The sequence below is a fragment of the Streptomyces sp. NBC_00271 genome (assembly GCF_036178845.1).
Taxonomy (GTDB): domain Bacteria; phylum Actinomycetota; class Actinomycetes; order Streptomycetales; family Streptomycetaceae; genus Streptomyces.
Genome location: NZ_CP108070.1, coordinates 10548021 through 10663363, shown reverse-complemented (window position 1 = coordinate 10663363; position 115343 = coordinate 10548021). Strand labels below are relative to the sequence as shown.

The window sequence follows — 115343 nt, the reverse complement described above, 5'->3', positions numbered from 1 at the left end:
GATCCGGTCGGCGTCGGCGCTGTCCAGGATCGCGAACCAGGTGGTCAGGAAAGAGGCGGTGGACTGTGTGGTCATGGCCGGTCCACGAGGTCGAAGTCGGTGGTGAAGAAGGACTGGTAGCGCGCCATGAGCCCGTCGGGCGACAGGCGCACGGCGGAGAGGAACGCGCCGGTGGTGACGCCCTTCTCGACCACGAAGCCGTACGCCGTCTCGACGTCGCCGTCGGCCGCGTACCGCCTGATGTCGTGCGTACGGTCCACCGCCTCGCGTCCGGCGATGTACGCGGCGAAGTCCTCGCGGGACTCCCCCGTGCGCTGCCCGCCGGGCAGGGCGATGAGGAATCGGAAGCCGGGTTCCAGGAGTTCCAGGACCTTGTCCGGTTCCTGGCTGTCCATTCTGGCCATGTAGTCGCGAAGCACCATTGCTGATCGCTCTCCCTCAGCGCCGAGAAACAACCTGAGTTCAGTTCAGTTTGACTGTAATCCGGATGCCCCGACCCCGACAAGGGGCGGGACGCACCCGGAGTTCCGGAACTATCCGGCGACCATGCGCACCACGCACTCCTCGATCATCTCGCTGATCTCGGTGAGCGGGATCGCCCCGGTCGGGCGGTACCAGCGCCAGACACTGACGATCATGCCGAGGACGGCGAGGCCGAGGGTGTGCGCGTCCCGGACCGGGAAGGCGCCCTTCGCCATGCCGCGCATCAGCAGGTTCGTCCAGTCCCGCTCGACCATCTGCACCAGCTGCCGGGCCGCGACGCGCTCGGTCTCCTCGCGCTTGGACTTGCGCGCATTGGCGAGCAGGGACATGTTGGCCTGCAGGATGCGCATCTGGCGAATCTCCTGCTCACTGACCGCGAAGGCCGAGCGCACCGCCGCGCGCAGCTCCTCGACGGGATCCACCGCGTCGGCCGTCGCCTCCGTGAACATGTCGTGGGAGCGCTGGAGTTCCAGGCGCATGATGGTGAGCAGGCAGTGGGCCTTGGACTCGAAGTAGTGGTACAGGGCGGTCTGCCCGATCCCGACCCGGTCGGCGACCTCGGACCACTTCGTGCTCTCGTAGCCGTCCTCCCCGAACCGCTCCACGGCGGCCACGAGAATGGCCGCGCGCTTGGACCTGGGCCCCTCCTCCGGATCCACGATCCGTGCCCTCGCCATCGTCTCTCCCTCTGCTCCACGACCGCTGTCGATCGCCGCCCGGTACCGATCACCGCTCGGGGTCGATCACTGCTCGATGTCGATCACCGCTCGGTCGTCCGAGAGTAGACCCTAGTTCAGCTCGGGTCACCGTGGTCGCCATGGTCCCCGTGGTCCCCGGGCGGCGGGTGGACGAAGTCCGGTCGGCGCTTGGCGACGAAGGCGCTGACACCCTCGCGGCCCTCCACCGAGACAGCGGCGGCGGCCAGCCCGCGGGCCTCGGCGTCCAGATGCTCGTCGAAGGACGCCGACAGAGCCCCGGAGACCAGCCGCCGCGTCACGCCGTACGCCCCCGTCGCCCCGTGTGCCAGCGCCCTCGCGGCCGCCGCGGCCTCCGTCGCAAGCCGCTCCGGTGCGACGACCCTGCCGACCAGTCCCATCGCGAGCGCCTCGGCGGCCGTGATCCGGCGGTTGGTCAGCAACAGGTCCCGTGCCCGCCCGGGGCCCACGAGCCGGGGCAGCGACCAGGTGACCCCGGCGTCGGGCGAGTACCCGATCCCGGTGTAGGCCGCCGTGAAACCGGCGTCGGACGCGGCGAAGGCAAGGTCGGCGGCGGCCGTCAGCCCCAGTCCGGCCCCGGCGACAGCCCCCTGTACGGCCACCACCAGCGGCGCGTCGAGCCCGGCGAGGATCCGCAGCGCGCCGTGCAGGGCGTCGGTGACGTCCGTGAGGTGCCCGGCCAGCCGGTCCCCGGGCACCGCCGCGAACTCCCTCAGGTCGCCGCCGACGCAGAAGGACCGGCCCCGCCCGGTGAGCAGCACCGCCCGGGCCCGCGCGGTCTCGCAACTCCGGGCGGCGTCCAGCAGCGCCCGGGCCATCGCAAGGTCGATGGCGTTGCCGTCCCCGCGGCACATCTCCACGTGGGCCACCGCGTCGCCGTCGACCTCCGTCGTGACCCTCATCGTGCCGTCCACCCGCCGTCCACGGTCAGCACCTGTCCGGTGCAGTACGAAGAGGCGTCCGAGGCCAGGAAGAGCAGCGCCCCGTCCAGTTCGCCCGCTTCGCCGCCCCTGCCGAGCATCGTGCCGCGCTCGACCCAGCGTCGGGACCGCTCGTCGGCGAACAGCCCTTCGGTCATCTCGGAGCGGAACCAGCCCGGGGCGAGCGCGTTGACCCGTATCCCCGATCCGCCCCACTGCCCGGCCAGTTCACGGGTGAGTCCGACGAGCCCGGCCTTGGAGGCGGCGTAGGCCGCACCCCCCAGCGGGGCGCCGGAAACCAGCCCGAGGACGGACGACACGTTCACAACCGATTTCGTACGGGCGGACGGAGCCTGGGCCAGCAGCCGGGCCAGGTGGAAGGGAGCGACGAGATTGACGTCGAGGACGTGGGCGAAGTCCTCCGGGCTCTCGTCCTCGGCGCGTACGGATCCGGGTGCCCCCGCGTTGTTGACCAGCACGTCGAAGCCGCCGCCGTGCTCCAGGACGGTCTCGACCAGCCGCACCCGGTCCGCGTCCCGGGAGACGTCACAGACGACCGGGCGGATACGGGGATCGCCGTCGGCCAGTTCCTTGAGCCGGTCCGGGCGGCGCGCCGCGGCGAACACGGTGGCACCGGCCGCGGCCAGCACGGCGGCGAACCGGGCGCCCAGACCCGAGGAGGCCCCGGTCACCACGGCGGTCCTGCCGTGCAGCGAGAACAGGTCCGTCGCCAGGTCCGGGCCGGCCGTGGTGGTCATGCCTCCACTCCGATCGGCAGCGCGGTCGCCCCGCCGTCCAGGACCAGCGTCTGTCCGGTCATCCACGCCGACGCCTCGGAGGCGAGGAACACCGCCGCGTTGGCCACGTCCTCCACCGTGCCTAGCCTGCGCAGCGGCAGCCTCGCGGTGAGGATCGGTTCCCTCGGCTCCCAGACGGCCCTGGCCAGCTCGGTCTTGATCAGCCCGGGCGCGATCGCGTTCACCCGGACGCGCGGCCCGAGTTCGTACGCGAGCTGCCGGGTCATGTGCAGCATCGCCGCCTTGGTGGCGTTGTACCAGCCGATGTGCGGATCGACGACCAGGCCGCCGACGGACGCGATGTTGATCACCGTTCCGCCGTGCTCGCTCATCCACGCCCGCCAGGCGCAGCGGGTCCAGGCGATGATGCCGTACTGGTTGACCCGGACGGTCTTCTCCGCGCGCGCCAGGTCGAGATCGAGCAGGTCGCCCATGTACGGGTTGGTGGCCGCGTTGTTGACCATGACGTCGAACCGTCCGAGCCGGGCCATGGTCTCGGCGACGCACCGCTCGGCCTGCTCGGGCTCCCCCGCGTTCGCGACCAACTCGTGCACCTCGCCGTCGCCCTTGACGCGCAGCAGCTCCGCGCGGGCCGCGGCGAGTCCGTCCGCCTTTCGCGCGGCGATCACCACATGGGCGCCCGCCTCACGACAGGCCTTGGCGATGCCCAGGCCGATCCCTCGCGAGCCCCCGGTGATCACGGCGACCCTGCCGTCCAGTGCGCGTGCGCTCATGCCGACTCCTCGGGATATTTGGCCAGTTCACGGCGGGCGACCGTACGCAGATGCACTTCGTCGGGCCCGTCCGCGATCCGCAGCGCCCGGGTGATGGCGTACAGCCGGGCGAGTACGGTGTCGTCGCTGACCCCGGCCGCGCCGTGGGCCTGAACCGCGCGATCGACCACCCGGTGGGCGACCTCCAGGGCGGCCACCTTGATGGCGGCGACCTCGGTACGGGCGGCGGAGTTGCCCGAGGTGTCCATCAACCAGGCCGACTTGAGGACGAGCAGCCGCAGCTGCTCGATCTCGATGCGGCTGCGGGCGATCCACTCGCGTACGACGCCCTGTTCGGCGAGCGTGCCGCCGAAGGCGGTACGCGTCAGGGTCCGGCGGCACATCAGCTCCAGCGCCCGTTCGGCGAACCCGACCGCGCGCATGGCGTAGTGCATCCGCCCGGGCCCCAGCCGCCCCTGAGCCAGGGCGAATCCCTCCCCTTCGCCGCCGAGGAGCGACGACACCGGCACCCGTACGTCCTCGAAGAGCACGTCGCCGTGGCCGCAGCGGTCGGTGTAGCCGAACATCGGCAGATCGCGCAGGACGGTGATGCCCGGGGTGTCGCGTGGAATCAGCAGCATGCTCTGCTGCCGGTAGGAGGGCGCGTCCGGGTCGGTGACGCCCATCAGGATGATCAGCCGGCAGTCCGGGTCGAGGATTCCGGAGGTGTACCACTTGTGGCCATTGACGACATAGGCATCTCCGTCACGGGTGATCCGGGTACGGATGTTGCGCGCGTCGGAGCTGGCGACCTCCGGCTCGGTCATGGCGAAGCACGACCGGATCTCGGCCGCGAGGAGGGGGCGCAGCCAGCGGTCCTGCTGCTCGGGCGTGCCGAACAGGGCGAGCAGTTCCATGTTGCCGGTGTCGGGGGCGGAGCAGTTGAAGACCTCGGGGCCGATGACCGAGCGTCCGGCCAGCTCGGCGAGCGGTGCGTACTCCAGGTTGGTGAGCCCTGCGCCCCATTCGCCGTGGGCGAGGAAGAGGTTCCACAGGCTTTCCGCCCGTGCCTTCTCCTTCAACTCGCGCATGACCGGCGGTAGTTCGTGCGGGTTGTCGGCCTCGGCGAGCTGCCGCTCGTAGACGGCCTCGGCGGGCACGACGTACTCCTCCATGAACGCGGCCAAGCGCGTGCGGAGTTCGTCGGTCCGCGGGGAGAGTCCGAAATCCATGGTGGCGCTCCTTCAGAGCCGTGGGGCGAGGATGTCGCGTGCCGTGCGGATCATCGCCGCGATGGTCGGCGGCAGCCGCTCCTGGTCGGGGTCGTGGTGCTTGCCCTCACGGTGTCTGCGCAGGTTGTGGCCCATGATCGCGGCCATTTTGGTGCGGGCCAGGGCGCGGAACCAGTCGAAGGCGGGGGGTACGGGGCGACCGTCGAGATAGCGGGTGAGCAGTTCGTCCTCGGTGGGCAGGCCCGGTACGGCACGGCCGAGCCGGGGGAAGTTCCGGTGGTCGGCGAAGAGCAGGAACCAGCCGAGGTCGACGCGCGGATCACCCAGGCCCCAGATCTCCCAGTCGACGACCGCGGACGGGCGCTCGCCCCGGCAGAGCACGTTGCCGAGCCGGAAGTCGCCGTGGATCAGCACGGGCGGCAGGCTCTCGGGGATCCCGGCGGCCAGGAGGCCCAGTACCTCCTCGGCACCCGGCCGCAGTGGGGCCGGTACGGCACGCATGGTCCGCGCCCAACGCTCCAGCTCGGCCGCCGGATCCAGAGGTTCGGCGCCGTCGAAGTGCGTGCGGTGCAGGTCGCGCAGGACACCGGCCAGCGCCAGCATCCGTGTGCGGCACAGCTCCGGGTCCAGGCGGTGCTCGTCGAGGACGGGCTCGATCGCCTCTCCGGTCACGAACTCCATGGCGAACCAGGCCGGATCGCGCTCGTCGACGGCGAAGACCTCCGGCACGGGCACCGGCGATCCGGCGAGGGCGCGCAGGATCCGGGCCTGGCGCAGTACGTCGTTGCGCCCGACGGGCCGCTGCCCCGGGGGCACGGCTTTGACGACGTACGCCCCGGTGCCCGCGCTGATCGCGTAGGTGAGTCCCGAGTGGCCGCCGGGGAGGGTGCGCAGATCGCCGAAGGGCTCGTTCGGGTGCCGGGCGGCGAGCCCAGTGCGGACCCGGGCGGCGAGTCGTGTCACCTCGGTCGCGGTGCTCAACGCCCCGCCGCCTTCGGTTCCTTGGGCAGTCCCAGCACGCGTTCGGCCAGGATGTTCCGCTGGATCTCGTCGCTGCCGCCCGCGATGCGGTAGCCGGGTGCGCCGAGCAGGTGCTCGGTCCAGGCGAAGGTGCCCCACTCCCCCGTGTCGGCGGCGAGGCGCGGTCCGAGGAGCTGTTGGACGAGGTCGGTGGTGGCGCGCAGGGTGGCGGTGGCGTGGAGCTTGCCGACCGAGGCCTCGGCGCCGGGTGCGCGTCCGGCGGCCAGCGCCGCCGTGGCCCGCAGGCCGGTGAGCCGCTGGACCAGGCTGCGGACGAACAGGTCGGCGGACCGCTGCTGTTCGCCGTCGGTCAGCGGGCGGGGCAGGTGCCGGGCGAGGTCGAGGGCCCGGTCGGCGTTGTCCAGGCCGAGGCCGCCGGAGTCGAGGCGTTCGGCGGCGAGGACGGTCAGCGTGACCCGCCAGCCCTCGCCGACCGGACCGAGCCGATCGGTGTCCGGCACGAACACGTCGTCCAGATAGACCTCGCTGAAGCTGCAGCCGCCGGTCATCTGCCGGATGGGCCGCACGACCACGCCCGGCGCGTCCATCCGGACCAGGAAGACGGTGATGCCGGCGTGCTTGGGCGCGTCCGGGTCGCTGCGGCAGACGGCCACGCCCCAGGTGGCGACGCGGGCGCCGGAGGTCCAGATCTTGTGACCGCTCAGGACCCAGCCGTCATCCTGACGGACGGCCCGGGTGCGGACGGCGGCGAGGTCGGAGCCGGCTTCGGTCTCGGAGAAGAGCTGGCAGGCGAGTTCGTCGGTGCGGAGCATGGGCCGCAGCCAGCGCCTCCGCTGTTCCTCGGTTCCCCAGATCCGGATCGCCGGGGCCACGAGCTGCTGGGTGACCGGGAAGACCTCGGTGCGCCGGGGCACGTCGAAACCGGATTCCTCGGCGCGGTACAACTGCTCGTAGTACGGCGGGAGTTCGCGTCCCCCATGTTCCGGTGGCCAGTCCAGCGCGCCCCAGCCGTGGTCGAAGCGGGTGCGCTCCCAGTCCCGTATCCGGTCGGTGTGTTCCCGCTCCTCCGCCTCGGTCCAGTTCTCGAAGACGGCCACCGAGTCGTCGCCACGGCCCCACTCCCGGCGGTCGGCGCGCGCCGCCGCCACACCGGTCAGCCATTGCCGGGCCGCGGCGCGGAACTCCTCGGGTTCGGGGATACCGCTCATGTTCCTCCTTCCGTACGGGGTCTCAGCGGGTCAGTACGGTGCAGGCGCTGACGCCCGGCGCCCCGTACACATGGGTGAAGCCTGTCGACGGGCGGTCCGCCAGCTGTCGTTCGCCCGCACGGCCGCGCAGTTGTTGGACGATCTCGTGGACCTGGCGCAGGCCGGAGGCGCCGATGGGTTCGCCATTGGCGATGCAGCCGCCGTCGGTGTTGACCGGCAGGGCGCCGCCCGGCGCGGTCGCGCCGGCGGGGATGAGCCGCTCCTGCTCGCCGTGCTCGCAGAACCCGCACTCGGCCAGGTGCATCACCTCGGCGCCGCTCTCGGTGTCCTGGAGCTGGCACACGTCGATGTCCGACGGCCCCAGCCCGGCTTCCTCGAAGGCGAGTCGCGCGGCGTCGGCGCTGACACTGGTCGGGGTGCCTACGGGCGCCCAGGGGCTGAACACCTCGAAGGAGCCGAACCGCCGGGTGCGGACGACGGCCGCCCGCAGCGTGACCGGGGTCGCGTCCAGTTCACGGGCGACCGCACGGCTGCACAGGACGAGCGCCACGGCGCCCTGGCCGGGCGAGCAGAACATGTATCGGGTCAGTGGGTCGTTGACCATGCCGGAGGCCAGGATCTCGTCCGCGTCGAGCGGTGTGCGCCGCCAGGCGTGGGGGTTGCGGGCCCCGCTCGCGTACGCCTTCTCCGCGACCAGGGCCAGGGTCCTGGCGGTGATCCCGTGGTCGTGCATGTACCGCTGGATCTTCATGGCGAAGAACTGGGTGGTCACCATCAGCCCGTCGCGTCCGTAGGCCTCGTCGAGCCCCCAGTCGGCGGGCCGTGGATCGAAGGCGCCGCGCGGGTGCTTGTCGAAGCCGACGGCGAGGGTCACGTCCGCCGCCCCGGAGCGGATCGCGTTGACCGCCGAGACCAGGGCGCTGCCGCCGGTCGCGCAGCCGTTGCGGACGTTGACGAACGGCACACCGGTCAGGCCGAGTTCGGCCACCAGTGTGTCGGCGTTGCCGGCCGCGTCGCTGCCGCCGTAGGCCGCCCGGACGCGGGACCAGGGCAGTCCCGCGTCGGCCAGGGCGGCCCGCACGGCCCGCACGGCGAGCTGCCGGCCGCTCACTTCCGTGCGGGCGAAGGAGGTGATTCCGGCACCGCACACGAGCACCTCTTCGGTCGTCATACGGCGACTCCCCTGGCCCGTGGAACGCCGTCCGTCGCCGCGACGGTCACCGGCATACCGATCTTCAGGTCCTCGGCACGCAGGTCGAGCACGGCCAACACCCTTACTCCTTCCGGAAGTTCGACATAGCCGACAGCAAACGGCTCGAACCCGGCGGCGGGCTGGACGTACGGCGGAGACTTGGGCGCGTGGCGCTGCACGGTCCACGTCCACAGCGTGCCCGTACCGGAGAGGACGACCGGCTCGGCCGGTCCGCCGCAGCGCGGGCACGACGGGTCGGCGGGGTGGACGGCCACCGCGCAGTCGGCGCACCGGGAGCCACGCAGCGGGCCCCCGGCCTCCGGCAGGGGGCTCAGCGCCCCTTCCACTGCGGCTCCCGCTTCTCCAGGAACGCCGACACGCCCTCCGCCGCGTCCTCGGAGTTGAGCATCACACCGACCGCGAGGTGCTCCATGACCATGAGCGACTGGATGTCGGCGTCCAGGCTCCGGTCGATGGTCATCTTGGTGATCCACATGGTGAACGGGCTCTTGTCGACGAGCTGGTCGGCGAACTCCTCGACCGTCGCGTCCAGCTTGTCGGCCGGCGCCGAGGAGTTGATGAGACCGAACTCGGCGGCCTCGACCCCGGTCAGCAGCTTTCCGGTGAGCATCAGCTCCTTCGTCTTGCGGACGCCGATCATGCGCGGCACCCGGTAGATCGGCCCGGCCCCGCCGAACAGGGCTCGGCGGATGTGGAAGTCGCCGATCAGGGCGTCGTCCGCGGCGATCGCGAAGTCGCACGAGATCATCAACTCGAAGCCGCCCGCCGTGACATGGCCTTCGAGGACCGCGATCGACGGGGTCTTCATCGAGTACAGCCGGTCACAGACCTTCGCCGACTTCACGGCGACGTCGATCGCGTTGGACCTGCCGACGAAGTCGGCCTTGAGGCTGTCCAGGTCGAACCCGGAGCAGAAGGTGTTGCCCCTGCCGCGCAGCACCAGTACGCGCAGCTCGGGGTCGGCGTCGACCTCGGTGATGATCTCGTCCAGCCGGTCGAGGATCGGCACCGTCACGCAGTTCTTCTTGTGCGGCCGGTTCAGCCAGACCCGTGCCACGTGGCCGTCCCGCTCGAACTGGATCTCGTCTTCGACTGCCATGAGCTCCTCCAAACTGAACTGAATTCATATTGATTCTGTGGGCGTTGGATGCCCCTGTCAATGGACGGGTAAGCGATTCCCGAAACGGTCCGGCGCTCAGTCCGTACGGCTCGCTCGGTTCGTACGGCTCGCTCCGTTCGTACGGCCGGTGAGGCCCAGCAGCCCGGCCAGCCGCAGACGATGGTCGTCGGCGGTGCCGAACAGCGCCTCGTCGGCGCGGGCCCGGCGCACATAGAGATGGGCGGGGTGCTCCCACGTGAAGCCGATCCCTCCGTGGAGCTGCACGTATTCCGCCGTCGCCAGCCGATAGGCGCCGGAGCAGGCCACGGCCGCCGAACTAGCCGCCACCGGCAACTCCGCGCGCCCGCCCGCGAGGCAGGCCGTCGCGTACGCCGAGGCGGACCGCGCTCCTTCGAGGTCGACCAGGAGGTCGGCGAGCCGGTGCTTGACCACCTGAAAGGACCCGATGGGCCGCCCGAACTGGGTTCGATGCCTGACGTACTCGAGGACGGCGTCCAGCGCGTGCGCCGATCCGCCCACATGCTCGGCGGCCAGCGCCACCCGCCCCGCGTCCAGGACCGCCGCCACGATCGCGGCGGCCTGTCCGGCCTCACCGACCGGCTCGGCGGGCGTGCCCCGGAAGCGTACGAGCGCCTGCCGGCGCGTGGGATCGAGGACGCGTCGGGCCACCCGCTCACAGGTCCCGGAACCGACACCCGGCCCGGTCCCGGTCCTGGTTCCAGTCCCGGTCCCGTGGTCCGGTTCGCAGGCGAACAGCCGCGTGCCGTCCGGCGCTTCGGCCGCGACCAGGATCAGATCGGCCCCCTCCCCGTCGAGTACGAAGTCGGCCTCGCCGCGCAGCACCCAGCCACCGGCGCCGCGCTCGGCGGTCACGTTCGCCGCCTGCGGGAATCCGGCCACCGTCGCGGTGAGCGAGCCGTCCGCGATCCCCGGCAGCCAGCGCTGACAGGCCTGCCGGTCACCGCTTCGCAGGAGCGTGTGCCCGGCCAGTACGACGGTCGGCAGCAGCGGCGCCGGGCACAGCACGCGCCCGGTCTCCTCCAGAGCCACGGCGAGTTCGGCGAAGGTGTAGCCGGCGCCACCGAACTCCTCGGGGACGGCGAGCGCCTGTACCCCGATCTCGCCCGCGAGCCGTTCCCACAACAGCCGGTCGTGACCGCGGGGCCCCGCCGCCTGCTTGCGGACCTCTTCGGGTCCGCAGGTTTCCTTCAGCAGTTCTCGCAGCACCTCGCGGAGTTGGCGCCGCTCCTCGCTCTCCAGCAGCAGCGTGGGATCGGTGTCGAGCCGGAACATATGAGCCTCCCTAGACCGTGAAGCGTCCGCCGTTGGCCAGCAGCACCGCGCCGACGAGATTGGCCGCCGCGTCGCCGGCCAGGAACAGCGCGACGTCCGCGATCTCCTCGGGTGTCGCGTAGGGGCGTACACGCGGGTCGGCGAAGCCCCGGCGCAGCGCCTCAGGCGTCCTGGCGGCCATCCCCGTCTCGGTCGGCCCGGGTGCCACCGTGTTGACGCGGATTCCGAACGCGATCGCCTCCTTGGCGACGGACTGGCTCAACGCGTGCGCTCCGGCCTTGGACGCCGCGTAGTGCGGATAGCCGGCCTGGGTGTCGAAGGCCGAGGAGGAGCCGACGGTGACGACCGCACCGGAACGGTTCCCCACCATCGCCCGCAGTGCGGCGCGCAGGACATGGAAGGTGCCGTCGAGATTGACCCGCATGACGCGCCGCCACGCGGCCTCGCCGAGCCGTGTGGTCACCTCGGGCGGCCGGTCGGTCAGCAGGGCTTCGGCGATCCACTGCTTCGCCCCGGGGTCGTCGACTCCGGCGGCGTGCACCACGACGTCCAGGCGTCCGTACTCGCGCACGGCCTCGTCGAAGACCCGGTCGACCTGCCCGCCGTCCCCCACGTCCACGGTCACGGGCCGCGCTCCAGGCAGCTCCTTGGTGACCACCCGGGCCGCGGCGGCGTCGATGTCCGCCACCAGGACCACGGCGCCCTGCGCGGCGAGCCGCCGGGCGACCGCGGCGCCGATGCCGGAGCCCGCGCCGGTCACCAGCGCGATCCTGCCCGTGAAGTCTTCGTGTGCCGGGCCCTCGCCGTCCATGAGATCCACCGCCCCATTCGGTTGCCGTGCCCGGTTGTCACACTCGGCCACGGGACCAGATACTGAACTGACTTCATTTTTGCTAGCCTCTCGCGTATGTCAACAGGCGAGACGAGAGCGATCCGACTGACGCGATGGGGCGGTCCACCGGTGCTCACCGAGGTGGCACGGCCGGTACCCCGCGGCGAAGAGGTCCTGGTGCGGGTCGAGGCGGCCGGGCTGTGCCGCTCCGACCTCCATGTCCTGGACGCGACACCGGGCACCCTGCCGTACCGGACGCCGTTCACCCTCGGGCACGAGGTCGCGGGCCGCGTGGCCGCACACGGTCCCGAGGCCTTCGGCCCCGCGATCGGCGAGCGCGTGGTCGTCTACGGCCCCTGGGGTTGCGGGCGTTGCGTCCGCTGCTCGGCCGGGGCGGAGAACCACTGCGACGCGCGCCCCGCCCTGGACGCGGCATTCGCCGGTACGGGGGCGGGGCTCGGGCGCGACGGCGGAATGGCCGACCACCTGCTCGTACCGTCCGGGCGGCTGCTGGTTCCGGTGGGCGACCTGGACCCCGTGCAGGCAGCGCCTCTGTCCGACGCCGGACTCACCTCGTACCACGCCGTGGCCGGCGTCCGTCCGGCACTCGGGGAGGGCGCGAGCGCGGTCGTCCTCGGGGTCGGCGGGCTGGGGCATCTGGCGGTACGGATCCTGCGCGCCACCACGTCCGCGTACGTCCTCGCCGTGGACATACGCGAAGAGGCACTCGCCCTGGCCGCCTCGTGCGGTGCGCACTTCGGCACGCTTCTGGGGCCGCGCACGGCGGAGGACCTGCGCCGGCGCATCGGCGGAACCGGGGCGGACGTCGTGCTCGACTTCGTCGGCAGCCGGTCCAGCCTGGAGCTCGCGACCGGCGTCCTGCGCGCGGGCGGAGAGCTGGCCGTCGTGGGGAGCGGCGGCGGGGAGCTGACCGTCCGCAAGTCCGACGCGCTCCCTCCGGGGCTGCGGATCTCGCTGCCCTTCTGGGGCACGCGGCCGGAACTGGAGGAGGTCATCGACCTGGCGCGCGAGGGGGTTTTGACGGTGGAGACAGAGCAATTCCCGCTGTCGGGAGCGATGGAGGCGATCGACAGGCTCCGCTCCGGCGACCTGCGCGGGCGCGCGGTACTGGTACCCGACTGAGTCCGGCGCCGGACCGCCCTCAACTTCGCCATCGCCCCCACCCTCGGCCTCGCCATCGCCATCACCCCAGCCCTCGGCCGAGCACGGCCGCAATCATCTGTCGTCCGGACCCTCGACTACAGAAGTGAGTTCAATTAGGGTCTAGTTTCACGCAACGACGCGACAAGGCGGTGGGCCGCTGTGCACGCTCGAAAAGTGGATCTGCTGGTGATCGGCGGTGGCATGGCCGGCCTCTCGGCCGCCGCCAGGGTGGCGCACGAGGGCGGCTCCGTCGTCCTGGTGGAACGGGCGGAGCGTCCCGGAGGCTCGGCGCGCCTCGCCGGTTTCGTCTGGACGGCCCCCACCCTCGACGAGTTGCGCCGGCTCAACCCGGACGGCGATCCGGAGCTCGCCCAGGCGCTGTTGGAGGGGTTCGCCGAGGGGGTGGCCTGGATCGGCTCGCTCGGTGTGGAGTGCCGCCCACCCGTCCCCGTACTCGGCTTCGGCCGGGGACACCAGATCGACACCAACCACTATCTCGACACCTGCGAGCGGCTGGTCCGCGACCGGGGCGGGGAAGTACTGACAGGCACCGAAACCCGCACGCTGGTGACGGAGGACGGCGTGGTGAAGGGTGCGCAGTGCGTACTGCCGGACGGATCCGTACGCCGGATCGACGCCGCCTGGACCCTGCTCGCGACCGGCGGCTTCCAGGGTGACCCGGTGCTGCGCGCCGAACACGTCCACGACCAGGCCCGCGACATCGAACTGCGCGCCAACCCGCACAGCCGGGGCGGCGGGCTCGCGCTCGGCCTCGCCGCGGGGGCGGCGTTCGGCAAGAAGGACGCGGGGTTCTACGGACACCTGATGCCGGCGGGCGTATCCCTGTCCGACCCGGCGCGCTTCGTCGACCTCGCCCTCTACTACAGCGAGCACGCCCTGCTCTTCGACCTCACGGGCGAGCGATTCGTCGACGAGACCGTCGGGGACCATCTGACCACCATGGCGCTCCTGGAGCGACCGGGGGCCCGGGGGCTGTTGGTCGCCGACACGCGGGTGCACAGGGAGTGGATCTCGGCCTCGTACGTGGAGGGGATCCCGGGCGTGGACAAGTTCCAGTTGTGCCACCGCGCCGGTGCCCGTAGCGCCGTCGCGGAGAGCCTGGAGGACTTCGCTTGGATGCCTGAGGAATGGGGCTATCCGGGCGCCCGGATCCGGGACCGCGTCGAGGAGTTCAATTCCGCCGTGCGCGGGGGCGGCGAGACGGTTCCCGGGCGGCTGCTCGACCGGCAGCCGCTCGACGAGCCGCCCTTCTACGTGATCGAGGCCGCTCCCGCGATCACGTTCACCTTCGGCGGTCTGTTGATCGACGCCGAGGCGCACGCCCTGTCCGCGGACGGGCGGCGGACGGTCCCCGGCCTGCTGGTGGCCGGTGCGGACGCGGGCGGACTGTACCGGCGCGCCTACGCCGGCGGCCTCGCCCCCGCGCTGGTGTTCGGCCTCGCGGCCGCTCGGACCGCGCTCGGCCGAGGCGGTGAAACGCACTCCGACAAATCCGGTGCAGCGGTCTTGCCCGGCCGCCATCCGAGTGTCTAGCTTACCGAATTGAGTTCAATTCACCTAAGCGGTTCGTGGCACGAACCCGCTTCCTGAAGAGGGAGGGACTGTGAGTCAGTTCCTGCTTGTCCTGGTCAGCGGTGTGGCCGGCGGAGCCGTGTACGGGCTCATCGGACTCGGGCTGGTCATCATCTACCGGGCCACCGACGTCGTGAACTTCGCGATGGCCTCCCTGGCGACCCTGGGCCTGTACGTGGCGGTCTCCCTCCGGGACCGCGGTGTGGCCACGGTGCTCGGCGTGCTGGCGGCGATCACGATCACCGTCGTGGCGGGCCTCCTGGTCCGCGAAACGGTGATCAGGCCGCTCGGCCAGGGGCAGTTGTTCTCGGCGCTCGTCCTGACGATGGGCGTCTCACTGGTGGCCGAGAGCACGGCCGGTTCGATCTGGGGCGACCAGCCGAAGGCCTTCCCCAGCCTGGTCGACGGAACGGTGCGCTGGTCGGGTGCGGCGCTGCCGGCCCAGAGCCTGCTGACGATCGCCGTGGCCGCAGTGGCGATGGCACTGGTCGGCTATCTCTTCGGACGGACCACCCTCGGCTCGGCCATGCGTGCCGTGGCCGAGAGCGCGGACACCGCGCGGGTCGTCGGGCTGGGCGCACAACGCCTCGCGCGGATCGCCTGGGCCCTGGGCCTCGGCCTCGCCGCGCTCGGCGCCTGTCTGTACGCGCCTCGGGCCGGGCTGGTGCCCACCATGCTCAGCGCACCGCTCTTCCGCGCCTTCGCCGGGATCTTCCTGGGGGGTCTGACGAGCATGTACGGGGCTGTCATCGGCGGACTGACCATCGGTGTGCTGGACAACCTGGCGGCGAACTACGTCTCCGCCAGCCTCCGGGACACGTTCGTGTTCTCGTTCACTGTTCTGGTGCTGCTCGTCCGACCACAGGGCATGTTCGGCACCCGCACCTTCCAACGGGTCTGAGGGATCTGAGGAGTCGCATCCATGGTCTTCAACCGTTCCGTCCTGGCGAGGGCGGCACTCGGGCCGGCCGCCGGCGCGGTGCTCATGGCCTTCATGGCGTCCGGTGCGATCCCGGCGTACCAGATGTATTCGGTGGCTCTCGCGGCCGTCTACTCGATCGTGGTGCTGTCGGTCGGCCTGCTGGCCGGCTGGTCGGGCATCTGGTCGGTGGGGCATCCGGCGTTCTTCGCCATCGGCGCCTACTTCGCCGCCTACGGCAGCGGTCACGACTGGCCGCTGGAGGCAGTGGTGCTCGCGGCGGTCACCACCGGCGCCGTCCTCGGCACCTTCCTCGGCTACGCGGGCGCCCGGTTCTCGACGCTCTACATCGCCCTGCTGACCCTCGCGTTCACGATGGTGTCGCTGGAACTGATCAATCGCTGGAGCAGCGTGACCGGCGGTGACCAGGGAGCGCCGGTGCTACAACTGCGCAGCGTCCTTGGCCTCGGCACCCTCGCGGGCGGCGGCACCGAACCGCAGTACCTCGCGGTGGGGGCCGCGGCCGTGGTGCTCGCGCTGGCCGTGCCCGCAGCCGCCTCGGGACTGCGGATGCGGCTGGTCGCCGCCAAGTCGCATCCGCTGGCGGCCCGTACGATCGGGATCGCGCCCGAGGCGCAGTCGGCCCTGGCATTCGCGGCGAGCGCCGCGTGCACCAGCTTCGCGGGCGTGCTGCTCGGTCTGATCACCGGCTTCGTCAGCCCCGACCCGTTCTCGCTCGGCTTCGGCATCGCGCTCGTCTCGGCCTGCGTCCTCGGCGGGGTGGGGACCGTCCTCGGTGCGGTGGCCGGTGGTGCCTACCTGACCTGGAACCCCTCGCTCTCGTCCGCCGTCGGGCTGCCGCAGCCGGTCGTGCAGGGCCTCGTGCTGATCGGTGTACTCCTCTTCCTTCCCGGAGGCGCCGTGCCCTTCCTGGCGCGGCCCGCGCGGGCCCTGCTCCGGCGTGCCCTGCCCCGGCGCGAGGAACGGCGGCGGGCAGCGGCCCTCTCGCTCGTCGGTCCCGCCGCCGACCTGCCCGGCGAAACCCCGCCACCGGTGCGGGCGGCCGCCGCGGACTCCCCGGCACTGCTGCGGCTGGAGCATCTGTCCGTCGCGTACGGCGGACTGAAGGCTCTGGAAGACGCCTCGTTGTCGGTGCGCCAGGGTGAGATCCTGGCCGTCATCGGACCCAACGGGGCGGGCAAGACGACCCTGTTGAACGTCCTGTCGGGGCTGACCGGCAACGGCCGGGTCAACGGCAGCGCCGACTTCGCGGGCAGGCCGCTGCTGAGGACCAGGGCGACCGCACGGCGTCGGCTCGGCATCGGCCGCACGTTCCAGCACGCGGAGGTCTTCCCCGAACTCACCGTCGCCGAGAACGTGTTGTGCACCCGGCGCCGGATCACGGCCGAGCACCGGGCCTCCGTCGCGCGGCTGCTCGACGCCGTCGGTCTCGCCGACGTGGCGGACCGCCGCCCGGCCGAGCTCCCGTTCGGCCTGCAAAAGCGCCTCGACCTCGCCCGCGCGATGGCCGAGGAGCCGAGGCTGCTGGTGCTGGACGAGCCGTTCGGCGGCCTGGACGCGGGCGAACGGGCGCTCCTGGCCGACCACATCAGGCGGCTGCAGGCCCGCGGCACCGCCGTCGTGGTCATCGACCACGTGCTGGACGACCTCTTCTCCGTCGCCCACCGGGTGCTCGCCTTCGACTTCGGCCGCACGATCGGCGAGGGCACTCCGGACACCGTGCTGGAGGATCCCGCGGTGCGTTCGTCGTACCTGGGTACGGTCGGTGGCAAGGCGGAACTGCCCGAGCGGGTCGGCGAGCGGTCGGTGATCCGGCTCCGCGGGGTCGGTCACACGTACGGCGGCGTGGTCGCGCTGCGGGATGTCGACCTGGACGTCCGGGAAGGGGTCGTGCTCGGTGTCACGGGCGCCAACGGCGCGGGCAAGAGCACGCTCGCCGGGGTCCTGCACGGCTCGTTGCACCCCGCGCGGGGCAGCAGGGTGACGGACATCGGCGGGGGCGGGACCGCCCGCACCAGTCTGGCGCCCGAGGGGCGGGCCCTGTTCAAGACGCTCTCGCTGCGGGAGAACCTGGAGGTCGCGGCGTACGCGGCCGGCATCACCGGAGCGCCGCTGCGCGAGCGTCTCGAGGAGACGACCGAGTGGCTGCCGCCCCGTCTGCGCGACCGGATGTCCACCTCCGCCGCCGCGCTGTCGGGAGGCGAGCAGCAGATGCTCGCCATCGCCCGCGCTCTGATCGTCCGGCCGGACGTCCTGATCGTGGACGAGCCGGCGCTCGGTCTGGCTCCCGCGCTGGTCGACGAGGTCTACGACCGGCTGGTCCGGCTGGCCCACGACGGACTGACGGTCGTGCTGCTGGAACAACTGCTCAGCCGGGCGATGTCCGTGTGCCACGAGGTGGTCGTGCTGCACGAGGGCGTCGTCGCGGCCCAGGGTAGGCCCGGCGACCCGTCGTTCGCCGTCCTGGCCGAGGCGGTGTATTTCAGCGGGGACCGGGAGACCGCCGCGACCGCCCCCTAGCAACTGCCGGAACTTCCGCCGCACCTGTCGGAGCTTGCGCTGCGACCGCCGGAGCTTCCGCTCACTGTGAACAAACCGAACTCAGGTTGAGAATGAGGTGGAGCCGTGCTCCGGAGAACCAGTAGATTCCGCCGCACCGCCGGGGCCGTCGCCGTCCTGGCCGCCGTGGCGCTCACCGCCGGCGCGTGTGCGGGGCAGGACTCCGCCGAGGCCGGCAGCGGCAAGCAGTCGGCCATCAGGATCGGCGCGTGGATACCGCTCACGGGGGCCGTCGCCGCCTACGGCGTGCCGCAGAAGGCGGGCGCCGACGCCTACTTCAAGATGCTCAACGCCCAGGGCGGGATCAACGGCCGCAAGATCGACTGGACCGTCAAGGACAACGCCTTCGACCCCCAGCAGACCGTGCAGATCGCGCGCCAGCTGATCGGCCAGGACAAGGTCGTGGCCATCGTCAACGCCAACGGAACGGCTCAGGCCGAGGCGGCCTTCCCGTTCGTCCTGACGCAGTCGAAGGTGCCGATCGTCGACGAGCAGGGTGGCTCCGAGTCCTGGTACAAGCCGCCGCGCCCGGGGCTCTTCGGTACGCAGACCCTCTACGAGGACCAGGCTGCTGCGGTCGCCGCGTGGGCGGTCCAGGACGGCGCGAAGAAGATCCTCGTCGTCCACAGCGACCCGGCCGCGTTCGTCAACGTGGCCAAGCAGGTGGAGCCGGTCGCGAAGAAGGTGGACCCGTCGGTGGAGGTCGACCGGCTGGCGGTCAAGTTCCAGACGACGGACTACACGCCGGTGGTCAGCAAGGTGAAGGCCGAGAAGCCGGACGCGGTGATCCTGATCCTCACCTCGCCCGAGGCGGCGGCCTACCTCAAGGAGGCGAAGCTCCAGGGGTTGGCGCAGGCCACGTACGGCTATGCCCCCGTGGCCGCGGAGTCGACAATCGCCCTGGCCAAGAACGCCGCCGAGGGGCTCAAGGCCGTACAGCTGGTCAAGGCTCCCTCCGACGCCGAACCCGCCGTGCAGGAGTTCAGGACCGCGATGGCCAAGTACGAGCCCGGCCAGGACGCCGGGTTCCTCGCGCTGTGGGGGTGGAGCAACGCCAAGGTGTTCGCGCAGATCGTGAAGACCATCAAGGGACCCGTCACCTCAGCCGCGATCACCGAGGCGTACGAGAGGGCCACCGCGGTGGATCCCGGCGTCTCGCCCGTGATGCGGTTCGGCGCGAACGATCACCTCGGAACCCGGAGCGTGCAGCGCGTGGTCGTGAAGAAGGGGGTCTGGGTCTCCAGCGGCGACTTCTACACACCTCCGGCGCGCGACTGAGTCCCGCACGGCGGACGGGGGCGCCACCTCGACGCGGTGCCCGCCTCGTGAGCGAGGTCGGGCCCCGCCACACAGGTTGAAGATCAAACCAGGTCGACGCGCGTCAATGACCCTTGGCGGTCGGCCTTCGCTGGGAGAGCCACAGGGCGACCGCCTCCGAGATGGGTTGGCCGGTCTCCAGTTCGATGAAGCCGAACTGGCCGCCCTGGTTGCCCTCGAGGAACCACCAGACGCCGTCCTCGTCCTCGGCGAAGTCGAAGGCGGCGTACGCGAGTCCGGTGAACGCGGTGTACTCCTGGACCGAGCGGGAGATGCGGCCGGGCACCGGGGTGGGCTCCCAGCCGTGTCCGGTCTCGCCGAAGCGCCCGTCGACCTGCCCGGCCTCGGCGACCTTCCGTGCGGCGAACAGTTGGTTGCCGATACAGGTGAGCCGGATGTCGGCCCGCTTGGGGATGTACTGCTGAAGCAGCGCGGGACCGGCCGCGACTCCTGTGAAGTCCGCGTCGGGGCCGATCAGTGTGGTCGGCAGGGCCACCGGGGGTTCGCCGGGCGGCGGCCCCGAGGCGGACTTCACCACGACCTGCCGGTACTCCTCCACGAACTGCTGGGCCACCCGGGGAGCAGTGGTGATCACGGTCGGTGGGACCGCGAAGCCACTGCTGTGGGCGACCCGCAGCTGCCAGGGTTTGTGCCGGGCCTGCTCGGCCCGGCGCGGGTGGTTCATCCAGCGGGTGGAGGCGGAGTAGAGCATGCCGAACAGGGCCTGCTTGGTCTCGGCGGTGAGCCACGGCGAGGGCTCCGCCGCGTGCGCCGCCGGTTCACCCGGACGGCGTACCCACACGGAACGCAGGCCGCCCATGCTGAGCACATGGCCGTTGACCGAGAGGTAGCCGTCGAAGTCGCCGTGCGCGTAGTCCGCGGACAGCACCGCCTTGCCCGGCAGGTCGGCCGGATCCAGGCGCACCATGGGCACGCCCTGTTCGTGCAGCCTGGCCACGACCATGTCGGCGGTGACGTCCTGCTCCGCCGTGAGAATGAGTACCGTCATGTGAGTGAGGGACCGTCAGTCGTCGAAGTGCGTCTGGGAACCGGCGGTGGAGGTGGTCGTGCCGGTGGCCATGAGGAGAGCGTGATCGCTGACGGCCGGGCGGCCGTCCGGCAGCACGTTCAGTTGCAGGGACACGTCGAAGTGGTACGGGGGTATTGCGGCCGAATGCCCTGTGGGCAAGGCGTAGTTGAGGGTGAACGGTCGCACGAAAGTTCCTCCCGCCATCTCACAATGTTCTGCACCCTTCCCTACGTGTCACGACCGTAAGGAATTCATCACTTTCCGCCACATCGGGGTGAAGGGCATCACATCGCGTCGATTCAGGCTTACTAGTTTCCGTATTGCACGTGTGTGTGCTTGGTTGTCTGCTTGACCCAGGCCGAAAGCTTCGGCCAAGGCTTCATTCTCTGTAATCTAGACGCCGTCCCACCCAGGAGAGTTCCCGGTGACCGTAGTTCTCGATCCGAGTGCCCAATCCGCCCCGATCCAGGGCGTGTTGGACCCCATCTCGTGTGACGCACGCGACTTCGGGGCCTATGCGCGAACCGGCGGCTGGACCTTCGCCCTGAAGGTGGCGCGCAGCGTGCGCCCCGGTGGGCAGTCCGCGGACGAGACGCCGAAGGTGTCCGCGAAGGAGTTCGCCGAGCTGGCCGGGTGCTCCCCCGAACGGGTGATGCGCTATTACAAGGCGTGGGACAGGGCCGCCGACGAGGGTCTCGTCCCGCACTTCGAAGTCCTCGTCCCGGGCCAGGACATCGAGCTGCCGGACGCCGAGGCGTGGCAGACGTACTACGTGTCCCGCTCCAGCGCCACCTCCGAGCGCGGCAGCGCCATCACCGAGGCCGCCACGGCCGAGGGCATCCGCCCCACCAAGGCCCTGGAGGTCGCCGAGAACCCCACCGCGCTGCGGGCGGCGATCCTCGCCGACCCCTCCACGGCCCAGGCGGCCCGGGCCGCGCTCCTCGACCGGGTGAAGGAGGACCCGGCGCTGCAGGCCGAGCTGGCCCGTGACATCGCCCGCACCGACGAGCTGAAGAAGGCGGTCGCCACCGAGACCAGGGCGGCCGACCGGATCGGCTACGTCCGCCAGATCGCGGAGAAGGGCCAGATCAGGACACCGGCCGGACAGACCCTCGACGCCCCGGCCGAACTGCGCTCCGAGGCCGAGCGCCACCTCTCCCTCCTCGACGAGCTGGACGAGGGCGAGGACACCGGCGAGTGGGCGACCGAGGCGTACGACACCATGAAGAACCTCGTCGTCGAGACCGTCGAGGCGGACCCCGAACTGCGCGTCCAGGAGCGCCGCACGAAGTTCTACAGCAGCCTGCAGAAGGCCACGAAGGTCTTCGAGGAGCTGACCTTCGACGACGCCGACGACATCTACGAGGACGACATGGTGCAGCGCCTGGAGGAGCTCCAGCAGGCGATCGGCTCCTGCATCACGGCACTTCGCAGCGCGGCTCCCCGCCCGTGAGCCGTGCCGGTGGTCTCCCGGGAACGGCCTGTTCCCGGGAGACCACCGGTTTCACCGGGGAAGACCGGACGGGTCGGTCGCCCACTGGGTGTTGGGCTGTTCGGCGAGCCGGAGGGTGATCCTGCCGCCCTTCGTCGTCAGGTCGGCATCCGTCCAGGAGCGTTGCGTGGGTCGCCCGTTGACGCGTACGGCGTCGACGTACGGGTGTGCGGCGTCCGCGCCGGGCGCGGCGATGACGAGGTCGGCGCCGCCCGGACGGTCCACGACCGCGCTCGGGAAGAGCGGGGCGCCCAGCAGCATCGAGGCGCTGCCCGGGCTCTGGGGATACAGACCGAGGGCGGAGAAGACGTACCAGGCGGACATGGTGCCCAGGTCGTCGTTCCCGGGCAGCCCCGAAGGGCCGGTGCCGTACACGGTGTTGAGGATCTGCCGTACCGTCGCCTGGGTCTTCCAGGGCTGTCCGAGGGCGTTGTACAGCCAGGGCGCGTGGATGCCGGGTTCGTTGGTCGGGTCGTAGCGCAGCGGGTCGCCGCCGCGCACCGACCAGGAGCCGTCCGCCGCGTGGAAGAACCCGTCGAGGCGGGCGGCGGCCTTCTCCCGGCCGCCCATCGCGGCCGCCAGACCCTGGACGTCCTGCGGCACCATCCAGGTGTACGTGGCGCTGGTGCCCTGGGCGAAACCGAGGTCGCTGCCCGGGTTGAACGGGCCCACCCAGGAGCCGTCGAGCCTGCGGGCCTGGATGTAGCCCGCGTCGGCGGTGGCGGCGGGGTTGAAGACATTGCGCCAGTAGGCGCCGCGCTCGGCGAACACGGCGGCCTCCTGGTCACGGCCGAGCAGCTTCGCCCATCGCGCGAGCGCGGAGTCGGCGACGGCGTCCTCCAGGGTCTCGGCGGCGCCGCCCCAACAGTGGCAGACGTCCTGCACGGCGTAGTGCGAGGTCAAGTACTGGGCGAGATTGGGCCGTTGGCCCACGCACTGGCCGGGGCAGCCCGCGTCCGAGAGACCGTCGGCGTTCGGCACGGTGGCCTGCCGGACCAGCGAGTCGAAGGCGCCCTCGTAGTCGAAGTTGCGGACGCCCATGGCGTAGAAGGTGGCCAGGGTGGCCGCCGAGGGATCGCCGGTCATGACGTGGGTGGCGCCGCTGATGTGCACCCAGCGGTCCCAGACCCCGTTGTTCTGCTGCGCGAAGTTGTAGAGGGACTGGGCGAAGTCGCCCGCGATCCTCGGTTTCAGCAAGGCGAGCAGCTGTATCTGGGCGCGGTACTGGTCCCAGCCCGAGAAGTTGCTGTACTGCGCGCGCTGGCCGCGGGCGAGGCGGTGCACCGCGCCGTCCATGCCGTAGTACCGGCCGTCGGCGTCGCTGATCAGGTCGGGCTGCATCAGCGCGTGGTACAGCGCGGTGTAGAAGGTGGTGCGCTGGGCGGAGGTGCCGCCCCCGACGCGTACGGTGCTCAGTTCGCGGTCCCATGCGCGGGCACCCGCGTCGGCCACCTGGGCGACGCTCGCGTGCGACGGGATCTCCCCACGGAGGTTGGCCTCGGCGCCGCCGAGACTGACGTACGAGATCCCGATGCGCATGTGGACATCGTTGTCAGAGCTGGTGTCGAAGCCGACGTATCCGCCGGAACCCCGGCCCGCGCGGTCCGCCCCGGTGGCGTACCCCTCGCCTCCCGAGGCGGAGGCCGAACCCGCCGACAGCGTGCCGTCCTTCCACGTGCCGAAGTCGGAGAAGGCGCGGTCGAAGGAGGCGCTGAAGTACAGCTTGTAGTAGCTCTTGCGGTTGTTCGTGCCGCCGTTGGCGCGGCGTCCGCAGAAGGCGCCGGTGAGGACCCAGCCGGTCACCTTGCGGTGCGCGGTGTCGATGTCGACGTGCGCGTCCTGGCTGCCGTTGAGGGAGTTGGAGACGCGGAAGAGCAGGTTGGCGGGGCGGTCGCTCGGGAAACTGAAGTCGGCGACACCGGCGCGCTCACTGACGGCCAGGTCGGCGGTGGCGCCCGTCTTGAGACCGAGGGTGTAACGCCCGGGTACGGCCTTCTCCTCGGCGTGGGTGAAGTCCGCGGCGTAGACCGCGTCCTTGGTGTCCGCCGAGGGCGAGGACGTCACGTCACCCACGAACGGCATGATCGGTACGTCCCCGGCGGCGCCGGGGTTGCAGCCGGCGCCGTTGACGTGGGTGAGGCTGAACCCCCGGATGCGGGTGGTGTCGTACTGGTAGCCGTTGGCGGCCCCCGTGCCGGTCTGATCACCGGTGGTGCTGGTCGGGGACCAGGCGATCATCCCGTACGGAAGAGTGGCGCCGGGGTAGGTGTTGCCGCCGTTCGCCGATCCGATCAGCGGGTCCACGGCGGAGACCGGCCGCTGGGGCGGGGGGCCGGCCGCGCCCACCGGGGCGGGAAGGGCGAGGACGACCGCCGTGGTCACGACCACCGCGGCGGACCTGCTCGCGGTGCGACCGCCGAACCGTCTTGCTGTGCGCAGCCATTGAGGGCGCATACGTGGTGTCACCTTCCGTTGGACGAGGAGGTGCGATGACGGGTCGGACCGGGCTGCCCCCGACGACTGGCCGCCTCGGGCGCCGGTCCGGGCGCGAGGATAGAAGGCGGCCGGGAGTGCCGGAAGTGGCGCGTGCGGACTGCTGGTTACGGGGTGGTGAAGGGTGCGGGCGGGACGGGCGGACGGGACGGGGATGCGGGCGGGACGGGGGTGCGGAGCTCGGGCGTGCAGAGTTCGGGCGTGCGGGGCTCGCGGGTGGCCTCAGTCGATCGCGTTCGCCATCGCCGTCTCGGCCGCCGCACGGTAGAAGGTCATCTGGTCGACGAGCGGCTGGGGTGCGTGCGGGGCGAAGCAGAGGTCGAGGTTCTCCGCCGATGCGGCCGCCGCGGACTCGCTGCGTGGGAAGAGCGCCTGCTCGTACGCCGCCAGGGCCTTCTCGGTGTCGTCCGGGTGGGCGGCGATGGCCGTCCCGAGTTCGGCACCGTCGAGCATGGCGAGGTTGGCGCCCTCACCGGCGAACGGGGACATCAGGTGCGCGGCGTCTCCTAGCAGGGTGACACCCGGGACACGGTCCCAACGGTGCCCGACCGGCAGGGCGTGGACCGGGCGGGCGACGAGTGCCCCGTTCGCGTCGGCGATCAGCGCCCGCAGCCGCTCGTCCCAGCCTTCGAAGTGCTCCAGGAGACTCGCCTTCGCGGCTTCGACGTCCCTGAAATCGATGGGGCCGGACGTGGCCCAGTCGGCGGGCGTGCGCAGCGCGGCGTAGACGTGCAGTGAGCCGCCGGGGGTGCGGTGGGCGAGAAAGCCATGACCCTCGGCGAGCGCGAACAACATGCCGTTGCCCACGACGGCGGCGCTCTCCGGGTGCCGGGTGTCGGCGTCGAGGAGGTGCGCCTCGACGAAGGAGAGGTCGAGGTAGGCGGGGGTGGCGTCCGAGACGAGCGGCCGCACCTTCGACCACGCGCCGTCGGCGCCGATCAGCAGATCGGCGGTGATCGTCCGCCCGTCGGCGAACGTCACCTCGTGGCGGCCGTCCTCGAGCGTCCGTACGCCGGTGACCTTGGCGCCCCAGCGGATGGTGCCGTCGGGCAGGGAGCCGAGGAGGAGGTCGCGCAGTACTCCCCGGTCCACCTCGGGCCGTGTGCCGCCCGCGCCGTCGTCCGTCATCCGGACGGTGGCCTCCCGGTCGAGGATGCGCATGGCCTCGCCGCCGGCGTGGATGACCGCCCGGAACTCCTCGTGGAGACCGGCGGCCCGCAGAGCGGCCTGACCGGATTCCTCGTGTATGTCCAGCATGCCGCCCTGTGTGCGGGCGGTGGGTGAGGCGTCCAGGTCGAAGACGGCGGACTCGATGCCGTTCAGGTGCAGTACGCGGGCGAGCGTGAGGCCGCCGAGACCGGCGCCGATGACGGCGATGGGGTGGTGAGGGGACAAGATGTCGCTCCTTCGGAATGGGTGACGCGGGTCGCTGTCACCCCTCAAAGGTAGCGAACATGTTCGTTGCGAACAAGTGCGTTGCGATCGCGTTCGTTCTCCTTGGGTGTAACTGCTCGAGGTGCGGGAGGGTTGTGTCGGTAGGTGGGGCTGTCGCCAGGAGGGCGAACCAGGAGCACGAACCAGGAGGGCGGACGGGCCCGCCGGAGAACCGGTGACAGGCAGCCACGCCGGAGGCCCTGTGGCGGGCAGCGCCGACCAGGACAAGGTGCCGAGGGGCCGGAAGGCCGCGCAGCAGCGAATCGCCGCCGAGTAGATCTCGCGGGCGGCCGAGGGCTACGGACCAGGCTCGCGCGGGCCCGATCCGGTGGGAGCCGCGCCGGTCAACTTCGTGGCGGGTGCCGTCTGTGGCCTCGGCTGTGCGGGAGGTCGGAGGGCGGCGTCGGTGGCCTCGGTGCCTGGCGTTGCCCTCGCGTAGGCGTGGCCTGCGGATTGAGTCCCCCGAAAGTCACCCGCGCGGAGCCGAGGCCGGGGACGGCAGCCACCCCGAAAGTCACCGGCGCGGGGCCGAAGCCGCAGACGGCACTCCCCCGAGGCCGGCCCGACGAGCCGGACCGCCGGCCCGACGAGCGGGGGCCACCGACGGCAACCGCCGCGCGGCCGGCCCCCGGAGAGGTGCTACCAGCGGCCCTCCACCTGCTCCTTGATCCGTCGGTCGTAGAGTTCCTCGATCGCGTCCAGCGTCTCCGCCGGCAGCGCCGGCAGCTTCGCGGCGGTCGCGTTGGCGTGGGCCTGTTCGGGCGAGCGGGCGCCAGGGATGACCGTGGTCACTCCGGGCTGCTGGATGATCCAGCGCAGCGCCAGCTGGGCCGGGGTGACGCCCTCTGGGGCGAGCGCGGAGAACTCGGCCGCCGCCTCCACGCCGGTCACGAAGTCGACGCCGGAGAAGGTCTCGCCCTGGTCGAAGGACTCCCCGTGACGGTTGTACGTCCGGTGGTCGTCCGCCGCGAACACCGTGTCCTTCGTGTACTTGCCGGAGAGCAGCCCGGAGGCAAGCGGAACACGGGCGATGATCGCGACGCCCGCCTCCCGCGCCGCCGGCAGGACCTGCCGCAGGGGCTTCATGCGGAACGGGTTCAGGATGATCTGTACGCTCGCCACGTTCGGCCGCGCGATCGCGGTCAGCGCCTCGTCACACGTCTCGACACTCACCCCGTACGCGGCGATCCGCTCCTCCTCGACCAGCGCGTCCAGCGCGTCGAACACCTCGTCCGACGAGTAGACGGGGGTCGGCGGGCAGTGCAGCTGCACCAGGTCGATGCGGTCGACGCCGAGGTTGCGCCGGGAACGGTCGTTCCACGCGCGGAAGTTGTCGAGGACGTAGTTCTGCGGAATCTGCTCGACCCGGCGCCCCATCTTCGTCGCCACCATCACGTGCAGGTCGGGTCGGGCACTGAGGAAGGACGCGACCGCCTGCTCACTGCGCCCGTCGCCATATACGTCCGCGGTGTCGAAGAACGTCACCCCCGACTCCGCCGCCGTCTCCAGCACCGCCTCGGCGTCGCCGGCGCTCACGTCGCCCCAGTCGGCGCCGAGCTGCCACGTACCGAGACCGATGACCGATGCCTTCTGGCCTGACCTGCCGAATTCACGCTCGTCCATGCCGTCAGTCTGACATCTCCACCTGCCCGCGCAGGACGCCCACCCCGCCCGCGCCCACCCGCGCCCCCCAGGCGGACGCAACAGCGCGTCATTCACTCGAACGGGTGAGGCCTTTTGACGGACAGGTGATGCGTGTCAACCGTCACCTACGGTGAACCGGGTGACCGACCATTCAGAAAGTGAAGGGCGCACCCCTTGGTCCCGTCGGGGGTTCCTGCTGAGCGCGGCCTCACTCACCGCGCTGCTGCCTCTCGCGCTGCCGGACCGCGCCGCCGCGGCGCAGGAGCTTCCCGGTTTCCCTGAGGGTGTCGACGTCTATCGGTCCGCGTACCGCAACTGGGTCGGCGAGATCACCGCCACAGGACTGTGGGCCTGCGCTCCGGCCGACCAGGACCAGGTGGTCGCCGTGGTCAACTGGGCCTGGAGGCAGGGCTGGTCGGTGCGCGCCCGGGGCAGTTCCCACGGCTGGTCCCCGCTGACGATCCCCACGGGGACCGAGGCGGGCGCTCCCGTGCTGCTGGTCGACACCGCCCGGCATCTCACCGGTGTGTCCCTGGAGTCCACCGACCCCGCCGTCGTACGGGCCGGTGCCGGCGTCACGCTGGAAGCGCTGCTCGGTCATCTGGAGGACCACGGCCTCGGCCTCACGGCGACGCCCGCGCCCGGCGACCTGACGCTCGGCGGCGCCCTGGCCATCGACGCGCACGGCACGGCCGTTCCGGCCCACGGCGAGAGCCGACTGCCCGGGCACACCTACGGCTCGCTCAGCAATCTCGTCCTGTCCCTCACGGCGGTGGTGTGGGACGCGGACAGCGACGCCTATGTCCTGCGGACGTACGAAAGGGACGACCCCGACGGTGCGGCGCTCCTCACGCATCTCGGCCGCGCGCTGGTCACCGAGGTGACGCTGCGCGTGGGCGCCAACACCCATCTGCGCTGCGTCAGCCGAACCGACATCCCCGCCGCCGAACTCTTCGCGCGGCCGGGCGGCCCCGAGGGCGGACGCACCTTCGCGAGCTTCCTGGACGAGTCGGGGCGTGCGGAGGCGATCTGGTTCGCGTTCACCGAGCACCCCTGGCTGAAGGTCTGGAGTGTCGCCCCCACCCGGCCGCCGGCCTCCCGCCGCGTGGGGTCGCCGTACAACTACCCCTTCTCGGACAACATCCCCACCGTCGTCGCCGATCTCGCCGGGCGCATGGTGGCCGACGCGGCGTGGTACCTGGCCCCACTCCTGGGCGCCGCGCAGCTCACCGCGGCGACCGTGGGACTGACCGCCACCCTGTCGGCCGACCTCTGGGGACCGTCGAAGAACACGCTGCTCTACATCAGGCCCACCACACTGCGGGTGACCGCCAACGGGTACGCGGTGCTCACCTCGCGTGCCGAAGTGCAGCGCGTCGTCGCGGAGTTCACAGCCTTCTTCCGCGAGCGTCTCACCGCTTACGCCGCCCAGGGGCGCCACCCCGTCAACGGCCAGGTGGAAATCAGGGTGACCGGCCTCGACCACCCGTCCGACGCCGACTCGGCGGGCGCCCGCGCGCCACTGCTGTCCGCGCTGCGCCCTCGCGCCGACCACCCCGAATGGGACACGGCTGTCTGGCTGGACGTGCTGACACTGCCCGGGACGCCCGACGCGGCGGCGTTCTACCGGGAGTTGGAGCGCTTTCTACTGACGACGTACGACGGCGGGTACGCCCTCACCCGCGTCGAGTGGTCCAAGGGCTGGGGCTATACGGACGAGGCAGCCTGGGACGACGAGGAGGTGCTGGGCACCGCGGTGCCCGCCTCCTTCCGGGACGGCGTGGGCCCGGGCTGGGACGAGGCGGCCGCCGTCCTGGACCGGCTCGATCCTCACCGGGTTTTCGGCACGGCCCTCCTCAACCGGCTCTTCCCCTGATGTCCGGTCCCGCGAAGCGCGGCGGTCTCACTCGACGGCAGCGGTCGACTGCTCGTGGTCGGGCGTACTCGTCTCTCGGAAGAGCAGACGCACGGGAACCGTGAGGAGCCACCAGTACTTGGCGGCCGTCGGCGAGGCGAGCGACACCGGAATCGAGGTGGCGAAGACGAGGACGGTCAGGAGGCCCCTCAGGACCGACTGCCTGATCTGTGCGGGGGTCACGGTCGGCTTGGCAAGGGCCGGACTGGCCCACAGGCGGGCGGACATGGCCGTGAGCAGCCCGACGGCGAGGACGATCGTCGCCGCGTAGACCGAGGTGGCCACGGCGGTGTTGCCGTACTCGCTGATGAGACGCGTGGGGAACGGGAGCGCGGCCACGACGGCGAGCAGAGCGAGATAGAGGCGGAGCAGCCAGTTGTCGAGCGCGGCGATCTGCCGGAAGAGCGCGTGCTGGCCCAGCCACAGGGCGCCGATGACGGCGAAGCTCAGCAGATACGCCCCGAACTTGGGCAGGGCGTCCCTCAGCGCGGCTCCGACCTCGCCGTCGGCCAGTCCCTCGGGAACGGTGATGTCGAGCGCGAGCAGCGTGATGGCGATCGCGATCACCGCGTCGCCGAAGGTGACGAGTCGATCGGGATCCATCATGGCGTCGCGGCGGGGCAGGCGCGGGACACGGTTGATCATCAGGAGGGCACCAGGGGTGTGAGGAACGCCTGTCGGCGTCTACGGGGGCGACGAGCGGTCAGAGTACAGGCGCCGCCGCAAAGCCCGCCCGATCGGCACCTGTTGGACCTCCCCGGTATGGCCGCTGCGTTCAACTCCTCGTGAACCCCGGTCAATTCGAAGCCCGCTTTGCTTCATCTCTTGACGAGTTTGGTTCAGACCTTTAGGTTCACCGATCACTACAGCTCCATGAATGCACTCCAGATTCACGGACATGAACGTCCCCCCACTTTCAGCCTCCCCGAAGGGCTGTGACCCTCTGATGGCAAGACAATCCCTCGCGCGCTCCACCGCGCTGCGCGCCACCCTGACCACGGCGGTGTTCGCTCTCTCCGCCGGCGCCCTGAGCGTCTCCCCCGCCTCCGCCGCCACCGGGACCATCACCGGACTCGCAGGCAAGTGCCTCGACGTGGCCGGCGCGAACTCCGCCAACGGCACGGCCGTTCAGCTCTACGACTGCAACGGCACCACCGCCCAGCAGTGGACCGTCGGCTCCGACGGAACCGTACGGGCCCTCGGCAAGTGTCTTGACGTCGCCGGCAACTCGACCGCGGACGGGGCCAAGCTCCAGCTGTGGGACTGTACGGGCGGCGCCAACCAGAAGTGGACGGTCTCCGCCGCCCGCGACCTCGTCAATCCGCAGGCGAACAAGTGCGCCGACGTCACCGGCAACACCTCGGCCAACGGCACGCCGATCCAGATCTGGACCTGCACCGGCGCCGCCAACCAGAAGTGGACCGCGCCCGCCGCCGACGGCGGGGGCACACCCCCCTCCGCGCCGATGGCCGTCGCCCCCTATCTCTACAACGGCTGGGGCAACCCGCCGAGCCCCACCACCGTCATGAACGCCACCGGCGTCAAGTGGTTCACGCTCGCCTTCGTCCTCAGCAACGGCTACTGCAACCCGCAGTGGGACGGCGGCCGCGCGCTGACCGGCGGCGTCGACCAGCAGACCATCAACACCGTGCGCTCGGCCGGCGGCGACGTCGTCCCCTCCTTCGGCGGCTACAGCGGCAACAAGCTGGAGAGCTCCTGCTCCAGCGCCGGAGAGCTGGCCGCCGCGTACCAGAAGGTCATCAACGCGTACGGGCTCAAGGCGATCGACATCGACATCGAGGCCGACGCCTACAGCAACACGACGGTCCAGCAGCGCACCGTGGACGCGCTCAAGACGGTCAAGGCCAACAACCCGGGCATCAAGGTGTACGTCACCATCGGCACCGGGCAGAGCGGCCCCGACACGAGTCTGATCAACCGGGCCGCGTCGTCCGGGCTGACCGTGGACGCCTGGACGATCATGCCGTTCGACTTCGGCGGCGCGGGCCAGAACATGGGCACGCTCACCCAGCGGGCGGCCGAGGGTCTCAAGACCGCGCTGAAGAACGCGTACGGCTACAGCGACGACGCGGCCTACCGGGACATGGGCATCTCCTCCATGAACGGGATCACCGACAACAACGAGACAGTCACCACCGCCGACTTCCAGACCATCCTCGGCTACGCGCAGACGCACCACCTCGCGCGGCTGACGTTCTGGTCGGCCAACCGTGACCGTCCCTGCCCGGGCAGCTACCCGAACGACGACACCTGCTCCGGAGTGGCCCAGAGCAACTGGCAGTTCACCAGCATCTTCGCCAAGTACACCGGCTGACGGACGCCCTCCGACCTTTCCACCCCACCCCCCATCACCACAGGAGAATCCGTGCTCAGACGGAAGAGACTGACCGGCCGCCATCGTGTTCCGAGAGCGCTCACGGCGGTCGCGCTCGTGGCGACCACCATGACCGGCATCGAGTTCGCCGCGCAGGGTTCGGCGAGCGCGGCGAACACCGCGGCGGCGGCGATACCGACCGGCTACACCACCGTGGTCAACAAGGGCAGCGGCAAGTGCGTCGACGCCCGCTCGGCCGCGAGTGCCGACGGCACCGCCGTCCAGCAGTACGCGTGCAACGGCAGCACCGCCCAGAACTGGCAGCTGGTGGCCACCAGCGACGGCTACTACCGCGTGAACAGCAACCTGGACGCCACAAAGGCGTGGGACGTCACCAACGTCTCCACCGCCGACTCCGCGCCCGTCCAGCTGTGGACGTACTCCAGCGGCAACAACCAGCAGTGGCTGCCCGTCGCAGAGGCCGACGGCGCCTACCACTTCGTCAACCGCAACAGCGGGAAGTGTCTGGACGTCCCCAGCGCCTCCACCGCGGACAGCGTGCAGTTGGCGCAGTACACCTGCAACGGCACCGCCGCGCAGTCCTTCACTCTGGGCGGCGGCACGACGAACCCGCCGGGCACTCCGGACTTCGGTCCCAACGTGACGGTGTTCGACCCCTCGATGTCGGCGTCCAGCATCCAGTCCAAGCTGGACTCGGTCTTCTCCCAGCAGGAGACCAACCAGTTCGGCTCGGCCCGCCAGGCCCTGCTGTTCAAGCCCGGCACCTACAGCGCCAACGCCAACGTCGGCTTCTACACGCAGGTCGCAGGCCTCGGCTTCTCGCCGGACGACGTGACGATCAACGGTTCCGTGCACGCCGAGGCCGACTGGTTCCAGGGCAACGCCACCCAGAACTTCTGGCGCGACGCCGAGAACCTGTCGGTCAACCCCACGGGCGGCACCGACCGCTGGGCCGTCTCCCAGGCCGCCCCGTACCGGCGCATGCACGTGCGCGGCAACCTCGCGCTGGACGACGGCGGCTGGTCCAGCGGCGGCTTCATCTCCGACACCAAGGTCGACGGGCAGATCCAGTCCGGCACCCAGCAGCAGTTCCTCACCCGGAACTCGCAGATGGGCAGTTGGTCCGGCTCCAACTGGAACATGGTCTTCGTCGGTGACCAGGGCGCGCCCGCCCAGTCCTTCCCGACGTACACCAACGTCGCAAGTTCGCCGACGATCCGCGAGAAGCCGTTCCTGTACGTCGACAGCGCGGGCGCCTACCAGGTGTTCGTGCCCGGTCTGCAGTCCAACGCCGTGGGCACCACGTGGAGCGGGAAGACCCCGGCGGGCAAGTCCCTGCCGATCGACCAGTTCTACATCGTCAAGCCCGGCGCCACCGCGGCCGACATGAACTCGGCCCTCGCGGCGGGCAAGAACCTGCTGGTCACCCCCGGCGTCTACCACCTCAACCAGACGATCAACATCACGCGCCCCGACACGGTGGTGCTGGGCATGGGCCTGGCCACCTTCGTGCCGGACGGCGGGATCACCGCCGTCACCACCGCCGACGTGGACGGCATCCAGCTGGCGGGCCTGCTGATCGACGCGGGCACCACCAACTCCTCGACCCTGATGCAGATCGGCCCGTCCGGTTCGTCCGCCACGCACGCGGCCGACCCGACGCAGCTGTCCGACGTCTTCGTCCGGATCGGCGGCGCCACCGTCGGCAAGGCGACCAACTCGCTGGTGATCAACAGCGCCAACACGATCATCGACCACACCTGGATCTGGCGGGCCGACCACGGCAACTCCGGCACGGTCGGCTGGACGACCAACACGGCGGACAACGGCCTGACCGTCAACGGCAACAACGTGACCGCGTACGGCCTGTTCGTCGAGCACTACCAGAAGACCCAGGTCATCTGGAACGGCAACGGCGGCCGGACGTACTTCTTCCAGAACGAGATGCCCTACGACCCGCCGAACCAGGCCTCCTGGATGAACGGCAGCGGGAAGGGCTATCCCGCCTACAAGGTCGCCTCGTCCGTCACCAGCCACGAGGCATGGGGTCTTGGCAGCTACTGCTACTTCAGCGCCAACTCGAGCGTGGTCGCCGATCACGCCTTCGAGGTGCCGAGCGTGTCAGGGGTCAAGTTCCACGACATGGTGACCGTCTCGCTGGGCGGTGTCGGCACCATCAGCCACATCATCAACAGCACGGGCGGACCGTCCAACTCCAGCACCAACGTCGCCTACCTCACCAACTACCCGTAAACCGCACGGAAAGGATCGATCAGCAGATGCACACCATCAGATCCGGTTCCACCCGCGCGGCCCTGAGAATCTTCCTCCTGCTGGCGGCGCTGCTCGGCCTCGCGGTACCGCCCGCCGCCCACGCGAGCACCGCGGCGACCCCGTTCAAGGTGCTCGCCCTCTACAGCGGCACCTACGACGCGGCGCACATCGACTTCGACAAGGAGGCCAACGTCTGGTTCCCGCAGCAGGCCGCGGCGAACGGCTTCACCTACACGGCCAGCACCAACTGGGACCTGCTCGCCAACGGCGGGGTCAGCGCGTACCAAGTCGTCCTGTTCCTCGACGACTTGCCGCAGACCACCGCGCAACGCACCGGGTTCGAGGCGTACATGAGGGGCGGCGGCGGCTTCATGGGCTTCCACGTCTCCGCCTTCACGACGGACGCGGCGAGCTGGTCCTGGTACCACAACACGTTCCTCGGCTCGGGCAACTTCGTGTCCAACACCTGGGGTCCGACATCGGTGACCCTGAAGGTCGAGGACCGGACGCACGCGGCCACCAAGAACCTGCCGGCCACGTTCACCTCGTCGGTCAGCGAGTGGTACAGCTGGTCCAACGATCTGCGACAGAACCCGAACATCAGGATCCTGGCCTCGATCGACCCGAGCAGCTTCCCGGTGGGAACTGATCCCAACCAGTCCTGGTACAGCGGCTATTACCCGATCCTGTGGACCAACACGCAGTACAAGATGCTGTACGCGAACTTCGGCCACAACGCGATGAACTACACGACCAACACGCGTCTGTCCTCGACGTTCGCGAGCGCGACACAGAATCAGTTCCTGCTGGACGGCCTGAAGTGGCTGGGAGGGGCCGACACCGGCACGCCTCCGGCCGACTCTCCCTCGGAGACCGCCTGGTACTCGCTGACGAATGCCGGCAACGGCACCTGTGTGGACGCCCGTTCGGCAGCCACGGCGAACGGGACCGTGATCCAGCAGTACGCCTGCAACGGCACCCAGGCCCAGCAGTTCCAGTTCCGCTCGACCGACAGCGGGTACCGGCAGGCGGCCATCCGTGTCAATCCACAGCAGGTCATCGACGTGACCGGTGTCTCGACGGCCGACAACGCGCCGCTCCAGTTGTGGAGTTACTCCGGCGGACAGAACCAGCAGTGGCTTCCGGTGAAGGAGAGCACCGGGCGCTACCACTTCACGGCTCGCCACAGCGGCAAGTGCCTGACCGCGGCGAGCGCCTCGACGAACAGCGTCCAGCTCACCCAGCGCACCTGCGACGGCTCCGCGGCACAGAGCTTCACGCTCACCGCGCAGCCCTGACAGCGACAGGCCGGTGCCCCCGCCGTATGTGGCGGGGGCACCGGTGCGTCGCGTCAGGGTCCGGCCAGGCGGGCGAGTTCGGTGCCGGCGAGCAGGAAGGCGCCCACGCCGAAGTTCGCGGTGCTGTCGTAGGTGACGGGCTGGCTGGATTCCGGGCGGTCGCCGACGTTCTGGACGTAGCCGAGGAGCCCGTCCGGGTGTACGGCCGTGCTGACGAGGCCGTTCCAGGCGCGGGCCACGACCGGGAGGTGGGTACGCCGGTCGACGAGGCCGGCCCGGATCGCGTAGGAGGTGCCGTAGAGGAAGAAGGAGGTGCCGCTCGTCTCGGGGCCGGGCAGATGGGTGGCGTCGGCGAGGTTGACGTTCCAGAAGCCGTCGGTGCGCTGGATCCCGGCGACGGCCGTCACCAGACGTACCAGGGTGTCGCGGTACTCGCCGGTGTGCCGCTCGGCGGGCGGCAGCGCCTTGAGCGTCTTGGCGTGTCCGCCCGCCACCCAGCCGTTGCCGCGCGACCAGACCACCGGCTTTCCCGCGGGCGAGAGGATCCCGCCGGGGACCCCGGGGAGGAACCGCTTGTCCCGGTACCAGAGCCCCGTGCCGGCATCGTAGAGTCCGGGTCCGCCCTCCACACGCTTGGTGTGGTCGTAGAGGGCGTACAGCTTCTGCCAGTACCCAGGGTCGCCGCGGAGCACCCCGATCCTGGCGAACGGAGGCATCGCCATGTGCAGGGCGTCGTCCCACCACCAGTCGTCGTTCTTGTCCGGCTGGTCGGTGTAGACCATGCGGTGGAGCGACTCCTCGATGGCGGAGATCTTGCTCTCCTCCGGCTCGATCTCGTACAGGTCGAGGTAGGCCTGCCCGGCGTTGTGGTTGTCGGCATGGCGCGTGGTGACCCCGCCGTTGAGGCCGTACGCGTGCTTCTCGGCCCAGTTCCTGGCGTACGCCAGATAGCGGGGGCTGCCGGTCAGGCGCTGGAGAGCGAGCAGTCCGCTGAAGAAGGTGGCGTTGGCCCAGCCGTTGTCGCCGGGGTCCGTGTGCGCGCCGATCCACTGGTCGGCCACGCGCCGCAGGACGGCGACGACCGCGGCTCTGGAAGGCAGCGGCGCGGCGGGCGACGGAGCGGCTTGCGCGGTGTCCGTCAGGGCGGGCTGGAGCGAAGCGGCGGCCGCGAGGGCGGCTCCACCGGTCAGCAGGCGTCGTCTACGCATATGAACAACTCCTACGGATGGGGACTCCCATCCTCAACACCCGTCTCAGTCCCTGTCCATGGCGCGTCGTCAACTTGTCGCGAATCAGGCCAGGTTCACATCCTGATGCGATCTTCATGGAGCAGAACCCAGGCCGTACGGCCTCCCGATCGCACCGGGCCATGTCGCCCACCAAGCCCCCGACCTCACGTTCCACGCCCGCCGAGCTATGGCGTGTGGTCATCCATGCCCTGGTCAGCACGGTCCGTGAGCTATGTTGAGTTCTCGTGGGACACGAAGGAGGCACATCGGTGCCATCGCCGCAGCAGGCACGCGCTCAGGCGTCTGCCATCACCTCGGGGAAGACTGCTCCGGAGGTGGGCGCGGCACCCACGTCCCAGCTCAGGGAGTTGTTCGACGGCCCCCGGCTCTCGCCCGGACAGCGCCGTATCGCCCAGTACCTGATCGAGCACATCACCGAGGCGGCGTTCCTGTCGATCACCGATCTCGCCGAGCGCGTCGGGGTCAGCCAGCCTTCGGTGACCCGCTTCGCCGCGGCGGTCGGCTTCAGCGGCTACCCCGCACTGCGGGAGAAACTGCAGGCCATCGCGCTCAGCACACTCTCCAGCGCCCCGGGCGCGCCGGCGGAGGACCACGGCAACGAACTGCAGTTGGCGGTGGACGCCGAGATCGAGAACCTGGAGAACCTGCGCCGCGACTTCGCTGATCCGGACCAGGTGATCACCATCGGCCGCGCGCTGTCGCAGTCGACCCCGCTCACCGTTCTCGGCCTGCGCATCTCGGTCTCGCTGGCGGAGTACTTCGCGTACGCCGCCCGCCGCATCCACCCCGATGTGCGGCTGGTGACGCGCGGCGGGAGCGTCGCCTACGACGCGCTGCTCCAGTCGCGCGAGGCGGGCGGCACCTGGCTGCTCGCCTTCGGAATGCCCCGTCATGCCCAGGAGACGCTGACCGCGGTGCGGGTCGCACGCAGCGCGGGGCTGAAGGTCGCCCTGATCACCGACCTGGCGCTCGGACCGCTCGCGGACGAGGCCGACGCCACCTTCACCGTAGGCACCGGGGCCCGGCTCGTCTTCGACTCCTACGCCGCGCCCGTCATGATGTCGGCGGCGCTCCTCCAGGCCATGTCCGACGCCGACCCGGAGCGGACGCAGGCGCGGCTTGAGGAGTACGAGCAGATCGCGGAGCAGCACCAGTTCTTCCTCAAGGACTGACCCCGCACGGCTCCCCCTTCCCCCCTACACCCCGTACGCCCCCTGCCAGCACGGCATCACGGGATCATTCGCCCATATCGCGCATGAATTTTTTCATGTCCTTGCGTATCCGGCGGTATATATAAATACTTCTCGCGGATGCGACCAGGAGGCCTCCGGGTCACGTCCTACGGCCATCCGGGGCCGTCCGCTCCTACCCGCATGGGGCCCCGGATGTTCGGACGGGCCCCGCGTGAGCGGGTGCCCGTGGTGGCGGCCCCGGCCATCCCCTAGACCGGGGCCGCCCCATAACCCGCACCCTTGCCGCCGACGTAACCCGGAAGCGATGAACATGGCCCTGACAACGTACTCACCGATCACCTCGGACTGGCCGTGCCAGGTCAAGACCCCCGGCAGCTTCGACTGGGAGCGCTCCGCGACCAAGTGGCTGCGCGATCTGGTGCCGTCCCGCTACGCGAGCTACCCCGTGCTCATGAAGCACCCCGTACTGCTCGCCCGTCACGCCCAGATCCAGGTGCAGCACGAGATCCGGGTCGCCCGGACCGCCCTGCAGACCGCCCGGGCCGAACTCCCCGCTCTCGGCCTGCACGAATCGGTCATCGAGCACACCATCAAGATGTACGCCGCCGAAGTGCTGCAGCTCAACCACATCGCCCGCAGCGTCCGAGCGGTGACCCAGGCACTCGTCGACCACAACGCCGGGCGACACTGAGGTCCCGGGTCCAGGTGGTGGTCCCGGCGGGATCATCACCGGGAGACGTCGTGGACACCCAGAGGCCGAGGACCGAACAGACCGCTGGAGCAGCGGAGAAAGCCGCGGGCGCGCGGGCGCTGGACGTGCGGTGGATCCACGGATCGCCGTCGGCCAAGCACAACACCGATCCCGACATCCAGGTCCACGCCCACGACGCGCACACGATGATCCTGCGGCAGAACATGGCCGTCGACTACGAGGCGCCGTTCCTCTTCCTGCTGTTCGGCGAGGCACGGGCCGTGCTGATCGACACCGGTGCCACGGCCTCGGCCGACTGCTTCCCACTGCGCCGGGTGGTGGACGAGCTGATGGAGACATGGCTGACCGCCCACCCCCGGGCAGGTTACGAGCTGTTGGTGCTGCACACCCACCCCCACGGCGACCACGTCGCGGGGGACGGACAGTTCGCCGACCGACCCGGCACCACGGTCGTCGACGCGGCCCTCGACCAGGCCTGGCCGTTCTTCGGCTTCGACGGCGACCCCGAGGGCGTCGCCCGCGTCGATCTCGGGGGCCGGGTCCTGGAATGCCTGGCCACGCCGGGCCACCACGCGGCCGCGGTGACGTACTTCGACCCCTGGACCGGCTTCCTGCTCACCGGTGACACGGTCTATCCCGGCCGTCTGTACGTCGAGGACTGGGCCGCGTTCACCCGCACCGTCGACCGCCTGATCGACTTCTGTGCCGAACGGCCGGTCACGCACGTGCTCGGCTGCCACATCGAGATGTCCCGGCAACCGGGTGTGGACTATCCCGTCCGCACCACCTACCAGCCCGACGAGCCGCCCCTGCAGATGACGACGGGCCAACTGCACGACATCCGCGCGGCGATCGACACCGTCGGCGACCGCCCCGGACGGCACGTCTTCGACGACTTCGTTCTCTGCCGCCGTGACGTTCCCGAGGGCCGGTAAGAGCCGTACGACCGGATTGTCAGAGGCGCGCAGTACGGTCCTGTCATGGCAGCCAGAATCGATCTGACCCTTGACTGCGCGGACGCGACACTCCTCGCCGAGTTCTGGAAGACGGCACTCGGGTACATCGACGAGCCTCCGCCCGCTCCCTTCACCACCCGCGAGGAGTGGCTCGCGCAGTTCGACCTCCCGGAGGACGACTCCGCGGACGACGGCGCGTGGCTCTGCGACCCCGACGGCGTCGGCCCCCGCCTGTCCATCCTCAAGGTTCCCGAGCCGAAGACGGCGAAGAACCGCCTTCACATCGACGTCCGCGTGCCGGGACACGGCGGTCCCGAAGAGCGGTGGGCGCGGATCAGGGCGGAGGCCGAGCGGATCGTGAAGGCGGGCGGCTCCGTCCTGGAGGAGTTCGACGGGCACCACGTGGTGATGGCCGACCCGGAGGGCAACGAGTTCTGCGTCGCCGCCGGCCCGGCCTGAATCGGCCGGTGTTTCGGGGGCGGTACGAACCGGGCGAGCGGGAACACGAAGGGGAGGAACTGCCCTACGAGAGCTCAGGACGGAACTCATGGACTCCACGACATGGACGGTGGTCCTCATCGTCGCGATCCTGGGTGCCGCCGCACTCGGGGTGGCGATCGCGGTCCTGGTACGGCTCGTGCGCGCCCGCCGTGACCTCAGGCGCGCCGGGCTTCCGACCGGGTCCCGCTGGGTCTTCTGGGGTGCCGTCGCCTATCTCCTGCTGCCGACCGACCTGCTGCCCGACCCGATCTACCTGGACGACATCGGCGTACTCCTGCTCGCGCTGCGGTCGTTGCGCCCGCCCGAGGCGATCGACGCACGCGGTGCCGCGGAGCGCGGGAACCCTCGGGAGCGAACGGGACGTTGACGGGGTGAGCGGGCGGGAAGCGGGCGCGCCCGTGTCGGTGGTCCGCGAGGACCATCCCTTCGACGGGCGGCACGATGAGCGAGTTGGTTCCCGGGGGCAATGTGCCCCTGCCGGGCGGCACCCTGACGATCCGGGTGCCGGGTCCCTTCGACGTCTCCGCGCTCATCACCGACGACAGCGGCAAGGTGCGCGGCGACGCCGACTTCGTGTTCTACAACCAGCCGACGGTGCCGGGCGCCCGGCTCACCGGGGAGCACCTCACCATCGACCCGGCGCGCCTGCGGTCCGGCGCGAGCCGCGTCACCGTGGTCGTCAGTCCGGCCGATCCCGGTACGCCGCTCGGCCGACTGCCCGCGCCCACCCTGCACGTCAGCGGTCCGGGCGGCCACACCCTCGCCCGGTTCACGCCCCCGCGCCCACAGCGGGAGACCGTTCTGCTGCTCGCCGAGATCTACCGACGCGGCACGGCGTGGAAGCTGCGCGCACTGGGCCAGGGATACGCGGACGGGCTGGCCGGCATCGCGCGGGACTTCGGGGTCGAGGTCGCCGAGGATGCGGCCGGGGACGATCCGACACCGGTGGCGGCTCCCGACCCGGACGGCTTCCTCGACCTGGTCAACTCCGTGCGCGGCGCGGCCGGTTCCCCACCCGTCTCCCTCGACGCGCGGCTCGCGACCGCGGCCCGGGCCCACGCCTCCGACATGGCGGCACGCGGACTCCTCAGCTCCGAGAGCGCCCAGGCGATCTCCGTCTACCAGCGCATCACGTCCGCCGGATACGCGTATCTGACCGTCGGCGAGCACCTCGTCTCCGGCCCGCGCACCCCGGGCGAGTTCGTGGAGTACTGCCTCAGCACCGAGCAGTCCCGCGACACGCTGTACAACCCGGCGTACAGCCAGGCGGGGCTGGCGTACGTCCCCGGCCGGCGCTCCGGCGACATGTACTGGACAGCGCTGTGGGCCAAGCCCTTCAGCCGCGGGGGCCTGCAGCGGACGGCGGGTGAGGTGGTCGCACTGACCAATGCCGAGCGGGCCGCGGAGGGCCTGGCGCCGCTCACCGTCGACGCCCTGCTCACCACCGCGGCCCAGGCGCACAGCGACGACATGGTGGGCCGCGCCTTCTACTCCCACACCTCCCCCGACGGCAGCCAGCCGTGGGACCGGGCCGCCGCCGCGGGCTCCGAACGCCGCACCATCGGGGAGAACATCGCCTGCGGCCAGCGCTCCCCCGCCGAGGTCGTCCGCGGCTGGATGAACAGCCCGGGCCACCGCGCCAACATCCTCAAGCCCGACTTCACCCACATAGGCATCGGCCTCGCGGGCGGCGGCACGGCGGGGACGTACTGGACGCAGCTTTTCGGCCGCTGAAGGATCTTTTCCGCTTTCCTTCGCGTGACATGCAACCCATCTGCCTCTCCTGCGCGTACAGATGGTGCCGACGTTCGCATCCGCGGCGCGGTACACAGAGGGAACTCGGGAGAAGAATCAGATGGTCTCAGCAATGGTGGGCAGAGGTACGGCGCTGGGCGCGGCGCTGTTGGCCCTCCTCGCAGTCCCCGCACAGGCCGGCACCGCCGCGGCCGCGGATCTGCCGACACCCGACGACGCCGGTCTGCAGGCGGTGTTGCACACGGCTCTGTCCCAGGGCGCCCCCGGTGCGATGGTGCGGGTCGACGACAACGGCACGGTCCACCGGCTGTCGGAGGGAGTCGCCGACCGGGCCACCGGGCGTGCGATCACCACGACCGACCGGTTCCGCGTCGGCAGCGTCACCAAGAGTTTCTCCTCCGTGGTCCTGCTGCAGCTGGTGGACGAGGGCAGGCTCAACCTGGACGCTTCGGTGAACACCTATCTGCCCGGGCTGCTGCCCGACGACCGGATCACCGTGCGTCAGGTGATGAGCCACCGCAGTGGGCTGTACGACTACACCAACGACATGTTCGCGCAGACGGTCCCGGGCTTCGAGTCCGTCCGCAACAAGGTCTTCAGCTACCAGGACCTGGTCACCCTCTCCCTCAAGCACGGGGTCACCAACGCACCGGGCGCAGCCTATTCGTACTCCAACACGAACTTCGTCGTCGCGGGCATGCTCATCGAGAAGCTCACCGGCCACTCCGTGGCCACGGAGTACCAGCACCGCATCTTCACGCCGCTGAACCTGACCGACACCTTCTACGTGCACCCCGACACCGCCATCCCGGGCACGCACGCCAACGGCTACCTCACGCCGGACGAGGCCGGTGGGGCCCTGGTGGACTCCACCGAACAGACAGTGTCCTGGGCGCAGAGCGCGGGCGCGATCATCTCCAGCACACAGGACCTGGACACGTTCTTCTCCGCGCTGATGAGCGGGCAGCTCATGTCCGCCGCGCAGCTCACGCAGATGCAGCAGTGGACGACGGTCAACAGCACCCAGGGGTACGGCCTCGGCCTGCGCCGCCGTGACCTGTCCTGCGGTATCTCGGTGTACGGGCACACGGGCACCGTGCAGGGCTACTACACGTACGCCTTCGCCTCGAAGGACGGCAAGCGCAGCGTCACCGCGCTCGCCAACACCTCGAACAACGTGAACGTGCTGAACACGATGGCCCGCACGCTGGAATCCGCGTTCTGCGGCAAGGCGACGACCACGAAGCTGCGCAGTGCGACCTCCTCGGCGACCCCCGTGGAGCGCCACGAGGACATCGCGCCGGGCATCGCCCGCGACTGACGCGCGAAGGTGCGGCCGGACCCACCCGTCCGGCCGCACCCCTCCGCCGGACAGGCCCTGGGCCTGGTTCATGACTTCTTCAGGTCCGACCGGTAGGTCCGGTACAGGGCGCTGCCGTCGCCGCATCGCCTCGGGGGCTCGCTGCACTTCTGGCAGGCGAGCAGGTGGTCGAAATACGCCCGTTGACTTGCTCCCCCTGCTGCAGCAGGGAGATTCTGGCCTTCCTCACCGGGTCCTGTGCCGCTGCGCGGCACGAGTTCCGGTGTGGATTCCGTGGCTTCCTGCTTCTTCGCGTTGTGCCGGAACGAGTTCCGGTCTTACCTGCGCTCGACAGGCTGTCACCGCCAGTCCGGCGGCCTGTTTGACGTTCTTGGCGGCGTTGTGGTCCCGGTCATGGACCGTGCCGCAAGGCGTGCACGTCCAGGTGCGCACGTGCAGGGGTTTGGGCCCGTCCTTGACTCCACAGACCGAGCACACCTGACTGGTGGGCTCGAACCGGCCGACCTTCACAAAGACGCGCCCGTACCGGCCGGCCTTGTACTCCAGCATCGCGAGAAACTGCGCCCAGCCGGCGTCGTGCACGGATTTGCCGAGCCGGGTGCGCGCGAGGGCTTTCACCGCCAAGTCCTCCACCGCGACCGCTTGGCTTTCGCGGATCAACTGGGTGGAGAGCTGGTGGTGGAATTCGCGGCGGGCGTCGGCGACCTGCGCATGTGCGCGGGCCACCTTCAAGCGGGCCTTCTCCCGGTTCTTCGACCGCTTCTGCTTGCGGGACGACTCCCGCTGGGCCTTCTTCAGCTTCTTCTCCGCCCGGCGCAGGAAGCGCGGGGAGTCGATCTTCGTCCCGTCCGACAGGACCGCGAAATGTGTCAGGCCCAAGTCGATCCCCACAGACGGCAGACCGTCGGCATCCGGCATCCGTGCCAGGTCGGTGTCCGGGTCGGTCTCCACGACGAAGGAGGCGAAGTACCGGCCGGCTGCGTCCCGGATCACCGTCACGCTGGACGGCACCGAGGGCAGGGTGCGTGACCAGCGCACTTTCACCTCGCCGATCTTCGGCAGGAGCAGCCGCCCCGCCTCGGTGATCTTCCATCGGGCGTTCGCGGTGAACCGGATCGCCTGGCGGGCATCCCGCTTCGACTTGAAGCGCGGCGCCCCCACCCGTGCCCCCTGGCGGGCTCCTTTCAGAGAGGAGAAGTAGTTGGTGTAGGCGCGCTCCACGTCCCGCAGCGCCTGCTGCAGGATGACTGCCGACACCTCGGACAGCCACTGCCGCCCGGGGCCCTGCTTCGCCTCGGTGATCAGCGTCTTCGACAGCGCGCCCGCACTCGGAAACGCGGCACCCTCCCGCCGGGCCCGCTCCCGGGCGGCGACCGCGTCGTTGTACACCACCCGCGCACACCCGAACGCCCGCGCCAGCGCAACGCGCTGACCGGGCCCCGGGTCGAGGCGGAAGGCATACCGAAGCTGCATGATCCGGACGCTAACACCCACCACCGACAACCCCGACCCGATCAGCCGAACCCAGCCACGCCGGAACACCTCTGCACTGCCGTCATACGGGCAACACCGGCCCGGACAAAGCAATCCCCGGCTCGCCGGGCAGCCCTGCGGGCGCTCCGCGCCCGCCCCGCCCGGCACCGCGACGCTCCGCGTCGCAGCCACAGGATGCGCTTCACCCCCAGGCTGAACCCTGGAGCACTGCACAAAGAGTGCGGTAGCTGTGGGGAGCGAGCGTAGGGCGTTGCTGCGGCATGACGTTCTCCCCGTGGACGGCGGCTGCGACGCCCGTTATTGACCAATATTCAACAGCTTGATGAGCATAGGCGGAATGACCGGTCCCAGACCCGAGGTCGCCGGAGCCTGGCCGAATCCGACTCTCGCAGCCTGATACTGGTGGCATGGGATTCGCCGTCTTCATGACCCTGCCGGGACTGGTCATCCTGCTGACTCTAGCGGCCTTCGCGGACCAGCTGTTGCTGCGCGCCGGACGGGCTGGCCTTCTGCCGTGGCGGAACGGCGTGCGCCAGGGCCAGATATCCGCGACCGGCTTCGAGCAGTTGCACGCGAGTCTCTCGCCGGGCAAGCAGAACGAGCTCAAGGAGCGGCAGTCGGCCCTGGTGCTGCGGGACGACGAGGAGGACGGGGCACCCCCGCACCGTACGACGATCGACCTGGAGGGCGGGACGGCGGTCGTGCGCAGGCCGCGCTCATGACCTTCGACGACCTCGTGGAGCGGGCCGCGGCGCTGGTGCGCCCCGGTCGGCGTGCGATTCTCGGGATCACGGGAAGCCCTGGCGCGGGCAAGACCACGCTGGCCGAGCGCCTGGTCCGGGAGCTGAACGGCGACGCGCCCGGCCGGGTCGCGCATGTGCCGATGGACGGGTTCCATCTCGCGGACGTCGAGCTGGACAGGCTGGGCCGCCGGGACCGCAAGGGCGCTCCTGACACCTTCGACGCGGCGGGGTATGCGGCGCTGTTGGGCAGGCTGCGTGACGAGGAAGAGGACGACATCGTCTACGCGCCGGGCTTCGAGCGGACCTTGGAGCAGCCGATCGCGGGCGCCGTCCCGGTCCTGCGCAGCGCCCGCCTGATCATCACCGAGGGCAACTACCTCCTGCTGGGGGACGGGGCGTGGGCGCGCGTACGGTCACGGCTGGACGAGGTGTGGTTCTGCGAGCTCGACGAGGAAGAGCGCGTACGTCGTCTCGTCGAGCGCCACGAGGAGTTCGGCAAGGACCACGACACGGCGGTGGCCTGGGTGCTCGGCACGGACCAGCGCAACGCCGACCTGGTCGACGCGACACGGGACCGTGCCGACCTGGTCGTCGGCGCGGAGGTCACCGCCGCAGCAGTTCCAGCGCGGGTTCCCCTCGGTCATCACCCGCGGGATTCCCGATCAGTGCGGTGAACGCCTCGGTGCGGATCGTCAGGCCCGCCGGTGTGTCCGCGAAGGTGGGGGCGAGGGGGCCCGGGGAGCCGTAGCGCACGACGAAGACGTGCAGGTCCTGCGGGGCGCCGGGAGCCGGTGCGGCTTCGAGTGCCGTGGAGGCGACGAGATGGCACCAGCCCTCGTCCGGGTTGCCGTAGCCGCGCGGGTCGGCGGCCAGGGCGAACGCCGCCAACTCCTGGGTCGTCTCGGAGCGGGCGTCGAAGTGGTCGACGCCCTCCGTGCGTGGATGTGTCAGCGTGAGCGGGCCGGCGGAGGTCACGGCGGCCTCGGCGGTCCTGCGCACCCGGTCCCCGTCGTCGGTGGCGTACGGCAGTCCGGCGAGCAAGTACGGCGTCCCGTCGAGGCGTTCGACGGCGACCGTGGTCCACAGGCTCACGCCGTCGGTGACGTACAGCGACCGGACGTGGCGCAGCACGTGGTCACGGCCGACGACCGGTTTGGTGACGAGCTTGGCGCTCAGGCCGTCGATCTCGAGGTCGCGCACCCGTACCTCGCCCATGGGGCGGCTGAGCAGGAAGCCGTCGACGACCGGGCCGAATCCGTGCTGTCGGTTGACCGCGGCGGGCAGGTAGTACGTGCCCGCCGCCTCGACCAGCGAAGGGGTCATCCGCTGGTCGAAGGCCACCGAGACCGTGCCCGCGCGCAGTTGATGCCGTACGGGGTTCCTCGACGGCGTCCGGTGCCACTGCGTGGCGTCCTGGATCTGCCAGACCAGCATGAACGCGAAGTGGCCGTCGAGCGCGCCGTCCGGCCCGACCGCGTGCCGGCCCCAGCGGGTGTCGCCCCGGTAACGGCCGAGGTCGGCGCCGATCCGACGGCCGAAGTGACGCAGGCCGAGCACGGCCTCGAAGCCGGAGTGCTGTTCGCTGTAGCGCGGCCCGCCGATGTCGAAGCCGCCCACCGTCAGACGAGCGTCGAGATACCGGGCGAGCGCGTCCCCGTCCTCGGCGAAGACCGGCTCCCCGCTGACCTTGTGGGCCTGGGCGAGGAAGGAGAGGGAGATCGGCCCGTAGTTGTTGTCGTACGCGCCCCCGTGCTCCGGGGGCAGCAGGGCACCCCGGTCGCGGACGCGGCGGGCGCGGATCTCGTCGGCGTACAGACGCATCGCCCGCGCACGGACCGACTCCCCTTCCTCCGTGGGGAGATGGCCTGCGAGCATCAGCCCACCGACGACACAGCCGATGGCCTGGTTGCCGGCCTCCTGCGGGTTGAAGAAGGTCGCGTCGGTCAGCCAGAGCCAGTAGCCGTGCGCCAACTCGACCAGTTCACGGCGGTCCTCGTCGGGGACGATCGGGTCGGCCGTGCCCAGGATGTTGACCGCTTGGAGCAACGCCCACACCGTGCTCGGCCAGTCACCGATGGGGTGGGCGCCGTCCTCCAGTACGTAACGGGCGTACGGCAGTCCGGAGCCGCGCCTCCTCAGGTTCGGGTAGCCGGGGTTGTCCTCGGTGAAGACCCGCTCCCGCAGATGGAAGCGCAGACCGCGGCTGACAGCCTCCGGCAGGCGCGGGTCCTGCGTGCGCCGCCAGGCGAGCGCCAGCAGGGAGGTGACGCCGAGGGAGGTGTCACCGACGTCGTCCACACAGTCGGGGTGTTCGAGATTGCCCTCGGGCGTGAGGCGGGCCAGGGCCTGCTCCACAACGTCGGCGAGGACCGCGTCGTACGCCTCGGGCGTGTCCGGCAGGTCGTGCAGCGGGCCGAGCTGGCGCGGCAGGTGCATGGGTCGATCAGCCCTTCATGCCGGAGGTGGCCATGGCGCGGTTCGTCGGGGTCAGACGACAGGCGAGGGACGGCGGGCGCGCAGCGCGACGGTCAGCGTGTGAGGGCCGTACCCACCGATGTAGACGCGGTTCCCGGTCGCCGCGTCGGTGGCGCCGACCACGGTCTGGTCCTGCCCCGGGTCGTACCGTAGTACGTCGCTCCGGTCCGGCCCGGCGAGCGGTTCGCCTGCCTCGACGCCGGCCTCGACCCGGATCTCGTCGTCGCCGACCCGGTAGGTCATCGGCCCGGTCGTCAGGCACCAGCGTCCGTCGCCGATCGGTACGGCGCCCTCGGGCACGCCGCCCGGCCGGAAGGTCAGTTCGAGGGCCCAGGGCACCCTTGGTCCGCTGATGTCGATCCGCAGGTCGGCACCGTCCTCCCGCAGCTCCGCTTCGACGCGGGTCGTGTGGGAGACCTCGTCCCGGGGCCGGTCCGGGAAGGCCATCGCGGCGGAGAAGCGTCCCTCGTCCGCCATCCGGTAGGCGCCGTCGTCGCGTCGCCGGTCCGGCGGGAGCGGCTGGTAGTAGGCGGCCGTGAGGGTTTCGGTGAGCCGGTACCGGTTGTCGGCGAGCTGTTGCATGTCCGCGGCGTGGAACGGGCCCAGGTCGAAGAAGCCCCGTGAGAGGCGGACCGCGTCGAGGACGGCGTCACCGGCGAACAGGCGCAGGAAGGTGGGATTGCAGGCGAGGCCCGAGCGGATGCGCCGGTGCTCGGGCACGTCCGAGCCGCCGTACAGGACGCTGTGCGCGGTGGCGGAGGCACGTGCGGCAAGGCGCGCCGTGGCGAGGTACCGGTCGCGGGGAAGGGGTTCCGGCGCCGGTTTCGGCAGCACACGGCACAGGTCGGGGGTGAGGAGGGTCTCGGCGAGCAGGTCGGGGGCGTCGATGCCGCCGGCGGCCGCCAGCCGCGCCGCCCGGCTGAAGTCGCCCCGGCCGGTGCGGATCGCGAGCAGCCGGTAGTGCGGCAGGTAGGGCGCCAGCGGGAACGGGTGGTTCTGGTCCTGCCGCCGCGAGTGGACGGTCTCCACCGTGCCGTCCGGTCTGATGAGGTCCAGGGTCGCGGTGAGGTTGCGTTCGACGGCGTCCCACAGGTCGGTGCGGCCGAGGACGTCGGCCAGGAGCAGCAGCGACGGGTTGGACACGTGGGCCGCGTAGTTGGCGCTCCGCTCCGAGTACAGGCCCTCCGCATCGATGTCGACGCCCTCGGCGAGCCACGCGTCGATGCGGTCGAGCAGCCGGCTGTCCGGGAACGACCGGTGCAGCCGGGCCAGCGCCGCGCACAGCTCCCAGCGGTGATTCGGGGTGTGCACCCCACCGGCCAGGAGACTGCCGGAGGCGGCCCCGGCGATCTCGGCGAGCGCGGCCGTGACGTCGCGCAGTTCCGGCCCCGCGCCCGCGGCGAGGACGTGCGCGTCGCACACGTCGTTGACGGTGAACGCGGAGTCCGGCGGTGACTGCACGTTGTCGCCGCCGGCGAAGAGGCCGGTGGTGGTCTGCGCGGCCCGGAGGGCGCCGAGGTGGGCCATCATGGCGGCGACGACCTGCCTGCTGCCGTGCAGTGCCGAGTCCGTGGAACGGTACGCCGCGACCATGGTCTTCACCCGGCGTGCCAGAGCGCGGTGGGTCACACCGGCAGGTTCCGCGTCGGGGCCGGCCGCCAGCGGGGCGGCCAGCCGGTCGGCTGCGCCGGCCACCGCCCGGACGAACTCGTGGTCGAGCGGGGTGGGCACGGTCAGTCCTTCAGGCCGGCATTGATGTCGGCTCCCATGACGTAGCGCTGGAAGACCAGGAAGATGACGATCAGCGGGATCATGGAGATGACCGATGCGCCGAGCAGGACCGACCAGTTGATGTTCTGCGCGCCGACGATGCTCTGGATGCCGATCTGCACGGTGAACTTGTTGGGGTCGTTCAGCATCAGAAGCGGCCAGATGTAGTCGTTCCACCGCCACTGGAAGGACAGGATGGCGAGGGTGAGCATGATGGGCCGGGAGAGCGGCACCATGATCCGCAGGAAGATCGACAGTTCGCGGGCGCCGTCGATGCGTGCGGCTTCCACGAGTTCGTCGGGAACCGTCAGGAAGAACTGGCGGAACATGAAGCATCCGGTCGCGGTGAGCACGGCCGGGAGGATGATGCCGGCGAACGAGTTGTAGAGGCCGAGGTTGCGGACCACCAGGAACTCCGGGGCGAGCATGACCTCGGACGGCAGCATCGTGGTGGCCAGGATGCAGATGAAGAAGACCTTGAGCCATTTGTTGTCGTACTTGGCCAGCGCGTACCCGGTGCAGCAGCTGACTCCCACCGTGAGGATCGTCGTGATCACGCACACGATGGCCGTGTTGACGAAGTACTGGGAGAAGTTGGCACTGCGCCACGCCGTCAGGTAACCCGACAGGGTGGGGTTGTGCGGAACCGGCGTCAGCGGATAGGAGAACAGGTCGCTGGCCGGCTTGAGGGAGCTGAGGATGAACCACAGCACCGGCAACCCGTACAGGCACGCCAGGATCCACAGCAGTGTCGTCGCGGGCACCGCCCGCCGGAGCCCACCACTGCCCGCCTTGCGGGGCCGCTTCTTGGAGACGGCCCGTTCGGGACCGGCGTCGGCCGGGCGTGGCATGTCTGTGGTTGTCATCGGTTCTCCACCCGCCGGTTGACGATCAGCTGGATGATCGCGACGGCCATCAGGATGAGCATGAGCACGAAGGACGCGGCGCTCGCGTAGCCGATCTGGCCCCGTTTGAAGCCGGTCTCATAGATGTACTGGACGAGCAGGTTGTTCGACGTGCCGGGTCCGCCGTTGTTGAGGGCGACGAACACCGGGTATTCCTTCATCGCGTTGATCGTGTTGAGCAGGATGACGATGAACGAGGTGGGCGCGATGCTCGGCAGCGTGATGCTGATGAACTGGCGCCATGGGCCGGCGCCGTCGAGCGAGGCCGCCTCGTAGTAGGACACCGGTACGTTCTTGATCGCCGCGATGAACAGCAGCATCGAGAAACCCGTCCAGGCCCAGGACGCCGCCATCACCACCACTATCAACGACAGGTCCGCGTTGGACTGCCACGGAACGGCACTTCCGCCGAGCTTCTCGATGACGTAGTTGACCAGTCCGAAGTTCTCACCGAACAGCCACCGCCACAGGACACCCACGACGATGGGCGACAGAAGCCATGGGATGAAGAAGATGACGCGGGCGACCGACGCGCCCTTGGCGTGCTTGCTCACCACCAGGTTGGCGGCGAGCAGCGAGAGCGCGAAGTTCAGCGGTACGAAGAGCACGGCGTACAGCAGCGTCCGGCTCAGCGCGTCGTAGAAGGTGGAGTCCCCGAACAGGTTGTGGTAATTGTCCAGTCCGATGAACTGGAACGCCCCTACACCCGTGTAGTTCGTGAAGGAGTAGACGAGCCCGATCACCGCCGGCCAGACGAAGAACAGCGCGAAGAGCACGACATTGGCCGCGATGAGGACGAGCGGCGCAAGGGTGTACTTACTGCGCCTCCTGGGCGGGCTCACGGACACGTCCGAGGCGTGTTTTGTCATCTTCCTGACTCCGTGCTGGTGGAATGGATTGCTGTGGGCTCGGACCATGAGCCCGGCATCACGTGGGCGCCCAGGGCCGGGCGGCAGTGTCTCGACCCCGCCGCCCGGCCCGCCGGCCTACGATCCGCCGCCGACCTGCTGGTTGTAGCCGGCCACGATGTTCTCCAGGGCCTTGTCGGCCGACTGCTGACCGTTGATCGCCTTGCCGAGCTCCGTCTTGGTCGGGTCCTCGGTGAGACTCTTGCCCTTCAGCACCCAGTTCGTCTGCGCGCCGTTGAAGTAGCCCGAGATCGGGGCGTAGAGCGGGATCTCCTCGTTGTACAGCTTGAACGCCGCCTGCGCCGCTTCGGACTTGAAGGGGTACGTCGGGTTCAGACCGCTCTCGACCGGCAGGAACCCGGACGCCTCACACAGCGCCTGGTAGTGGGCCGGCTCGTACAGCCAGGACAGGAACTTCGTCGCGGCGGTGGCCGCGTCGGCGTTGTTGTTGAAGCCCACCGTCATGCCGCCGCTGTTCACGTCGCTGGCCTGCACCGGCTGGGCGGGAGTCGGGACGCTCGCCCACTCGAACTTCTTGATGCTCTCCGCGAAGGCGGGAACCTGCCACACGCCGGACCAGTAGGCGACCACGTCACCGCTCTGGAACATGGCCGACGGGTCGGCGCCGCTGGTCCACACCGACTTCGGCATGGTCTTGTCGTCGTTCAGTCCGACGAAGTAGTTCACGGCCTTCTTGGTCGCCGCGTCCACCGAGAACTTGCCGGAGGAGTCCGCGTGGACGTACTGCCCGCCCATCTCGTACACCATGGCGCGGAGTCTGGACGGCGACTGGTCGAACGTCAGGGAGTACTTGGCCTTGGTCTTCTCCCGGACCTCGTCCGCCGCCTTGATGAAGTCGGTCCAGGTCCAGGTCTTGTCGGGCGAGGTCGGGAAGGAGACGCCGGCCTTCTCGAAGAGCGACTTGTTGATGTACAGGCCGGACGCGGTGACGTCCGAGGGGATGGACAGCACCTTCCCTGACGAGTCCTTGGCGAGGAAGTTGGCGTTGATCTTGTTGGTCTTGTTGTTGGCGATGGAGCTGAGGTCGATCAGCTTGTTCGACCAGATCGGGTCCAGCGCCGGCACGGCCGCCACGTCGGGCAGGGAGTTCGCCTGCGCGGCGTTGTGCAGCTTCGTCGTGTAGCCGTCGTAGGGGATGTTGACGAGCTTGACGTCGACGCCGGTTTCCTTCTTGTACTGCGCCACCATCTTCTTCCAGCCCGCGTCCTGCCCCGGAACCGTGGAGATCCAGAACGTCAGCGACTTGGAGGTCCCGCCCGAGCCGGATCCCGACCCGCAGGCGGAGAGCAGCAGGGCTCCTGCCGTGGCCACGGCAGCGAGAGGAGCCAGGCGGCGCATGCCGCCGCGGCCGAGTCGGCGAGAGCGCCGCACACCCACACTGGTCATCTTCAATCCCTTTTCGTCGTAGCGGAAGAAGCACGGCGCCAGCCGAGGCGGCACGGGTGCATTTCGAGGGAGATTTCGCTTTCCGGGGGCACGGCCTCGCCCGGCCGTGTCGCCTTGACGGGTGGGGTCCCCAGCCTCGACGGCCGCCGCCCGCGAGCACGCCCTCGCCGGGCTGCCGTACGTCTGGGTACGGCCGGGACGCTCACCCCAAGCCGACGTCCCGGCCGACTTAGAAAGCGCTTGTCCGGACATTGGCAGACCGATAAGGAAGCCGTCAATCCTTCGCCTGCGCGCCTTCGGTCACGTTTTGGACTCCCTTGGTCACGGCGAGCCGGGCGGCACCCACGACGGTACCGAGATCTCCGATCTGGCTGCTGACCACCTCGGTGGGCCAGCTGAGCCGGCCCAGTTCGGCGCGCACCCCCGGCAGGAGCTGCGGATCGGAGCCCGTGCTGCCGCCCAGCACGATCAGCCCAGGGTCCAGTACGGCGGTCACGGCGGCGGCCAGCCGGCCCACGTCGGCGGCGTGCCGGGCGACGAGCCCACGGGCGGGTTCCCGGCCCGCGGCGGCCAGCGCGAAGAGCCGCTCGGCGGTACGGGGGCGCGGGCCGTCACCGGCCCGCCAGGCCCGGGCGGCCCGGCGCAGCAGGGCGTGCGAGCCGACATAAGCCTCCAGAGCCTCCTGACGCGGCTCCCGGTCGTCGTCCCAGGGATACGGCAGCCGGGCCAGCTCACCGGCCGCGCCGTTGGCGCCGCGCAGCACTTGGCCGCCGATGACGATGCCGAGACCGATACCGACGCCGATCCGCAGATAGCCGAAGGTACGACGGCCCCGCGCGGCGCCCTCCTGCAGTTCGGCGAGGGCCGCGCAGTTGACGTTGTTCTCCAGGTGGACGGGCACGCCCTGCGGCAGCGCGACGGACACGGCGTCGAAGACGGGCCCGGCCTTGGCGGTCGCCGGGCGCATGCCGGTGCCCGCACGGTCGGGCTCGGTGACGTCACCGACGGCGACCACGATGGCCCGCAGCGGGGCGCCGGCGGGCAGCGCGGCCAGCGCCTCGCGGACGGCCTCGGCGGCCCGGGCCCGCGGGGTGGCCGTCTCGGTGAGCAGGGTGCCGTCCAGGGCGCAGCCGCGCACCCGGGTGCGGGCCGGGCCCAAGTCGACGGCGAGGACCGAGCCGGAGGCGGGCCCCAGGCCGTATACGGCCGCGGAGCGGCCGGTGCCGCTGGACGCGGTGCCGGAGTGGGTGGCCAGCCGGGCGCTCTCCAGTTCCGCGACGGCGGCGGAGACCGTCGGCTTGGACAGCCCCGCGAGGCTCGCCAGCTGCGGCCGGGTGGCGCTGCCGGCCTGGGCCAGGACGGCGAACACCGCGCTGGCGCTCTCGGTGAGGCGGGGGGCTTCAGTCACGACGTGTTCCACAGTTCCCCCATGGGTCAGGGGCCGCGCTCCCCGGGTGACGGAATGCGGCGATGCGATGCCCTCGTGCCGCGCGGTCCCGCCCCCCGGCGGCGTCCCGTTGATCGACTGCGCGACAACTCTTGACGCACTGTACTTCGTTAGTTAATTTCCTAACGAAGTGCGGTACTCGCCTGCCGTGCTCCGTAAGAGGCCCGTCCCGGGGCTTCCCGACTCGCTCAATTCCTGTTCGACCAGACACGGTTCGCCCGCCGTCTCAGCACAGTGCCATGTTCTTCGGCGCTCTTCGCCCAGACGACGAAAGAGGATCCGTGCAGGACACTCCTTCATCCCCGCTCGTGGTCGGCATCGACGTGGGTGGCACCAAGACCCATCTCCGCGCCCTCGTCGGCGCGGACCCGGTCGCCGATCACGTCCGGCCGAGCAGCGGCTGGCGGCCGCACGAACCGGCCGCCGCCGCCCGCTGGCTGACGGCACTGATCCACGAGGCCCTGCCCGTCGACACCCGCCCGGCCGCACTGGCCGTCGGCGGGCATGCCTGTGAGACCCCCCGCCAGTGCGCGGGCATCGCCGCCGCGCTGCGCGAGGTCCTCGACATGCCCATCCTGGTGGTGGGCGACGCCGAACTCCTCGTTCCCGCCGCGGGGCTGGACAAGGGGGTCGGTCTCGTGGCCGGCACCGGTTCGGTGGCGGTGGGGCGACTGGCCGACGGGAGCGCCGTTCAGGTCGGCGGCTGGGGCGCGGCGCTCGGTGACGAGGGCGGCTCCGCCGGTCTCGTACGGGAAGCGGCGCGCGCCGTGTGGGCGGCGCACGACCGTGGTGAAGCCCCGGACGAACTCGCCCAGGGGCTCATCGCCGCGTTCGGGGTGAGCGAGGTGCCCGCCCTGGGCGCCGCGCTGGAGAGCGCCACGGACGTGTCGGCCGAGTGGGGCCGGCACGCGCCCGTCGTGTTCGCGGCCGCGGAGCGGGGCTCCCGGATCGCGCGGTCGGTGATCGCGGACGGGGGCCGGTCCCTCGCCGCGCTCGTCGTGCGGCTCGCCGAGCGCGGGGTCGCCGTCGACGACGTGGTGGTCGCCGGCAGCACCGTGCTCTCCCAACCCGCCCTGTACACCTCCTTCACGACGTCACTCACCGAGTACCTACCCGGGGCACGGCCCAGGCCGCTGCGGGCGGCGCCGGTCGAGGGGGCCGTGGCGCTGGCGCATGCCCTCATATGAGGGGACGGGATGGCGTGACGCTCGCGAGACAACCGGCGCCCCGCGGGGCAGCGCGCGTCGCCGCGGTGTGGAGGCCGGACAAGTAGCTTGCGCCGGAGGCGCGTTCGTTCGTACAGCGGGCGCACAGGGTAGGCGCATTCGTCCGTACGACACTTCACCGCCCCCCGCGCTTCGCAACCGTGACATGAATCAGCCGTAGATCTTCGCTCGTATGACTCGTCCTCACCACAGGGGCACAGTCGCTTCACGACTTCACCCGGCTGTCGGAGGACCCATTCCACTCAGGAGAGGCACATCCATGCCATCACCAGCCGGGCAGCAGTCCGTCCCCTCGGTCCCCGCCCGTGAACGCGCCCTGAACCGACGGGTGTTCCTGCGCAACTCGCTCGGCGCCTCGGCGGGACTGCTGGCCGCTCCGACCGTCGTCACCTGGCTCTCCGCCGCGGACGCGAAGGCCGCGACAAACCCCGCCGCCTTCGTGGACGACTACACCACCAACGTCCTCGCCAACCTGACGCCCGAGACCAACGCGGTGGTCCGCATCCTCGGCGGCATGAGCAAGGTGTGGAAGACCGGCGGTGCCTGGAACACGGGCACGCCGCTCATGCCCGAGGTGCTGCGCGCCAACATGCGCTACTGCGCCCGCATCACGCACGCCCGCACCGAGGCACAGGCGAAAGAGGCGTTCATCTACGACCGGCAGCACCAGAGTTACGCAATGATCGCCGGCCTGGGTCCGCTGGCCGACCTGTACAAGACCGGCGCCAAGGCGGTCACCTCCATCACCAGCGCTCCTGACGGCACTCCTTCCGGCAAGATCAACGACGCCGTGCCGGCCGACGCTCCGGCGGGCTCCGCGCAGGGCGCCGGTTCGCACGACTCGGCGCTCGGCAAGGTCGCCGAGCTGGTGGACACGGTGCGCGGCCCGTACGCCTCCGGCAACCCCGGCAAGTACGCCTTCCAGTACCCGCGCCCGTGGCGTATGAACGAGAACAGCGAGGTCGTCGACACCGGGAAGGTCGACGCGCTCGGCTTCCCGGTCTACGACTCCGACGTGATCGTCGCTCCGCAGCTGCTGTGGCAGCGCGGCACGACCGCGGTGGACGACGGCGGCTTCCCCAGCGGCCACACCAACGCCTTCCACCTGGCGGGACTGGCGTACGCGTACGCGGTGCCCGAGCGCTTCCAGGAGCTGGTGGCGCGCGCCTACGAGCTCAGCCACACCCGGATCATGGCGGGCATGCACTCCACCGTCGACGTCATCGGCGGCCGGATCATGGCCACGGCCCTGGCCGCCGCCACGCTGGCCGACCCCGCCAACGCCACCCTCAAGGCCGCCGCGCGCGCCCAGGCTTCCGCGTACTTCCAGCAGCAGACCGGTTCGACGGCGGACACCCTGTACGCCTACGCGCACTCCGCGGACGTCGCCACCGACCCGTACGCCGACCGGGCCGCCAACGCCCGCGCGCTCACGCCCCGGCTGACGTACGTCCTCACCCGGCACGGCCGCTCCGAGGGCATGACCGTACCCAAGGGCGCCGAGGTCCTGCTGGAGACGCGGCTGCCCTACCTCGACGCCGCCCAGCGCCGCGAGGTGCTCCGCACGACCGCCCTGCCTTCCGGGTACGTGCTGCTCGACGGCTTCGAGCAGTGGGGCCGGCTCAACCTGTTCGCCGCCGCGGACGGGTACGGGGCCTTCGAGTCCGACGTGCACGTCACCATGAACGCCGCCGACGGGGGCTTCAGCGCGACCGACACCTGGCGCAACGACATCTCCGGGTGCGGCCGGCTGGTCAAACGCGGCACCGGTGCACTGACCCTGACGGGCCACAACGCCCACACGGGCGGCACCGTGCTGGCGGAGGGCGTGCTGACAGCCGGTTCGTCGGATGCGCTGGGGTGCGGCGACGTGCGGGTGGACGGCGGGACCCTGCGGGTGAGTGCGGCGTCGTCCGTACGCGTGCACGGCAGCTACACGCAGGCGTCCGGCGCGAGCCTGGAGGCAACGCTCCGTGCGGGCCGCGTGCCCGCGCTGACGGTGGAGCGACGGGTGGTACTGAGCCGGGACAGCGCGCTCACGCTGCGGCTGGACGCCGACCGGCCGCCGGTCCCCGGCACCACCGTCCCGGTGCTCCGGACGTCGTCGCTGCGAGGCCAGTTCGCCCGTATCACCGTCGAGGCGGACGGATACCGGGCCGTGCCCGTGTACTCGGTGGACGGGCTGTCCGTACGACTCGTACGGCACTGATCCCCGCCTTGGCGACGAGCTGAGCGACAGGACCCGTGGACCGTGCGTGAGCGGTCCACGGGTCCTCTTCGTTTCCGTGCGCCTTCATTTCCGTGCGCCTTCATTTCCGTGCGCTTTCGGCCCCGTGCGCCGCGTCCGATTTCCGCCAGCCAAGGTGGCGGCCATGGCGCAGAGTGGACAGCGGAGACACACTTCGAAAGGACAGGACCGATGCCGGTGTACACAACGTTCGACAGCCCTCTGGGCGAGCTGCTGCTGGTGGGCGAGGAGTCGGTCACCGCGAAGGGCGGCACGGCGCTGGTCTCGCTGTCCATGCCCAGCCAGAAGTCCGGCGCCGTCGTCCAGGACGGCTGGACCAGGGACGAAAAGGCGTTCGCCGAGATCGTCTCGCAGCTGCGCTCGTACTTCGACGGGGTGCTGACCGACTTCGACATCGAATACGTGAGCGGCGCGGGCAGCGACTTCCAGCAGCGGGTGTGGAAGGCGGTGGAGACCGTCCCGTACGGCACGACCGTCAGCTACGGAGAGATCGCCGCGCGGATCGGCGCGTCGAGGGCCGCCGTGCGCGCCGTGGGCACGGCGATCGGCGCGAACCCGCTGCTGCTCGTACGCCCCTGCCATCGCGTGATCGGCGCCAGTGGCTCCCTCACGGGGTACGCCGCCGGTCTGGAGCGCAAGCAGCAGCTCCTTGACCTGGAGCACGCACGCCCGGCCACCTGAGGATCGCCACGATCATGAACACGCTCGACACCACCCACCTGGCGGGTCCGATCGCCGACCGCGTCGCGGCGAACGACTGGACCGCACTGACCGACGAGCTGAACGAGCACGGACACGCACTGACCACTCGACTGCTGACCCCCGACGAATGCCACGGAGTCAGGGCGCTGTACGACGAGCCCGACCGCTTCCGTACCACCGTCGACATGGCCCGCCATCGCTTCGGTTCCGGCCAGTACCGCTACTTCACCCATGAACTGCCCGACTTGATACGGGAGTTGAGGGAGTCGTTCTATCCGCGGCTGCTGCCCGTCGCCCGGGACTGGGCCGACAAACTCCGGCAGCCCGCCCCCTGGCCCGAGGACCTGGAGGAGTGGCTGGCGATGTGCCACGCGGCCGGGCAGGCCAAGTCCGCTCAGATCCTGCTGCGTTACGGGCCCGGCGACTGGAACGCGCTGCACCGCGATGTGTTCGGCGCGATGGTGTTTCCGCTCCAGGTCGTCATCGGCCTCGACGCACCCGGAGTCGACTTCACCGGCGGCGAGTTCATCATGACCGAGCAGCGGCCCCGGGCGCAGTCGCGGGGGTCGTCCACGACTCTCCCGCAGGGGCACGGGCTGATCTTCACCACCCGCGAGCGGCCCGTCGCCTCCCGGCGCGGCTGGTCGACCGGACCGATGCGGCACGGTGTGAGCACAGTCCGTTCCGGGCGGCGTCACACACTGGGCCTGGTCTTCCACGACGCCGCGTGACCTCCGCGCCGAAGCGGCGGTGGCGGGTGACCAGACCGGCGCCCGGCGAGGGGCACGCCTTCGGGCGAGCCCCTTCCCCGCAGCGCGATGTTCAGCCGATGGCCGTCTCGCAAAAAACGCGGTGGTGTCCCACCGAACCCGCTGGTTAGGGTCGCCGGATGAGCACACGTACCTTCCGCGTCACCGTCCGCGGCGTCTTCGACGGGCTCGGCGCGGAGCAACGCGCCGAGCTCCTTGCTCGCGCGTCCGAGCACGACGTGCTGCGCGCCGCCTTCACCCCCGAGGGGCACCTCAGCTACGACCTCGCGGCCCGGCCCGCCTTCACGTTCCGGTTCCTGGACTCGGGAGAGGCGGAGGAGGACATCCTTGAGGCGACCGAGCGCGCCGAGGCCGCCGCGGGGGCGTGGCTGACCGAGCGCGGCTACGGATACAAGAACCTCAGGTCGAAGGCCGAGGACCTGTCCCAGGCCCCCCTCGGCAAACGGCAGCGCCGCGCCGCCGCGCACGGCTCCTAGGACGCTTTCGGCCTATCTTCGACGCGCCCCGTGGCCACGGGGCCGGTTTTGCCGAATCGGCAACAGGCTTGGCTCGCGACACACCGACCGACGCATGATCGTCGGTAGTACCGGAGGCCGCATGCCGAACGGGCCGCTCCGGCCCCTTCACCGCAGCGGCCACGCGTCGAGCCCCCTGGGAGGATCCGTGCCGCAGCCGTCCGCAACAGACCGCGTCCACCGTCTTGTCCCCTCGCCCGCCGGGCGGATCCACCTGGTGGAGCAGGGGACCGGCCCGCTGGTTCTGCTCGTCCACGGTTTTCCGGAGTCCTGGTACTCCTGGCGCCACCAGCTTCCGGCACTCGCCGCCGCCGGCTACCGGGCGGTCGCCATCGACGTCCGCGGCTACGGCCGCTCCTCCAGGCCCGAGGCGCCCACCGCGTACCGGATCCTCGAGCTGGTGGAGGACAACGTCGCCGTGGTGAAAGCCCTGGGTGAGGAGTCCGCGATCGTCGTCGGGCACGACTGGGGTGCGAACATCGCCGCCGTCTCCGCCCTCGTCCGCCCCGACGTGTTCGGCGCGGTCGGACTGCTCAGCGTGCCCTACGCCCCGCGCGGCGGCCCGCGCCCCAGTGAGATCTTCGCGCAGATGGGCGGGGGCGAGGAGTTCTACGTCTCCTACTTCCAGGAGCCAGGCCGGGCCGAGGCCGAGATCGAGCCCGACGTCCGCGGCTGGCTCGCGGGCCTGTACGCGGCGCTGTCCGCCGACACCATGCCCGCACCCGGCGCGCCGGACCCGCACTTCGTGAGCCCCGGGGGCGCGCAGCGCGACCGCTTTCCCACGGAGCGGCTCCCCCACTGGCTCGATGAGCACGACCTCGATCTCTACGCGGGAGAGTTCGAGCGGACCGGGATGACGGGGGCCCTGAACCGCTACCGGAACATGGACCGGGACTGGGAGGACCTGGCCGACCACGACGGTGCGCCCATCACCCAGCCCTCGCTGTTCATCGGCGGCGGTCGGGATGCGTCCACCACCTGGCTGGCCGACGCGATCGCGGCCTACCCCACCACCCTGCCCGGGCTGCTCTCCTCCCACCTCCTCGACGACTGCGGCCACTGGATCCAGCAGGAACGGCCCGAGGACGTCAACCGCATCCTGATCGACTGGCTCACCCGGGTCGCAAGCGACAAGTGACGTTCCCGCCCGAGGCAATCCCTCGATCGGGACTCACCTCGGGCGAGTGGATCGAAGGCCACACCCGGTCGGGCGGGACGGCCGTGTTCATGTGGATGGTCAGCCCGGTGCCGTCGCCGAGCCGTAGCTGCACCACGGAGCCGGCGGGGGCCCACTCCGGCCCCGGCTGCGAGCACACCACCTCGCCCGGTCCCCGATGCCTTCGCGGAACCGCCGGAGGTGTTCGAGCTCATTGCCGTCAAGAGCTGCTTGGGGTGTGGGCGACGGTGCACGGTTCCGGCTCGGCGATCCGGTCGAGGGCGCGCAGCCGGGCTGCCGGGCCTTCCTCAAGGACGTAGGGCGGTTCACGGTCTGCCGTGGCCTGCTGGTCGCCCTATCGGATCTGGCCGATGCCACCGGGCTGACCACGGCGTTCACCGACGCGCTGCGCCGGTTGCGGCCGCAGCCGCGGGACACGCTCCAGGGCGAAGCGCTGTGGCCGTGGCAAAGATGCTCGCCGACGGCAGCGAGGCCATCGCCGACTTCCTGAACCAACTGCTCTGCGACAGGGCGCACCTCGCGCGCGCCGATGACAGCGTCCGCCGGCTGACCGGGTAGGTCCCCTTACGTCACGGACAGTAGCGCGCAGTCCGCCTCCGGGAGTAATGCGAACCCTGGGTACGCCGGGCAGTCTGGAGGTGGGAGCGCATCGTGTGTCCGCAAGCGGCATGGCCTATGGCAGCGACGTCACTGCTGACGCCAGGCGAAATGGGAAGAGGCCCCATGAACGAACACCCGCTGATCGAAGACCACGGACTCATCGGTGACCTGCAGACGGCCGCTCTGGTCTCCACCGAGGGAACGATCGACTGGTTCTGCAGCCCTCGATTCGACTCGCCAAGTATCTTCGGAGCGCTGCTCGACGGTGAGAACGGTGGTCACTGGACGATCACTCCCCAGGCGCCGACGTATGCGACAAAGCAGCTGTACTACCCGGACACCTGTGTGCTGCTGACCAGATTCATGACCGAGCAAGGCGTCGGATCGGTCGTGGATTTCATGCCGCCTGCCTCGCCACGCAATCCGACAAGCCACCACCGGTTGGTCCGCATGCTGCGGTGCACACGCGGTGAGGTGTCGTTCGACATCGAGATCGCCCCTCGGTTCGACTACGCGCGACAACCGCATGAGGTCACCTCGCGCAAGGGCGGCTGGCATCTCGGCAGCCGAGATATGGACTTGACCATCCACGTGGTGGACACACTCGACGACGAACGCCTGGACGACCGGAGGATCCGCGCCGGCGACGTGTTCATGACCGTAGGGCTGCGAGCCGGTATGACCCGCGGCCTCGTGCTGGAGACGTTCGCCGACGGCCCGCCACGCATCATTCCGCCGGAGGAATGCGAGCGTCTTCTGGAGGACACCATCACCTTCTGGCACAACTGGCTGGCGCGTTCACGCTACACCGGACGGTGGCGGGAGATGGTCAACCGCTCCGCCATGACGCTCAAACTCATGACGTATGCCCCGTCCGGGGCCATGATTGCGGCTCCGACCACCAGCCTTCCGGAACAGGTCGGAGGCGAGCGCAACTGGGACTACCGCTACGCGTGGGTGCGCGATGCCTCATTGTCCCTTCATGCCCTGCTCGGGCTGGGATTCGCCGAGGAAGCCGTGGCATTCACCGAGTGGCTGGGTGACCGCGTTCAGGAACACGCCGGTTCGGGTGAACACCCTCTGAGGGTCATGTACCGCGTCGACGGCTCCCCCGACCTGGCGGAACAGACCCTGGGGCACTGGGAAGGCTACCGTTCCTCTGCTCCGGTGCGGATTGGCAACGGCGCCGCTGACCAGTTGCAGCTCGACATCTACGGATCGGCACTGGAGTGCCTCCATTTCGCCGAGCAACGCGGTCTGCCGACGACCTGCCGCATCTGGCAGGCGCTGATCGACACGGTGGACTGGGTGTGCGAGCACTGGGACCGTCCCGAAGCCGGCATTTGGGAAACGCGCGGCGGCGACAAGGACTTCACCTACGGGCGGCTTATGAGCTGGATCGCATTGGACCGGGCCATCCGCATGGCCGCCCAGAGCGGCCGCCCCGCCGAGCTGGAGCGCTGGACCAACCAGCGCAACGCCATCTACTGGCAGATCATGCAGCGAGGTTGGAGTCCGGAGCGTGCCGCGTTCACGCAGTACCTGGGCAGCGACGTGCTGGACTCCGCGCTACTGCGGATGCCCTCCGTCGGGTTCATACCCCCGCAGGATCCGCGGTGGCTCTCGACCTTGGACGCGATCAAGACAGATCTCGTGTCTGACGGCCTCGTATACCGCTACGACCCCTCTTCGTCTCCGGACGGGCTACTCGGTTCTGAAGGCACCTTCTCGGCGTGTACCTTCTGGTACGTCGAAGCCCTCGCCCGCGCCGGCCATCTGCGTGAAGGGCGACTCGTCTTCGAGAAGATGCTCACCTACGCCAATCATCTCGGTCTGTACTCCGAGGAAATCGGGCTGACCGGCGAGCAACTCGGCAACTTCCCCCAAGCATTGACCCATCTCGCCCTCGTCACCGCCGCGCTGAGCCTGGATGCCCATCTCGACGCCGCCACGCCGGGCTTCCCTCCTACCTCACCGCTTCCGGTTCCATATCGCTACCCGCAACCGATGGCAGCAGGGACCGGAGGTCCACCACTCACGCTGTCCACCCCATATCCGTCGGACGACATCATCCGCAGGTGAGCGCACCACCCTTTCCCACAACAGTCGCTGCCTGCGGTAGAAGGCCGTGTCCCCCGGTGATGGCAAGCCGGTCATGGTCCCGGCACGGCGACAAGGTGCGATGATCGATCTTGGTGGGTTCGCTCACCCCGTCGCGCAGTGGACGCCGTTTCGCCCTGGCGGCGAAACGACTACCCCTGCCCTGCACCGCAGGAGTCGGACCAACCCGGTGATCAGGCCGCAGCGGGGATCCAGGCGTCTCGCGCCGCGCCTCGCGGTGGCGCGGCGCCATGAGGATCTGCGTATCCGGACCGCGTCGCACCGCCCGTGCACTGGCGTCAATCACCGGGGCCTGCCCGGCTTCGCACCTCACCCCCGGCAGGGAGACTCACGGTCGGGCGGACGGCGCCCCTGCGGAATTTCAGGCTGCTGCGTGGCGACGGGGGCGGTGGCGGGAGGCAATGGTGGCGGTAAGAGCCTCGACGGCGTCGATGCTTGCGGTGCTCAGGTCGACGGCGCGGCTGGTCGCGGCGCTGCCGGAGCCGTCGGACGCCGCAGCCAGCAGGCCGGAGCGGGCGATGAAGGAGTCGAACACCGACCGCAGTGCCCCCGGGGCCACCGTCTCGGCTCCGGCGGCGGCACGGGCCAGGGCGGCGAGGTGTTCGTGCAGCGGATCGGCCAGTTCGGTCAGCTCCGGCACGACGTCCTGCGCAGTACGCGGCAGGTGTTCGCCCAGCAGCGTGGCACATCCGGCGACCGCGGACACCTGGGTCCTGATCTGCTCCAGCTGCGCACTCGACCAGGGGCCGCGGTGCTCGGCCGGCTCGGCGTGCGCCTGCTCCACCGAGATCTCCAGATGCTCCCTGACCTGCCGTGACCGCGCCCGCAGTTCGTCGATGGCGGCCAGGTCGGTCGCCCCGACGTCGGCGTAGCCGGTCAGCAGCTCGGGGAGCAGCCGGTCCTGTACCCGCAGCCACTCCGCGAGCAGGCCCGGCAGCCGCCGGCTGGACCAGGTCGGCCACACCAGGAAGATGAGTACGGCGAGCGCGGCGCCGACCACCGTGTCGGCGGCGCGCGCCCAGGCAGTGGGCCCGGGCAGCCCGCCGACATGGTGGATCAGGAAGACGATCCAGGTGGTCAGCCACAGGTTGAGCATCAGCTGCCCGGTCCGCAGGGTCACGAACGACGCCGCGGCCAGCACCACCGACGCGACCGCGAGGCCGGTGGGCGACCAGTGCGGCAGGGACAACACCCAGGCGAAGAGACCGCCCAGCACGGCCCCAGCCGCCCGTCCCCAGCCGCGGGCGATAGTGTGCCCGTACCCGGGGAAGAGCACCAGCATGGTGGTCAGGGCCACCCAGAAGCCATGCGCGGAGATGCCCAGCCCGCCCCACCCGCCGATCGACCGGCCGATGACCTCGGCGAGCACCACGCCCACCGCGAGCCGCACCGCATGGCGGAAGATCGGCGACTGGGGACGCAGCTGCGCCCGGATCCGCCGGGCGGTGCGGGCCACGGAGGGTGTGCCCGCGTACAGGCCCGGCACCTCGGTGTGGGGTTCCAGTACATCGCCGAGGTGGTCCTCGGTCGAGCGCTGGGCCAGTTGCTCGGCCAGCCGCAGCCGCGCGGCCAGGTCGCACGGGCCGTGCACGGGCGAGACGGCCGCCCACGACTCCAGGAGGGTCCAGACCTCCTCGGGGGTACGGTTCTCGCGGCCGGAGGCCACCGTACGGGAGATGTTGCCCAGCACTTGCGCGGTGCCGTCCCGTGCCTCCTGGTTCCCTGCCGCTGCCGCCACGTACACCGTCACTCGTACGGTCTGCAGTGCTCTGCCGATGCGCTCGGCCTCTCCCAGCAGACCGAACATGGCCGCCGCCGCCGGTCGGCTGAACTGCGGCAGCAGGTCCAGGGCCTGCCGGGCCGCCGTGAACGGAGCGGACCGGTCCAAGGCGGCGGAGTCGGCCGCGACCGAGGCCTCGGCGAGCGCCTGGTACAGGGCCGCGAGGGCACGGCGCTGCGCGGCGAACCGCGGACCGTACGGCGGGAGCAGCTGCGCCACAACGGTGAGTCCGGTCCCGACCGCGATCCATCCGGCCATCACCAGTCCGCCATGTACGTCGGGAGCGAGATCGGCCGTGATCATCAGCCCGATGACCGCGAGGCAACCCCGGATGCCGGGCGCGACGCCCAGCGTCCACCACAGCCCGGCGGCGAACGCCGTGACCGCGAGCAACAGCAGGAACAGCCAGGTGGTGCCGTGCACCGTGGCGCCCAGCACCGCCATTCCGCTGAAGGCCGCGGACATCCCGAGCGCGTTCACCGCAGGGTGGCGCAGCGGGCTCAGCAACGTACCGATGCCGCAGATGAACGCACCGACGCTGGTCATGGCCCCGGCGACCGGGTCGTCCAGCAGCCGGCCTAGGACCGTGGCGAGCAGCACGGCCAGTACGGCCCGTGCGATCGCCGAGGGGGCGGCGAATGCCCGCTGGATGAGTAGCCCGTCCCGTCCTGTCGTGATCAGCGACGACCACCAGCGCATGTCCGGGCCTCCTTAGCGGCACGGCGCGGGAGCAGCGCTCTCATCCTCTGCCAGTCCCGGCGTGGCTGCCACTCGCTGCGCTGGGACGGCGCCGTCTCCCGGGGGAGGGCGCCGCCGTCCTGGGACTCTGCGGTGCCTGCCGGTCAGGGCCGGCGGGCATCTCCAGCGTCGGCCTGGGCGAGCAGGGCGGTGAACACCCGCTCCCAAGTACCGTTGATCGCCCAGTTTCACAGCCGGGTCCCCGCGTCGTGCACGTCGCGGCGGGCCTTCATGCAGCAGGCCCTGCGCAGCCGCGGTGACATGGATGCCAAGAGCAGCCTCGTTCGTGGCACTGGCAGGTCCGCATGTACGGCGGCAGGGCGTCGCGCCGGGCATGCCCACCCTCGGCGCTCATGCGCGTCCCGCAGCCGCCGGCTGGACGCCAGGACGGGCGATACCCGTCAGCGTCCGCCCGCCCCGCTCGGCCACGGTACGGATCAACACTTCGATGCCCTTGGCCTCGTCGCCGTCCAGCAACTCCATCAGGTAGTCGACCTGGAGCGCGGTGAACGGTTCCAGATATGTGTCACGCGTCGTGGACGGGTCCGCGTGCCCCATCAAAAGCGACAGCGCGTACCACGTGTCCCTCCCAGCCCTTCACCTTCTTCGGCAGTCCGTTCGGCGACAGCCACACCGCCAGCGGTTGGAGTCCGGATGCGGCCCGACGGAACAGCAGACGCCTCTCATCGGGGCTCAGAACGCCAACCGACAGCGAGCCGCCGCCCTCCACATACAACACACGGCTTCGGGTGTTGTAGCCGCTGACCACCCGCAGGTACGCGAGCCGCTCGTAGCTGCCCCGACGCCGGGCCCTGCGTATCACCTCCGTCCGCGAGCCTTCCAATGGATCGGCGTAACCCTCGACTTCACGCAGCACCGCTCGCGGAATCCGATACCACCGACCCTCCTTCGCCCCCCTTCAGGCACGCTGCCGCCAGCCAGGCCCGCGAAAAGACGCGCAGTCGAAGAGCGCAGCAGCCTCCACGTCAAGGACGCTGCCCCACTCCTGAAGACGCAGCCCGGTGCCGTACAGGCCGTCGACGAACGCCACGTCGCGATCCTCGTTCCGTCCGCGCCATCCGGCCCGCCGCGCACCGTCGAAGCCGTAGCCACTCAAACCGACGTCACGCCACTGCTCGAAGGGCACCCGAAGCATCCGCTTCACCTGCCGCCGACGGGAGCTCGACGGCCGAATTCCCCTTCCGCCGGCGGCGCCCGGCACCGAGATCTTGCCCGGACTGGCCCCCTCCAGCACACCCCCGCCCAGACCCGGCGGCGGCTTCAGGAAGTCGTAGAACGCGACACCCCAACGATCCGACACTTCTCCCCCAGAAGATCCATGAGCAAGGCAGACGACAACTCCGGACAGCCTGGAGAAAGAAACGCAATTGGCTGTTCGACACCGGGCCCGGCACGCCGGCGGTGGTCGATCTGGAGCGGGCCCGGCCGCATGCCGTGGTCTTCGACATCGTCCGCCTCGCCTGCGGCCCGTGGGTGGGCCGGCCCGACCTGCGCGCCGCGTTCTTCGAGGGCTACGGCCGCGAGCTCACCGACAAGGTGGAGCGCTCCCTTCGGTGTCTGGCCGCGCTCGATGCCGTGAGCGCCATCTCCTGGGGTGTCCCCCACCACGATCCCGAGATCGTCGCACGCGGCCGCGCGACCCTGGCCCGGCTGGAACGGGGGATGCCGCGTGAGCGAGCCGTTCGCCACCCTCACCGGCCTCGTCGGCATCGCTAAGCGCGGGTCGATGCCCTGACGTTCAGTGCGACGGGCAGGGTGCGCACGGTTCCCGGTGGCGTCCGGCCGGACAGGATCTCGCAGAGCAGGCGGGCGCATTCGGCTCCCATCGAGCGGGGACGCAGGTCGATCGCGGTGATCGCCGGCTCCGCCGTCCGCATCGCCGAGCAGTCCACGCAGGACGCCAGCAGCAGATCCCCGCCCACCGTGCGGCCCGCCGCGCGCAGTTCGGGCAGTACGGCCGCGGCGGCGCCGTCGGGAGCGCACACGACAGCGTCGGTCCCGGGTTCCTGGGCGAGCAGGTCCCGCGCGATACCTCGCAGTACCTCGGGGGTGGCACCGACGGGCGCCTTGCGCAGGACGAGGGGTACGCCGTGATCGGCGCACCAACGGGCGTGGGTCCGTTGGAGGGTGAGGGACCAGTCGGAGGTGGCCTCGGAGGCGATGAGCGCGGGCCGCCGGGCACCGGAGTCGCGCAGATGGTCCAGCAGTTCGGTCATAGACGCCTCGTGGTCGGATCGGACCACCCCGGTCGGCTGCTCATCACCGGCGTACCGCTCGGCCGTCACGACCGGCAGCCCGGTGTTCATCAGGTGCCGGACCACCGGGTCCTCGGGGGCCGGGTCGCACAGCACCAGCCCGTCCACCTGGGGTGGCGCCGTGCCGTGCTGCGGCAGATGGCCGGAGGACAGCAGGGTGACGTTCAGGCCCGCGCCCGCGGCACGCTCGACCACTCCGAACACGAACGCCATGGAGTACTCGGCGCTGGTCAGGAACTCCGGGAAGTAGAGCGCGACGGTGTCCGTGACGGAGGTGCGCAGGCTGCGGGCGCTGCGGTTGGGCGCGTAGCCCAGCCGCCGGGCCGCCTCCAGCACGGCATCCCGGGTCGGTCCCGACACCCGGCCGTGACCGCGCAGGGCGTCCGAGGCCGTGGTCTTGGAGACCGCGGCCGCCCGTGCCACGTCGGCGATCGTGGCCGGGGTGCCGGGGCGTGGCGCCGGCACGGCCGCGGATCCGGGGGTCGGCATCTCCCGTGTCACCAGCCGTGCGTCAGTACGTCGTCCAGCGCGTCGGCGAACACGTCGGCGCTCCGCCGGGTCAGACACAGCGGCGGCTTGATCTTCAGCACGCACTGCCGGTCCGAGGTCGGCTGGACGATCACCCCGAGTTCCCGCAGCCGGTCGCAGATCGCGGCCGTCTCCTCGGTCGCCGGTTCCAGGCTCTCGCGGTCCCGGACGAACTCGACGCCCAGATACAGCCCCGAGCCGTGCACCGCGCCGATCAGTGCGTGCCGCTCGGCCAGTTCGAGGAGCCGGTCCTTCAGGTGGGCGCCGATCTCACGGGCGTTGGTCTGAAGGTCCTCGTCGCGCAGTGCGTCCAGGACGGTGAGCCCGACCACCGAACTGACCGGGCTACCGCCCGCTGAGGAGAAGAAGTAGCCCTGCGTACGGTAGGCGTCGGCGATCTCGCGTCGGGTGATCACCGCGCCCAGCGGATGCCCGTTGCCCATCGCCTTGGCGACGGTGACGATGTCCGGCACCACGCCCTGCTGTTCGAATCCCCAGAAGTGCGAGCCGAGCCGGCCGTAACCGACCTGGACCTCGTCGGCGACGCACAGCCCGCCGACGTCGCGGGTGGCCTCGTACACCTGCCGGAGATATCCGTCGGGGAGGGCCATGCCGCCCGCGTTGCCGTAGTACGGCTCGCACACGAAGGCGGCCAAGGGGCGCCCCTGGACGGCCAGTTCGCGGATCCTGGCGGCGGCTTCGGGAGCGTACCGCCGCGACTGCGGTCCCCGGTGGCGGCCCCGGTAGGAGTTGGGTGCCGCGACGGTGTGCACCCACGGCGGCCGTGAGGCGAGCGCGTTCGGGTTGTCGGCGATCGAGGTCGACACCGCGTCGCTCGCGTAGGTCCAGCCGTGGTACGCCTCCTCCACCGCGACCACGTCCTGTCGTCCGGTCGCCGCCCAGGCGAGCCGGAGCGCGAGGTCCACGGCCTCGGAACCGCTGTTGACCAGGAACACGGTGTCCAGCTCGGCCGGAAGGAGTCCGGTGAGTCGCTCGGAGAGCTCGACCACCGAGGCGTAGTGGAAACGGGAGTTGGTGTTCAGCCGCTGCCACTGCCGGTGCACGGCTTCGCCGAGCCCGGGGTGGCCGTGGCCGAGGATGGTCACGTTGTTCAGCATGTCGAGGTAGCCGCGGCCCCGGGTGTCCACCAGGTGGTGCCGCCAGCCGCGTTCGATCTGGGGCGGCGTCTCGAAGTAGTGCTCCTGGACGGTGGCGAAGGAGTGCTCACGCCGCTCCAGCAACTCCGCTTCTGTGACGGCCTGTTGGGCGTCGCGGGCGGAGAACGGAACACCGTCGGGAGCGGAGGACGGCGCGTCAGGCGCGTCAGGGGCGTCAGGGGCGTCAGGGGCGAGGAAGAGGCGGGTCGGGTCGGGGCACACCTCCAGCCATCCGGCGGCCAGTTCCGGCGGCGCGAACCGTGGCGGTCGGCCCCCGGTGGCGCACGGCCGGAAGAGCTGGACGCCCAGCACCCGTACGCCCCCGTGGGCGGCCACCGTCCCGAGCTGCTGCCCGGAGACGACGGGACCCGGCTGGACCTCCGCGTCGACGCCGTCCAGCAGCAGGTCCAGGCCTCCGGTGTGCAGCGTCACGCCGGTGTCGCCGTGCCGGGTGACCGTGCCCGCCCAGGGTGCCCGTATCTCCGCCGGACCGGCGAGGTGGAGCTCCACGCCGAGTGCGCAGGTCGCGGCGGGGACGGAGTCGTCGACGGTGGTGCGGGTCAGCCGGAACTCGCCGTGCCGGGTTCGTACCGCCTTGTGGCCCGCCGTCAGGGCGGCCCGGGCCAGGGCGGTTTCGGCGTCGGGCGCCAGCCAGCGTCCCGTGTGCAGCTCCTCGCTCGACACGGACAGGTCGAGGCTCGCCACGTCGTCCGGCAGACCGGGCAGCAGCGTATGTTCGGCCACCGGCAGGAGCTGCGCCGACGGGCGGCCGAGGGCGTGCCGCAGCTGGGCCGTCATCACCTCGGCCGGGACGGACACCGCGGCATCGAACATCGCCCACTCGCGGTCCAGCGCCACCGAGGCGTAACTGTTGCCGGGGTCCAACAGAGTGTCGTACTGGCCGCTCACCACCATGACGGAGGTCCGCAGCACGACCAGCGGCCACAGCGCGTCCACTTCCTCGTTCGCGAGAGGTCGCACCATGTGGAAGGCGTGCACGGCGGGCAGCACGGATGCCGGTCCGGCCCCGTGATGATGGAGCACGGAGGCGCAGGTGACCGCCAGTTCGGCCACCGTCCAGCCGAGGCCGAGGTCACCGAAGTCGATCACGCCGACCGGCATCCGGCGGCCGTCCGGAGCCGGTTCGCAGACCACGTTGTTGTCGGTGACGTCACCATGGATCACCTGTACCGGCAGGCGGTCCACGAACGGCTCCAGCAGGGTGTGCGCGGCCCGGGACGCCCGCAGTACCCGAGCGGCCCGTTCCTGGTCGGGCAGGTGGGGAGCGAGCGTCTCGACGACGGTGAGCGCGTTGCGCAGATCCCACAGCAGGGGCCGTTCCTGCTCCACGCCCGCGAAGTCGGCGAGCCCGGCCACGACCCGTCCGGCGAGTTCGCCGAGCCTGGCCACGACCGGTGGTGCGAGATAGCGGCTGTCCATGATCGGCTCACCGGGCACGTAGTCCAGCAGACGGCATACGAGATCCACGCCGCCCGCGCCGAGCCGCTGCACCACCTCGCCGTCGACGCCGGCGTGGGCTCGCGGCAGCCTCAGCCCGGACATCGCGTCGGACAGGCGTTCCACGGCTGCGCACTGGGCGCGCAGCGCGGCCGGGTCCGAGGCGGGGTTGGCGATCTTGAGGACGTAGTCCCCCGTCTCCGTACGCACGCGGTAGTTGCGGTCCTGCTGACTGCCCAGGTCGTGGACGGTTCCCGTCACTCCGAAGCGCTCCGCGAGCACCGCCGACACCTCGGCCTCGTCGACAGGACCGATCGGCCGCACCAGCCAGTCGGCGGACGGGATACCCATGGGGTCGCTCGCTTCCGTTCGGCACGCCGCACGCGCGCGGGGGACCGGCTCAAGGGGTGCCGGAACGTTCCGGCAACCGTAGATTCGCCCGCTGAGGTGTGTCAACGGTCCCGTGGGCGATCCCATAACCGCCCCGTAGCCGCCTCCATGGTTGCTGCGTGGCCGCCCCTTGGCCACCCCGCAGCAGCCCCGTGCAGAACGGCCGGGAAGCGTAGCCCGGCCGCTCGGCGGGTTGCCTTAGCGTGCGCGATTGAACCGGTTCAGCTTCCTCACCGGCATCACTGGGAACCCCGCTGCACTGGGCCCCATTCGACGCCCTGACCTGCGGTTATCCGCCGACCTGCACAAACGTCCACCGCTTCGGCCCGTATCGACCCGTTCCGGCCCGCATCAAGCCGTTTCAGCCCGCCGTCATGTTCCCACGGGAACACCACACGGGAACCGTGAACGCGTAGACGCCTGACCTGCAGATATCCCGCTCCGGCTTCCACGAGTCCGCACCGACCGCCAAGTTGCCCGAAAGCTATCGCCCACCCGCCTCGCCCGTTGCCCGCCAGGTACAGCAGCAGCCATCCGACATGCCGGCAGACAGGGCCGCGCCACGCCGCCGAAAGGTCACGAGCGCGCGAGTTCGTCCCAGTACAGACACCGGCGGGTGCCGCTCACCTGGCAAGGTGGGCCCGCGCTGATGGCGCCGTAGACCGAGGCTTCTCACGGACAACGGGCTCGATCTGCTGCCCACCGCCGTGCCCGGACCCCGCCGGGCAGGCCAGGACACGGTCCCGACGGCTTGAGTGTCACCGTGTGACGCTCAGTTCGGAGTACATCCCGGCGGCGTAGTGGCCTCGGAGGTTGCACACCAGCTCGTAGCGGCCGGGCTGGAGCGTCAGTGTGGTCCAGGCCATGGCGCCGGAGGTGATGCCGTCGCCTTCCCCGGCGGCGCAGGTGCGCGAGGCTTCGCCCAGGCTTCCGGTTTCGGCGATGCGCCCCTTGGCACCAATGGGCCGCTCTCCGACGGCTTGGCCGGCCGGCAGCGGGAGCACGACGACCTCATGTGTGAGGGCTCCAGCGTTGAACACGCGCAGCGACACCGTACCGGCAGGGACCGTGCTCGGGGTGGCGCGCAGCCACATCATGCCCATGCCGTGCTGGCCAGGGCCGGCGCTCGGGGTGTGACCGTGGGGACCGCCCATCATTGCGCCCATCATGTCGCCGACGGTCACGTCCGCCAGATGCCCTGACAGTGCGGGCGGGCTGCACCGTGCGCCCGACGTCGCCCAGCCCGCTGGAGCGGCGTGGCGGAGGGCACCTGTGGTGGCGAGCGTTGCCGTCGTCGCAAGGCCCAGGACCAGGGCTGCCAGTGCCCCGGCGACGGTCAGCCACACCCTGCGGCGGCGCTTGGCGGTCACCGGTGCTCCCGCAGCAGCGCAAGGCGGCGTTTGTACTCGTCCTCCTCGATCTCCCCGCGGGCGAACCGCTCGGAAAGCAAGTCCTCCGCTCGCCTGCCTCCCCAGCCGGAATTCCCGGAGGAGGGCAGGCCGACCTGGTGGCCGTGATGGCTGCCCGTGAGGTAGCGGACGAGCGCGACGATACCGGCGATCACCAGTGCCCAGAACAGCACTATGAAGATAGCCATGAAGATCCAGCCGCCCCAGCCCCAGCCGCCGTCGTACCACATCATGCCGATCGCCTTCTTCGACTGGTGGGCAAACCTCACCTCCAGAATGCGTCACCGGAGGCCGCCACGCCTTGCCTGCTCACCACCCTCCCGCAGGGCAGAGGGCCGGAGAAGGGGCCGTTCGGACCGCCCCCGCCGACGACCGGCCCACAATCTTTGACCGCGGTCGGGATACAGGCCAGCCTCTGCCGCCGTTGTCGAGCGAGCCGGGGCCTTGGGCGCGGGAGTGACCGGCCCACCTGGGCACCGTCAGCAGCCGCCTTCCTCGCCGCGCCAGGACTCGACGTCCTCGCGTACCGCGAGGCCAGCGACGCATAGGACCACGACCGGGTCGAGCCACCACAGGCCGAACAGCGCGTTGGCGAGCAGACCGGCCAGGACGGCGGCGGCCAGGTAGGTGCACTGCAGGTTCTGGGTGCCCTCCCTGCACCGGCTCCGGCACAGTGCGCTGACACACGAAGCGGAGGAGACCACCTCCACGCCGATGCTGCTGGCCCGCTCCCGCCACGTACGGCCCGGGGGCGACGCAATGGCCCAGTCGGGCGGCTCCGACGAGGGATCGGAGTCCATGGGACATGACGTGGGCCGCATGTCCCCGCCGGCATGTTCGTCGCTCACCTGCTGGTCGCGCTGCTGCTGGCCTGTGGCGTGCGTACGGCGAACGAGCCGCGCCCCGTCTCGCCGGAGGGCTCGTCGCACCGCTGCGCCTGCTGTTTCGCCTCCCCGTGCCGGCTTCGCCTCGTCCGCGCGTCCGCGCCAGCGGCTGCTGCGGCCCGGCCGGGTGTGCGGGATGAGCCCGGATCGCCAAGCGATCCGGGCCCTCGGCGGCGGCGAACACGTCAGCGCGGTGCAGATCCGCGTTCCCGCAGCAGGTCGGCCATGACCTTCATCTCCGACTGCTGGGCGTCGACCATGCCCTGGGCGAGCTTCTTCTCCTGGGGAACCGCGCACTGCTGGGCGCAGGTTCGGGCCATGTCGATGCCGCCCATGTGGTGGTCGTACATGAGCTGGAGGTAGAGGATCTCCGCCTGTTTGCCGTTGAGCTTGCCGAGTTGGTTCAACTCGGTGTTGGTGGCCATGCCCGGCATGAGGGAGCCGTCCTTCATCTGGTGGCTCATGTGGCCCATGGGCATCCAGGTCATATAGCCGTCGGGAGATGTCACGGGCAGGTTCCACAGGGAGAGCCAGCCGAGCAGCATGCCACGCTGGTTGGCCTGGGTCTGGGCGATGTCGTACGCGAGGCGGCGGACGTCCTCGTCGGTGGTGCGGTCGCGGACGATGTAGGCCATCTCGACGGCCTGCTGGTGGTGGACGGCCATGTCGCGGGCGAAGCCGGCGTCGGCGGAGTCGGCCGTGGGGACGGCGGCTGACTTGTTGTTGCCGTTGTCGGTCACGGCGAGCAACGAGAGGGCCAGGACGATGGCGACCAGGGCCGCCGCACCGATGACCAGCCAGCGGGTGAGAGCGGGCTTGCGGTCGGGTACGTCGCCCAGGTCGGTCTCGTCCGGTGCGGTGGCGGTCAGGCCCGTCATGAGGCGGTCAGTCCGTTCGTGCAGGCGGCACCCGGTTCGGGGGTCTGCGCGCCCTGGACGTACTTGGTGAGGAACTGCTCGACTCGCGGATCGGAGGCTGTGTTCACACTGAGCTGGTGGCCCCAGGCCGACAGCATGATCGTCCCGGACTCGGTCTTGTCCGGGCTCATCAGCGTGTAGGGGGTCTTGGAGACCTTGCCTGCGAGGGTCTTGATGTCGGCCGCGCTGGCCTTGTCGTTGTACGTGACCCAGACCGCGCCGTGTTCGAGGGAGTGGACGGCGTTCTCGTTCGCGATGGCCTTGGTGTAGACGTCGCCGTTGCAGGTCATCCACACCGGAGCGTGGTTGCCGCCTACGGGTGGGTTCATCGGGTAGTCGACCTTGGTCTGGACGTGGTTGCGCGTGAGCTTCTTCGCATCCCAAGTCTTCTCGCCGCTTATCGGCTTCGCCGCGGCGGCGGCCTTCTGGTCGTTCTTCTCGTTGGCGTTGTTGATGGCGTACGCGCCCCAGCCGGCGAGTCCGGCGACGATGACCGTACTGAGCGTGATGGTGATGATGCGGTTGCGGCGCTCGCGGGCCTTTTCGGCACGGCGCATCGCCTCTATGCGGGCCTTGCGGTCGGCGGCGGCCTGCTTCTTGCTCGTGTTGGGCATGCCTGGGTGTCCTTGTCCCCGCCGCGGTGTCGTCGGCGGCGGTGGGTGCAGGGGGTGGACGGATGTCGTTCGGCGCATGGGCACGCGTGAGCGCCACAGCGCCATGCCATCCGTCTAGGTCCGCTGCACCTGGAGGACGTGGAGATCGGGAGCACTGTCAGCCGGCGGAGGCTTGGCGAGGAGCGTGGGACCGGCCTCCCGCCTGGGGAGGCTCGGCATGCGGGGCAGAAGCACCGGCAGGGGGTGCACGGGTGCGGCGAGCACCGCTGCCGCACCGTGGACGGCGGGTGAGCAGCACACGTCTCCGGCGGGACAGCCACCCGGGTGCGCGACCGGCATTGTGTGGTGCTCGGCCGGACTGCCTGTCTGCATCTGCGCGTGGAAAACGCCGGTCATGGCAGCGGTCGTGGAAGTGGCCCGGTCGCCGCTGGCGGCGTGTGCCGCGGGCCCCAGGCATATCACCAGAGCCGCGAGCAGTACGGCCAGGGCAGGACAGAGCGCCGCGATGTGCGTGGTCCGCCACGCGCCGCGGGCCGTGTGCTGCGTCCGGCTGCTCATCACGCTGAATGTTAAGCGGTACTTGTGAACGCGCTTTCGATCGGGCCCGGGTGCTCAGTGCTCATGGCCCTCCTCCCCCGTCTCCGGGTAGACGAAGGTGCGGGTGACCAGGTGGTTGGGGGCGGTCAGGGTCTCATGGAGGATGCGGCCGGTCTCGTCGAGGGTGAGGTCGAGCTGGGTGTGCTCGGCGGGGTAGGCAAGGGCGAGACGGCGGTGGCCGTTGTCGTCCGGCAGCCGGGTGATCACGGGTGCGGTGCCGCTGCCGTACGGCTCGGCGGCCAGGAACTCCTTGCCTGTGATGGGGAGTTGCTTGAGGTCGCCGAGGCCGAGCGTGGTGTTGCTGGTGACCAGTTCGTGCAGGGTGAAGCGGGGGGCTTTCTTCATCGCGCCGACCGTCTCGCGGAGCAGGGCGGCGTCGGGGCGGGCGGGCCAGGTGATGGCCAGGCCCGCCCGGCCGCCCGCCCATTCCTCGCCCGCCGAGGCTGTCAGGGTGAGGTGGCTGGTGCCCTCGCGCCAGGTGAGCTGGGTGTAGAAGCAGCCGGTGCCGCAGCCGCGGAGTTTCAGGGCTCGGCGGGTGCCGCGCGGGTCGGCGAGGGTGGCGGACAGGCCGTACGACTGGTCGTCGGGGTTGCCGACCTGGGGTGCGGTCAGCTCGACGATGAGCTGACCGGTGCTGGCGCGGGCGCTGATGCCGATCTCCCCGGCGCGGGTGCCGGCCGGGACGACGGGGCCGGTGGTCGGGGGTGCGAAGGAGAGGGGGCGGTTGGCGTCGGCGGGTGCGCGCAGCACCGTGAGGGTGGCCGACACGGCGAGGACGACGATCAGGGCGGAGGCTTCGACGCGGGCGGGACGGTACGGGAGGCGGCCGGGTGCGGAGTGCAGGCGGCGGCGCGCGAGGTAGGCGAGGGCGGCGGCCCCCGCGACCAGCGCGATCTTGGCGAGGAGGACCTGGCCGTATGTCGTGTGGAAGACGTCGCCGAGCGGGACGAGCAGCAGGGCGGCGATGACGCCGGTCGTCACGACGGCCGCGAACAGCCAGGCGGCCAGCCGTGCGTAGGCCGACAGCAGGCCGCGTGCGGCGGCCCGCTCGCCGCGCCAGTCGGCCGTCGTGCGCAGTACCTGCACCAGGGCGCCCAGCCACAGGGCGGCAGCCGCGAGGTGGATGAAGGTCAACATCGGTCCGGCGACGGCCTGTTGGGCCTGCGGGTGCGCGCGTAGTGCCTCGGCGATCACGACAGCGGCCAGCGGGACGACCGCCCATGAACGGTGGCGTACGCCAACGGCAACGGCTGCGAGGGCGAAGCCGGCCACCTCGATCAGCGACAGGACGCCGGGGCGGGTGTCGATCACCGAGCGCAGCGAGCCGTCGCCGATCACCAGCGCCGTCAGACCGAGGGCGGCGGCGCAGCCGACGAGGGCGGCGGGCAGCGCCCAGGAGCGGGGTCGCCTGACGGGGGCGTCGGGGACGCGGGCGGCGAGGTGGCTCGTGGTGAGCTCGCCGAGGAGCAGGGCGAGTGCGGCAAACAGGAGCCAGCGCAGGATCGTGGTGGGGACGCGGTCCTTCGCGGTGGTGGTCTGGCCGGAGGTGAGGGCGACGGTGCGGGGGCCGACGGCGAAGCGGTAGCTGCCGGTCATGATGTCGCCGTCCTGGGCGGTGACCGTCCAGTCGACGGTGTGCACGCCCTCGGTCAGCGTGCCGCGTACGGGCACGGTGACGGTGCGACGGCCTTGGCTGAGGGCGGCCGTGCCGAGGCCGGCAGTGGGCTGCAGCCGTACGGTGCTCCCGCTCAGGCTCACCGGCTGGTCGAAGACCAGGACAAGCGACTTCGGCGAGTCGGCGACTGTGGCGTCCGCGGCCGGGCTGGTGAACAGCAGCGTGGCGTGGGCGGACGCGGGGGTGGCGGTACCCAGGAGCGCGGCCAGGGCGAGCGCGGCCAGGGCGAGGAGGACCCCGGCCGGGCGTCGGAGGGATGGTGCGAGTGCGGTCACCGGTTCAAGGGTCTCCGGTGTCCCGGAGACAGCACTGCCCAGCGGCCGCCGCAACCGGCCTACGCCGACGGTGACCTGGCGACCCTGCAACAGTCGACTGGCACCCCAGTCCCGGCGGTCCCACACCAGCGCGAGCAGGCACAGCGGGGCGACCATCCCGGCCACGTACGTCAGCGACACGGCGAGCGCGGCGGGGAAGGACGCCGCGGCGCCGGAGAGCACGGCGACCCCGGCGAGCACCGGTGCGCAGCAGGAGCTGGCCGCTCCGGAGAACACGCCGAGGCCGTACACGGAGCCGAAGCCGTGCCCGTGCGGCGCCCGGCCCGCGATCATCGGCAGCTGCGGCTTCCACCCGGCCAGCAGTGCGAGCCCGCCGAGTGCCATGGCCGCGCCACCGATGGAGAACACCAGTAGGTGGTGGCCGGAGATCAGCGAGACCAGCGCGGTGGCGCCGAGACCGATCGGCACGATCACCGTGGCCACCCAGGCGGCGAAGACCAGCGTCGCGGCCAGGATCCCGGTGCGGCGCCGGAAGCCTGTGGCCAGGTACGCGGGCAGCATCACCGACACACAGCAGGGCGCGAGCAGAGCCACCACGCCGCCGAGGAACGACGCCAGCAGCGTCGTACCGAACAGCAGGTCTCCCATGCGGACGACACCCTCCTCAACCAAAAACCTGAGCTCCTAAGGAGATTAGGTGACTGATGATGGGGTGTCCAGCCGGAGGGCACAGTGACGGTCAGCGCATGGAGGTGACCTGGGCGGCCGGGGTGCCGTTCGGGCAGTAGTTGAGCTGCGTCGCGGCCGCCGCCGGACCGCCGACGATCAGCAGCGGCACGGCCAGCGCCACTGCCGCGGTCAGCGAACCCGCCGCGATGCGCAGGCGGCCCAGCGGGGCGTGCGCTTCGATAAGGCGGCGCACCCGGCGCGCCGCGGTGGAACCGCCGGCGGCGAGCGCCACGGCCGGAGTCGGGCCGCCCGCGACCGCGAGCAGTGCCGCGGCGGTGGTCAGCCGTCCGGAGCGGGCGGCGGCCACGTCGTCGGCTCGCATCTCCACCAGCCGCGCGATCTCCGCCTCGGCCGTACGGAACAGCGGAACGCGGGGAAAGGCTCGGGCCAGGGCCTGCGTCCAGGCCAGTACGGCGTCGTGGCGTTCGGCCTGGTGGGCGCGTTCGTGGGCCAGGACGGCGGTGAGCTGTTCGTCGTCCAGGGCGTGCAGAGCGCCCGTGGTGATCACTGTGCGGCGGTGGCGGCCGGGCAGGCAGTAAGCGGCGGGTTCTTCATGGTCGAGGACGACGACACCGCGTACGGGATCGGCGCGACCGACCATGTCGAGGACCTCGCGGTGCTCCCGACGCTCCCGGCCGATGCGCAGGAGAGCCGTGCCCGCACACCAGGTCACCCGCCCCAGCACCGCGAGCGCGAGCACGGCCCCCGCGGCCCCGGCGGCGGCGCCGCCCGGCGAGGCGTACTGCGCGGTCAGCGCCATCACGCACGCCTGGAGCAGCTGCGCGAGATCGGCACTGACCCTGACGGTCGGCACGGTCAGCGCGAGCCCGGCCAAGATGGCGGATGTGAGCGCCGAGGCGCCCAGCACCTGCCAGACCACGATGCCCAGCCGGGGTGCCCGCTCAGCCCAGCAGGCCCCGCGCAACAGCCGGGGCGCCAAAGTGCACAACAGCACGGCGTAGGTGAAGAGGACGGCGGCGACGATCACGAGGACGCCTCCCCCGCTTCCCGGGCCACGGCCTGTCCGAGCAGCCGGTGCAGTTCCTCGGCCTCGCCGGGCTGCATCTGCTGCACGAAGCGGGCCAGCGTCGCGGTGCGGTCGTCGGCCACGGACAGCGCCTCCCCCATCAGCCCGGCGACGTACTCCTCACGGCTCTGGGTGGCTCCGTACTTGTAGGCCCGGCCGTCCTTCTCCTTCGCCAGCCAACCCTTGCGGTAGAGGATCTCGGTGACGGTGTGGACGGTGTTGTACGCGGGCTCCGGGTCCCGGTCCAGGCGCTCGAGAACCTCGCGGACGCGCAACGGTTTGCCCGCGGACCACACCGCGTCCATGATCGCGGCTTCCAGCTCGCCGAACTGCGTCATGGCCCTCCTCCCCGATCGGAATGTTCTCCGGACATCCTAAGCGGCCTAGGTGGTCGGGCGGGCGGTACCGATGATCGACGGGGATGCGGGGTTGGCTCGGCCGTTGATCAGGAAGTAGAAGCGGCGGATGTCCTCGACGGTGAAGCCCGCCTCCTGGATGGCGCGTTCGGTGTCATGGGTGAGGTGGCAGCCGCCACCGATGAGCCGCCACGGCAGGGCCAGCGACTTCTGCACCCGGCGGAAGCCGGGCCGCTCGGAGCCCACATGCTCGTAGAAGAGCAGCTTCCCGCCCGGTTTCAGCACCCGCCTCGCCTCGGGCGAGGGCGCCCGGCACGTCCGCGAAGGTGCAGAGCACCAGTGAGAACACCGCCACGTCGAAACCGTCGTCCTCCGACGGCAGCTTCTCCGCCCGGCTCGCCGCCACCTCCACCGACACGGGCGTCTCCGTCGTGGCTTTATCTGCGAGAGCCCGGAGTCTCGGTTCCGGCTCCACCGCCACCACCTGCGTCACCTCGGGCGGATAGTGCCGGAAGTTCGCCCCCGTCCCGGCTCCGATCTCGACCACCCGACCGTGCACACCCGCCAGCAGCTCCTGGCGGTGCTCGATCGAGCCGTGCGCCTCGGTGAAGGCGATGATGCGCGGGTAGATGCGGGCGAAGAACGGATGAGACACCGCTTTGACCATGATGTCCTCCTCGGTGATGGCGGAGCGGACACCCTCAATGATTCACCTTAGTAGGTTAGGAATACGCTCGCTCGGGCCGCCCGACATGGCGCCGCGTCCCCTACCCCCTGCCCTGGAGGCCGTCCGTGAGTCAAGGCATATCCGAGCTCGTCGCCAGCGGCCCGCTGCTGTTGGCGGCGCCACTCGCGCTCCTCGCGGGCGCGGTCTCGTTCTTCTCGCCCTGCTGCCTGCCACTAGTGCCCGGCTACGTCTCGTACGCCACCGGCATGTCGGCGGCCGACGTGCAGGCGGGGCGCGAAAGTCGGGGTCGGATGGTCGCCGGGACGGCGCTGTTCATCCTCGGCTTCTCCGCCCTCTTCGCGAGCTACGGTGCCGCGCTCGGCTATGTCGGCAACACGCTGTTCGAATACCAGGACCTGATCACTCGGATCCTGGGCGCGCTGACGATCCTGCTGGGACTACTCTTCCTGGGCGCCTTCGAGCGCATCCCTTTCGCCGGACGTACCTTCCGCATCAGCTACCACCCACGGGCGGGCCTGGCCGGGGCCCCGCTTCTCGGGGTGATGTTCGGCCTCGGCTGGACCCCGTGCATCGGCCCCACGCTCGCCGCCGTGATGAGCCTGTCCTTCAACACCGGCAGCGCGGGCCGCGGCGCCCTGCTGGCCTTCGTCTACAGCGTCGGCCTGGGCCTGCCCTTCCTCGTAGCCGCCCTCGGCTTCCGCCGTGCCCTGCGTGCCTTCGGTTTCGCTCGCCGCAACGCGCGGGGCGTGATGCGCTTCGGCGGCGCGATGCTGGTGGTCGTCGGCGTTCTGCAGGTCAGTGGCGCGTGGACGTATCTGACCGGGCTGCTGCGCTACTGGGTCGCGGGCTACCAGCTGGCGCTGTGAGCCCCGCAACGCCGACGCCGGAGGGCCTCGGCACGGGTCGGAGTCGCATCGGCATCCCGTGGCGGGGAAACGTTGTGCGCTTCCGCGCGCCGCACCGTCCGCCATCCGGGTGACCTCTCGGCGGTGCCGCTGGCCCTGGCCCACGAAGTGGTGCATCACTGCCTCATGCGCCAGCAGCGTCTCCCCCGCGACCGTGCACGCGTGGGCGCCCCCCGCGCGGTCGGCGTACTGCTGCTGGTACTCGCGCTCCTGGGCTGCGCCTCCGGCGTCGGATCCGCTGCCGGAACAGCCATGACGGAGCCGTGCGCGGGCCGTTCGGCCGAGGCCACCGTGGTGGTCGCGTCCCCCGGGGACACGTCGTCCACCGGCGAGCACTCGTGCATGTCCGACCACGACCGGTGCCCCGCCTCCCGCGCCGAGCCCGCCCCGCGCACCCCTGTGCCTGGCGTCGACCGTGACCTGCCGCTGTGGACCCCGCCCACGACGGTGTCGCTCGATGCCTCTCCGGGCTGGGAGCGTGCTCTGGGCTCCGAGGGCTCCTATGAGCTGTGCGTGATCCGTACGTAGAGAGAGGCACACGCCTCAGTCTCACCACCCCACGGACCGCCGTCAGAGTGCCTGCGTTCGGCTGCTGAACTGAGCCGGCACGTCCGCCCGGTGCCGTACACCGACACGCCCCTCTCCTCGTCCAACCGGAGTCCGCCATGCCCTCCGAGTCCGTGTCCACCGAGCCTGTCGACCTGATCCGCGCAGAGCCGCTCACCGCCCAATGTCGGACCGCCTTCGCGGGCCGCGCCCACGCGTGCCTCGGGATCAGCCCGTTCAACAGCCACTTCTCCGCCCAACGGATCGCCGACCTGGTCTGCTGGGGGCTGTCCACCTTCACGGACGTGCACTTCTTCGTCCCCGACACCGCGGCCGCCCACACCCTGGAAGCACTCGGCTATCCGCCGGAGAAGGCCGCCTGGAAGGCCCGCCGCCAGGGCCAGTACGTCCGCAACAAGATCACCAAAGCCCTTGCCGACAACGGCGTACTCGACCCCGGCCCCTACCTCCTCGACGGCCAGGCGCTCGCCTCGAACCCCGCCTACGAGGAACTCACGGCACATGAGGAGCACCGCTTCCGCAAGGACACCGGCTTTGCCCAGGCGTGCCTGAGCGCCTCGGCCTGGGTGCTGAAACGCCGACTGCCGCCCGGCCGGCAGCCCACGCAAGAACAGCTGCGGGGCGCGGTGCGGTACTTCCTGGCCGAACTGCCGCTGTTCCTGGACACCCCGCGCATCGCAGGCGCGGCCGCCTCGGTGTTCTGCTACCACGAGGTCCCGCAGCTGCTGGCCGACCTGTACCACCACCGGCTGGCCCTGCACCCGGCCCCCGAGCAGGGCTTCTGTCATCTGCACAGCGCCGTAGAAATCCAACGCCCAGGCGTCCATGTGCCGGATACCGTGCAGCGACGATGACCTGGAGCAGCGCGTGCACGAGGCGCCCGGTCTGTCCGCCCGGGCGCCTCGATCAACTTCTCTGTCTGCACACCTACTTGAAGGACCGCAGTCGCAGGCTGTTGGTCACGACGAAGACCGAGGAGAAGGCCATCGCGGCGCCCGCGATCATCGGGTTGAGCATCCCGAAGGCGGCCAGCGGCAGGGCTGCGACGTTGTAGCCGAAGGCCCAGAAGAGGTTGCCCTTGATGGTGGCGAGGGTCCTGCGGGAAAGGCGGATCGCGTCGGCGGCGACGCGAAGGTCGCCGCGTACGAGGGTCAGGTCGCCGGCCTCTATGGCCGCGTCGGTGCCGGTTCCCATGGCAAGACCCAGGTCGGCGGTGGCGAGCGCGGCCGCGTCGTTGACGCCGTCGCCGACCATCGCGACCGTACGGCCCTCGTCCTGCAGCCGCTTGACCACGCTCACCTTGTCCTCGGGCAGGACTTCGGCGATCACCTCGTCAATGCCGACGGACCTGCCCACGGACTCGGCTACGAGCTGGTTGTCGCCGGTCAGCAGGACGGGCTTAAGACCGAGCCTGCGCAGATCGGCCACCGCCTCGGCGCTCGTCTCCTTAATCGCGTCGGCGACCGTGAGAACACCGCGCGCCTCACCGTCCCAGGCGACGGCGACGGCCGTACGCCCCTCGGCCTCCGCTGCGGCCTTGGCCTCGGCCAGCTCCCGGGGCAGCTCGATGACCCACTCCTTGAGGAGCCTCTCGCGGCCGACGAGCACAGCGTGACCGTCCACCACTCCCTGCACGCCGAGCCCGGCGTTGTTCTCGAAGTTCTCCGGCACGGGAAGGCTTCCGGCCCGCTCGACGGCGCCAGCCGCGATCGCCTGCGCGATGGGGTGCTCAGAGGCGTGCTCCAACGCGCCCGCCAGCTTCAGCAGTTCGTTCTCGTCCACGCCCGGTGCGGTGAAGACGTCCTGAATGCGCATCCGGCCCGTGGTCACCGTTCCGGTCTTGTCCAGGACGACGGCGTCGACACGGTGCGTGGACTCCAGTACCTCGGGGCCCTTGATGAGGATGCCGAGCTGGGCGCCCCGGCCCGTGCCGACCATGAGGGCGGTCGGCGTGGCCAGACCGAGCGCGCAGGGGCAGGCGATAATCAGCACCGCGACCGCGGCCGTGAACGCAGAAGTGACGTCACCGGTCACAAGCAGCCAGGTCAGCAGGGTGCCGAACGCGATGAGGATGACGACGGGAACAAAGACGGCCGAGATCCGGTCGGCGAGGCGCTGCACCTCGGCCTTGCCGTTCTGGGCGTCCTCCACCAGCCTCGCCATCCGCCCGAGCTGCGTGTCCGAACCGACGCGGGTCGCCTCGACGATGAGCCGACCGCCCGCGTTCACGGTCGCCCCGGTCACGGCGTCGCCGACCGTCACGTCCACCGGCAGGGACTCGCCGGTCAGCATGGAGGCGTCGACCGCCGAGGCGCCCTCGACGACGGTTCCGTCGGTCGCGACCTTCTCGCCGGGTCGTACGACGAAGCGGTCACCGACAGTCAACTCGGCGACAGGGAGGCGTACTTCCTTGCCGCCCCGCAGCACCGCGACGTCCTTGGCGCCCAGCTCCAGCAGCGCCCGCAGCGCCGCACCCGCCTTGCGCTTGGACTTCGCCTCCAGGTAACGCCCGGCGAGGATGAAGGCGGTCACCCCGGCAGCGGCCTCCAGGTAGATGGAGGAGGAGCCGTCCGTACGGGAGACGGTGAGCTCGAAGGCGTGCCGCATGCCCGGCATCCCGGCGTGCCCGAAGAACAGTGCCCACAGCGACCAGCCGAACGCGGCGAGCGTGCCGATCGACACCAACGTGTCCATGGTCGCGGCGCCGTGCCGGGCGTTCGTCCAGGCGGCCTTGTGGAAGGGGAAGGCGCCCCAGACCACGACCGGTGCGGCGAGCGTCAGCGACAGCCACTGCCAGTTGTCGAACTGCAAGGACGGCACCATCGCCATCAGGACGACGGGCGCGGTGAGCACGAGTGACACGTAGAGGCGCTGCCGCAGGGACAGCGGCTCCCCGTCCGCGACGGACGGGGCGGCCTCGCCCTCGCGCACGTCGGCGGTGGTGGAGGCTGGCGGGGGCGGCTCCTCGGCGGTGTAGCCGGTCTTCTCGACGGTGGCGATGAGGTCGGCGATGTCGACGGCCGCCGGGTACGAGACCTTCGCCTTCTCGGTAGCGAAGTTGACGGTCGCAGTGACGCCGTCCAGGCGGTTGAGCTTCTTCTCGATGCGGGCGGCGCACGAGGCGCAGGTCATACCGCCGATGGAGAGTTCGACCGCGTGGGCGGGCGCGGGCGCCGTTTCGGGGACTGCCTTTTCGGGAGCGGTGCTGGTCATGGGCGTTTCTCCTGGGTAAGCCAGGACGTACGGCGTCCGTATCAGCGGAGCGGTATGCCACGGCTCTGGGAGGGAACTCGCGTTGCCGGGGGGTGAGGCCCCGACGGAGTCGTCAGGCTCGGCCGACGAGCTCGTAGCCGGCCTCGTCGACAGCGGCGCGGACGGCCTCTTCGTCGAGCGCGGCGGTGGATGTGACGGTCACCTCGCCGGTCTTGGCGACGGCGGTGACCGCGGTGACGTCGTCCAGCGCCGAGATCTCCTGGGAGACGGCGTTCTCGCAGTGGCCGCAGGTCATGCCGGACACCTGGTAGACGGTAGTGATGCCGACGCCGCGGACGTCGACCGTGGCACCGGCGCCGGAGCCGCAGGAACCGGAGTTCGTCTCGGTGGTCATGGCTTCTTCCTCAGGGTGTAGACACGTGTGCAGCTTTCCGGGACGGCATCGTTCCCCGTCCCCTCCTGCCATGCCAACCATATACCCCCTGGGGGTATTCCCTAGCTGTGGCTCTGTTCATATGGACCCGGCCACACCTCCGAGTCCGAGGAGAGTGAACGCCGGAGCGGGCGCATCGAAACCGGCGTGTCAGTCCAGGGCGCTGCCCTTCCTCCAGGTGGCCCAGTCGACGTTCCAGTCGCCGTAGCCGTTGTTGACCGCCACGGTGTCGACGGAGTTGACCACGGTGACCGGGTCGCCGAGGTGGACCTGGTCGTAGAACCGGTTGGCGTCACTCGTACTCATGCCGATACACCCGTGACTGCCGTTGACCACGCCGAACTTGCCCGCGTTCCACGGCGCCGCATGCACATACGTGCCGGACGTGGTGAGTTGCACGTCCCACTTCACCGAGCCGAGGTTGTACGCCTCGGGGCCGAAGATGCCGACCGTCCGGGAGTTCATGCGGATCGTCGGCACCTTGCTCAGCACGACCATGGTGCCGTTCCAGGTCTCGAAGCCCTTCTTGCCGGACGAGATCTTCAGAGTTCGGAGCGTCCTGCCGTTCTTCGCCACCGTCATGGTCTTCTTGCCGACGTCGACGGTGCTGGTCACGGCGTCGCCGATGGTGAAGGTCACGACGCGCTGCTGGGTGCCATACACGCCGCCGCCCGCGTCCACGCCCGCGAGGTCCATGGTCAGGGTGACGGCGGTGCCGGACTTCCAGTACTTCTCAGGCCGGAAGTCGATGCGATCCTTGCCGTTGCGGTCCTTCATCCAGCTCCAGGCGCCCGCGACCGCGGGTGAAGCGGTGACCTTGAGTTTCCGCTCCACCACCGCCTTGTCGCGGATCGGCTTGTTGAAGGTGATCGACACCGGCATCGCGACGCCGACCTTCGCACCCTTGTCGGGGTAGTACTCGCCGACGAAGGTGTCCTTCGCCGCCTCGGTGGTGAAGGAGGCGGTCTTGTTGAGGGCCGCCCCGCCGGACGTCTTGCCGTTGGCTTTCACCGTGTACGTGGCGCCAGGGGCGAGTGGGGTCGTGGAGGTCCACACGGACTTGCCCTTCGACCAAGTGCCGGAGAGTGTGCCCGGGCCGGGCGAGCCGACCTCGACGGACGACAGGGAGCCGCCCCGGGCGCGCACCGTCACCTTCTGGCTGACCGGCACCCTGGCGTTCGCGTCGCCGGGCTCCACGGCTATCGCGGCCGGTCCGGCGTTCTTGCCGTCGTCCGCTGACGCGTTCGTGCCGCTGTTCGACTTGCCGCCGGTGCTGCACGCGGCGAGGACAACGACGGCGGACGCGGCAAGCGCGAGCGGTTGCACAATCCGGCGGACGGGCCGTGGTGTCGGGCGCTGTCGCATGGGACCCCCTCTTCATTCCCTAATAACCTAAGGTTATTCGTAGACGATCGGCGGCCCTTCGTGGTTCCCTGCTTCACATGCCCCTACGGGCGAGTCCACGCAGCACCTGCGACACGAAGGCCAGTACCCCCGGGGGGTAAGATAGCGACTCCGGCTCGCGGTGCACACGGTGAAGGTGGAGCTCATGGGGATACGGACAGCGCGCAGCGGCGGTTCAGCCGTTCGCTGGGCGTACGGGGTGCTCCTCACCCTGTGCGTCGCGCTGGCCGTGCTCGTTCACCATGAGATATCCGGGATGACCGACTCGCCGATGCCGGCCACGGCCCACGCGGCCATGCCGGGCGCAGCCCATGACGCTCACGTGCTGCCGGACGGCACGGCGTCGTCCGTCTCGGACGCATCCACACACAATCTCAACGACGGCGGATGCGCCACGCCAGGCATGCAGCACTGCAGCTCGGCGAGCGTCACCACCGTGCATCTCGCCATACCGGGGCAGAGCGCGTTCGACGCCTCGGCCGATCTCCTGAGGGCCTTGTCCCGACGCGCACCGGGCTCCGTGGCGAGCAGAGCTCCGCCCGATCTGTCCGTCCTCTCTCAACTGCGCATTTAGGCCGCGCCGGACGGCGCGCGATGTGCCGTCCCTCCGCGACCACATCGGCAGTTACGACACAGAGGACACCACGTCATGAACAGCATCAACCGCCGCTCCGTCCTGCTCGCCGGGCTCGGAGCCGCCGGAACCGGCGCCCTCGCCGCCTGCAATGGCGGCTCCGGTAACACCGGATCCGGCAGCGGCAGCGGCAACGCCCTGGTCAGCCCGACCGCCTCGGCGGTCGCCGCCGCCGAGAAGAAGCGCACGAGCAGTGGACGGCAGCGGAAGCTCACCCTGACCGCGTCACCCGCGATGATCGACCTGGGCGGCGGCGTCATGCCCAAGACCTGGGCCTTCGACGGCCGTACGCCGGGCAAGGAGGTACGCCTCTCCGTCGGCGACACTCTGATAGCCGAGCTGTCCAACCAGCTCCCGAACAAGACGGCCACGTCGATCCACTGGCACGGCATCGCCCTGCGCAACGACATGGACGGCGTGCCCCCGGCCACACAGACCGCGGTCCGGGCCGGATCCACCTTCACCTACAGGTTCATCGCCGACGCCCCGGGTACGTACTTCTTCCACCCCCATGTCGGCGTCCAGCTCGACCGTGGCCTGTACGCCCCGCTGATCGTCGAGGACCCCAAGGAGCCCCTGTCGTACGACGACGAGTGGGTCGTCCTTCTCGACGATTGGGTCGATGGCGTCACCGGCACCCCCAACGAGGTCTTCTCCGAGCTCAAGCTGGGCATGGCCGACATGAGCGGCATGGACATGAGCAGCAGCCCGAGCCCCAGCAGTTCGGACAGCATGGGTGACATGGGCGGGATGGACATGGGCGGTTCCGCCTCGGCCTCCGCCTCCTCCGGCGGCATGTCCAAGAAGTTCATGCTCATGGGCGCCACCAGCAGCCTGCTCGGCGGCGACGCCGGTGACGTGAAATACCCGCACCACCTGATCAACGGCCGCGTGGCCACCGACCCGGATGTCTACACCGGCAAGCCCGGCAAGAAGGTACGGCTGCGCATCATCAACGCCGGCTCGGACACCGCCTACCGGGTCGCCCTCGGCGGCCACAAACTGACCATCACCCACACCGACGGCTTCCCCGTCCAGCACCAGGAAGTGGACGCCCTGCTGGTCGGCATGGGCGAACGCTACGACGTCCTCGTCACCCTCGGCGACGGCGTCTTCCCGCTCGCCGCCCTGGCCGAGGGCAAGAACGCCAACGGCCTGGCCCTGATGCGCACAGGCTCCGGAAGCGCACCCAAGGCATCCGTCCGTCCGCGGGAACTCGACGGCATGATCATGACGGCGTCCCAGCTGCGGGCCGCCGACGATGTGCGTCTCAAGTCCTCGAAGACCGACGTCACGCACCAGATCAAGCTGACCGGCAACATGATGAAGTACAACTGGGCCATCAACGGCACGCCGTTCGACATGAAGAATCCCGAGGCGCACCCGATCGTCATCGAGGAGGGCCAGCGGGTACGGCTCGACTTCGTCAACACGACCGAGATGTGGCACCCGATGCACCTGCACGGCCACACGTACCAGCTCGGAACCTCCGGGCCGCGCAAGGACACCACGATCGTGCTGCCCAAGAAGACGGTGTCCGTGTTCCTCAACGCCGACAACCCGGGCCAGTGGATGATGCACTGCCACAACGCCTACCACGGCGAGGCCGGAATGATGGCGAACGTGGCCTACAAGGCCTGACGTTCTCCTCGTGCCACCTGGACGGGCCCACCGGTCGCGTTGCCGTTCCTCGGCATTGCCGAGGAACGGGTTGACCGCGCCGGCCGGGCCCGGTCCCGATACTGGGGCAACGAGCCTCGGAGGGAGCCTGTGGCGACGTGGTCGACCGTGCTGTTCGCCTTCACCGCCGGGTTGCTGCAATCGGTGGCCACTGCGCCGGCGGGCGTTTCCGGCGCTGTGTTCCTGCTGCCCGTGCAGGTCAGCATCCTAGAGGTGCCCAGTCCAGCGGTGACTCCGACGAACCTGCTGTTCAACGTCGTTGCCGGCCCCGGTGCCCTGCCGCGTTGCCACAAGGCGGGACGGCTGGGCGGGCCGCCGGCCCGCCTGCTGATCGCTGGCACCGTGCCGGTGGTGGTCCTGGGCACGGTGATCCGGGTGTTCGCCGTCCCTGGCCCGCGCGTGTTCCGTCTGTTCATCGGCGTTCTGCTGTCGCCGCTGGCTGTGCTGGTGCACGGTGCGCCCGGCCCGTATCCACCCCGCTGCCGCCCAGTCCTCGTCCCGTGCCACCGTCGCGCCGGCCGCAGCCGTCGGGGTCACCGGGGGAATCTACGGGATCGGCGGCGGCTCCCTGCTCGGCCCGATGCTGGTGGGCCCCGGAGTGCCGATAGCTGCGGTCGCGCCTGCCGCTCCGGCCTCCACCTTTGTCACGCCTGTTGTAGACGCAGGCGCCTACGCCGTGCTGGCCATGACCACCACGGGCGACATCGCTCCGCATTGGCTTCTTGGTCTCACGGACGGGCTGGGAGGACTGGTGGGCGGCTGCCTCGGCGCCCGCCTCCAGCCCCGGCTGCCCGTAACCGCACTCCGTCTCCTGCTCGGCATTCCCTCTCGGTATCGGCGTCCGCTACGCAGTCCAGGCACTGAGCTGACCCGGCCGGACCACGCGGTCCTCGGCGGCGGCCGTCTCCGGACAAGCCGGGTGCCTGGACGTGAGTGGGCCGCGGCCCCAGGGCGGCGACCCGGCGGAGGGGACGAGCCGGCCCTGCGGTGGCCGCGATGTCAGTCGAGGCCGATGCTGAAGTCCCAGATCGCGATGGCCTTGCCGTCGTGCCGCCATGTCAGTTCGGCTGCGCCCGAACAGACCGTGCCGCGCAGCGTCATCCACGCCGCTCTTCGGTGCCCCCACGACCGTGCGTCTGGGCTCAGCCCGACATGGTGGACTTCTTGCCGGACGGGGTGACGGCGTACCACATCTTGTCCTTGGCCTGGCCGTTCATCTGTCCGGCCGTCGTGTCGCCCATGTACCGGTACAGCGGCCAGCCGCCGAGGGTGAGCTGCTTCATGCCGTCCCGGTGGACCGTGCCGAGGAGACTCTTCTCAACCCCTGTGGTCTGCACGGAGTCCTCCACCATGACGGGCATCCACGTCTTCGTACACTCACCGGCGCACGTCCACTTGGACGGATTCGCCTGGTCCATGTCGTAGCGGTAGAGGGTCATCCCCTTGTCGTCGGTCACCACGCTGCCCATGCCGCCCATCGCCTTGGCCATGAGCATGGTGGTCGTGGCCATGTGCCCACTGCCGGAGTCACTGCTGCCGGTCGGTGCGGGGGTCGCGGATTGCGAGGCGGCCGTGGCGACCGGAGCGACGCTGCCGGGGCTCGTACCGGTGGAGGTCTTTTCCGTCGAGCTGCCGCACGCCGCCAGGAGGAGCGCCGAGGCGAGCCCTGCGGCCGAGAGGAGGACAATGCGTTGCTGGATCACGGAGTTTCCCTTCGACGGACGTTCTACTTACCCCCTTAGTACGTTGGGTAACTCCCGTCCGCTCAGCCACCGGCACCACATGGTGAAGCCTTGACCAACCGCGGCGCCCGGGGGGACGCTCGCAGATGCCCCCTCACCCCGGCGGGGAACTCAGGAAGCAAGCGGCGCCAGTTCGGCGAAGGTCCTGCCTCCGTCGCATGACTCGCACACGCCCGTTCACGTCGCAGCAAGGACGTGATCGGCGTCGACATCAGTCAGCGCCTGGGCCTGTCCCCCGGGCACGGCCATGAGCGGTTGCCACCGTCGGTGCTGGTAACACGATGGGGTCGCAAGTAAGTCTGAGTCACCGCCGCCTTGTCCGGTGTCGTCAGCCGAGGCCGGGCGGGCAGGCGACCAGTAGCGGCAGCAGCGGAACCGCCGCAGCCAGGGTGGCCACGGAACCCCAGAAAGCGGGGTGAGGGGCCCTGCGCGGGCCGAGGACTCGCTCCAGGCGGATCAGGACCGTGTGACTGCCCGCCGCGAACGCACCCTTCGGGGTACGGGCCGCCGCCATCTCGTACATCGCCGTGGCCAGTACCTCACTGGAGTGGCTGCGCAGAGCGCGGTCATCGGCGACCATCTCCAGCAGGAGCGCCGTCTGTTCCCGGGCATGACGGGCCAACGGCAGTCGGCGGAACACCGAGTGGAACGCCTCCGCGGCGGCCAGGGCCAGGTGGTGGCGCCCTGCGATGTGGCCCTGTTCGTGTTCCAGTACGGCGTCGAGCTGTTCCGCCGTGAGTTCACGCACGGCGGCGTCGCTGATCACGATCCGGGGGCGGCGGCCGGGCAGGCAGTACGCAGCGGGGATGCCGTACGGCAGAATCGTGGCGCGCAACCTGGCGGAGCGGTGCCCCACCAAGTCCACAACCTCGCGGTGCCGGGCCCGCGCCCGACAAGCTCGTACGACGTGGAAGGTGAAGCTCGCAACCAGGGTGATCCCGATCGCGGCGGGCAGGACAAAGGCGAGCCAGGCCGCCGATTGGGGTGCGGGCTCACCCGCGGCGGCACCCGGGCCGACCTGCAGTCCGCAAAAATGGAGGAAGCCCGACAGACCTGCCTGCAAGTGATGGGCCGGCATGGCCAGGTTGTATGCGGCGAGCGCGGCACCGATCGAGAACGCGACCACCAGGGCGTGCCACACCGCCGCCGCCAGGGCCGGGGCCCGGTGCGGCCAGCGGGAGCGCAGGAGCAGATACGGAGCGGCGAAACCCACGGCCGCCGTGTAGCCGACCAGGACGGGAGCCGCGTTCACGCCTCCGCCTGTCGTCCCACGTTCCGCAGGGCCGTGCGAAGAGCCGCCACCTCGTCCTCGGACATGTTCTCGACGAAGTGGACCAGCGCAGCAGAGCGATCCTTGCTCTCCCCCAGGCCATCCTCCATCAACGCGGCGGCGTACGCCTCGCGGCTGCGGACCGGCGTGTACAACCAGGCCCGACCCTGCTTGCCGCGCAGCAGCCAGCCCTTGCTGTAGAGGATGTTGGTGACGGTCATCACGGTGGTGTAGGCGACGGGACGGGTCTTGTTGATATCGTCGACAACCTCACGCACCGTCGCTGGACGGTCCCACGTCCAGAGGCGATCCATGATCTCCGCCTCGAGATCCCCCAGCCGCCGCATGGCCCCGACTCCCTTTCACCGCCAAATACGTAAGGCCATAGTAGACGGGCGATCTGTCCAGGCTTCCAAGCGGAAGCAGCGAGGGAGACGGCCCCGGCGCAGCTCCGCGAGCCGCGTGGTCTCTGGCCGAGGAGCGGAGAGCCAAACCTCCGACCGACCAGACGACCAGTCGTCCGAAGGGGAGCCGTCAGGGCCTGGTCGGCAGCGGGCATGGCGTGTCTTGCCAGGAGCTGGCCAAACGGCCGTCCCACCGAGATCGATGCGCAACTCCACTGCGGCGAAGCCAAGTCCACGACAAACCGGTGTTGAAGACCAAGGGCCGCGTCACGTTGATCGACGGCCTGCTGGCCGCCGCCGCCCTGCTAGGCCTGGTCCTCAATTCCGCCGTCGGCTGATGGTGGGCCGACCCGGCGGCCGGTTACATGCTGGTCTACTTCGCCGCCCGCGAGGTCCGGGAGATCTTCTCCGGCGACCACTGAACCGACATCGAGCCCTCATCGTCCGCGTCCTTTCCCGGTACGTGCGGCATCCGCCGACCGCAGGTCCGGCCACCCTCCCGGACGCCGAGAGGGGTAGCAGCCACCACACAAACAGGACGCACGATCCACGATTCCCTGAATTCAGGAATCTATGTATCGTTGGGCTTGTGTTGACCATCGCTTCCGACATCGACGCCCTGGCCCGCTTCGGCCGTGCGCTCGCCGACCCGATCCGGTGCCGCATCCTTCTGGCTCTGCGGGAGGCGCCCGCGCACCCGGCGGCACTTGCCGACCAGCTGGAGATCTCCCGCACCCGTCTGTCGAACCACCTCGCCTGCCTGCGCGACTGCGGCATCGTCGTCGCCGTCCCGGAAGGGCGGCGCGTGCGTTACGAGCTGGCGGACGCCCGCCTCGGCCACGCCCTGGACGACCTGCGCGGTGTCGTCCTGGCCGTCGAGGCCGACCGCACCTGCGTCGACGCCGACGAGGAGGGCTGCTGCTGATGGCGACGTCGGTCTCCCTCGGCCCGGCACCGGACCGCCGCGCCCAACTGGTTCGTCGCATCCGCCTGCTGGTCGCCGCCACCATCACCTACAACATCATCGAGGCGATCGTCGCGATCACGGCGGGCACCGTCGCCTCCTCCACCGCGCTGGTCGGCTTCGGCCTGGACTCGGTCATCGAGGTTTCCTCCGCTGCGGCGGTCGCCTGGCAGTTCTCCGCCTCCGATCGCGACGTACGCGAAGCCCGGGAGAAGACCGCGCTGCGCATCATCGCGTTGTCCTTCTTCGCGCTCGCCGCGTACGTCGCGATCGACTCCGTCCGCGCCCTGACGGGAACCGGAGAGGCGCAGCACTCCACGCCGGGGATCGCGCTGGCAGCCCTCTCCCTCGCGATCATGCCGTTCCTGTCCGCCGACCAGCGCCGCGCCGGACGCGAACTAGGCTCCGCCTCCGCCGTCGCCGACTCCAAGCAGACCCTGCTCTGCACCTACCTCTCGGCCGTCCTCCTGGTCGGCCTGCTCGCCAACTCCCTGCTGGGCTGGACCTGGGCCGACCCCATCGCCGCCCTCGTGATCGCCGTCGTCGCGGTCAAGGAAGGCCGCGAGGCCTGGCGCGGCGACGACTGCTGCGCCCCCACCGGCCTCACGGCGCTCAAGGAGACCGACGGCACGACGGATCCCTGCGGTTGCGCCCCCGGGTGCTCGTGCTGCAACTGAGCCGACCGCGATCTGCGGCCGCCCCTCAACTCCCCTAGCCGAGAGCTCAGCCCACAGCCCGACCACCCGGTGAACCACAACGCAACGCCGTGACTCCGGAAGGCACCAAGGCACGGCGGTGCGGCGGCAGCAGCTTGCTTGGCGGCACCGCGCCCAAAGTCACCATGTCAGCCCTGATAGCCAAGTCCTCGATGTGGCCTCGAAGGCGTTCAACGAAGCCGAACGCTACCCACCGCCAGGGCGACCCGCCCCAGATACGCGAGGAGTTCGGCCACAGCCGCTGATCCCACCAGCCGGAAGGAGCCCCAAGGCACACCCACGAGCGGAGACACGAAACGAGCCTGCGCACTTCCAGCACCCGAGCTCGCCCACATCTCCACAGGTCAGGACCCTGACAGTGGTATCGCGCCCTGCCCTGACACCTCAGACGGTCCGTGTGAGTAGCAGATTCAAAGCTGCTCCGTGCGTCGGGGCCAAAGCCAACGAGGCAAGGAAGGAACCTACGCCACACCGTTCCACGCCCTCCGGGCCACTGTAGGGCCACTTGATCTTGCTCTGATGGGACAAAGAGAGCCACCAGGTAACCCTCAGCAATCCCGATCGTTCACATCACCGCAGGTCAGGACCTTGAATGTAACGATCACGCGGCGCCAGCGGATCCAAGAGAGAAGCTGCGAGCAGCAGATTCCCTCCGTTGAACCAAAGTTGACACTTCGACTGCCCGGGAAGATGTTTCGCAGGTCAGGGCATGCTTCTGGTGGGGCGGGTGGGACTCGAACCCACGGCCGACGGATTATGAGTCCTTTGAGGATCGTCCGCGATCTTGCCGATCCTGCCTTAAGCTTCCCTTTTTCGCAGGCCAGGGCCATGTGTTTATACGGCGACACTCAGGCCCTTCCTGATCTCTCCCGGTCGTTCCGGCCCCTTGCAGGCACCCGGGCCCCGTCCGGGCCCCTGCAGGCCACTAGGGGGAACCCCCATCAGGCAATTTGGATGGGACTCGGCTGCGCAGCTCGACCGCTTCCTGACGGCCTACGAGGAGGTCTACGCCGACGCTCCGTACAACGAGGGCCCCTCAGATGTCGCCGAGTTCATCGACCACTACGCCGTACACGCCCGCCGCGTCGGCATGCGGCTCGTCCTCGCCGCCGAAAACCAGGAAGTCGTCGGCTTCACGTACGGCTACTACCTGGCCCCAGACACTCGCTGGTGGCGCAACCTTCAGGACGTCACCCTGCCCGACGACTACACCCGCGAGGACGGCCGCCGTACGTTCGTCGTCATCGAGCCGGCCGTACGCAAGGCCTGGCGACGCGGCGGCGTCGCCGCCGCGCTGCACGCGCAGCTCATCGGGGACCTGGACGCCGGGCGAGTGACCCTGACCGTCCGGCCGGAGGCCGAAGCCGAGGCCGCCCGGAGTGCGTACAAGGCATGGGGATACCGAAAGGTGGGCGTCTCCCGCCCGTGGGTCGGGCACCGCTGTACGACTGCATGGTTCGCGATCTCAGCTGAGCTCGCTGCAGTCCCGAGGGTGGACGCGCCGTTCTACGACGCAATGATGCTCACCCTGGGCTAGGGAGCGTTTTATAAGTTGGTGGCGTGCTCCGGGGGCCAGGTGTGCGCCGTAGACGGTCTGGAGAAACGCGTTCCGCGTCAGTCACTGTCAGTGGTCCCGCATACGGTTCTCCAATGGGTCATCAGCGGTCGTCGCCTCGCCAAGAGGACAACTTCACAGTCCGGGAGACCGGGCAACGCTCCCTGCGAGCCAGCGATATGGGTGGGTGTGTTCCACGGATGTGCGCATCCTGCCTGGGTGGAGATCACACGTGAGCGAAACTCCGATGCACGAGGCAGGAGACGTACGAGAGGCGTGGGGCCGGGTAACCGCGTGGCTTGAACGGAACGACCCTGAAGCTCTCGCTGCGCTCGGCGGCCCGGGGAGCCATGCGGCCATTAGCGAAGCCGAACTGCACATGGGTCTGAAGCTGCCAGGGGAGATGTGGCAGTGGCTGCTGGCGAACGACATCGATGCCGGCAGGCAACCCGATGGCCAATCGTGTCTGGTGACGCTGGGGTGCGAGGTAGCAGCCATCCCCGGCGGCCATCTCCTTCTTGGCCTGACGAATATTCAGCGGGTCTACCTCAGCCAGATGGGCTTGGAAGAAATGCGGCCGTCCGCAGACCTCAACTATCCGTTCTGGCGTCGTGAGTGGGTGCCAATCGCCGCGGAGCGCGACGGTCTCTACGGGACGTTTCTGGACACGCTCAACGGAACCATCGGAACGTGGGCTGAAGCCTACGGTCCCGAGGAGGGCATATACGCCTCGTTGTTCGCTTTCTTCCAAGAGGCAGCGGACCGGCTGGAAGGGGTCTCCTCGGGAGACTGGAGAGGCCCCGGCAAGTCTGCAAGACCCCGTAAGCTCGATCCCCGTCCGGAAGACGAGCCGATACGCCTCTGGGCACGCACCAACGGCTATCTGGTAAATGATCGTGGACGCATCCCTGCGGTCATCCGCGAGGCTTACGAGGCATCACGGAGGTGAGCACCAGAGCCGGCTGTCCCGTTCAGCGACCATCGGCTGGTCACAGCCATTCGTTGATTGCAGCAACGAGGACGGTGGCCTCGAAGCGGACCGCAAGTTTGTCGAAGCGGCAGGCCACCGCCCGGTTCCGCTTCAAGCGGTTGATTCCGCACTCAACCGCGTGCCGGGGTGCGATTGCACCACCAGCGCCAGCGACCGACCGCACCATTACGTGAACGGCCGATCACTTTGAACCTATATCACTCACCGTCCCGATGGGTAGGTTCGTCGTCACGCTTCGTCATGAGCAGCGCTCGCTGCCGCTCGACGACGATCCGGAGTCGTGCGGGGAGGAGTCCCAGGGGCACGCGCTCCAGGAGCCACCGCGTGACATCGCGGGCGCGGCCACCGGCGTACAGCGCGGCCACGGTCTGGAAGACGCCCATCAGGAAGCCGCCGCCAGGCCCTGGGAAACCGCTGCCGGACCCCGAGAGACCGCGCCAGACCGCGAAGGCGATACCGCCGAAGCCAACTACCGCGATCATCGCGGCGGTCGCGGCAGACGACGCGACGTCGCCGAGGACTCGGGCAGTCTTACGCGCGGCAGAGCGAATCGACCCGCCCATGCCGTTGCGACCGTTGCCACCCTCGGGCGACCGCCCGGCTTCCGCGAGGACCTGAGCGTGGAGCTCCTGCCACACCTCCTCGTCCGGGAAGTCGTCCGAGTCCGGCGATTTCGCCGCGTGCACCTTCCGCATGTGCTGGGTGAGCGGCCGGAAGAAGCCAGCCCATGACGGCACCGACTTGCTGCCGGTGGCGAACCGCGACCAGCCGGACGGGGACAGCTTGCTGTCTTCGCAGAGCGACTTGCGGGTCTCCCCGGCCGGAATGTGCTCGTCCAAAAGCCGGACGAAAAGCTTGCGGGCCTCGCCAGCCTCTGGAGGCGGATTCTTACGGGGCCGGCCTCGGACGCCCTTGACCGGATTCTCGTTGGTCGTCACAGCCACCCCAGGGCGTTCGCGATACCCACGGCGACGAACACGGCCACTACCTGGAGGGCGAAGAAGGTCAGCGGCTTGGTGACGTCGACGGCCTTGATCCGCTCGATGAACAGGGCAGGGTGGACGGGTGCGAAGTTCAGGAGTTTCGCCATCCGTTCGGCCAGGACGGCGAAGAGGAGGGCCATGATCACGTGACCCCATACACCCAGATCTTCGAACATCACTTCTAGAAGATGAGTCATGACTCTCCGCAGTCGCACCACACTGTGCCGGTGAGCCGAACCCGCAAAACGTGTACGGGGGCGGCGGGAGATGCGAGACTGCGCGTGCGTGCGTAGGGGGCCTTGCTCCTCGGCCTACCAAACGTCTGGCGCTTGGCCCCTTTCGCGTCCTTGCTGATTCACCGGCTCTCAGCGGGTTGCGAGTGACAGTAGCAACGCCGGTGCCTCTTCTCCGCCTTGAAAGCCGTCATCGGCAAAGTGCGCAATTAATCGGGGCGTTGGAGCTGGCCGTCCCTCTTCGCCTCGGCCAGCCGTCACGGTTCATGAACGCAGGTCACGGGCTCGATCGCATCGTATGGCTGTCCTGAGTGACGGTCACCGACCCGGCCTTTTGCAGGAATCGGCTCACTGCCCCAAGGAATGCGGGCTTCTGTCAATTCGGTTCCGCAGCCATCCGGAATCGGGGCTGGAGCATGCCTGTGGCCGCCTTTCGGCGGCCACAGGGAGAGGGGAGAGGACTCGGGGGCTGGTCGGCTTGGACGGGCGTGGGCGCCTCGAACAGCCAGGCCTGGCCCGGGTGGTGAGCCGGGGCGGGCTCGTCGGCCGCCTGGTGGGCGAGGTGCTCGGCGACCGTCCAGTTCCACCAGGCGGGCCGGCCGTTGCGGGGCCCGCCGGAGAGGATGAACCGGTCGGCGCGGACGTCGTGCACGGTGCCACCAGCCAGCAAGACCAGTGATCGAGTGCCCAAGCCGCTTCGGAGGCGGCCACCGCCGTGGCAAGGTCGGCGCGGAGGGCTTCGTCGCGCTCCCAGCAGTTGCCCCTGGCGGCGGCCGCGGGGCCGACGCCGACGTCCGGACGTGCCCACGTCCAGGCGCACCCGGACGGTGTCCTCCCTGGTCACAGCCTTGCCGAGGACGACGCCGTCCCCGCACGACTCTTCCAACTCGCCCCACCTACTGGGGGCTTCGGCCTCGAGTAGCACCCGGTTGGAATGTGGACGAGCGTTCTCGGGCCCGATGTCAGGGGCCGGCCAGCAGCGCCTCCAATGCCAGCGCCGTATCGGGATGACGACCGAGCAGCGCCGCCCCGGACGAGACGGGGGCCGCCGTCCGCCACGTACCGTCGCAACCCAGCAGACTCGCCACCGCGTCGCACGTCGCGGGGTGGGCGGCGAGCAGCACGGCACCGGGGCCGTCGTCAGCGCCGCCCGCCGAGGGCGCCTGCGGCTCCGACTGTGCTCGCCACGGCGGCACCCACGCGTCCAGCGCCGCCAGCCGGCCGGGGAAGATGCGTCCGGCCTCCCGGATCAGCAGCGGGGCCAGCTCTGTGCCGCTCGCACGCAGAGTGGTGATCAGGGTGGGCAGCCAGGGCAGGAGCACCGGGTCCGGCAGCCGTCCGAACGCGTTAGACACCGCTTCCACGACGAAGTCGGTGAGGGCCGGGACGGGCTCCAGGGCGTGTACGAAGCCGCTGAGGTAGCGCGGATAGGCGGGCACCACCAGAGGGTTGCCGAGCAGTTCGTCGCACCTCGTGCGAAGGTCGGCGCGGGAGAGGTTCCCGAGCTGTGTCTGCGCCGCCCACAGCAGCGCCGTCTTCGAGGGGTCCGCAGGATGCGACTGGCCGACGGCCAGCTCCAGTTGGGTACGGTCGCAGCCCAGCGACAGCGCCAGGCTCTCCATGCTGAACAGGAAGCCGAGCATCGCCGCCACGTGCCGGACGGTGGCGTCCTCGTCGGTGAACGCCGTGGGCAGCAGGGTGCAGTAGTGCGCGTACCCGGTCTTGACGAAGGACTCGATCCATGGGGGCAGCGTCGGTTCGCTGGTGCGGTAGTACGCCAGCAGCCGTCGCGCCCGGCGCAGCACCTCCGGCGCGCCGTCGACGCTGCGTTCGGTCGCCAGCACCTCCAGCGCTCGGGTGCCCAGTTCGTCCGTGAGGCGGCGGCTGCGCAGATACAGCGTCGCGTCCTCGACGGTCCCCAGTACGGTCGCCGTGGTGGCCTGCGGGCCGTACGCCGTCCGCCGCAGACGCTGTTCAAGGACCTGTTCGATGCTGACGCCCTCGTAGCCGAGCTCGATGAGCGCCCGCTGGTGGGTGCCCAGCGCCAGGTCCCACGACTCCTGGATCGACCGCTCCCCCAGCGTCCGCTCGCCCATGATCGGCCGCGCGGCACCCTGGGGCAACAGATGGCGGAGCATCCACAGCACGTCGGAGCAACGCTCCAGTTCCGGCTGAGCGGCTATGTTCAGCAACGCCCTCTGCACGCCCCGCTGTTGGAGTTTCAGGTTCAGCGGCGCGAGCCGGTCGTGCACGTCGCGCGCCAGCGGTGGCAGCGCGTCGTAGCCGACCTGGCCGACCCGGTCGCCGCCCATCATGATCTCCACGAGCCGGCGTACATCGCGCCGGCCCGGCACGGTGTCCTTCTCGATGCAGGTGACGGCCGCGTCCTGGAAGTCGTACGGCGTCGGCCTGGCCCGGTCACGCATCCCGGCCAGCAGGATCGACGTCTCGAACACGGCGATGGCGTCGGCGGTGGAGGCGAGGTAGCCGTTACGGCGCGCTGCCCGCACGATCTCCACGGACCAGCCGAGCAGTTCGTCCTCGTCCAGCCGGTCGAGGACGGGCGGCCGCCGCAGGAAGCCGGTCAGCTTGTCCGCGGGTGGGAGCGCCGGTACCGCAGCCGCCGCGGCCACGGTCTTCTTCGCCCTCGACTTCTTCGCGCCCGCCTGTCCCGCCAGGCGGTAGGGTTGCACACGGGTGCGGCTGACGTTCTTCGCCCAGACGGTCGCGGCGATCGACACCGAACCGGCGGCGAGGCCGAACTGCGCCTCGATCGCCGCGTGGCTGGACGGGATCAGGCCGTGCTGCCACTTGGTCGCGCTGCGCGGGGCGATCTCGAAGGTGTCGGTGCCGTGAACGCCGAACTCCTCGACCCGGCTGGCCGCGTGGAAGGCTCCGCAGACATACAGGCAGTCGTCGGGATCGGTGCCGGTCGCCGTCAGGTGCTCGCGCATCCTGGTCCACATGTAGCGCTCGCGGTCCTCGTCCACCCGCACCCGGTGCGGGTCGCCGGGTGCGAGGCGCCGGAAGAGGCTGCCGATCAGGAGCATCACCTGGCGGTAGGTGTCGTGGTCGCTGTCGCCGAGCGGCAGTTCGACGTACTGGTGCCACCACTCCGACCAGTGCCGCACCCTGCCGTGCCGCAGCAGGTGTTCCTCCAGTTCGGCGAAGCGCGGGCGCAGGTCGCCGATCTCCACGCCGACCGCGTCGCCGTGCAGCGCGGCCTCCTCCTCGACGGGCGGGGCGTCGGGGTCGGCGGGCTCGTCGGTATGCGTCCCGCGTGCGTCCCACTGGAAGACGTGGTCCGAGGAACGGTCGACGAGGACGAGTTCGACGCCCGGCGTGTCCAGTGCGTAGGCGATCGCCTGGTACTCGGCGGAGGCCTCGGTGATCGGTGCGACCACCGACAGCGGGGACCACTCGGCCGGAAAGCCGTCGATCTCGGTCGCGAAGGCCTGGACCGCCACCGGGAGCCTGCAGTTGCGCAGTTCGGTCAGCAGCGGCGCCATGTCCTCACACAGCTCCAGGTACACGACCTTCGGCTGCTTCTCCCGCAGACGGCGTGCCATGGCCAGCGCCGAGGCGGGCGAGTGGTGGCAGACGGGGAAGATCTCCAGGGGCTCGCGCACCGCGCGGTCGACGTCCTCGACGATGCCGAGGAGGATGCCCTCCAGGGCGTCGGGCCCGTCGGCCAGCGTCGCGGCGGCCCCCTGCAACTGCGCGCGCAGCGCTTCGAAGGTGCCCTCGTGCGTGGTCTTGTGCGTGCTCTTGTGTGCGCCGCTCATGGTCCCGTCCCGCGTGCTCTCGGGCGCGCCGCTCATGACAGGGTGGCGATCGCGTCGCGGCCGCCCTCCAGGAACTCCGGCCAGGATCCGCCCTCTTCCTTGCTGCGCGGCTCGACCACGCCGTGCAGGTACTTGTTGAGGATGGCCAGGTCCTCGGGCTCGCGCCGGGCCAGTGACCCGACGAGCGAGGAGGCCAGGGTGTGGGCGGTCAGGGCGCGTTCGCCGAAGAAGTTGCTGTGCAGGATCGCGTCCTCGAGCACGCCGATCTGCTCGGCGGTGGACAGTGCGGACTCCAGCTTCTCGTCGTCGCTGCCGGCCGCGGCCGCGGAGGCGCGCAGGTCGGCGAAGCTCTGCAGCAGCACGTCGAGCAGGGTCGGGGGCACGTCCAGCTCGATCTGGTGACGGCCCAGCAGTTCCTCGGTGCGGAAGCGGACGATCTCCGCCTCGCTCTTCTTGTTCGTCACCACGGGGATGCGTACGAAGTTGAAGCGGCGCTTGAGCGCCGAGGACAGGTCGTTGACGCCCCGGTCACGGCTGTTGGCGGTGGCGATGATCGAGAACCCGGGCTGGGCGAAGACGATGTTGTCGCTGTCCAGCTCCGGGACCGAGATGTACTTCTCGGACAGGATCGAGATCAGCGCGTCCTGGACGTCGCTGGTGGAGCGGGTGAGTTCCTCGAAACGGCCGATCGCACCGGTCTCCATCGCGGTCATGATCGGCGAGGGGATCATCGACTCCCGCGACTGCCCCTTGGCGATGACCATGGACACGTTCCAGGAGTACTTGATGTGGTCCTCGGTGGTGCCGGCCGTACCCTGCACCACCAGCGTGGAGTTGCGGGAGATCGCGGCGGACAGCAGCTCGGCCAGCCAGCTCTTGCCGGTGCCGGGGTCGCCGATGAGCAGCAGACCGCGGTCGGAGGCGAGCGTGACGATGGAGCGTTCGACGAAGCTGCGGTCACCGAACCACTTCTGCGAGATCTCCCGGTCCAGGCCGTCGGAACGCTCGGAGCCCAGGATGAACAGACGGACCATCTTCGGGGACAGCCGCCAGGAGAAGGGCTTGGGGTTGTCGTCGATGGACTCCAGCCAGTCCAGTTCCTCGGCGAACTTGATCTCGGCGGGGGCGCGCAACAGGTCGGACATCACGGGGCCTTTCTGAACGGAGAAAAGATGAGCGAGGAGTGTCTGAGCGGGCGGGACGCCTAGGCGAGGAACGTCTTGAGCTCGTGGACGAGCTTGCGGATGTGGCCGGAGAGCACCGGCGTACCGAGGTCCTTGAAGCGCTCCCGGAACCACGGGTTGACGCTGCCGCGGCCGGAGCTGGTCACCGAGCCGACCGGAATGAACTTGGCTCCCGAGCGGTGGATGGCGGCCATGCTGTCGAACAGCGGCTCGGACCGCCATTCGTAGAAGTCGGAGATCCACACCACGACGGTGTTGCGGGGCTCGGCGATCTTCGGCTGGGCCAGGGCCATGGCGACCGTGCCGTCGGTGCCGCCCCCGAGGTTGGTGCGCAGCAGGGTCTCGAAGGGGTCGTGCACCCATGCGGTGAGGTCGAGCGCCTGGGTGTCGTACGCGATCAGGTGGACGTCCACCTTGGGCAGTCCGGCGAATATGGATGCCAGGATGGTGCAGTTCACCATCGAGTCGACCATCGAGCCCGACTGGTCCACGACGACGATCAGCCGTTGGGGCGTCGTCTTGCGTGCGGTGTGCCGGTAGTAGAGGCGGTCGACGTACAGCCGCTCCTCCTCCGGGCTCCAGTTGGTGAGGTTCTTCCAGATCGTGCGGTCGAGGTCGAGGTTGCGGAACACCCGCTTGGGCGGGACCGAGCGGTCCAGCGCGCCCACCGAGGTCTTCTCCACCTGGGTGCGCAGTACTTGGGCGACCTCGTCGACGAATCGGCGGATCAGGGCCTTGGCGTTGGCCAGAGCCACACCCGAGAGGTTGTTCTTGTCCCGCAGCAGCTGTTCGATCAGCGACATGCTCGGTGTCAGCTGCGCGGCGAGCTTGGGATCGGCCAGCACCTCGCGCAGGCGCATCCGCTTGACGAGATCGGCCTCGATCGCGCCGAGTTCCGGGCCGATCGCCGGAATCAGCCGACTGAGGTCGGGGGTCGTGCCCGGGCCGCCGGTACCGGTCGGGCTGACCCCGGGTCCCGCGGCGCCTGCCCCGGACCCCGCGCCGGCGCGGCCACCGCGCAGTTCGCCCGGCTTGCAGCCGAGTGCGCGCTCCAGCCAGCCCGCGTCGGACTGCCAGCGCGCCAGCTGTCCGGCGGTGACCGTGCCGGAGCCGGCGGCGAAGACGTTGAGCAGCACCTTCGACACCATTGCCGCGCGCCGCACTTCGGCGGCCCGGTCCCGGGCCTCGTCGTCAGCCTCGGGCACCGTCAGACCGTCGAACTCCTCGGCCAGGTCCGGATGGCGCTGCACGATCGAGTCGACGGAGGCGCCCGGGTCCAGCAACGCGGACGGCAGGCCGATGTCCTCGACGACGGCGAGGCTCGCCGACTCCAGCGTCGCCTGCTCCTCGTGGTCGAAGAGCCGGGCGAGGAGCCGCCAGTACAGAACCTGACGACGGTTGTCGTGAGGGGCGTGAGCGTCGTGGGGGTCCGCTTCGGGGTGGGGTGAGGTCGTCGCGTCGGTCATCTGATCCCTCCGTGGATACTCCGCCCTTCAGGGCGGAGAGGAAACGGACTCCTGCGGAGCCGTGCAGGGAAAGACGATTCGCCGCCAGGGCGGATCGTCGTTCGCGACCAACTTTCCGCAGATTGCCGCAAGTTGATGCGATAGTTTGTGAGCTGTGAGCACTCACGTGAAGCGGGCGTATCGGTACCGCTTCTATCCGACGGATGCGCAGGCAGCGGAGCTGTCGCGCACGTTCGGGTGCGTGCGGAAGGTCTACAACCTGGCGCTCGCAGCCCGCACCCAGGCGTGGGTGACCCGTCAGGAGCGGGTGAACTACAACGCCACCTCCGCGATGCTGACGGCATGGAAGAAGACCGAGGAGCTGGCCTACCTCAACGAGGTGTCCTCGGTCCCCCTCCAGCAGGCGCTGCGGCACCTGCAGACGGCGTTCACCCATTTCTTCGGCAAGCGGGCGAAATACCCGCGGTTCAAGTCGCGCAAGAAGTCGCGCAGGAGTGCGGAGTACACCACCAGCGCATTCCGCTTCCGTGACGGAGCGCTGACACTGGCGAAGATGACCGAGCCGCTGGCCGTCGTGTGGTCGAGGCCGCTGCCCGAGGGCATGGCCCCGTCCACCGTGACCGTCTCGCAGGACGCGGCGGGACGCTGGTTCGTCTCCCTGCTGTGCGACGACCCCGGCGTCAAGCCGCTCCCGGCGAGGGGGAATGCGGTCGGCATCGACGCCGGGCTGGAGCATCTTCTGACCCTCTCGACCGGGGAGAAGATCACCAACCCCCGGCACGAGCGCCGTGACCGTGCCGCTCTGGCCAAGGCACAGCGTCGTCTGGCGAAGAAGGAGAAGGGCTCGGCGAACCGAGCCAGGGCCCGGCTCAAGGTCGCGAAGATCCATGCGCGGATCGCTGACCGGCGCCGCGACACGCTGCACAAGCTGACCACTCGACTCGTTCGTGAAAACCAAACGATCGTGATCGAGGACCTGACCGTGCGCAACATGGTCAAAAACGGGAAACTGGCCCGCGCCATCAGCGACGCGGCGTGGAGCGAGTTCAGGAGCATGCTGGAGTACAAAGCCCAGTGGTACGGGCGCGAGGTGATCGTGGTGGACCGGTGGTTCCCCTCCTCCAGGCTGTGCTCCGCCTGCAACACCCTGCAGGACACGATGCCGCTGCACGTCCGCACCTGGACGTGCGACTGCGGCATGACCCACGACCGCGACGTGAACGCGGCGCACAACCTTCTGGCCGCCGGGCTGGCGGTGACAGTCTGTGGAGCTGGCGTAAGACCTCAACGGAGTACTCCGGACAGGCAGTCGGCGACGAAGCAGAAACCCTCACGGCGCGAGCCGTAAGAATCCCCCTCCTTCAGGAAGGGGAGAAGTCAATTCCGCAGCAGCCTTCCGGCGCGCTCCCGCAGCATGGCCACGGCGTCGGTGGCGGCCTTTTCGGCCTTGACGCCGACCTTGTCGGTCGTGCCCCCGGCCCATGCCCCGGCGTGGAGGGCGACGGGCTTCTTCCGCACGGTCGTCTCGACGGCCAAAGGCTGGACGCGATACGTGCCGGCGTCCCAGCGGAGCAGCCCTATGCAGGCGTTCGACGTCGCGACGGCCTCGGGGGTGAGCGGGCCGGCGGTAGGAACGCGGTCGGTGTCGACGGCGAGGGGGTGCCCGGCGACCGTGAACGTCATCGTCTCGTCCTCCTTCTGGACGGCGTAGCCCTCCAGGAACACAGGGACGGCGATGCGCGTCGGGTGCCGGTCCAGCGGTGCGGTCGCCGGGTCGGTGGCGGTGGGCAGGGCGACGCGGGCGGTGGTGAAGGCGTCGGCGGGCTCGCTCGGACGGGCGTGCTCGTCGCTCCAGATCAGGTCGCCCTCGGCGGTGACCGGCATGTCGCTGAGCTCCATGGAGCGGCCTTCGCCGGCGGCTGCCAGAAGCGACATGTGCGGCCGCAGCAGCTGCCAGAGGCCGGCTCCGACGACCGTGTCGGGCTTCGGCACCGACACGGTGGCGCGCACCAGGCCGGGCGCGGAGCCGTCGGCGGGTTCGAACACCGCGTGGACCTGGGCCTGTGCCGCGGTCGCGTGTTCCTGCAGGTCGACTCCCAGGGGCAGCAGGCGACCGGTGGCGGTACCCGGCGCGGGCGCCTCGGCGGCACCGGGCAGCGTCAGCAGCATCCCGCGTGACCAGAGGTCGCCCCAGCGGCGCGCCGGGATCCTCTCGAGGGCGGAGCCCGGGCAGGACGCCGCGAGTTCGGCGGCGAAGCCGTCGAGGAGCGTCGCCGGTCGGCGCAGGGACGGGTCCGGAAGCATCGCGGAGACGACCTGCGCCGCCCCGGAGACCACCTCGTGGTCGATGCCCTGCCATCCGGCGCGTGCGAGATCGCAGAGCCAGGCCCGAGCGGCGGCGAGCAGGTTCGCCGCCTGCCGCCCACCGGTTGCCGGGACGGTCTCCTCGCCGCGGGGGCGACCGGTCGCCTCGGTGACGCGGGTCATCAGTGCGTCGTGGACGGAGCCGAGCAGTGCGGTGCGGGCGGCGGCGAGGGCGACGAAGTGGTCTTCGCCCGCTGCTCCGGCCGCCGCCTTCGCCGCCGCCTCGGAGACCCGGGCGGCCAGTGGTGTCCCCGCGACGGCGTGCGCGAGCTCGGTCAGACCCGCGGCCTGGGCGGGTTGCGGACGGAGCAGGCCCGCGACGAGAGCCTGGTCGAAGGCGTCGACGGCCGCCAGCGCTTCGTCGAGGCCGGCGACGGGGTCGGAGAGCAGGTCCGCGCGCATCACGCCACCGCCCTGGTCGGCGGGAACCACTGCATCTCCGGCAACGGCGCGGTGGTCGGGGCGAGTTCGAGATAGGCCAGGTGGCGCAGGAACCGGCTGAAGACGGGCGCCGCGGCCTTGGTGTCTCCCTGCGCCGGTCGTGTGGTGTCCATGGCGTGGGCGATGGTCTGTCCGCTCAGCTCGCCGTCCGCGAGCTCGACCCTCAGATAGCGGGCGACGCGCTCGGCGCCGTACTGAAGCACCGCCTCGTTGATCAGGGCCCGGATGTGATTGCAGAACATGCCCCGCGCGCCGCCGCAGGGGCGGTTGTTGTTGGTGCTGCAGGCGAACGCGTAGGTGCCGGCCGCGACCGACGAGACGTAGACCCGCTCGATGTCCGAACCGCTGGACACCACACCCTGGAGGCGTCCGTCGGCCAGCTCGACGAAGGGCACCTTGGCGAGCTTCCGCGGCCGCGCGGGCACGGTCACCCGTGCCGTACTCGACCTCTCCCAATCCGACAACGCACCATCTCCTATGCATCAGAGGGGACTTCCACACCACTTCGGCGGGACACGACTGAACATAGCGGCGACCACTGACAACGCCGTTTCGCGGACGACCGCCGAGGTGGGCAAGGTCGGTGCGCGACGCCTGCTCATCGACGGACCGCGGCATATGGTGCCGATCACGACCGGCGAGAAGGACTCGAAGCCGGCCTCGTCTCGGTGCTGCACAGGCGAGGCAGACACCGAACTGAGGGTTCTCCGTCCTTCCTGCGTCGCCCGAGTACTGCCGCTGCACGCCTGTCGACCACATGCCCTTCTTGCGGATGCCGTGCTGAAGCGCCCCGCTCCCCCGGCATCACGCCAGAGGAAAAGCAGGTGCCTCCTCATGCCCCGTACAGGCAGGATGCCAACATGTCTACCGACGTCAGTGGCATGATCGAGTGTCGACCAGGTGCCCGCCTCTGGGGTCCCGACGACGAGGACTCCGTGTGGCACGCCGCCATCGACCTCTTCCTGCTCAACGACGGCAACGCCTACGGCGCCCTCGCCTGCCTCTTCGGTATCCGCAATTCCTTCGGCTTCCGCCCTCTGGCCGAAGGCCGCGGCTTTCCAGGCGACGCGTCCGAGGGGCTGAGAACCGAGTACGCGGCCTACGGCGGCTCCGCCGACGTACATGGGACAACGCGGATCACCTGGGCCGAACTCGCCTCCGCCGGCTGGCAGGAAGCAGACAGCTCCGGCACGCGGAGTCGAGACATGGTGGCCGGAGACGGCACCCGCTGGGGACCTGTCTGGAGCGTCATGCGCACACTCGGCGAACTCCACGGAGCGGACAACGTCCGACTTGTCGTCTGGTTCCACTGACCCCTGTCAGCGGCGGAGTGCCGCCTGACCCACGGAAGGCAGACATGGCCGAACGCGACGTCATGCTCAACGAACTCGCCCAGGGGCTGCGCCCCATGTCGCAGGGCATCGAGTGGTTTGACGCACTCGGCCCGGAGGAGCAGTCAGAGACGCTGCGGTTCTTGTCCCACTACTGCGTCCAGGCTCGCGTCGCCGCCGAAGACGGACCGGATAGCGTCCGCCGCGCCCGACGCACACGCCCGCAGTACTGATCACACGCGGTCGGATCGACCAGCAGCTGAGCAAGATCGCCGGCCTCGCCCCTCTCGACGAACGCCGGAAGGCGTTCCGGCTGCTGATCGCCGTACTCGCGATTGTCGACGGACGGCGCCGCGAACGCTTCTGCTCCAACGGGTGCGCCCACTGGTGGCACAGGCTGTCCGTCGCTGACTGATTCTGATGTCGGACGTGGCTGGCACGATGCTCCCCATGGAACTCGTACACCCGCTCGACGACCTGGACTCCCACCCCTGGTCCTCCTTCAGCCACGCCTACGGCAGTGCGGAGGATCTCCCCGATCTGCTGCGGGCCCTGGCCGACAGCGACGCGGGGGCGGCGGGCGAAGCGCTGTCGGAGTTGTACGGAAGCGTGCTGCATCAGGGGACGGTCTATGCCGCCAGTGCGGAAGTGGCGCCGTTCCTGGCCAGGATCGCGGTGGCCGGCCGCCAGGTGGCTGACGTGTTGATGCTGCTCGGAGGCATGGCCGAGAGCGAGGACGAGCACGGCGTGACACCGGGCACGGTCCGGGCGGCAGTAGCCGGACAACTTCCGCTGCTCCTGCCCCTGCTGGACGCCGCGGAGCCGGAGGTCCGCCGGACCGCCGTGTGGGCGGTGTCCCACACCGGTGCGACCGCGCTCGTGCTCCCGGCCCTCCACAGGCGCTGGGAGGAGGAGGCCGAGCCGCTGGTGCGCGCGGAGGTCCTTTCCGGGATCTCGCGGCTCGACCCGCCGGCCGGCGCGGTGGCGGCCGCCACCGTTTTGGACCCGTCCCAGCCGGCCGGGATACGCATGGCCGCCCTCTTCGCCTGCCTCGATGCGGGCCTGCCCTGGACCGAGGCGCATCACACGACGATGCTGTCCCTTCTGCCGACCGAACCGCTCGGCGGCGACTGCCTCGACCTCGAACGCAACGAGCCGTTCACGGCCGTCGTGGAGGCCCTGCTGAACAGGGACCGCCTCGCGGACCGGGAGGCGGCGTTCGCGCTGGTCGACGCGGCCCTGCGGGATGACCGGGCCAAGGTGCGGGCCGAGGCCGTGTGGACGGCCGACCGCGCCTGCATGCTCTCCCGCAGCGCTCCACGGCAGTTGCTGGCCGGCCTGCTCGCTGCGGCCGTCGACGAGGAGGCCGTGGTCGCGATGGCGTCGCTGCTGGGCCGTCTGGGCACCGCCGCCGCAGCGGCCGCGGACGTCCTGGCCCCACTCGCCGGCCGGAACCCGGACCAGACAGATGACCACGCGGACCGTGCGCTGGCCGCGCTCGTCCGTGTCGCGCCCGCCCAGGCCTCGCCGTTCCTGACAAGCGGGCTCGGACGACGGCCGCGGGCTCTCGACGCCGCTGCCGGCTTCCTGCGTCCGGCGGACTCCACCTTCCCGTACGACGACGAACTCCTCGACGCGATCCGGCACCGCCTCGTCCGGCCCGAGGCCCTGAGCGGCAACGAACCTCGACTGCTGACGAGCCTCCTGGGCGGGTGGGGAGCCCGGGCCGCGTCGGCGCTGCCCGAGCTGTACGAGGCACTCGTGCACTTCCCGGGCCAGGTCGCCCCGGCCATCGCCGCCATCGCCGTCGACAGCGCGCCCGGCGAACGCGCCGAGGCGGTCACGGTGTTGCGGGCGGCGGCCGGGGAGGGCTCGCTCCCGGCGGCGAAGGCCGTGTACGAGCTCGTCGGCGGGCACGAGCCCCTGGTGCACTGCCTCGACCGGGAGCTTCGCAGCGGTGGCCGCCGGCTCAGGGAGGCCGTGGGGACGGTCGGCGCGCTCGGTCCCCGGGCGGCGTCCCTGGCCCCGGCCCTGCGCGAGGCGCTCAGCGGCCCGGACGGCGAAACGGCCACACCCGCGCTGGACGCGGACACGGCGCTCGCCGAGGCTCTGTGGCACGTGACGGAGGACGCCGACACGGTGGTCGCTGCTCTGGACTCGGTCTTCGCCCGGGCCGAACAGAACTCCTGGTCCCAGTGGTCGACGGTGCGGGCCGCTCGTACGACGGCACTCCTCGGCCCGGCGGGACGGCCGCTCACCTCCCGCCTGAAGACCCTGCTCGACCATCCCGTGCAGGTGCCGACCGCGGTACTGGCCCTCACGGCCGTGGCGGCACCCGCCTCGCTGGACCGCACGGCGCTCGCCTCGGCCGTCCTGCGGTCCGCCGAACAGGAAGCCGACCCGACAGGTGCCTGCGACGCCCTGGAGGCCCTCGGTGTCGCCGCCTTGACCACCGACCACCTGCGCCGGCTGTCCGCCCTCGCCGACGGCGACGCGCGGATCATCCGCTCGGGAGTGGAAGACCGCATCATTCGCCAGGACGAAGCCTTCCGGAACCGCGCCCAGGCGATCGTCACCACCTTCACGGCCCCTACTCCTCCCCCTGCTCCCACTGCCCCCTGACGCAACCGGGCATCATCCGCCGCCGCAAGGCCGTCCGAGCGTGGCCTCGCCCCATCGGGGGCGGTGAGCGGCGTAGTTGGCCGTTTGGGCCGCACTACGGCGCCCGGTCGCACGGGCGACAGGAATCGTCAGAACCTGTGGATCAAGTCAATTGGGCTGATCCCGGTGTTGCAGCCGACGGCTCGCCGCGTTTCGTACGCGGCGGGTTCGTCCGCGTTCAGCCAGCAGCCTGAGGGCCTCGGGCGACGCCACGATCTGCAAGGTTGTGGCCATGCGCTGGAACCAGTCGGATGCGCTGGTGAGATCCTCGGCGGCCCACGGCCTGCCCAGGGCGATGGTTCTGAGCAGGGTCCACTCGCGCAGATGGAGGGTGAGGAAGTCGCGATCCGCGATCACCCCGGTCATTGTCCGGGCCCAGGCCGTGAACGCAGGGCCGGTCAGCAAGTCGGCAGCCCGGCGATCCAGATGGCGACCCACTGCGCTGTCCGCCATCGTCGTGTCCTGGTCGCGCAGGACTGCGGCGACCAGGTCGGCCTCGTCCGCTTCGGCGACGGCCTCGAGGGCCTGCAGGTAGCAGGCGAAGCGCCGGTGCTCGGCAGGCTCCTCGGCGGACCCCTCGTCTGGCTCCTCGGCGGTGTGGGGGCCGGTCATGCCGCGAGTCCTTCCGGCTGTTCAACAGGCTCGCCGCGCTCGAAGCGTGCACCGATCCGGACCAGGGAAACCAGGCGGGATGTGTTCACCGCGTGCCGACGGACCTGCGCGGATCGGCAAATAACCGTAAGAGCCACACCAAGGTCCCGGAGCACATGCTCCGGGACCCTGACATACGTCCTGGCCGCGAGGTCAGGCGGGCGTGATGTTCTCCGCCTGCGGGCCCTTCTGGCCCTGGGTCACGTCGAAGGTGACCGCCTGGCCCTCCTGGAGCTCACGGAAACCGCTGGCGTTGATGTTGGAGTAGTGCGCGAACACGTCCGGTCCGCCACCGTCCTGGGAAATGAAGCCGAAGCCCTTTTCTGCGTTGAACCACTTGACGGTTCCGCTGGCCATGCTGGTGCCTTCCAGTCGATATCGGGTTCCGCACCGCGCGGACCCGGAGGTGATCGCCCTGGTCCTGCACTGCACAGCAAAGCGCCCACGCCGGAGCGCGGGCAGATACTGCGAACCACGACATCTGAGAGCGACGCTACACCGCGAAACTGCCCACCGCCAGAGAGCAACAGTCATGATCCGCACGGGTCGCACGGGACCCCGCGGCAGTCCCATGGCCGGCGCCATGGTCGGGCCCGCCACGATCATCACGGCGCGTCCACGGCGTTGCCGAGCAGCTGTAGGGACGCCGCCACCAGCCCGCGTGTGTGTCGCGCCCGTATGCGTTCGCCGACCGTAGACGTAGACGTAGACGTAGACGTAGACGTAGACGTCGATGCCGGTCCAGGCAGCGCCCCGGCAGGGAAGGCCAGCCCGTCGGGGAGTCTGCCCGGCGCTCAACGCGTTCTCGGTAAGCCGACGGGTCCCGGCGATCATGGTCTCGGGGCCGGGATAATTGGCGTAGGGTAGAGGAATCCGACGCGGGGTGGAGCAGCTCGGTAGCTCGCTGGGCTCATAACCCAGAGGTCGCAGGTTCAAATCCTGTCCCCGCTACTGAAACCTGAGGGGCCGGCACGATGTGCCGGCCCCTCAAGCATGTCCAGCCCCGGGGCGCGCGGCGTTGCAGCACGCGCGCCGGACAGGCGCCGCTCAGGGGAGAGCGGGGCGGCTGACGCCCTGTTCCGGGCGGCTGGTCAAGTCGTACTGCGACACAGTGCACCGGCCTTCCTTCCGTGCGGTTGGTCACGGTGGGTGAGATGAGATCCCCGGTTCCGGTAGCTCGGCATTCCGAGTGATATGGGTGCGCATCTCCAGCTCAGCCATGCGCGCACGTGTCGATCACCGAAACGACGGTGGCTGGCGGTGTCCGTGAGGCCGGTGTCAGAGGCAGGTCCTAGCCTCGTCCTCGAAGGACTGACGCCTGTAACCGGAGGGCAGCGCCATGGCCTCGATGCCACAGAAGATCACCACTTTCCTCATGTTCGAGGGCAGGGCGGAGGAGGCGCTGACCTTCTACACGTCGTTGTTCGACGACGCCGAGGTCGTCGACATCTCCCGCTACGGCGCCGACGGCCCCGGCGAGGCCGGCACGGTCCAGCGCGCCACGTTCTCGCTCGCCGGACAGCGGTTCATGTGCATCGACAGCTACGTCAAGCACGCCTTCGGGTTCACCCCGGCGATGTCGCTGTTCGTCGAGTGCGACACCGAGGCCGAGCTCGACCGCCTCTATGGTGCCCTCGCAGAACAGGGCACGGAGCTGATGCCGCTGGGCTCGTACGGCTTCAGCGCCAAGTTCGGCTGGGTGAACGACCGCTTCGGCGTCTCCTGGCAGCTGAACCTGCAGGAGTGACAGTGGTACGGCGCAGAATCAGAAACGGAAGATCGTAAGCGGCTGCCACTCAGCAACTACCGAACGTCACCGCAACACGGTGCGACCCCGTACGGCCTGCAGCATCTGTTGTCGAGGGCGGAGTGGGATGCCGCCGTGTTCCGTGACGATCTCCGCGGCTTCAACGCCGGGCAACTGCACGATGAGGAAGCGGTGTTGGTGGTCGATGAGACCGCCGACCTGAAGAAGGAGGTCGCCACGGTGGGCGTGCGGCGCCAGTACACGACACCGCCGTCACCGGCGTCCGAGGCCTCGATCGACGGGTCGCCGACGGGTCGCCGCCAGGTCAGACGTACTTCGTGAAAAACGGCGACAGGTGGGCCGTCACCTGGTCGACGTACTCGGGAACGTCGTAGAGAGAGACGTGTCCGGCACCGTCGATGACGGCCAGCTCCTTGGGGCTGTTCACGCGCGGCAGCAGCTGCTCGGCCTGCCACAGGGAGCCCGCCTTGCTGCCGGCGACCATGAGCAGCGGCTGGGTCAGCCGTGACGGCGTTCTCGCCGGGTTGTGCCCCGCACCACCCACACCTCGACGAGCAACTCGACGAGCAAGCCGGTCTCATGCACAGTTGGACCCGATCCGGAGGTCGGTCGCTCATGCAGGAACCGGGGTCCTACGACTCCGTCCGGTCGGCCGAGACCGTAGAGAAGTGCCATGCCAAGAGCGGCGAGAACCTCCACCACCAACGGTAGGGCGAGAGTTACTGTTTCAGCGCATCCGCCCCGTCGCGATGCGCGTCTCAGCGGCCCACTGGGCGCGTCGGTGAGATGGCCCCCGGACCCCACAGATCGCCCCCTCAGCCATATGTCGTGAACACCGGATTGGTGAACGGGTTCCCGGCCAGGCTGCTGTCAGCATCCGCGAACCCGCTTCCGAGGCCGACATCTGATGCGGCGTCAGTTGCTTGAGTGTGGCGGTGTCCCCGGGGTGTCCGCACGGCGGGACCGGAAGCACTTGAGGAGGAGCGCCGTGTCCGCAGCAGCGAGGAGAACGCCACCCGCAGCCCAGGCCACCACCTCGGTGCGGGATGTCCCGGAGGGATGCGCCGCCTGCTGCGTGGGGCAGGTGGTTGTTGTGGAGGCAGGGGCGATGCGCAGGCGGGCCCAGGGCTGGTTCGGGTGGTTTCTCACCTGGTCGGGAGCGTGCCGGTAGACGGGGCAGCGGAAGGATCTGACATCCCATTCCGACTGGGGTCAGGTGGTGTGCGCCGCCCAGTGTTCCTCCCGGTCGGGCTTGACCTTGTTGCGGCAGGCGCAACGCGCGGCCTC

102 protein-coding genes, 1 tRNA gene and 6 pseudogenes (1 of these 109 only partly in view) are annotated in these 115343 nt (G+C 70.2%); 45 read left to right on the top strand and 64 right to left on the bottom strand.

All coding sequences use genetic code 11. From position 1 onward, the window contains the following. From OG798_RS48535 to OG798_RS48470, 14 genes are all read right to left on the bottom strand, one after another. Nucleotides 1–75 carry the 5' portion of a hypothetical protein gene (locus OG798_RS48535; RefSeq protein ID WP_328759360.1) on the bottom strand. It extends 300 nt beyond the left edge of the window, so 75 of the gene's 375 nt are visible here — the first part of the coding sequence; its start codon is at nt 73–75; the stop codon falls past the left edge of the window. Continuing rightward, nucleotides 72–422, bottom strand: a complete 351-nt coding sequence (locus OG798_RS48530; RefSeq protein WP_121413830.1) for a nuclear transport factor 2 family protein — start codon at nt 420–422, stop codon at nt 72–74. The genes OG798_RS48535 and OG798_RS48530 overlap by 4 nt, the downstream gene beginning before the upstream one ends. 111 nt (nt 423–533) lie before the next feature. After that, a complete protein-coding gene (locus tag OG798_RS48525) occupies nt 534–1160 on the bottom strand; it encodes a TetR/AcrR family transcriptional regulator (RefSeq protein ID WP_121413831.1) in 627 nt (208 codons plus the stop codon). A gap of 116 nt (nt 1161–1276) precedes the next feature. After that, nucleotides 1277–2101 carry an enoyl-CoA hydratase-related protein gene (locus tag OG798_RS48520; RefSeq protein WP_328759359.1) on the bottom strand — a complete coding sequence of 275 codons (825 nt, stop codon included), beginning with the start codon at nt 2099–2101 and terminating at the stop codon, nt 1277–1279. Next, a complete protein-coding gene (locus OG798_RS48515; protein WP_328759358.1) occupies nt 2098–2877 on the bottom strand; it encodes an SDR family NAD(P)-dependent oxidoreductase in 780 nt (259 codons plus the stop codon). The genes OG798_RS48520 and OG798_RS48515 overlap by 4 nt, the downstream gene beginning before the upstream one ends. Next, nucleotides 2874–3650: an SDR family oxidoreductase gene (locus OG798_RS48510; protein ID WP_328759357.1), complete on the bottom strand. Its 777-nt coding sequence runs from the start codon at nt 3648–3650 to the stop codon at nt 2874–2876. Before OG798_RS48510 ends, OG798_RS48515 begins: the two co-directional genes overlap by 4 nt. Next, a complete protein-coding gene (locus OG798_RS48505) occupies nt 3647–4861 on the bottom strand; it encodes an acyl-CoA dehydrogenase family protein (RefSeq protein WP_121413834.1) in 1215 nt (404 codons plus the stop codon). Before OG798_RS48505 ends, OG798_RS48510 begins: the two co-directional genes overlap by 4 nt. A 12-nt stretch (nt 4862–4873) precedes the next feature. After that, nucleotides 4874–5842, bottom strand: coding sequence for a phosphotransferase family protein (locus OG798_RS48500; protein WP_328759356.1), 969 nt, complete (start codon nt 5840–5842; stop codon nt 4874–4876). Further along, nucleotides 5839–7050: an acyl-CoA dehydrogenase family protein gene (locus tag OG798_RS48495; RefSeq protein ID WP_328759355.1), complete on the bottom strand. Its 1212-nt coding sequence runs from the start codon at nt 7048–7050 to the stop codon at nt 5839–5841. The genes OG798_RS48500 and OG798_RS48495 overlap by 4 nt, the downstream gene beginning before the upstream one ends. 22 nt (nt 7051–7072) lie before the next feature. Beyond that, a complete protein-coding gene (locus OG798_RS48490; protein ID WP_328759354.1) occupies nt 7073–8221 on the bottom strand; it encodes a thiolase family protein in 1149 nt (382 codons plus the stop codon). After that, a complete protein-coding gene (locus OG798_RS48485) occupies nt 8218–8589 on the bottom strand; it encodes a Zn-ribbon domain-containing OB-fold protein (RefSeq protein WP_121413838.1) in 372 nt (123 codons plus the stop codon). The genes OG798_RS48490 and OG798_RS48485 overlap by 4 nt, the downstream gene beginning before the upstream one ends. Continuing rightward, a complete protein-coding gene (locus OG798_RS48480; protein ID WP_060896214.1) occupies nt 8574–9362 on the bottom strand; it encodes an enoyl-CoA hydratase/isomerase family protein in 789 nt (262 codons plus the stop codon). The genes OG798_RS48485 and OG798_RS48480 overlap by 16 nt, the downstream gene beginning before the upstream one ends. A gap of 96 nt (nt 9363–9458) precedes the next feature. Further along, complete coding sequence (locus tag OG798_RS48475) at nt 9459–10676, bottom strand: acyl-CoA dehydrogenase family protein (protein ID WP_121413839.1); 1218 nt, start codon at nt 10674–10676, stop codon at nt 9459–9461. Between the two features lie 10 nt (nt 10677–10686). Continuing rightward, nucleotides 10687–11487, bottom strand: a complete 801-nt coding sequence (locus OG798_RS48470; protein WP_328760177.1) for an SDR family NAD(P)-dependent oxidoreductase — start codon at nt 11485–11487, stop codon at nt 10687–10689. Nucleotides 11488–11583: 96 nt separating this feature from the next. Here OG798_RS48470 and OG798_RS48465 point away from each other — a divergent pair, with 96 nt between their 5' ends. The 5 genes from OG798_RS48465 (at nt 11584) to OG798_RS48445 (ending at nt 19042) form a co-directional block, all read left to right on the top strand. Continuing rightward, entirely contained in the window at nt 11584–12651 is a 1068-nt protein-coding gene (locus tag OG798_RS48465) for an NAD(P)-dependent alcohol dehydrogenase (RefSeq protein ID WP_328759353.1), read from the top strand. Nucleotides 12652–12846: 195 nt separating this feature from the next. Then, the gene (locus OG798_RS48460) at nt 12847–14226 is read left to right on the top strand and encodes an FAD-dependent oxidoreductase (protein ID WP_328759352.1); all 1380 of its coding nucleotides are present in this window, start codon (nt 12847–12849) and stop codon (nt 14224–14226) included. 70 nt (nt 14227–14296) lie between these two features. Next, complete coding sequence (locus OG798_RS48455; RefSeq protein WP_328759351.1) at nt 14297–15166, top strand: branched-chain amino acid ABC transporter permease; 870 nt, start codon at nt 14297–14299, stop codon at nt 15164–15166. A 21-nt stretch (nt 15167–15187) separates the two neighbouring features. Further along, nucleotides 15188–17725 carry a branched-chain amino acid ABC transporter ATP-binding protein/permease gene (locus OG798_RS48450; protein WP_328759350.1) on the top strand — a complete coding sequence of 846 codons (2538 nt, stop codon included), beginning with the start codon at nt 15188–15190 and terminating at the stop codon, nt 17723–17725. Nucleotides 17726–17830: 105 nt separating this feature from the next. Further along, complete coding sequence (locus OG798_RS48445; RefSeq protein WP_328759349.1) at nt 17831–19042, top strand: ABC transporter substrate-binding protein; 1212 nt, start codon at nt 17831–17833, stop codon at nt 19040–19042. A gap of 103 nt (nt 19043–19145) precedes the next feature. On the opposite strand, the gene tgmB is transcribed toward OG798_RS48445, so the two are convergent. Next, a complete protein-coding gene (gene tgmB, locus OG798_RS48440; RefSeq protein ID WP_328759348.1) occupies nt 19146–20090 on the bottom strand; it encodes an ATP-grasp ribosomal peptide maturase in 945 nt (314 codons plus the stop codon). Between the two features lie 15 nt (nt 20091–20105). After that, entirely contained in the window at nt 20106–20297 is a 192-nt protein-coding gene (gene tgmA, locus OG798_RS48435; protein ID WP_060896220.1) for a putative ATP-grasp-modified RiPP, read from the bottom strand. Between the two features lie 238 nt (nt 20298–20535). Here tgmA and OG798_RS48430 point away from each other — a divergent pair, with 238 nt between their 5' ends. After that, nucleotides 20536–21564, top strand: coding sequence for a hypothetical protein (locus OG798_RS48430; RefSeq protein WP_328759347.1), 1029 nt, complete (start codon nt 20536–20538; stop codon nt 21562–21564). A 51-nt stretch (nt 21565–21615) separates the two neighbouring features. On the opposite strand, the gene OG798_RS48425 is transcribed toward OG798_RS48430, so the two are convergent. The 3 genes from OG798_RS48425 to OG798_RS48415 all read right to left on the bottom strand — a co-directional run bounded on the left by OG798_RS48425 (nt 21616) and on the right by OG798_RS48415 (nt 27153). Further along, the gene (locus tag OG798_RS48425) at nt 21616–24057 is read right to left on the bottom strand and encodes a GH92 family glycosyl hydrolase (protein ID WP_328759346.1); all 2442 of its coding nucleotides are present in this window, start codon (nt 24055–24057) and stop codon (nt 21616–21618) included. 261 nt (nt 24058–24318) lie between these two features. Further along, on the bottom strand, nt 24319–25491 hold the full coding sequence (locus tag OG798_RS48420; RefSeq protein WP_328759345.1) for an FAD-dependent oxidoreductase: 1173 nt from the start codon (nt 25489–25491) through the stop codon (nt 24319–24321). A gap of 678 nt (nt 25492–26169) precedes the next feature. Then, nucleotides 26170–27153 carry an aldo/keto reductase gene (locus OG798_RS48415; RefSeq protein ID WP_328759344.1) on the bottom strand — a complete coding sequence of 328 codons (984 nt, stop codon included), beginning with the start codon at nt 27151–27153 and terminating at the stop codon, nt 26170–26172. Between the two features lie 160 nt (nt 27154–27313). On the opposite strand from OG798_RS48415, the gene OG798_RS48410 reads away from it, so the two are divergent. Beyond that, complete coding sequence (locus tag OG798_RS48410; protein ID WP_328759343.1) at nt 27314–29050, top strand: cholesterol oxidase substrate-binding domain-containing protein; 1737 nt, start codon at nt 27314–27316, stop codon at nt 29048–29050. Nucleotides 29051–29077: 27 nt separating this feature from the next. On the opposite strand, the gene OG798_RS48405 is transcribed toward OG798_RS48410, so the two are convergent. After that, nucleotides 29078–29734: a TMEM175 family protein gene (locus OG798_RS48405; protein ID WP_328759342.1), complete on the bottom strand. Its 657-nt coding sequence runs from the start codon at nt 29732–29734 to the stop codon at nt 29078–29080. 301 nt (nt 29735–30035) lie between these two features. Here OG798_RS48405 and OG798_RS48400 point away from each other — a divergent pair, with 301 nt between their 5' ends. The 3 genes from OG798_RS48400 to OG798_RS48390 all read left to right on the top strand — a co-directional run bounded on the left by OG798_RS48400 (nt 30036) and on the right by OG798_RS48390 (nt 35017). Beyond that, nucleotides 30036–31424: a ricin-type beta-trefoil lectin domain protein gene (locus OG798_RS48400; RefSeq protein ID WP_095850600.1), complete on the top strand. Its 1389-nt coding sequence runs from the start codon at nt 30036–30038 to the stop codon at nt 31422–31424. 129 nt (nt 31425–31553) lie between these two features. Then, on the top strand, nt 31554–33698 hold the full coding sequence (locus OG798_RS48395; protein WP_328760176.1) for an RICIN domain-containing protein: 2145 nt from the start codon (nt 31554–31556) through the stop codon (nt 33696–33698). A gap of 26 nt (nt 33699–33724) precedes the next feature. Then, nucleotides 33725–35017: an RICIN domain-containing protein gene (locus OG798_RS48390; RefSeq protein WP_328759341.1), complete on the top strand. Its 1293-nt coding sequence runs from the start codon at nt 33725–33727 to the stop codon at nt 35015–35017. Between the two features lie 53 nt (nt 35018–35070). Here OG798_RS48390 and OG798_RS48385 read toward each other — a convergent pair whose 3' ends face one another. Further along, nucleotides 35071–36225 carry a glycoside hydrolase family 88 protein gene (locus OG798_RS48385; RefSeq protein ID WP_328759340.1) on the bottom strand — a complete coding sequence of 385 codons (1155 nt, stop codon included), beginning with the start codon at nt 36223–36225 and terminating at the stop codon, nt 35071–35073. A gap of 290 nt (nt 36226–36515) precedes the next feature. Between OG798_RS48385 and OG798_RS48380 the strand changes: the two genes are divergently transcribed. From OG798_RS48380 to OG798_RS48350, 7 genes are all read left to right on the top strand, one after another. Further along, nucleotides 36516–37439, top strand: a complete 924-nt coding sequence (locus OG798_RS48380; protein ID WP_075030099.1) for a MurR/RpiR family transcriptional regulator — start codon at nt 36516–36518, stop codon at nt 37437–37439. Between the two features lie 331 nt (nt 37440–37770). Continuing rightward, nucleotides 37771–38151, top strand: a complete 381-nt coding sequence (locus OG798_RS48375; RefSeq protein ID WP_095857504.1) for a hypothetical protein — start codon at nt 37771–37773, stop codon at nt 38149–38151. Nucleotides 38152–38201: 50 nt separating this feature from the next. Then, nucleotides 38202–39107 carry an MBL fold metallo-hydrolase gene (locus OG798_RS48370; protein WP_328759339.1) on the top strand — a complete coding sequence of 302 codons (906 nt, stop codon included), beginning with the start codon at nt 38202–38204 and terminating at the stop codon, nt 39105–39107. A 45-nt stretch (nt 39108–39152) separates the two neighbouring features. Beyond that, nucleotides 39153–39587 (top strand): VOC family protein, encoded by a 435-nt coding sequence (locus OG798_RS48365; RefSeq protein WP_095850604.1) that lies wholly within the window; start codon nt 39153–39155, stop codon nt 39585–39587. An 88-nt stretch (nt 39588–39675) separates the two neighbouring features. Further along, nucleotides 39676–39996 (top strand): DUF1232 domain-containing protein, encoded by a 321-nt coding sequence (locus tag OG798_RS48360; RefSeq protein WP_095850605.1) that lies wholly within the window; start codon nt 39676–39678, stop codon nt 39994–39996. 74 nt (nt 39997–40070) lie between these two features. Beyond that, complete coding sequence (locus tag OG798_RS48355) at nt 40071–41363, top strand: CAP domain-containing protein (RefSeq protein ID WP_328759338.1); 1293 nt, start codon at nt 40071–40073, stop codon at nt 41361–41363. A gap of 121 nt (nt 41364–41484) precedes the next feature. After that, nucleotides 41485–42705, top strand: coding sequence for a serine hydrolase domain-containing protein (locus OG798_RS48350; protein WP_328759337.1), 1221 nt, complete (start codon nt 41485–41487; stop codon nt 42703–42705). A gap of 225 nt (nt 42706–42930) precedes the next feature. Here the strand turns inward: OG798_RS48350 and OG798_RS48345 are convergent, their stop codons facing one another. Next, the gene (locus OG798_RS48345; protein ID WP_328759336.1) at nt 42931–44178 is read right to left on the bottom strand and encodes an RNA-guided endonuclease InsQ/TnpB family protein; all 1248 of its coding nucleotides are present in this window, start codon (nt 44176–44178) and stop codon (nt 42931–42933) included. A gap of 428 nt (nt 44179–44606) precedes the next feature. Between OG798_RS48345 and OG798_RS48340 the strand changes: the two genes are divergently transcribed. Next, nucleotides 44607–44921, top strand: a complete 315-nt coding sequence (locus OG798_RS48340) for a DUF6191 domain-containing protein (RefSeq protein ID WP_168499379.1) — start codon at nt 44607–44609, stop codon at nt 44919–44921. Further along, nucleotides 44918–45616 (top strand): nucleoside/nucleotide kinase family protein, encoded by a 699-nt coding sequence (locus OG798_RS48335; protein ID WP_095850610.1) that lies wholly within the window; start codon nt 44918–44920, stop codon nt 45614–45616. The genes OG798_RS48340 and OG798_RS48335 overlap by 4 nt, the downstream gene beginning before the upstream one ends. On the opposite strand, the gene OG798_RS48330 is transcribed toward OG798_RS48335, so the two are convergent. The 6 genes from OG798_RS48330 to OG798_RS48305 form a co-directional block, all read right to left on the bottom strand. Next, nucleotides 45546–47378 carry a hypothetical protein gene (locus OG798_RS48330; RefSeq protein WP_328759335.1) on the bottom strand — a complete coding sequence of 611 codons (1833 nt, stop codon included), beginning with the start codon at nt 47376–47378 and terminating at the stop codon, nt 45546–45548. The genes OG798_RS48335 and OG798_RS48330 overlap by 71 nt on opposite strands. Nucleotides 47379–47429: 51 nt before the next feature. After that, nucleotides 47430–49148, bottom strand: a complete 1719-nt coding sequence (locus OG798_RS48325) for a hypothetical protein (protein ID WP_328759334.1) — start codon at nt 49146–49148, stop codon at nt 47430–47432. Between the two features lie 2 nt (nt 49149–49150). After that, a complete protein-coding gene (locus OG798_RS48320) occupies nt 49151–50053 on the bottom strand; it encodes a carbohydrate ABC transporter permease (protein ID WP_328759333.1) in 903 nt (300 codons plus the stop codon). Next, nucleotides 50050–50961, bottom strand: a complete 912-nt coding sequence (locus OG798_RS48315) for a carbohydrate ABC transporter permease (protein ID WP_097223560.1) — start codon at nt 50959–50961, stop codon at nt 50050–50052. Before OG798_RS48315 ends, OG798_RS48320 begins: the two co-directional genes overlap by 4 nt. 117 nt (nt 50962–51078) lie before the next feature. Then, nucleotides 51079–52407, bottom strand: coding sequence for an extracellular solute-binding protein (locus tag OG798_RS48310; RefSeq protein ID WP_328759332.1), 1329 nt, complete (start codon nt 52405–52407; stop codon nt 51079–51081). A 274-nt stretch (nt 52408–52681) separates the two neighbouring features. Further along, nucleotides 52682–53815, bottom strand: a complete 1134-nt coding sequence (locus OG798_RS48305) for an ROK family transcriptional regulator (RefSeq protein WP_328759331.1) — start codon at nt 53813–53815, stop codon at nt 52682–52684. A gap of 320 nt (nt 53816–54135) precedes the next feature. Here OG798_RS48305 and OG798_RS48300 point away from each other — a divergent pair, with 320 nt between their 5' ends. From OG798_RS48300 to OG798_RS48265, 8 genes are all read left to right on the top strand, one after another. Then, a complete protein-coding gene (locus OG798_RS48300) occupies nt 54136–55041 on the top strand; it encodes an N-acetylglucosamine kinase (protein WP_328759330.1) in 906 nt (301 codons plus the stop codon). A 298-nt stretch (nt 55042–55339) separates the two neighbouring features. Then, nucleotides 55340–57289 (top strand): phosphatase PAP2 family protein, encoded by a 1950-nt coding sequence (locus OG798_RS48295; RefSeq protein WP_328759329.1) that lies wholly within the window; start codon nt 55340–55342, stop codon nt 57287–57289. A 210-nt stretch (nt 57290–57499) separates the two neighbouring features. Next, nucleotides 57500–58009: a methylated-DNA--[protein]-cysteine S-methyltransferase gene (locus tag OG798_RS48290; RefSeq protein ID WP_328759328.1), complete on the top strand. Its 510-nt coding sequence runs from the start codon at nt 57500–57502 to the stop codon at nt 58007–58009. Between the two features lie 14 nt (nt 58010–58023). After that, nucleotides 58024–58761 (top strand): 2OG-Fe(II) oxygenase, encoded by a 738-nt coding sequence (locus OG798_RS48285; protein ID WP_328759327.1) that lies wholly within the window; start codon nt 58024–58026, stop codon nt 58759–58761. A gap of 158 nt (nt 58762–58919) precedes the next feature. Then, nucleotides 58920–59276 (top strand): DUF6204 family protein, encoded by a 357-nt coding sequence (locus OG798_RS48280; RefSeq protein WP_328759326.1) that lies wholly within the window; start codon nt 58920–58922, stop codon nt 59274–59276. Nucleotides 59277–59463: 187 nt separating this feature from the next. Further along, nucleotides 59464–60453, top strand: coding sequence for an alpha/beta fold hydrolase (locus tag OG798_RS48275; protein WP_328759325.1), 990 nt, complete (start codon nt 59464–59466; stop codon nt 60451–60453). A gap of 474 nt (nt 60454–60927) precedes the next feature. Then, entirely contained in the window at nt 60928–61050 is a 123-nt protein-coding gene (locus OG798_RS48270) for a hypothetical protein (RefSeq protein WP_328759324.1), read from the top strand. Between the two features lie 165 nt (nt 61051–61215). Beyond that, entirely contained in the window at nt 61216–63174 is a 1959-nt protein-coding gene (locus tag OG798_RS48265; RefSeq protein WP_121413866.1) for a glycoside hydrolase family 15 protein, read from the top strand. Between the two features lie 400 nt (nt 63175–63574). On the opposite strand, the gene OG798_RS48260 is transcribed toward OG798_RS48265, so the two are convergent. From OG798_RS48260 to OG798_RS48245, 4 genes are all read right to left on the bottom strand, one after another. Further along, complete coding sequence (locus tag OG798_RS48260) at nt 63575–65692, bottom strand: FUSC family protein (protein ID WP_121413867.1); 2118 nt, start codon at nt 65690–65692, stop codon at nt 63575–63577. A 390-nt stretch (nt 65693–66082) separates the two neighbouring features. Beyond that, on the bottom strand, nt 66083–66289 hold the full coding sequence (locus OG798_RS48255) for a hypothetical protein (RefSeq protein WP_183126982.1): 207 nt from the start codon (nt 66287–66289) through the stop codon (nt 66083–66085). Next, complete coding sequence (locus OG798_RS48250; RefSeq protein WP_328759323.1) at nt 66258–66608, bottom strand: hypothetical protein; 351 nt, start codon at nt 66606–66608, stop codon at nt 66258–66260. Before OG798_RS48250 ends, OG798_RS48255 begins: the two co-directional genes overlap by 32 nt. 42 nt (nt 66609–66650) lie before the next feature. Further along, nucleotides 66651–67052, bottom strand: coding sequence for a hypothetical protein (locus OG798_RS48245; protein WP_328759322.1), 402 nt, complete (start codon nt 67050–67052; stop codon nt 66651–66653). Between the two features lie 101 nt (nt 67053–67153). On the opposite strand from OG798_RS48245, the gene OG798_RS48240 reads away from it, so the two are divergent. After that, on the top strand, nt 67154–67468 hold the full coding sequence (locus OG798_RS48240; RefSeq protein WP_147474122.1) for a hypothetical protein: 315 nt from the start codon (nt 67154–67156) through the stop codon (nt 67466–67468). Here the strand turns inward: OG798_RS48240 and OG798_RS48235 are convergent. The 13 genes and pseudogenes from OG798_RS48235 to OG798_RS48175 all read right to left on the bottom strand — a co-directional run. Then, the gene (locus OG798_RS48235) at nt 67465–68496 is read right to left on the bottom strand and encodes a LacI family DNA-binding transcriptional regulator (protein WP_328759321.1); all 1032 of its coding nucleotides are present in this window, start codon (nt 68494–68496) and stop codon (nt 67465–67467) included. The two genes, OG798_RS48240 and OG798_RS48235, sit on opposite strands and share 4 nt — an antisense overlap. 8 nt (nt 68497–68504) lie before the next feature. Next, the gene (locus tag OG798_RS48230; RefSeq protein WP_328759320.1) at nt 68505–71501 is read right to left on the bottom strand and encodes an aminotransferase; all 2997 of its coding nucleotides are present in this window, start codon (nt 71499–71501) and stop codon (nt 68505–68507) included. Between the two features lie 797 nt (nt 71502–72298). After that, nucleotides 72299–72910 carry a sulfocyanin-like copper-binding protein gene (locus tag OG798_RS48225; RefSeq protein ID WP_121413871.1) on the bottom strand — a complete coding sequence of 204 codons (612 nt, stop codon included), beginning with the start codon at nt 72908–72910 and terminating at the stop codon, nt 72299–72301. Beyond that, nucleotides 72907–73218: an SHOCT domain-containing protein gene (locus OG798_RS48220; protein ID WP_328759319.1), complete on the bottom strand. Its 312-nt coding sequence runs from the start codon at nt 73216–73218 to the stop codon at nt 72907–72909. The genes OG798_RS48225 and OG798_RS48220 overlap by 4 nt, the downstream gene beginning before the upstream one ends. A 210-nt stretch (nt 73219–73428) precedes the next feature. Continuing rightward, complete coding sequence (locus tag OG798_RS48215; protein ID WP_328759318.1) at nt 73429–73749, bottom strand: hypothetical protein; 321 nt, start codon at nt 73747–73749, stop codon at nt 73429–73431. A 269-nt stretch (nt 73750–74018) separates the two neighbouring features. Further along, on the bottom strand, nt 74019–74711 hold the full coding sequence (locus OG798_RS48210; protein WP_328759317.1) for a DUF305 domain-containing protein: 693 nt from the start codon (nt 74709–74711) through the stop codon (nt 74019–74021). Further along, on the bottom strand, nt 74708–75364 hold the full coding sequence (locus tag OG798_RS48205) for a DUF3105 domain-containing protein (RefSeq protein ID WP_328759316.1): 657 nt from the start codon (nt 75362–75364) through the stop codon (nt 74708–74710). The genes OG798_RS48210 and OG798_RS48205 overlap by 4 nt, the downstream gene beginning before the upstream one ends. A gap of 114 nt (nt 75365–75478) precedes the next feature. Beyond that, nucleotides 75479–75922 carry a hypothetical protein gene (locus tag OG798_RS48200; RefSeq protein ID WP_328759315.1) on the bottom strand — a complete coding sequence of 148 codons (444 nt, stop codon included), beginning with the start codon at nt 75920–75922 and terminating at the stop codon, nt 75479–75481. Nucleotides 75923–75976: 54 nt separating this feature from the next. Next, entirely contained in the window at nt 75977–78559 is a 2583-nt protein-coding gene (locus tag OG798_RS48195; protein WP_328759314.1) for a copper resistance protein CopC, read from the bottom strand. Nucleotides 78560–78650: 91 nt separating this feature from the next. Further along, on the bottom strand, nt 78651–79628 hold the full coding sequence (locus tag OG798_RS48190; RefSeq protein ID WP_328759313.1) for a M56 family metallopeptidase: 978 nt from the start codon (nt 79626–79628) through the stop codon (nt 78651–78653). After that, nucleotides 79625–80005 (bottom strand): BlaI/MecI/CopY family transcriptional regulator, encoded by a 381-nt coding sequence (locus OG798_RS48185; protein WP_121413877.1) that lies wholly within the window; start codon nt 80003–80005, stop codon nt 79625–79627. The genes OG798_RS48190 and OG798_RS48185 overlap by 4 nt, the downstream gene beginning before the upstream one ends. Before the next feature lie 45 nt (nt 80006–80050). Further along, nucleotides 80051–80308 carry a hypothetical protein gene (locus tag OG798_RS48180; RefSeq protein WP_328760237.1) on the bottom strand — a complete coding sequence of 86 codons (258 nt, stop codon included), beginning with the start codon at nt 80306–80308 and terminating at the stop codon, nt 80051–80053. A gap of 73 nt (nt 80309–80381) precedes the next feature. Beyond that, nucleotides 80382–80690: pseudogene (locus tag OG798_RS48175) on the bottom strand (class I SAM-dependent methyltransferase); the annotation flags it as partial. Nucleotides 80691–80815: 125 nt separating this feature from the next. Here OG798_RS48175 and OG798_RS48170 point away from each other — a divergent pair. The 3 genes from OG798_RS48170 (at nt 80816) to OG798_RS48160 (ending at nt 83037) form a co-directional block, all read left to right on the top strand. Beyond that, a complete protein-coding gene (locus OG798_RS48170; protein WP_328759312.1) occupies nt 80816–81577 on the top strand; it encodes a cytochrome c biogenesis CcdA family protein in 762 nt (253 codons plus the stop codon). A 165-nt stretch (nt 81578–81742) separates the two neighbouring features. Then, nucleotides 81743–82144, top strand: a complete 402-nt coding sequence (locus OG798_RS48165) for a hypothetical protein (protein WP_328759311.1) — start codon at nt 81743–81745, stop codon at nt 82142–82144. 137 nt (nt 82145–82281) lie between these two features. Beyond that, complete coding sequence (locus OG798_RS48160; RefSeq protein ID WP_328759310.1) at nt 82282–83037, top strand: tRNA-dependent cyclodipeptide synthase; 756 nt, start codon at nt 82282–82284, stop codon at nt 83035–83037. Nucleotides 83038–83110: 73 nt separating this feature from the next. Here OG798_RS48160 and OG798_RS48155 read toward each other — a convergent pair whose 3' ends face one another. From OG798_RS48155 to OG798_RS48145, 3 genes are all read right to left on the bottom strand, one after another. Further along, entirely contained in the window at nt 83111–85396 is a 2286-nt protein-coding gene (locus OG798_RS48155; protein ID WP_328759309.1) for a heavy metal translocating P-type ATPase, read from the bottom strand. A 112-nt stretch (nt 85397–85508) separates the two neighbouring features. Next, nucleotides 85509–85790: a heavy-metal-associated domain-containing protein gene (locus OG798_RS48150; RefSeq protein WP_121413882.1), complete on the bottom strand. Its 282-nt coding sequence runs from the start codon at nt 85788–85790 to the stop codon at nt 85509–85511. A gap of 189 nt (nt 85791–85979) precedes the next feature. After that, nucleotides 85980–87194: a L,D-transpeptidase gene (locus tag OG798_RS48145; RefSeq protein WP_328759308.1), complete on the bottom strand. Its 1215-nt coding sequence runs from the start codon at nt 87192–87194 to the stop codon at nt 85980–85982. Between the two features lie 184 nt (nt 87195–87378). Between OG798_RS48145 and OG798_RS48140 the strand changes: the two genes are divergently transcribed. The 3 genes and pseudogenes from OG798_RS48140 (at nt 87379) to OG798_RS48130 (ending at nt 90416) form a co-directional block, all read left to right on the top strand. Next, nucleotides 87379–87807 carry a DUF6153 family protein gene (locus tag OG798_RS48140; RefSeq protein ID WP_328759307.1) on the top strand — a complete coding sequence of 143 codons (429 nt, stop codon included), beginning with the start codon at nt 87379–87381 and terminating at the stop codon, nt 87805–87807. A 75-nt stretch (nt 87808–87882) separates the two neighbouring features. Further along, a complete protein-coding gene (locus OG798_RS48135) occupies nt 87883–89508 on the top strand; it encodes a multicopper oxidase family protein (RefSeq protein WP_328759306.1) in 1626 nt (541 codons plus the stop codon). A gap of 129 nt (nt 89509–89637) precedes the next feature. Continuing rightward, nucleotides 89638–90416, top strand: a pseudogene (locus tag OG798_RS48130) (TSUP family transporter). 273 nt (nt 90417–90689) lie between these two features. Here OG798_RS48130 and OG798_RS48125 read toward each other — a convergent pair. From OG798_RS48125 to OG798_RS48115, 3 genes are all read right to left on the bottom strand, one after another. Further along, complete coding sequence (locus tag OG798_RS48125; protein WP_121413885.1) at nt 90690–91250, bottom strand: hypothetical protein; 561 nt, start codon at nt 91248–91250, stop codon at nt 90690–90692. A 367-nt stretch (nt 91251–91617) separates the two neighbouring features. Then, nucleotides 91618–92541, bottom strand: coding sequence for a M56 family metallopeptidase (locus tag OG798_RS48120; protein WP_121413886.1), 924 nt, complete (start codon nt 92539–92541; stop codon nt 91618–91620). Next, nucleotides 92538–92906, bottom strand: coding sequence for a BlaI/MecI/CopY family transcriptional regulator (locus OG798_RS48115; RefSeq protein WP_328759305.1), 369 nt, complete (start codon nt 92904–92906; stop codon nt 92538–92540). Before OG798_RS48115 ends, OG798_RS48120 begins: the two co-directional genes overlap by 4 nt. Before the next feature lie 646 nt (nt 92907–93552). On the opposite strand from OG798_RS48115, the gene OG798_RS48110 reads away from it, so the two are divergent. From OG798_RS48110 to OG798_RS48095, 4 genes are all read left to right on the top strand, one after another. Next, the gene (locus tag OG798_RS48110; RefSeq protein WP_121413888.1) at nt 93553–93888 is read left to right on the top strand and encodes an ArsR/SmtB family transcription factor; all 336 of its coding nucleotides are present in this window, start codon (nt 93553–93555) and stop codon (nt 93886–93888) included. Beyond that, nucleotides 93888–94604, top strand: a complete 717-nt coding sequence (locus tag OG798_RS48105) for a cation transporter (RefSeq protein ID WP_328759304.1) — start codon at nt 93888–93890, stop codon at nt 94602–94604. Before OG798_RS48110 ends, OG798_RS48105 begins: the two co-directional genes overlap by 1 nt. 925 nt (nt 94605–95529) lie before the next feature. Continuing rightward, nucleotides 95530–96180, top strand: coding sequence for a GNAT family N-acetyltransferase (locus OG798_RS48100; protein WP_328759303.1), 651 nt, complete (start codon nt 95530–95532; stop codon nt 96178–96180). A gap of 250 nt (nt 96181–96430) precedes the next feature. Next, nucleotides 96431–97147 carry an Lsr2 family DNA-binding protein gene (locus OG798_RS48095; RefSeq protein ID WP_328759302.1) on the top strand — a complete coding sequence of 239 codons (717 nt, stop codon included), beginning with the start codon at nt 96431–96433 and terminating at the stop codon, nt 97145–97147. A 40-nt stretch (nt 97148–97187) separates the two neighbouring features. Here OG798_RS48095 and OG798_RS48090 read toward each other — a convergent pair. The 7 genes and pseudogenes from OG798_RS48090 to OG798_RS48060 form a co-directional block, all read right to left on the bottom strand. Beyond that, nucleotides 97188–97313: pseudogene (locus OG798_RS48090) on the bottom strand (IS5 family transposase); the annotation flags it as partial. Between the two features lie 73 nt (nt 97314–97386). Continuing rightward, entirely contained in the window at nt 97387–98127 is a 741-nt protein-coding gene (locus tag OG798_RS48085; RefSeq protein ID WP_328759301.1) for a hypothetical protein, read from the bottom strand. Beyond that, nucleotides 98124–98348, bottom strand: coding sequence for a hypothetical protein (locus OG798_RS48080; protein ID WP_328759300.1), 225 nt, complete (start codon nt 98346–98348; stop codon nt 98124–98126). Before OG798_RS48080 ends, OG798_RS48085 begins: the two co-directional genes overlap by 4 nt. Nucleotides 98349–98781: 433 nt before the next feature. Beyond that, a complete protein-coding gene (locus OG798_RS48075) occupies nt 98782–99057 on the bottom strand; it encodes a hypothetical protein (RefSeq protein ID WP_121413892.1) in 276 nt (91 codons plus the stop codon). A gap of 310 nt (nt 99058–99367) precedes the next feature. Beyond that, complete coding sequence (locus OG798_RS48070; protein ID WP_328759299.1) at nt 99368–102190, bottom strand: hypothetical protein; 2823 nt, start codon at nt 102188–102190, stop codon at nt 99368–99370. A 32-nt stretch (nt 102191–102222) separates the two neighbouring features. Beyond that, nucleotides 102223–103335: an ATP-binding protein gene (locus tag OG798_RS48065; protein WP_075030117.1), complete on the bottom strand. Its 1113-nt coding sequence runs from the start codon at nt 103333–103335 to the stop codon at nt 102223–102225. 59 nt (nt 103336–103394) lie between these two features. After that, entirely contained in the window at nt 103395–104840 is a 1446-nt protein-coding gene (locus tag OG798_RS48060) for a vWA domain-containing protein (RefSeq protein ID WP_328759298.1), read from the bottom strand. Nucleotides 104841–104994: 154 nt separating this feature from the next. On the opposite strand from OG798_RS48060, the gene OG798_RS48055 reads away from it, so the two are divergent. Beyond that, complete coding sequence (locus OG798_RS48055) at nt 104995–106188, top strand: RNA-guided endonuclease InsQ/TnpB family protein (protein WP_328759297.1); 1194 nt, start codon at nt 104995–104997, stop codon at nt 106186–106188. Between the two features lie 29 nt (nt 106189–106217). Here OG798_RS48055 and OG798_RS48050 read toward each other — a convergent pair whose 3' ends face one another. The 3 genes and pseudogenes from OG798_RS48050 to OG798_RS56790 all read right to left on the bottom strand — a co-directional run. Next, nucleotides 106218–107636 (bottom strand): hypothetical protein, encoded by a 1419-nt coding sequence (locus OG798_RS48050; RefSeq protein WP_328759296.1) that lies wholly within the window; start codon nt 107634–107636, stop codon nt 106218–106220. Next, entirely contained in the window at nt 107606–108109 is a 504-nt protein-coding gene (locus OG798_RS48045) for a hypothetical protein (RefSeq protein WP_328759295.1), read from the bottom strand. The genes OG798_RS48050 and OG798_RS48045 overlap by 31 nt, the downstream gene beginning before the upstream one ends. 166 nt (nt 108110–108275) lie before the next feature. After that, a pseudogene (locus tag OG798_RS56790) lies at nt 108276–108422 on the bottom strand (IS701 family transposase); the annotation flags it as partial. Between the two features lie 83 nt (nt 108423–108505). Here OG798_RS56790 and OG798_RS48040 point away from each other — a divergent pair. The 3 genes and pseudogenes from OG798_RS48040 to OG798_RS48030 all read left to right on the top strand — a co-directional run bounded on the left by OG798_RS48040 (nt 108506) and on the right by OG798_RS48030 (nt 111598). Then, entirely contained in the window at nt 108506–108958 is a 453-nt protein-coding gene (locus tag OG798_RS48040) for a hypothetical protein (RefSeq protein ID WP_328759294.1), read from the top strand. Between the two features lie 44 nt (nt 108959–109002). Next, nucleotides 109003–109391: pseudogene (locus tag OG798_RS48035) on the top strand (DUF5958 family protein). Nucleotides 109392–109426: 35 nt separating this feature from the next. Beyond that, nucleotides 109427–111598, top strand: coding sequence for a hypothetical protein (locus OG798_RS48030; RefSeq protein WP_328759293.1), 2172 nt, complete (start codon nt 109427–109429; stop codon nt 111596–111598). Nucleotides 111599–111745: 147 nt separating this feature from the next. Here the strand turns inward: OG798_RS48030 and OG798_RS48025 are convergent, their stop codons facing one another. Then, nucleotides 111746–112249, bottom strand: coding sequence for a hypothetical protein (locus OG798_RS48025; protein WP_328759292.1), 504 nt, complete (start codon nt 112247–112249; stop codon nt 111746–111748). Nucleotides 112250–112441: 192 nt separating this feature from the next. Next, complete coding sequence (locus OG798_RS48020; protein ID WP_060899524.1) at nt 112442–112645, bottom strand: cold-shock protein; 204 nt, start codon at nt 112643–112645, stop codon at nt 112442–112444. Nucleotides 112646–113165: 520 nt separating this feature from the next. On the opposite strand from OG798_RS48020, the gene OG798_RS48015 reads away from it, so the two are divergent. The 3 genes and pseudogenes from OG798_RS48015 to OG798_RS48005 form a co-directional block, all read left to right on the top strand. After that, nucleotides 113166–113239 (top strand) — tRNA-Met (locus OG798_RS48015). 397 nt (nt 113240–113636) lie between these two features. Beyond that, entirely contained in the window at nt 113637–114035 is a 399-nt protein-coding gene (locus tag OG798_RS48010) for a VOC family protein (RefSeq protein ID WP_328759291.1), read from the top strand. 81 nt (nt 114036–114116) lie between these two features. Next, nucleotides 114117–114299, top strand: a pseudogene (locus tag OG798_RS48005) (transposase); the annotation flags it as partial. Between the two features lie 61 nt (nt 114300–114360). Here OG798_RS48005 and OG798_RS48000 read toward each other — a convergent pair. Then, nucleotides 114361–114540 (bottom strand): hypothetical protein, encoded by a 180-nt coding sequence (locus OG798_RS48000; protein ID WP_120986886.1) that lies wholly within the window; start codon nt 114538–114540, stop codon nt 114361–114363. Nucleotides 114541–115343: the final 803 nt, after the last annotated feature.

Bases quoted from the DNA above. Each gene is read 5' to 3' on its own strand.
- OG798_RS48290 (WP_328759328.1), top strand. From the start codon at position 57,500: ATGCCGGTGTACACAACGTTCGACAGCCCTCTGGGCGAGCTGCTGCTG.
- OG798_RS48520 (WP_328759359.1), bottom strand. From the start codon at position 2,101: ATGAGGGTCACGACGGAGGTCGACGGCGACGCGGTGGCCCACGTGGAG.
- OG798_RS48450 (WP_328759350.1), top strand. From the start codon at position 15,188: ATGGTCTTCAACCGTTCCGTCCTGGCGAGGGCGGCACTCGGGCCGGCC.
- OG798_RS48080 (WP_328759300.1), bottom strand. From the start codon at position 98,348: ATGTTCGAAGATCTGGGTGTATGGGGTCACGTGATCATGGCCCTCCTC.
- OG798_RS48315 (WP_097223560.1), bottom strand. From the start codon at position 50,961: ATGACAAAACACGCCTCGGACGTGTCCGTGAGCCCGCCCAGGAGGCGC.
- OG798_RS48040 (WP_328759294.1), top strand. From the start codon at position 108,506: ATGTCTACCGACGTCAGTGGCATGATCGAGTGTCGACCAGGTGCCCGC.
- OG798_RS48215 (WP_328759318.1), bottom strand. From the start codon at position 73,749: ATGGACTCCGATCCCTCGTCGGAGCCGCCCGACTGGGCCATTGCGTCG.
- OG798_RS48265 (WP_121413866.1), top strand. From the start codon at position 61,216: ATGAACGAACACCCGCTGATCGAAGACCACGGACTCATCGGTGACCTG.
- OG798_RS48330 (WP_328759335.1), bottom strand. From the start codon at position 47,378: ATGCACCTGCCGCGCCAGCTCGGCCCGCTGCACGACCTGCCGGACACG.
- OG798_RS48340 (WP_168499379.1), top strand. From the start codon at position 44,607: ATGGGATTCGCCGTCTTCATGACCCTGCCGGGACTGGTCATCCTGCTG.
- OG798_RS48160 (WP_328759310.1), top strand. From the start codon at position 82,282: ATGCCCTCCGAGTCCGTGTCCACCGAGCCTGTCGACCTGATCCGCGCA.
- OG798_RS48495 (WP_328759355.1), bottom strand. From the start codon at position 7,050: ATGAGCGGTATCCCCGAACCCGAGGAGTTCCGCGCCGCGGCCCGGCAA.
- OG798_RS48385 (WP_328759340.1), bottom strand. From the start codon at position 36,225: ATGCGTAGACGACGCCTGCTGACCGGTGGAGCCGCCCTCGCGGCCGCC.
- OG798_RS48155 (WP_328759309.1), bottom strand. From the start codon at position 85,396: ATGACCAGCACCGCTCCCGAAAAGGCAGTCCCCGAAACGGCGCCCGCG.
- OG798_RS48285 (WP_328759327.1), top strand. From the start codon at position 58,024: ATGAACACGCTCGACACCACCCACCTGGCGGGTCCGATCGCCGACCGC.
- OG798_RS48025 (WP_328759292.1), bottom strand. From the start codon at position 112,249: ATGACCGGCCCCCACACCGCCGAGGAGCCAGACGAGGGGTCCGCCGAG.
- OG798_RS48185 (WP_121413877.1), bottom strand. From the start codon at position 80,005: ATGACGCAGTTCGGCGAGCTGGAAGCCGCGATCATGGACGCGGTGTGG.
- OG798_RS48020 (WP_060899524.1), bottom strand. From the start codon at position 112,645: ATGGCCAGCGGAACCGTCAAGTGGTTCAACGCAGAAAAGGGCTTCGGC.
- OG798_RS48350 (WP_328759337.1), top strand. From the start codon at position 41,485: ATGGTCTCAGCAATGGTGGGCAGAGGTACGGCGCTGGGCGCGGCGCTG.
- OG798_RS48320 (WP_328759333.1), bottom strand. From the start codon at position 50,053: ATGACAACCACAGACATGCCACGCCCGGCCGACGCCGGTCCCGAACGG.
- OG798_RS48260 (WP_121413867.1), bottom strand. From the start codon at position 65,692: ATGCGCTGGTGGTCGTCGCTGATCACGACAGGACGGGACGGGCTACTC.
- OG798_RS48505 (WP_121413834.1), bottom strand. From the start codon at position 4,861: ATGGATTTCGGACTCTCCCCGCGGACCGACGAACTCCGCACGCGCTTG.
- OG798_RS48335 (WP_095850610.1), top strand. From the start codon at position 44,918: ATGACCTTCGACGACCTCGTGGAGCGGGCCGCGGCGCTGGTGCGCCCC.
- OG798_RS48490 (WP_328759354.1), bottom strand. From the start codon at position 8,221: ATGACGACCGAAGAGGTGCTCGTGTGCGGTGCCGGAATCACCTCCTTC.
- OG798_RS48235 (WP_328759321.1), bottom strand. From the start codon at position 68,496: ATGCCGACCCCCGGATCCGCGGCCGTGCCGGCGCCACGCCCCGGCACC.
- OG798_RS48405 (WP_328759342.1), bottom strand. From the start codon at position 29,734: ATGATCAACCGTGTCCCGCGCCTGCCCCGCCGCGACGCCATGATGGAT.
- OG798_RS48295 (WP_328759329.1), top strand. From the start codon at position 55,340: ATGCCATCACCAGCCGGGCAGCAGTCCGTCCCCTCGGTCCCCGCCCGT.
- OG798_RS48230 (WP_328759320.1), bottom strand. From the start codon at position 71,501: ATGGGTATCCCGTCCGCCGACTGGCTGGTGCGGCCGATCGGTCCTGTC.
- OG798_RS48000 (WP_120986886.1), bottom strand. From the start codon at position 114,540: ATGGTCGCCGGCAGCAAGGCGGGCTCCCTGTGGCAGGCCGAGCAGCTG.
- OG798_RS48360 (WP_095850605.1), top strand. From the start codon at position 39,676: ATGGACTCCACGACATGGACGGTGGTCCTCATCGTCGCGATCCTGGGT.
- OG798_RS48365 (WP_095850604.1), top strand. From the start codon at position 39,153: ATGGCAGCCAGAATCGATCTGACCCTTGACTGCGCGGACGCGACACTC.
- OG798_RS48310 (WP_328759332.1), bottom strand. From the start codon at position 52,407: ATGACCAGTGTGGGTGTGCGGCGCTCTCGCCGACTCGGCCGCGGCGGC.
- OG798_RS48205 (WP_328759316.1), bottom strand. From the start codon at position 75,364: ATGCCCAACACGAGCAAGAAGCAGGCCGCCGCCGACCGCAAGGCCCGC.
- OG798_RS48135 (WP_328759306.1), top strand. From the start codon at position 87,883: ATGAACAGCATCAACCGCCGCTCCGTCCTGCTCGCCGGGCTCGGAGCC.
- OG798_RS48010 (WP_328759291.1), top strand. From the start codon at position 113,637: ATGCCACAGAAGATCACCACTTTCCTCATGTTCGAGGGCAGGGCGGAG.
- OG798_RS48145 (WP_328759308.1), bottom strand. From the start codon at position 87,194: ATGCGACAGCGCCCGACACCACGGCCCGTCCGCCGGATTGTGCAACCG.
- OG798_RS48515 (WP_328759358.1), bottom strand. From the start codon at position 2,877: ATGACCACCACGGCCGGCCCGGACCTGGCGACGGACCTGTTCTCGCTG.
- OG798_RS48210 (WP_328759317.1), bottom strand. From the start codon at position 74,711: ATGACGGGCCTGACCGCCACCGCACCGGACGAGACCGACCTGGGCGAC.
- OG798_RS48400 (WP_095850600.1), top strand. From the start codon at position 30,036: ATGGCAAGACAATCCCTCGCGCGCTCCACCGCGCTGCGCGCCACCCTG.
- OG798_RS48165 (WP_328759311.1), top strand. From the start codon at position 81,743: ATGCGCCAGCAGCGTCTCCCCCGCGACCGTGCACGCGTGGGCGCCCCC.
- OG798_RS48280 (WP_328759326.1), top strand. From the start codon at position 58,920: ATGAGCACACGTACCTTCCGCGTCACCGTCCGCGGCGTCTTCGACGGG.
- OG798_RS48345 (WP_328759336.1), bottom strand. From the start codon at position 44,178: ATGCAGCTTCGGTATGCCTTCCGCCTCGACCCGGGGCCCGGTCAGCGC.
- OG798_RS48530 (WP_121413830.1), bottom strand. From the start codon at position 422: ATGGTGCTTCGCGACTACATGGCCAGAATGGACAGCCAGGAACCGGAC.
- OG798_RS48105 (WP_328759304.1), top strand. From the start codon at position 93,888: ATGGCGACGTCGGTCTCCCTCGGCCCGGCACCGGACCGCCGCGCCCAA.
- OG798_RS48465 (WP_328759353.1), top strand. From the start codon at position 11,584: ATGTCAACAGGCGAGACGAGAGCGATCCGACTGACGCGATGGGGCGGT.
- OG798_RS48415 (WP_328759344.1), bottom strand. From the start codon at position 27,153: ATGGACGAGCGTGAATTCGGCAGGTCAGGCCAGAAGGCATCGGTCATC.
- OG798_RS48060 (WP_328759298.1), bottom strand. From the start codon at position 104,840: ATGACCGACGCGACGACCTCACCCCACCCCGAAGCGGACCCCCACGAC.
- OG798_RS48470 (WP_328760177.1), bottom strand. From the start codon at position 11,487: ATGGACGGCGAGGGCCCGGCACACGAAGACTTCACGGGCAGGATCGCG.
- OG798_RS48065 (WP_075030117.1), bottom strand. From the start codon at position 103,335: ATGTCCGACCTGTTGCGCGCCCCCGCCGAGATCAAGTTCGCCGAGGAA.
- OG798_RS48255 (WP_183126982.1), bottom strand. From the start codon at position 66,289: ATGGGGCACGCGGACCCGTCCACGACGCGTGACACATATCTGGAACCG.
- OG798_RS48475 (WP_121413839.1), bottom strand. From the start codon at position 10,676: ATGTTCCGGCTCGACACCGATCCCACGCTGCTGCTGGAGAGCGAGGAG.
- OG798_RS48390 (WP_328759341.1), top strand. From the start codon at position 33,725: ATGCACACCATCAGATCCGGTTCCACCCGCGCGGCCCTGAGAATCTTC.
- OG798_RS48425 (WP_328759346.1), bottom strand. From the start codon at position 24,057: ATGCGCCCTCAATGGCTGCGCACAGCAAGACGGTTCGGCGGTCGCACC.
- OG798_RS48510 (WP_328759357.1), bottom strand. From the start codon at position 3,650: ATGAGCGCACGCGCACTGGACGGCAGGGTCGCCGTGATCACCGGGGGC.
- OG798_RS48195 (WP_328759314.1), bottom strand. From the start codon at position 78,559: ATGGGAGACCTGCTGTTCGGTACGACGCTGCTGGCGTCGTTCCTCGGC.
- OG798_RS48480 (WP_060896214.1), bottom strand. From the start codon at position 9,362: ATGGCAGTCGAAGACGAGATCCAGTTCGAGCGGGACGGCCACGTGGCA.
- OG798_RS48395 (WP_328760176.1), top strand. From the start codon at position 31,554: ATGACCGGCATCGAGTTCGCCGCGCAGGGTTCGGCGAGCGCGGCGAAC.
- OG798_RS48115 (WP_328759305.1), bottom strand. From the start codon at position 92,906: ATGCGGCGGCTGGGGGATCTCGAGGCGGAGATCATGGATCGCCTCTGG.
- OG798_RS48140 (WP_328759307.1), top strand. From the start codon at position 87,379: ATGGGGATACGGACAGCGCGCAGCGGCGGTTCAGCCGTTCGCTGGGCG.
- OG798_RS48030 (WP_328759293.1), top strand. From the start codon at position 109,427: ATGGAACTCGTACACCCGCTCGACGACCTGGACTCCCACCCCTGGTCC.
- OG798_RS48525 (WP_121413831.1), bottom strand. From the start codon at position 1,160: ATGGCGAGGGCACGGATCGTGGATCCGGAGGAGGGGCCCAGGTCCAAG.
- OG798_RS48150 (WP_121413882.1), bottom strand. From the start codon at position 85,790: ATGACCACCGAGACGAACTCCGGTTCCTGCGGCTCCGGCGCCGGTGCC.
- tgmB (WP_328759348.1), bottom strand. From the start codon at position 20,090: ATGACGGTACTCATTCTCACGGCGGAGCAGGACGTCACCGCCGACATG.
- OG798_RS48375 (WP_095857504.1), top strand. From the start codon at position 37,771: ATGGCCCTGACAACGTACTCACCGATCACCTCGGACTGGCCGTGCCAG.
- OG798_RS48070 (WP_328759299.1), bottom strand. From the start codon at position 102,190: ATGAGCGGCGCACACAAGAGCACGCACAAGACCACGCACGAGGGCACC.
- OG798_RS48200 (WP_328759315.1), bottom strand. From the start codon at position 75,922: ATGAGCAGCCGGACGCAGCACACGGCCCGCGGCGCGTGGCGGACCACG.
- OG798_RS48355 (WP_328759338.1), top strand. From the start codon at position 40,071: ATGAGCGAGTTGGTTCCCGGGGGCAATGTGCCCCTGCCGGGCGGCACC.